The 100,662-nt window shown below is 57.6% G+C and carries 83 protein-coding genes and 5 tRNA genes; 29 read left to right on the top strand and 59 right to left on the bottom strand.

The genetic code is table 11. The annotated features are described in order from the left end of the window. The first annotated feature begins 156 nt into the window (after positions 1–156). On the top strand, positions 157–1,158 hold the full coding sequence (gene dusA, locus FPT12_RS21465; RefSeq protein ID WP_145019723.1) for a tRNA dihydrouridine(20/20a) synthase DusA: 1,002 nt from the start codon (positions 157–159) through the stop codon (positions 1,156–1,158). A gap of 177 nt (positions 1,159–1,335) precedes the next feature. Continuing rightward, the gene (gene tal / locus FPT12_RS21460) at positions 1,336–2,262 is read left to right on the top strand and encodes a transaldolase (protein ID WP_145019720.1); all 927 of its coding nucleotides are present in this window, start codon (positions 1,336–1,338) and stop codon (positions 2,260–2,262) included. 74 nt (positions 2,263–2,336) lie between these two features. Here the strand turns inward: tal and rssC are convergent, their stop codons facing one another. Further along, on the bottom strand, positions 2,337–2,819 hold the full coding sequence (rssC, locus tag FPT12_RS21455; protein ID WP_145019717.1) for an anti-sigma factor antagonist RssC: 483 nt from the start codon (positions 2,817–2,819) through the stop codon (positions 2,337–2,339). Beyond that, entirely contained in the window at positions 2,819–4,000 is a 1,182-nt protein-coding gene (gene rssB / locus FPT12_RS21450) for a two-component system response regulator RssB (protein WP_145019714.1), read from the bottom strand. The genes rssC and rssB overlap by 1 nt, the downstream gene beginning before the upstream one ends. 276 nt (positions 4,001–4,276) lie before the next feature. Between rssB and FPT12_RS21440 the strand changes: the two genes are divergently transcribed. Next, on the top strand, positions 4,277–4,576 hold the full coding sequence (locus tag FPT12_RS21440) for a PilZ domain-containing protein (protein WP_145019699.1): 300 nt from the start codon (positions 4,277–4,279) through the stop codon (positions 4,574–4,576). Between the two features lie 63 nt (positions 4,577–4,639). Here the strand turns inward: FPT12_RS21440 and FPT12_RS21435 are convergent, their stop codons facing one another. Further along, a complete protein-coding gene (locus FPT12_RS21435) occupies positions 4,640–5,329 on the bottom strand; it encodes a VacJ family lipoprotein (protein WP_145019696.1) in 690 nt (229 codons plus the stop codon). A gap of 203 nt (positions 5,330–5,532) precedes the next feature. Between FPT12_RS21435 and FPT12_RS21430 the strand changes: the two genes are divergently transcribed. Together FPT12_RS21430 and FPT12_RS21425 are read left to right on the top strand one after the other, a co-directional pair. After that, on the top strand, positions 5,533–6,153 hold the full coding sequence (locus FPT12_RS21430; RefSeq protein WP_145019693.1) for an HAD family phosphatase: 621 nt from the start codon (positions 5,533–5,535) through the stop codon (positions 6,151–6,153). Positions 6,154–6,276: 123 nt separating this feature from the next. After that, positions 6,277–6,540, top strand: a complete 264-nt coding sequence (locus FPT12_RS21425) for a DUF4404 family protein (RefSeq protein WP_123584660.1) — start codon at positions 6,277–6,279, stop codon at positions 6,538–6,540. Positions 6,541–6,635: 95 nt separating this feature from the next. Here FPT12_RS21425 and queF read toward each other — a convergent pair whose 3' ends face one another. Continuing rightward, complete coding sequence (queF, locus tag FPT12_RS21420) at positions 6,636–7,466, bottom strand: NADPH-dependent 7-cyano-7-deazaguanine reductase QueF (protein ID WP_145019689.1); 831 nt, start codon at positions 7,464–7,466, stop codon at positions 6,636–6,638. Between the two features lie 61 nt (positions 7,467–7,527). Beyond that, the gene (locus tag FPT12_RS21415) at positions 7,528–8,061 is read right to left on the bottom strand and encodes a plastocyanin/azurin family copper-binding protein (protein WP_145019686.1); all 534 of its coding nucleotides are present in this window, start codon (positions 8,059–8,061) and stop codon (positions 7,528–7,530) included. Between the two features lie 155 nt (positions 8,062–8,216). Between FPT12_RS21415 and FPT12_RS21410 the strand changes: the two genes are divergently transcribed. Next, the gene (locus tag FPT12_RS21410; RefSeq protein ID WP_145019683.1) at positions 8,217–8,897 is read left to right on the top strand and encodes a heavy metal response regulator transcription factor; all 681 of its coding nucleotides are present in this window, start codon (positions 8,217–8,219) and stop codon (positions 8,895–8,897) included. Next, the gene (locus FPT12_RS21405; RefSeq protein WP_145019680.1) at positions 8,897–10,255 is read left to right on the top strand and encodes a heavy metal sensor histidine kinase; all 1,359 of its coding nucleotides are present in this window, start codon (positions 8,897–8,899) and stop codon (positions 10,253–10,255) included. Before FPT12_RS21410 ends, FPT12_RS21405 begins: the two co-directional genes overlap by 1 nt. 41 nt (positions 10,256–10,296) lie before the next feature. On the opposite strand, the gene FPT12_RS21400 is transcribed toward FPT12_RS21405, so the two are convergent. The 3 genes from FPT12_RS21400 to FPT12_RS21390 all read right to left on the bottom strand — a co-directional run bounded on the left by FPT12_RS21400 (position 10,297) and on the right by FPT12_RS21390 (position 13,549). Continuing rightward, positions 10,297–11,541, bottom strand: coding sequence for a lipoprotein-releasing ABC transporter permease subunit (locus FPT12_RS21400; RefSeq protein ID WP_145019678.1), 1,245 nt, complete (start codon positions 11,539–11,541; stop codon positions 10,297–10,299). 66 nt (positions 11,542–11,607) lie between these two features. Then, a complete protein-coding gene (lolD, locus tag FPT12_RS21395; RefSeq protein WP_167368529.1) occupies positions 11,608–12,291 on the bottom strand; it encodes a lipoprotein-releasing ABC transporter ATP-binding protein LolD in 684 nt (227 codons plus the stop codon). Between the two features lie 7 nt (positions 12,292–12,298). Beyond that, the gene (locus tag FPT12_RS21390) at positions 12,299–13,549 is read right to left on the bottom strand and encodes a lipoprotein-releasing ABC transporter permease subunit (protein WP_145019674.1); all 1,251 of its coding nucleotides are present in this window, start codon (positions 13,547–13,549) and stop codon (positions 12,299–12,301) included. A 94-nt stretch (positions 13,550–13,643) separates the two neighbouring features. On the opposite strand from FPT12_RS21390, the gene FPT12_RS21385 reads away from it, so the two are divergent. Both FPT12_RS21385 and FPT12_RS21380 read left to right on the top strand, forming a co-directional pair. Next, a complete protein-coding gene (locus FPT12_RS21385; protein WP_145019671.1) occupies positions 13,644–14,228 on the top strand; it encodes a PilZ domain-containing protein in 585 nt (194 codons plus the stop codon). 13 nt (positions 14,229–14,241) lie between these two features. Further along, entirely contained in the window at positions 14,242–14,964 is a 723-nt protein-coding gene (locus FPT12_RS21380) for a glycerophosphodiester phosphodiesterase family protein (protein ID WP_145019668.1), read from the top strand. 42 nt (positions 14,965–15,006) lie between these two features. Here FPT12_RS21380 and sthA read toward each other — a convergent pair whose 3' ends face one another. Then, on the bottom strand, positions 15,007–16,401 hold the full coding sequence (gene sthA, locus FPT12_RS21375) for a Si-specific NAD(P)(+) transhydrogenase (protein WP_145019666.1): 1,395 nt from the start codon (positions 16,399–16,401) through the stop codon (positions 15,007–15,009). Between the two features lie 210 nt (positions 16,402–16,611). Beyond that, entirely contained in the window at positions 16,612–17,637 is a 1,026-nt protein-coding gene (locus FPT12_RS21370; protein ID WP_145019663.1) for an FAD:protein FMN transferase, read from the bottom strand. Between the two features lie 230 nt (positions 17,638–17,867). On the opposite strand from FPT12_RS21370, the gene FPT12_RS21365 reads away from it, so the two are divergent. Beyond that, positions 17,868–19,169, top strand: a complete 1,302-nt coding sequence (locus tag FPT12_RS21365) for an MFS transporter (RefSeq protein WP_145019660.1) — start codon at positions 17,868–17,870, stop codon at positions 19,167–19,169. A 121-nt stretch (positions 19,170–19,290) separates the two neighbouring features. On the opposite strand, the gene FPT12_RS21360 is transcribed toward FPT12_RS21365, so the two are convergent. From FPT12_RS21360 to FPT12_RS21335, 6 genes are all read right to left on the bottom strand, one after another. Further along, on the bottom strand, positions 19,291–20,730 hold the full coding sequence (locus tag FPT12_RS21360; protein ID WP_145019657.1) for an efflux transporter outer membrane subunit: 1,440 nt from the start codon (positions 20,728–20,730) through the stop codon (positions 19,291–19,293). 9 nt (positions 20,731–20,739) lie between these two features. Continuing rightward, complete coding sequence (locus FPT12_RS21355) at positions 20,740–22,890, bottom strand: glycosyltransferase family 2 protein (protein ID WP_145019654.1); 2,151 nt, start codon at positions 22,888–22,890, stop codon at positions 20,740–20,742. A 1-nt stretch (position 22,891) separates the two neighbouring features. Continuing rightward, on the bottom strand, positions 22,892–24,157 hold the full coding sequence (locus FPT12_RS21350) for a hypothetical protein (RefSeq protein ID WP_145019652.1): 1,266 nt from the start codon (positions 24,155–24,157) through the stop codon (positions 22,892–22,894). After that, positions 24,157–25,365: an HlyD family secretion protein gene (locus tag FPT12_RS21345; protein WP_145019649.1), complete on the bottom strand. Its 1,209-nt coding sequence runs from the start codon at positions 25,363–25,365 to the stop codon at positions 24,157–24,159. The genes FPT12_RS21350 and FPT12_RS21345 overlap by 1 nt, the downstream gene beginning before the upstream one ends. 772 nt (positions 25,366–26,137) lie before the next feature. Further along, on the bottom strand, positions 26,138–27,319 hold the full coding sequence (gene ampC / locus FPT12_RS21340) for a class C beta-lactamase (protein ID WP_145019646.1): 1,182 nt from the start codon (positions 27,317–27,319) through the stop codon (positions 26,138–26,140). A gap of 169 nt (positions 27,320–27,488) precedes the next feature. Next, a complete protein-coding gene (locus FPT12_RS21335) occupies positions 27,489–28,952 on the bottom strand; it encodes a glyceraldehyde-3-phosphate dehydrogenase (RefSeq protein ID WP_145019643.1) in 1,464 nt (487 codons plus the stop codon). A 168-nt stretch (positions 28,953–29,120) separates the two neighbouring features. Between FPT12_RS21335 and mfd the strand changes: the two genes are divergently transcribed. From mfd to FPT12_RS21320, 3 genes are read left to right on the top strand one after another with little or no spacing between them, the layout of a single operon-like run. Then, on the top strand, positions 29,121–32,570 hold the full coding sequence (mfd, locus tag FPT12_RS21330) for a transcription-repair coupling factor (RefSeq protein WP_145019640.1): 3,450 nt from the start codon (positions 29,121–29,123) through the stop codon (positions 32,568–32,570). A 10-nt stretch (positions 32,571–32,580) separates the two neighbouring features. Then, positions 32,581–33,147: a CsiV family protein gene (locus tag FPT12_RS21325; protein ID WP_145019637.1), complete on the top strand. Its 567-nt coding sequence runs from the start codon at positions 32,581–32,583 to the stop codon at positions 33,145–33,147. 11 nt (positions 33,148–33,158) lie between these two features. Next, complete coding sequence (locus FPT12_RS21320) at positions 33,159–35,852, top strand: DEAD/DEAH box helicase (RefSeq protein ID WP_145019634.1); 2,694 nt, start codon at positions 33,159–33,161, stop codon at positions 35,850–35,852. A gap of 39 nt (positions 35,853–35,891) precedes the next feature. Here FPT12_RS21320 and FPT12_RS21315 read toward each other — a convergent pair whose 3' ends face one another. Genes FPT12_RS21315 through FPT12_RS21305 form a run of 4 tightly spaced genes read right to left on the bottom strand, consistent with a single transcriptional unit; the run spans position 35,892 to position 38,557 of the window. Further along, positions 35,892–36,629 (bottom strand): S-methyl-5'-thioinosine phosphorylase, encoded by a 738-nt coding sequence (locus FPT12_RS21315; RefSeq protein WP_103315332.1) that lies wholly within the window; start codon positions 36,627–36,629, stop codon positions 35,892–35,894. 12 nt (positions 36,630–36,641) lie between these two features. Continuing rightward, a complete protein-coding gene (gene nagZ, locus FPT12_RS21310; protein WP_145019631.1) occupies positions 36,642–37,652 on the bottom strand; it encodes a beta-N-acetylhexosaminidase in 1,011 nt (336 codons plus the stop codon). Continuing rightward, on the bottom strand, positions 37,649–37,801 hold the full coding sequence (locus tag FPT12_RS27700) for a hypothetical protein (protein WP_178098841.1): 153 nt from the start codon (positions 37,799–37,801) through the stop codon (positions 37,649–37,651). The genes nagZ and FPT12_RS27700 overlap by 4 nt, the downstream gene beginning before the upstream one ends. Before the next feature lie 48 nt (positions 37,802–37,849). Next, positions 37,850–38,557, bottom strand: coding sequence for a TetR/AcrR family transcriptional regulator (locus tag FPT12_RS21305; RefSeq protein WP_145019628.1), 708 nt, complete (start codon positions 38,555–38,557; stop codon positions 37,850–37,852). A 252-nt stretch (positions 38,558–38,809) separates the two neighbouring features. Between FPT12_RS21305 and lexA the strand changes: the two genes are divergently transcribed. After that, positions 38,810–39,418 carry a transcriptional repressor LexA gene (lexA, locus tag FPT12_RS21300; RefSeq protein ID WP_054593187.1) on the top strand — a complete coding sequence of 203 codons (609 nt, stop codon included), beginning with the start codon at positions 38,810–38,812 and terminating at the stop codon, positions 39,416–39,418. Between the two features lie 10 nt (positions 39,419–39,428). Further along, positions 39,429–39,902, top strand: a complete 474-nt coding sequence (sulA, locus tag FPT12_RS21295) for an SOS-induced cell division inhibitor SulA (RefSeq protein WP_103315334.1) — start codon at positions 39,429–39,431, stop codon at positions 39,900–39,902. A gap of 106 nt (positions 39,903–40,008) precedes the next feature. On the opposite strand, the gene FPT12_RS21290 is transcribed toward sulA, so the two are convergent. The 9 genes from FPT12_RS21290 to FPT12_RS21245 form a co-directional block, all read right to left on the bottom strand. Next, complete coding sequence (locus FPT12_RS21290) at positions 40,009–40,242, bottom strand: hypothetical protein (RefSeq protein ID WP_019692745.1); 234 nt, start codon at positions 40,240–40,242, stop codon at positions 40,009–40,011. Between the two features lie 170 nt (positions 40,243–40,412). Continuing rightward, positions 40,413–40,970 carry a LemA family protein gene (locus FPT12_RS21285; RefSeq protein WP_145019625.1) on the bottom strand — a complete coding sequence of 186 codons (558 nt, stop codon included), beginning with the start codon at positions 40,968–40,970 and terminating at the stop codon, positions 40,413–40,415. 3 nt (positions 40,971–40,973) lie between these two features. Further along, positions 40,974–42,008 carry a hypothetical protein gene (locus FPT12_RS21280; protein WP_054593190.1) on the bottom strand — a complete coding sequence of 345 codons (1,035 nt, stop codon included), beginning with the start codon at positions 42,006–42,008 and terminating at the stop codon, positions 40,974–40,976. Between the two features lie 48 nt (positions 42,009–42,056). Then, entirely contained in the window at positions 42,057–42,581 is a 525-nt protein-coding gene (locus FPT12_RS21275) for a DUF6586 family protein (protein WP_054593191.1), read from the bottom strand. Positions 42,582–42,724: 143 nt separating this feature from the next. Continuing rightward, positions 42,725–45,346, bottom strand: coding sequence for a type I DNA topoisomerase (topA, locus tag FPT12_RS21270; RefSeq protein ID WP_145019622.1), 2,622 nt, complete (start codon positions 45,344–45,346; stop codon positions 42,725–42,727). Positions 45,347–45,460: 114 nt separating this feature from the next. Then, positions 45,461–45,697 carry a DUF1653 domain-containing protein gene (locus tag FPT12_RS21265; RefSeq protein WP_019692748.1) on the bottom strand — a complete coding sequence of 79 codons (237 nt, stop codon included), beginning with the start codon at positions 45,695–45,697 and terminating at the stop codon, positions 45,461–45,463. 99 nt (positions 45,698–45,796) lie between these two features. Beyond that, positions 45,797–46,972: an acetyl-CoA C-acyltransferase FadA gene (fadA, locus tag FPT12_RS21260; RefSeq protein ID WP_019692749.1), complete on the bottom strand. Its 1,176-nt coding sequence runs from the start codon at positions 46,970–46,972 to the stop codon at positions 45,797–45,799. 30 nt (positions 46,973–47,002) lie between these two features. Continuing rightward, on the bottom strand, positions 47,003–49,150 hold the full coding sequence (gene fadB, locus FPT12_RS21255; protein ID WP_145019619.1) for a fatty acid oxidation complex subunit alpha FadB: 2,148 nt from the start codon (positions 49,148–49,150) through the stop codon (positions 47,003–47,005). A gap of 544 nt (positions 49,151–49,694) precedes the next feature. Beyond that, positions 49,695–50,132 carry a hypothetical protein gene (locus FPT12_RS21245; protein ID WP_103315336.1) on the bottom strand — a complete coding sequence of 146 codons (438 nt, stop codon included), beginning with the start codon at positions 50,130–50,132 and terminating at the stop codon, positions 49,695–49,697. Positions 50,133–50,236: 104 nt separating this feature from the next. Here FPT12_RS21245 and FPT12_RS21240 point away from each other — a divergent pair, with 104 nt between their 5' ends. Continuing rightward, on the top strand, positions 50,237–50,674 hold the full coding sequence (locus FPT12_RS21240) for a universal stress protein (protein ID WP_145019616.1): 438 nt from the start codon (positions 50,237–50,239) through the stop codon (positions 50,672–50,674). 81 nt (positions 50,675–50,755) lie between these two features. Here FPT12_RS21240 and FPT12_RS21235 read toward each other — a convergent pair whose 3' ends face one another. Then, positions 50,756–52,672 (bottom strand): ATP-binding cassette domain-containing protein, encoded by a 1,917-nt coding sequence (locus FPT12_RS21235; protein WP_145019613.1) that lies wholly within the window; start codon positions 52,670–52,672, stop codon positions 50,756–50,758. Positions 52,673–52,885: 213 nt separating this feature from the next. Here FPT12_RS21235 and FPT12_RS21230 point away from each other — a divergent pair, with 213 nt between their 5' ends. After that, complete coding sequence (locus FPT12_RS21230; RefSeq protein ID WP_145019609.1) at positions 52,886–54,814, top strand: transglycosylase SLT domain-containing protein; 1,929 nt, start codon at positions 52,886–52,888, stop codon at positions 54,812–54,814. A 139-nt stretch (positions 54,815–54,953) separates the two neighbouring features. Here FPT12_RS21230 and FPT12_RS21225 read toward each other — a convergent pair whose 3' ends face one another. Then, on the bottom strand, positions 54,954–55,985 hold the full coding sequence (locus tag FPT12_RS21225; RefSeq protein WP_145019606.1) for a Fic family protein: 1,032 nt from the start codon (positions 55,983–55,985) through the stop codon (positions 54,954–54,956). A gap of 75 nt (positions 55,986–56,060) precedes the next feature. Beyond that, complete coding sequence (locus FPT12_RS21220) at positions 56,061–57,854, bottom strand: ABC transporter transmembrane domain-containing protein (protein ID WP_178098838.1); 1,794 nt, start codon at positions 57,852–57,854, stop codon at positions 56,061–56,063. A gap of 258 nt (positions 57,855–58,112) precedes the next feature. Here FPT12_RS21220 and FPT12_RS21215 point away from each other — a divergent pair, with 258 nt between their 5' ends. Beyond that, on the top strand, positions 58,113–58,292 hold the full coding sequence (locus FPT12_RS21215) for a PA1571 family protein (RefSeq protein ID WP_123584631.1): 180 nt from the start codon (positions 58,113–58,115) through the stop codon (positions 58,290–58,292). 98 nt (positions 58,293–58,390) lie between these two features. On the opposite strand, the gene pdxB is transcribed toward FPT12_RS21215, so the two are convergent. Further along, on the bottom strand, positions 58,391–59,533 hold the full coding sequence (gene pdxB / locus FPT12_RS21210; protein ID WP_145019600.1) for a 4-phosphoerythronate dehydrogenase PdxB: 1,143 nt from the start codon (positions 59,531–59,533) through the stop codon (positions 58,391–58,393). A gap of 150 nt (positions 59,534–59,683) precedes the next feature. Here pdxB and FPT12_RS21205 point away from each other — a divergent pair, with 150 nt between their 5' ends. Then, positions 59,684–61,099, top strand: a complete 1,416-nt coding sequence (locus FPT12_RS21205; protein WP_145019597.1) for an MATE family efflux transporter — start codon at positions 59,684–59,686, stop codon at positions 61,097–61,099. A 172-nt stretch (positions 61,100–61,271) separates the two neighbouring features. Beyond that, positions 61,272–61,829, top strand: coding sequence for a cytochrome b (locus tag FPT12_RS21200; RefSeq protein WP_145019594.1), 558 nt, complete (start codon positions 61,272–61,274; stop codon positions 61,827–61,829). Here the strand turns inward: FPT12_RS21200 and FPT12_RS21195 are convergent. Both FPT12_RS21195 and FPT12_RS21190 read right to left on the bottom strand, forming a co-directional pair. Continuing rightward, positions 61,816–62,748 (bottom strand): 1-aminocyclopropane-1-carboxylate deaminase/D-cysteine desulfhydrase, encoded by a 933-nt coding sequence (locus FPT12_RS21195; protein ID WP_145019591.1) that lies wholly within the window; start codon positions 62,746–62,748, stop codon positions 61,816–61,818. The two genes, FPT12_RS21200 and FPT12_RS21195, sit on opposite strands and share 14 nt — an antisense overlap. A 55-nt stretch (positions 62,749–62,803) precedes the next feature. After that, complete coding sequence (locus FPT12_RS21190) at positions 62,804–64,843, bottom strand: FAD-dependent oxidoreductase (protein WP_145019588.1); 2,040 nt, start codon at positions 64,841–64,843, stop codon at positions 62,804–62,806. Between the two features lie 210 nt (positions 64,844–65,053). On the opposite strand from FPT12_RS21190, the gene FPT12_RS21185 reads away from it, so the two are divergent. Continuing rightward, a complete protein-coding gene (locus FPT12_RS21185) occupies positions 65,054–66,184 on the top strand; it encodes a carbon-nitrogen hydrolase family protein (RefSeq protein ID WP_145019585.1) in 1,131 nt (376 codons plus the stop codon). A 3-nt stretch (positions 66,185–66,187) separates the two neighbouring features. Further along, positions 66,188–67,228: an AraC family transcriptional regulator gene (locus tag FPT12_RS21180; protein ID WP_145019581.1), complete on the top strand. Its 1,041-nt coding sequence runs from the start codon at positions 66,188–66,190 to the stop codon at positions 67,226–67,228. 361 nt (positions 67,229–67,589) lie between these two features. On the opposite strand, the gene FPT12_RS21175 is transcribed toward FPT12_RS21180, so the two are convergent. Next, a complete protein-coding gene (locus FPT12_RS21175; protein ID WP_145019579.1) occupies positions 67,590–68,489 on the bottom strand; it encodes a DUF2242 domain-containing protein in 900 nt (299 codons plus the stop codon). Between the two features lie 91 nt (positions 68,490–68,580). Next, positions 68,581–69,480 (bottom strand): LysR family transcriptional regulator, encoded by a 900-nt coding sequence (locus FPT12_RS21170; protein ID WP_145019576.1) that lies wholly within the window; start codon positions 69,478–69,480, stop codon positions 68,581–68,583. Between the two features lie 124 nt (positions 69,481–69,604). On the opposite strand from FPT12_RS21170, the gene FPT12_RS21165 reads away from it, so the two are divergent. Next, positions 69,605–70,810 carry an MFS transporter gene (locus tag FPT12_RS21165; protein ID WP_145019573.1) on the top strand — a complete coding sequence of 402 codons (1,206 nt, stop codon included), beginning with the start codon at positions 69,605–69,607 and terminating at the stop codon, positions 70,808–70,810. Positions 70,811–70,880: 70 nt separating this feature from the next. Here the strand turns inward: FPT12_RS21165 and FPT12_RS21160 are convergent, their stop codons facing one another. From FPT12_RS21160 to FPT12_RS21110, 11 genes are all read right to left on the bottom strand, one after another. Continuing rightward, a complete protein-coding gene (locus FPT12_RS21160) occupies positions 70,881–72,740 on the bottom strand; it encodes a SurA N-terminal domain-containing protein (protein ID WP_145019570.1) in 1,860 nt (619 codons plus the stop codon). A 101-nt stretch (positions 72,741–72,841) separates the two neighbouring features. Further along, a tRNA-Asp gene (locus FPT12_RS21155) sits at positions 72,842–72,918 on the bottom strand. Positions 72,919–72,971: 53 nt separating this feature from the next. Next, positions 72,972–73,244, bottom strand: coding sequence for an HU family DNA-binding protein (locus FPT12_RS21150; RefSeq protein WP_002552737.1), 273 nt, complete (start codon positions 73,242–73,244; stop codon positions 72,972–72,974). Positions 73,245–73,391: 147 nt separating this feature from the next. Next, positions 73,392–75,788, bottom strand: coding sequence for an endopeptidase La (lon, locus tag FPT12_RS21145; RefSeq protein WP_019692756.1), 2,397 nt, complete (start codon positions 75,786–75,788; stop codon positions 73,392–73,394). Between the two features lie 197 nt (positions 75,789–75,985). Next, positions 75,986–77,269, bottom strand: coding sequence for an ATP-dependent Clp protease ATP-binding subunit ClpX (gene clpX, locus FPT12_RS21140; protein WP_105344075.1), 1,284 nt, complete (start codon positions 77,267–77,269; stop codon positions 75,986–75,988). Positions 77,270–77,375: 106 nt separating this feature from the next. Continuing rightward, positions 77,376–78,017, bottom strand: coding sequence for an ATP-dependent Clp endopeptidase proteolytic subunit ClpP (gene clpP, locus FPT12_RS21135; RefSeq protein ID WP_054596540.1), 642 nt, complete (start codon positions 78,015–78,017; stop codon positions 77,376–77,378). A gap of 92 nt (positions 78,018–78,109) precedes the next feature. Next, the gene (tig, locus tag FPT12_RS21130; RefSeq protein ID WP_145019567.1) at positions 78,110–79,420 is read right to left on the bottom strand and encodes a trigger factor; all 1,311 of its coding nucleotides are present in this window, start codon (positions 79,418–79,420) and stop codon (positions 78,110–78,112) included. 400 nt (positions 79,421–79,820) lie between these two features. Further along, positions 79,821–79,896, bottom strand: a tRNA-His gene (locus tag FPT12_RS21125). Between the two features lie 77 nt (positions 79,897–79,973). After that, positions 79,974–80,058: transfer RNA gene (locus tag FPT12_RS21120), tRNA-Leu, on the bottom strand. 118 nt (positions 80,059–80,176) lie between these two features. Beyond that, positions 80,177–80,252: transfer RNA gene (locus tag FPT12_RS21115), tRNA-His, on the bottom strand. A gap of 32 nt (positions 80,253–80,284) precedes the next feature. Next, positions 80,285–80,361, bottom strand: a tRNA-Arg gene (locus FPT12_RS21110). Positions 80,362–80,636: 275 nt separating this feature from the next. Between FPT12_RS21110 and folD the strand changes: the two genes are divergently transcribed. Continuing rightward, positions 80,637–81,491 carry a bifunctional methylenetetrahydrofolate dehydrogenase/methenyltetrahydrofolate cyclohydrolase FolD gene (folD, locus tag FPT12_RS21105; protein ID WP_145019564.1) on the top strand — a complete coding sequence of 285 codons (855 nt, stop codon included), beginning with the start codon at positions 80,637–80,639 and terminating at the stop codon, positions 81,489–81,491. 410 nt (positions 81,492–81,901) lie between these two features. On the opposite strand, the gene FPT12_RS21100 is transcribed toward folD, so the two are convergent. Next, positions 81,902–82,807 (bottom strand): LysR family transcriptional regulator, encoded by a 906-nt coding sequence (locus tag FPT12_RS21100; RefSeq protein WP_145019561.1) that lies wholly within the window; start codon positions 82,805–82,807, stop codon positions 81,902–81,904. Between the two features lie 140 nt (positions 82,808–82,947). Here FPT12_RS21100 and FPT12_RS21095 point away from each other — a divergent pair, with 140 nt between their 5' ends. Both FPT12_RS21095 and FPT12_RS21090 read left to right on the top strand, forming a co-directional pair. Continuing rightward, a complete protein-coding gene (locus FPT12_RS21095) occupies positions 82,948–84,504 on the top strand; it encodes an MFS transporter (protein ID WP_145019558.1) in 1,557 nt (518 codons plus the stop codon). Between the two features lie 200 nt (positions 84,505–84,704). Continuing rightward, complete coding sequence (locus tag FPT12_RS21090) at positions 84,705–85,682, top strand: hypothetical protein (RefSeq protein ID WP_145019554.1); 978 nt, start codon at positions 84,705–84,707, stop codon at positions 85,680–85,682. A 1,235-nt stretch (positions 85,683–86,917) separates the two neighbouring features. On the opposite strand, the gene FPT12_RS21075 is transcribed toward FPT12_RS21090, so the two are convergent. The 4 genes from FPT12_RS21075 to FPT12_RS21060 form a co-directional block, all read right to left on the bottom strand. After that, complete coding sequence (locus FPT12_RS21075; protein WP_218570729.1) at positions 86,918–87,559, bottom strand: hypothetical protein; 642 nt, start codon at positions 87,557–87,559, stop codon at positions 86,918–86,920. Positions 87,560–87,596: 37 nt separating this feature from the next. Next, a complete protein-coding gene (locus tag FPT12_RS21070; protein WP_178098836.1) occupies positions 87,597–88,760 on the bottom strand; it encodes an acyltransferase in 1,164 nt (387 codons plus the stop codon). 377 nt (positions 88,761–89,137) lie between these two features. Beyond that, the gene (locus FPT12_RS21065; protein ID WP_145019548.1) at positions 89,138–89,308 is read right to left on the bottom strand and encodes a transposase; all 171 of its coding nucleotides are present in this window, start codon (positions 89,306–89,308) and stop codon (positions 89,138–89,140) included. 246 nt (positions 89,309–89,554) lie between these two features. After that, the gene (locus FPT12_RS21060; protein ID WP_178098834.1) at positions 89,555–90,454 is read right to left on the bottom strand and encodes a LysR family transcriptional regulator; all 900 of its coding nucleotides are present in this window, start codon (positions 90,452–90,454) and stop codon (positions 89,555–89,557) included. Here FPT12_RS21060 and FPT12_RS21055 point away from each other — a divergent pair. After that, the gene (locus FPT12_RS21055) at positions 90,413–91,204 is read left to right on the top strand and encodes a DMT family transporter (RefSeq protein ID WP_178098832.1); all 792 of its coding nucleotides are present in this window, start codon (positions 90,413–90,415) and stop codon (positions 91,202–91,204) included. The two genes, FPT12_RS21060 and FPT12_RS21055, sit on opposite strands and share 42 nt — an antisense overlap. 203 nt (positions 91,205–91,407) lie before the next feature. Here the strand turns inward: FPT12_RS21055 and FPT12_RS21050 are convergent. Continuing rightward, positions 91,408–92,540, bottom strand: a protein-coding gene (locus FPT12_RS21050; protein WP_371922599.1) for an IS3 family transposase whose coding sequence is annotated in 2 segments (ribosomal slippage) — positions 91,408–92,201 and positions 92,201–92,540 — 1,134 coding nt in all. Because the reading frame shifts where the segments join, the coding sequence is not laid out codon by codon here. A gap of 244 nt (positions 92,541–92,784) precedes the next feature. Between FPT12_RS21050 and FPT12_RS21040 the strand changes: the two genes are divergently transcribed. Beyond that, a complete protein-coding gene (locus tag FPT12_RS21040) occupies positions 92,785–94,341 on the top strand; it encodes a diguanylate cyclase (protein WP_371922600.1) in 1,557 nt (518 codons plus the stop codon). 804 nt (positions 94,342–95,145) lie between these two features. On the opposite strand, the gene FPT12_RS21030 is transcribed toward FPT12_RS21040, so the two are convergent. From FPT12_RS21030 to FPT12_RS21010, 5 genes are all read right to left on the bottom strand, one after another. Beyond that, a complete protein-coding gene (locus FPT12_RS21030; RefSeq protein WP_256676835.1) occupies positions 95,146–96,072 on the bottom strand; it encodes a 2Fe-2S iron-sulfur cluster-binding protein in 927 nt (308 codons plus the stop codon). Between the two features lie 114 nt (positions 96,073–96,186). Beyond that, entirely contained in the window at positions 96,187–96,963 is a 777-nt protein-coding gene (locus FPT12_RS21025; protein WP_145019528.1) for a TSUP family transporter, read from the bottom strand. 2 nt (positions 96,964–96,965) lie between these two features. After that, positions 96,966–97,877: a diiron oxygenase gene (locus FPT12_RS21020; protein WP_256676834.1), complete on the bottom strand. Its 912-nt coding sequence runs from the start codon at positions 97,875–97,877 to the stop codon at positions 96,966–96,968. 271 nt (positions 97,878–98,148) lie between these two features. Continuing rightward, positions 98,149–99,036 (bottom strand): dihydrodipicolinate synthase family protein, encoded by an 888-nt coding sequence (locus FPT12_RS21015; RefSeq protein ID WP_145019525.1) that lies wholly within the window; start codon positions 99,034–99,036, stop codon positions 98,149–98,151. Between the two features lie 31 nt (positions 99,037–99,067). After that, positions 99,068–99,850 (bottom strand): aldolase, encoded by a 783-nt coding sequence (locus FPT12_RS21010; protein ID WP_145019522.1) that lies wholly within the window; start codon positions 99,848–99,850, stop codon positions 99,068–99,070. Between the two features lie 152 nt (positions 99,851–100,002). On the opposite strand from FPT12_RS21010, the gene FPT12_RS21005 reads away from it, so the two are divergent. Then, positions 100,003–100,545 (top strand): helix-turn-helix domain-containing protein, encoded by a 543-nt coding sequence (locus FPT12_RS21005; RefSeq protein ID WP_145019519.1) that lies wholly within the window; start codon positions 100,003–100,005, stop codon positions 100,543–100,545. Positions 100,546–100,662: the final 117 nt, after the last annotated feature.

The raw sequence follows: 100,662 nt of genomic DNA, 5'->3' as shown, positions 1-100,662 counted from the left end.
GCCTGCCTAACGGCAGGCCGTTACCGGCCCGCACACAAAAAATCTGACACTCTCGGGGTTGACGGCACACCGAGACACCCGACACAGCGCCCCCTTTTCAGCCATCCCACCCCATTCCTGATAAACTGCCGCCTCGCCCCACCGATCCAGATACCCATGCCCTTACTTACCACGCCAAACACGACCCCAGCCCTCTCCCGCCGCTTCTCCGTCGCCCCGATGATGGATTGGACCGATCGCCATTGCCGTTTCTTCCTGCGCCTGCTCTCCAAGCACGCGCTCCTCTACACAGAAATGGTCACCACCGGCGCGCTGCTCAACGGCGATCACGAGCGCTTCCTGCGTCACAACGAAGCCGAGCATCCGCTGGCCTTGCAGTTGGGCGGTAGCGTCCCAGCCGATCTGGCCGCGTGCGCGCGCATGGCGCAGGAGCACGGTTACGACGAGGTGAACCTCAACGTGGGCTGTCCGAGTGATCGAGTGCAGAACAATATGATTGGTGCGTGCCTGATGGCGCATCCGGTGTTGGTGGCGGAGTGTGTGAAGGCGATGCGCGATGCGGTATCGATTCCGGTGACGGTGAAGCATCGGATCGGGATCAACGGGCGGGACAGTTACGCGCAGTTGTGTGACTTCGTCGGGACGGTGCGGGATGCCGGGTGCACCAGTTTTACCGTGCATGCGCGGATTGCGATTCTGGAGGGGTTATCGCCGAAGGAGAATCGGGACATTCCGCCGTTGCGCTATGACGTGGCGGCACAGTTGAAGGCGGATTTTCCGGAGCTGGAGATTATTCTCAACGGCGGGATCAAGACGCTGGAAGCCTGTCACGAGCATTTGCAGACCTTTGACGGGGTGATGCTGGGCCGTGAGGCGTATCACAACCCTTATGTGATGGCTGAAGTGGATCAGCAGTTGTTCGGCAGCACAGCGCCGGTGATTTCACGGGCCGAGGCGCTGGCGCAGTTGCGGCCTTATATCGCTGCGCACCTGGATGCAGGCGGTTCGATGCACCATATCACTCGGCATGTGTTGGGCTTGGGCACCGGGTTTCCGGGGGCACGCAAGTTTCGGCAGTTGCTGTCGGTGGATATTCACAAGGCTAAAGAGCCTTTGGCGTTGCTGGATCAGGCGGCGGAGTTGTTGGAGGGGCGTTAACCGTCACTCCGGTTGAACCTGTGGTCTGTTTTGACATCGTATTTAACGGATAGCGCCGGGCCTTTCAAACACCTGTCCTCAGGTTGTTGCCGCCCTGGCCGTTGTTACGCATTTGTGCCCTTGAGTGGTCGTCAACGCTCGGGTAATGTCAACAGACCCACAGGATAGAGCACGCTCATGACTTCCAAGCTGGAACAACTCAAACAATTCACCACCGTGGTGGCCGATACCGGCGACTTCGAGGCAATCGCTCGCGTTAAACCGGTGGATGCCACCACCAACCCTTCCCTGCTGCTTAAAGCGGCGGCCATCCCTGCATACGCCGATTTGCTGAACGCCTGTGTCAGCGACTGCAAAGGCGACGTGGGCCTGGCCAGCGACCGCTTTGGGGTCGCGGTCGGTCAAGAGATTCTGAAAGTGATTCCGGGGCGTATTTCCACGGAAGTGGATGCGCGTCTGTCGTTCGACACTGACGCCGTATTGAAGCGCGCGCACCGTCTGATCGAGCTGTACGAAAAGGCCAGCATTGGCCGCGACCGCGTGCTGATCAAGATCGCGTCTACCTGGGAAGGCATCCGTGCTGCCGAGAAGCTGGAACGCGAAGGCATTCAGACCAACCTGACCTTGCTGTTCTCCTTCGCCCAGGCGGTTGCCTGTGCCGAGGCCGGGGTGTTCCTGATTTCGCCGTTCGTGGGCCGCATCTACGACTGGTACAAGAAGGCCAACGGCAACGACTACACCGGTGCCGATGATCCGGGCGTGCAGTCGGTGACGCGCATCTACAACTACTACAAGGCCAATGACTACAAGACTGTGGTCATGGGTGCGAGCTTCCGTAACCTCAATCAGATCGAGCAACTCGCCGGTTGTGATCGCCTGACCATCAGCCCGGAGCTAATCGAGAAACTGGCCGCCGACACCGGCAAGCTGGAACGCAAGCTGGCGCCAGGCCACGCTGGCGAAGCGCGTCAGAGCCTGACGGAAGCGCAGTTCCGCTGGGCGTCGAACGAGGACGCCATGGCCACCGAGAAACTGGCTGAAGGTATTCGTCAGTTCGCTCGTGACCAGGAAAAGCTTGAGGCGCTGCTGCAAGCCAAGCTCTGATCTGATCCGGGCAAGCGCAAAAAGGGCGAACCCTCACAGGTTCGCCCTTTTTTGTGCGCTGACGCTTTATGAAATCAGTGACGCTCTAGCGCGTTCACCAAGTCATGGAATGCTTCGCGGTTGGAGTCGTTCAGGCCCATGAGGATCTTGTGCGCTTCCAGCACCTTGATCCGCACCACTTCTTCGGACTGATCCTGATCAGGCAGGTCGGTCAGGCATTCCGGGCACGGAATTGGCCGGTCAACAATGTTGAACACCTGCTCGAAGCCCATGGACTCCAGCAACCGCGTGATGTCTTCGTGGGTGGTGACGACGGTCGGCAACAGGCCGACCTTTTGCCGCGACATGATCGACAGCTTGGCCAGCAGGCCCAAGGTGGTGCTGTCGATACTGCTGGTTTCGGTCAGATCAATCACGATCGCGTTGAAATTCAACGCACTGAAGATCCGCTCAATAGTCGCATCCAACGCCGAACACAGGGTCAGGCGAACTTCACCGACGAACTTCAGGACGAAGGTGCCGTCCTGCTCGGCGAACTGGATTCTACCGGTACTCATTAAAGATTCCTGCTCAACACCAACAGGGCGATATCATCCGGCATCTCCCCTAGCGTGGCCAATCCAAAAACCTGCCGCAAGCCATCCAGGCTGCCGCCCGCCGTTCTTACCCGTTCAGGTAAGGCAGCCTCTTTCTCTTTGAGTGTAGGTTCTGGCAAAAGGTCCAGAATGCCATCGGACATCAGCGTCAGGCTGAATACCGGCGGCAGCTCGATAACGTGGTCTTCGTAGGTGGCTTCATTGAACAAGCCCACCGGCAAGCCGCGCCCTTCGAGATAACCCACACTGTCTGGCGTGTACAACACTGGCAACGGCAGGTGTCCGCCGATGCTATAGGTCAACAAACCCGTCTCCTCGTCGATGACTCCACCGACCATCGTGACATGTTTGCCCAGCTTACAGCTGATCAGGCCTCGGTTGATATGACCAAGGACCTCTGAAGGGGTGAATTCCGGCAAGGTGCCGTTGCGCTTGGATTCGAACAGCAAGCGCGTGGTCATGAATTTCAGCAGCACGGTCACGAATGCCGATGAAGCGCCATGCCCTGAAACGTCCGCCAGGTAGAAGGCTACCCGACGCTCGTCGACCCGAAAGTAGTCAACGAAGTCTCCCGACAGGTACAGCGACGGGATGATCTGGTGCGCGAACTTGAACTCGTCGATCGTCCAGGGACTGACCGGCAGCATGTTCATCTGCACCTGACGTCCGGCGTTCTGGTCTTCCTGCAACAGGTTCAGGCTGGCTTCGAGCTCGCGGTTGGCGGTTTCGAGTTTTACCCGATAGCGCTGGTTTTCCAGCAGCAGACGCGCACGATCCAGGGCCCGGCGCACGGAGTGCTCGAGCACGGCCAGATCTTCCAGCGGTTTGATCAGGTAGTCCGCGGCGCCCAGGCGCAAGGCCTCGACGGCGTCGTTCATCACGCCGGCACCCGACACCACGATCACCGGCGTTTGCGGCGAAAGGTCAGTGATTTGACGAATGAGTTCGAGCCCGCCCATCTGCGGCATGCGCAGATCGCAGATCACCAGGTCGGGTTGGTTTTTCTTGAATACCTGAAGCCCCTGCTGGCCATTACTGGCCTGAAGGACGCTGAACCCACTGTCTTCCAAATAGGCCGCGAGACTCGCGCGTACTACTTCGTCGTCATCGATTATCAGCAGCGTGGCACTGGTTTTTTGCATGTGGGCAAACGGCGCCAGAATTAGGTTGGCGTAGCTGGCAGGGCATTCGGCCCGGCACACACTACTGGATTCGCTTTCTAGCCTCTCTGTCGCACCGCTTTCGAGCATTTGCCCTACAAGCGTGTTCATCAGAGGTGCCCTTCTAAGGCGCAGACGGTACTCCCATCCGCGAGGCGTTTCAAGCTCACGCCGATGGTCATCAGGCGTCTTTACATCGCAAATCACCGGGAGTTATAAGAACAGTCAAAACCGCAACACAATGGAAGGATCGAGCCCATGAGCCAAACCGATCGTGACTACAGTGAAAAGCGCGATTACATCCGCATGCGGGTCGATGCGGATGTCACATTGATTCACGCCGGCGATTTGATTCCAGCCGTCTGCATCGACCTTTCCAGCAGCGGCATGCAGGTTCGGGCTGCCCGATCGTTCCAGGTGGGCGACACGCTGAACGTCCGCATCGATTCCGAGCACGCGGCGCTCAAGGGCCTGGAAGCCGAGACCGAAGTGGTCTGGGTGACTCAACAGGACGCTGGCGGCCAGAAACTTGGGCTTACAATCCTGAAAATGAATTGAGCACGAACTCAAACAAAGAAGGCGGCCAAATGGCCGCCTTCTTGTTGTTGCGCGGGTGACGATTTAAAAATCGTCTTCCACCTTGCCGTCTTTGACCTTGAATTCGCGGTTCTGCAGATAAGCGTTGCGAATGAAGATGTATTTGTCGCCGGTGATCAGCTTCTCGCTCGACAACAGGCTGGCACGGGTGTCGATCACGCTCATGCCAAGCGCCATGTTGCGCGCCGGAATGTCGTTCATGTAGCGGTAGGGTTTGGCGTAGCTATCGACGTATATGGACGGCGCATCACGCACCGTGCTCGGGCCGAAGAACGGCAGCATCACGTAAGGACCGCTAGGCACGCCCCAGTGGCCAAGGGTCTGGCCAAAGTCTTCGTCGTTGCGTTGCAGGCCCATTTTGGTGCCCACATCGAAGAACCCGGCCACGCCGATGGTGGTGTTCATCAGCACGCGAGCCGTATCGACGCCAGCGGCGCGCGGCTTGGCCTGCAGGATGTCGTTGGCCAGGTTGCCGACGTCACCGATGTTGCGGAACATGTTGTGAATGCCGTCCGAGAGAAACGTCGGCGTAATGAACTGATAGCCCTGCGCAATCGGCTTCAAGGCGTAGGTGTCCAGTACATCGTTGAACTTGTAGATCGGCCGGTTAACGCTTTCCCAAGGGTCATCTTCCGACGCCGCCTGGACAGCGAACGGAACCAGCAACACGCTGGCACACATACATAGTCGAGCTAGACGATTGCTCCAGCGCATAGCAAAAAACTCCTTGGACCGTACTGGCGCGGGCCTCAATACCCGGGCGATAAGCGCGCTAGTATAAGACGGATAAGCATTTTTAGGCAGCCACTCAGGAAACACCCTACGGCGAACCGGCCTTGGTGCGACCGCTTCATCCCGATGTCACTCAACTGTCATGGGGCATCCCTAATCTCCGGGATTATTTCAGGGACGTTGAAATGCCCCACGCCCAAGCCCTCCCCCAGAGCATTCCCAACCCGACTGCCGTGCTCTTCGGTCTCAGCGGCTGTCTGGTGGATTTCGGCGCCCGCAGCCGCCAGAACAATAACGACATCGTTGAACGAGCGCACCTGACACCGGGCGCCCTGGAAGCGCTGAACCGCCTGCAACTTCAAGGCACTCCGTGTGCCTGGCTCGACGAGTTGCCGCACGCGCAAAGCCTCGCGTTGGCCACTTCGCTGCCGGACTGGATCACCGCCAGCCCGCACACGCTGAACAAGGGACAATGGCCATCCCCCGATGCGTGCTGGCAAGCACTGATGGCGCTGAACATCGATCGCCTGGACGGTTGCGTGCTGGTCAGCGGCGAACCGCGCTTGCTGCAATCAGGCCTCAACGCCGGGCTCTGGACCATCGGCCTGGCATCCTGTGGCTCGCTCTGCGGGATGACGCCCAGTGAGTGGCAAGCCTTGAGTCAGCAGGAACGCGAACTCAAGCGCGGCAAGGCGACCGTGCAATTGTTCGGCCTTGGCGTGCACTCGGTGATCGATCATCTGGGTGAACTCGACACCTGCCTGTCAGACATCGGCCTGCGCCGACACAAGGGTGAAAAGCCCTGATCGGCCGTTCTTGATCAAGATCATGCACTTCGCTCGCCAGTGGATTAATCTAAAGGCCAGATGCAGACCTTTGGCCCATCGCTGCGGTCTATGCCAGTGCCTATCGATAAAAGGAAGAACGCCATGCCTGCCCGCGAACTGCAAGAACAGCTCAACGCCCTGCGCGAGCAACTGGAGCAGAACCCACCGCTCTCCGAAGCCGAGCGCGATGATCTGCATAAGTTGATGGAGCAGATTGAGGCTGAGATAAAACTGGAAACTGCGACTCAGGACACGAGCCTGGCCGATGGTGTGAACCTGGCCGTAGAGCGCTTTGAAGTGGAACACCCAGCGCTGGCCGCGACCTTGCGCAACATCGTGCAGACCCTGGGCAACATCGGGATCTGACCCCTCAAATGCAAAAAAGCCCCGCTAGCGATAGCGGGGCTTTTTAGTTTTTGGCAGTTGAGTGATTGGATGGCTGCGATCTTTTGATCTTCTTCTTACTGACGCACCAAACGGTGGTTCGGCAATTGCACTTCTTCAGTGCTGCGATACGGGTTGATGTCCAGCCCGCCGCGACGCACATAACGCGCATACACGGTCAGTTTTTCCGGTTTCAGCAAGCGTTGCAGGTCGAGGAAGATCCGTTCTACGCACTGCTCGTGGAAGTCCGAATGCTGGCGGAAGCTCACCAGATAGGCCAGCAGGCTCGCGTGATCCAGCGCCGCGCCACGGTACTCGACCGCGACACTGCCCCAGTCCGGCTGGCTGGTGACCGGGCAATTGGATTTCAGCAGATGGCTGTGCAAGCTCTCTTCAACGGTACGCGAATCATCGCAACGCAGCAGTTCCGGGCGCGGATGCTCGTAGTTGCTGACGCTGATATCCAGATCATCGATGCACACGCCCGGCAGCGCTACAACGCCTTCAGCCTCGACTTCGCTCAAACTGCGAATACGCACGCCCACCGTTTTGCCCGCGGCCGCCGACAAATCGCTCACCAGCGTGGCTTCAAGACTTTGGGTACTGGCGAATGGCGTCTGGTTCAGCGAATTCAGGTACAGCTTGAACGATTTGGATTCGATGATGTTCGGCGAGTCCGCCGGGATGCTGAATTCGCCGATGGCCACCACCGGCTTGCCCGATGGCAGCAGCCAGGACAGTTCAAAGCAGTTCCAGAAATCCACGCCCTTGTACGGCAGGGTTTCAGCCGTCAGGCCCAGCTCGGCCCATTTCGCAGTGCGCGGGATCGGGAACAGCAAGGACGGCGTGTACGTGGCGATGTATTCGCTGGACTTGCCCAGCGGCGAATGTTCGGCTGCGGGATGCATGGCGGAAACCTGACTGAAGAATCAGCGGATTCTAACAGCCTTTGCTCCCGCCTTTGAGTGCTTACTGACTGACAGTCAATTTGCCGACCATACCCGCCTGATAGTGGCCGGGAATATTGCAGGCGAATTCCAGACTGCCGGCCTTCTTGAAAGTCCAGGTCAGCTCGGCGGTTTTGCCCGGTTCCACCAACACACTGTTCGGATCGTTGTGCTGCATGCTTGCGCCGTGATCCATACCCGGCATTGAGCCGTGGTCCATGGAAGCGTTTTTCATCGCGGTCGGGGTAAGCATGCCGCTCTGCTGCATTTTCAACATTTCCTGTTGATGCGCAGCATGCATCGCCGCATCGCCCAGGTTGAACTCGTGCAGCAACTGGCCTTTATTGATCAGTACAAAACGCACCGTCTCACCGGCTTTGATGTCCAGCGTCTTGGGCGTGAACGACATATCGCTCATGACGATTTCGACGCTGCGCGTAGCCTTCGCCGCCGGGGCCGGTGTGCCGAAGTCGTAGGTCTGTGCCGGCGACGCCCACACGGTAAAGCTCAACGCCAACAAACAGCCTGCCAATACCAATCGATGACGCAAAAACATGATCACACTCCAACAAGATAAGGTTCAGCCTGTGGGAAACTCTACCGTTGTGCCGCTGCCAGCCAGCTGACGGCCAGATTACAACTTTGTAAGGTTGCGCTGCATGAGCACCTGCCACGGTATAACGCACCTGTTCCATTGACCTCGAGCTGCCCATGAAATTGCTGATCGTCGAAGACCAACCGAAAACCGGCCACTACTTGCGCCAAGGCCTGAGCGAAGCCGGTTTCAACGTCGAACTGGTGGCCGACGGCAACACCGGCCAGCATCTGGCGCTGACCGGCGATTACGCCTTGCTGATTCTCGACGTGATGCTCCCCGGCCGTGACGGCTGGCAGATTCTGCAAGCGGTACGTAGCGCCGGCCTGGACATCCCGGTGCTGTTTCTAACCGCCCGCGATGCCGTTGAAGACCGGGTTCATGGCCTGGAACTGGGCGCCGACGATTACCTGGTCAAGCCTTTCGCCTTTTCCGAGTTTCTGGCCCGCGTGCGCAGCCTGTTACGTCGCGGCAGCGCCACGCCGCAGGAAACCAGTCTGCAACTGGCCGATTTACGGCTGGACCTGATTCGCCGGCGGGTCGAGCGCAGCAGCCAGCGCATCGACCTGACCGCCAAGGAATTCGCCCTGCTGGAACTGCTCCTGCGCCGCCAGGGCGAAGTGCTGCCCAAATCGCTGATCGCCTCGCAGGTCTGGGACATGAATTTCGACAGTGATACCAATGTCATTGAAGTGGCGATCCGCCGGCTACGCCTGAAAATCGACGACGACTTCCCGAACAAGTTGATTCATACCGTTCGCGGCATGGGTTATGTGCTTGAAGAGCGTCCCGCCTGATGCGCCGCCTGTCCCTGAGCGGCCGTCTGGCACTGTTGTTTGCCGCCTGTACGGCGGTGGTTTCATTGTTCGCTGGTGTGCTGTTCAGCCGCGCCAGCGAGACGCACTTCATTGAACTCGACCAGCAATTGCTCGACGGCAAGCTGATCGCTCTGCGCAGTGTCCTGGCAGGCGCCGACGACCCGCGGTTATTCGCCGAACGAAAAGCCGGACTGCAGGATGAAATGAGCCATCAGCCAGACCTGGCATTGCGGGTGCGCGGCGCCGATGGTCACGTTTGGTTCGACAGTGCCGCGAATCTCCCCGACGACTTGCCAACCCGCTCCGGTCTTCACAGCTTGCACAGCGCCGACACGGCGTATCGGGTCTACAGCGCCGCGCTGGAGCCGGGCAAGACCGATTCCGCGCAGCTGATTCTGATGCTCGACATCACTCACCATCAGCACTTTTTGCAGCGCATGCAGCATTTGATCTGGCTAACCGTCGGTCTGTCGGCGCTGGCCACCGCGCTACTCGGTGCGTGGGCGGCGCGCAGTGGTTTACGGCCGTTGCGGCGCATGAGTGAAGTGGCCGCCGGGGTGTCCGCCAGCTCGCTGACCCAGCGCCTGCCCGAAGATCAAATGCCCACCGAGCTCGCTGAACTGGCCCACACCTTTAATGCCATGCTCGGCCGTCTCGACGACTCGTTTCAGCGGCTTTCGGCCTTCTCCGCCGACATCGCCCACGAACTGCGCACGCCGTTGTCGAACCTGCTGACCCACACTCAGGTCACCCTCACCCGCCCACGCGACCTGGAAGATTACCGCGAGGCGCTGCACAGCAACCTCGAAGAGCTGCAATGGATGGCGCAACTGGTCAACGACATGCTTTATCTGGCCAAGGCCGATCACGGCTTACTGACGCCAAAACGCGAACCGCTGCAACTGGCCGAGGAAGTGGATCTGTTGCTGGAGTTTTACGCACCGCTGGCCGAGGACGAACGGGTCAAGCTGACCCGTCTCGGCGACGCCAACCTCAGTGGCGACCGCAGCATGCTGCGCCGAGCTCTCTCCAATCTGCTGGACAACGCGCTGCGTTTCACCCCACCAAACGGCGAGATCCAGGTGCAGATTGTCGATGAGCCGAAGGGGTTGAGCCTGATTGTTGCAAACAGCGGCAACGGGATTTCTGAAGAGCTGTTGCCACTTTTGTTTGACCGGTTCTACCGCGTAGACCCGGCGCGCCATGAAGGCAGTAGCGAGCATGCAGGATTGGGATTGGCGATCACTCAGTCGATCATCCGCGCCCATGGCGGGACGATTCGTTGCGAATCAGGCCAGGGGTGGACACGGTTTTTGATGGAGTTGCCCCGAACCTGATCGTTCCCACGCATGGGAACGATCAGATGCGGTGTCTGGACTTACGAATAGCGCAACGCGGTCGCCGGCTCGATCTTCGCTGCGCGCCAGGCCGGGTATACCGTGGCCAGGAAGCTCATGATGAAGCCCGCCGAGCAGATCAGCAGCACGTCACCGCCCTGCAGTTCCGATGGCAAGTTGCTGACGAAGTACACGTCGGAACTGAAGATATGCTGACCCGTCACACGCTCCAGCCAACCCACCAGCTCACTCACGTTCAGCGCCGCGATCACCCCGAGGACGCCGCCAATCAGCGTGCCGACGACACCGATCACCGTGCCCTGAACCATGAAAATCGCCATGATCTGCCGAGGCGTAGCGCCGATAGTCCGCAGGATCGCGATGTCCGCGCCCTTGTCGTTCACCACCATGATCAGGGTGGCGATGATGTTGAACGCAGCGACCGCCACAATCATCAGCAGCAACAGGCCGATCATGGTTTTTTCCATTTTCATGGCGCTGAACAGACTGCCTTGAGTGTGGGTCCAGTCATCGGCCTTGAAGTCGGCGCCCAGGCCGCCAGCAATATCTGACGAGACCTTGGGGGCGGCGTACAGGTCTTTCACCGCCAGGCGCACGCTTTGCACCTGATTCGGTTCCCAATGCTGCATTTGCGCCGCATCAGCGACATGAATCAGCGCCATCGAGCCGTCGAGTTCGGCACCGACCTTGAACATGCCAACCACGTTCAGCCGCTGCATGCGCGGCGTGATGCCACCCGGCGCAGTGCTGACTTCCGGCACGATCAGGGTGATTTTGTCGCCGACGTTCAAGCGAAAGCGCCGTGCGGTGATTTCACCGACCACCACCCCGAACTCGCCCGGCTTCAAGTCGTCCAGACGGCCCTGCACGATGTGCTGGGCGACGATGGAGACTTTGCCTTCCTGTGCCGGATCAACGCCGCTGATCTGGATCGGCTGCATCGAACCCTTGTAGGACAGCATGCCTTCCATCTCGGTGAACGGCACCGCGGCCGTCACTTCAGGGTTTTTCATGGCAGCGGCCGCGACAGGCTGCCAATCGTCGATCGGCTTGACGCCAACGATGGTCGCGTGGGGCACCATGCCGAGGATGCGCGAGCTCATTTCGCGCTGGAAGCCGTTCATCACCGACAGCACCACGATCATCGCCAGCACGCCCAGGGCGAGGCCGATCATCGAGGTCATCGAGATAAACGAAACAAAGCGATTGCGGCGCTTGGCGCGGGTATAGCGCGTGCCGATAAAGATCGATAACGGTCTGAACATTCGCTGGGGCACCGTATAAAAATAAAAGACCCGACACGCTTTGCAGTCGTGCCGGGTTTCGGCCAATCAGATAGGAGTCAGACGACCTTCCTGCAAGTGCAGGACGCGATCCATCTGGCGGGCCAGGTTCATGTCGTGAGTCACCACCAGGAACGCGGTGCGCATCGAGGTGCTGAGTTCCAGCATCAAGTCCTGAATGCCCTGGGCGGTATGGGAGTCGAGGTTACCGGTCGGCTCATCGAGCATCACCAGCCCTGGCTTGTTCACCAGTGCGCGGGCGATGGCCACGCGCTGACGTTCACCACCGGACAGTTCGGCCGGTTTGTGCTCCAGACGATGGCCCAGCCCTACCCGCTCCAGCAAGGCCGTGGCGCGCTGACGGGCTTCCGGGATCGCGGTGCGGCCGATCAACAGCGGCATGCAGACGTTTTCCAGCGCGGTGAACTCGGGCAGCAAGTGGTGGAACTGGTAAACGAAGCCCAGCGAGCGGTTACGCAGCAGGCCACGGGCCTTTTCGTTGAGCGCCGACAGCTCTTCACCGGCCAGCCAGACACTGCCTTTGGTCGGCGTATCGAGGCCGCCGAGCAGATTGAGCAAGGTACTCTTGCCGGAACCGGAGGTACCGACAATCGCCACGCGCTCACCCGGATGCAGCTCCAGCTGCAAACCGGACAACACCACCACCGACTCCGGGCCTTCCTCGTAGGATTTACCCAGGTCGCGGCAACTCAAGACTGCTTTAGTACTCATACCCAAATCACTCATAACGTAGCGCCTCCGCAGGCTGGGTGCGCGCAGCACGCCAGGCTGGATACAGGGTGGCGAGGAAACTCAGGACCAACGCCGCGCCGCAGACCATCAACACGTCTTCGGCCATCAGTTGCGACGGCAAGTAGTCGATGAAGTACACGTCGGCGTTAAGGAATTTGTGCCCGATCAGGCCTTCGAGGGCGGAAATCGCGGCGCTGACATTCAGTGCGGCGAACATCCCGACCACCGCACCGATCGCCGTGCCGACCACACCGATCACCGTGCCCTGGACCATGAAGATCGCCATGATCTGGCCCGGCGTGGAACCGAGGGTCCGCAGGATCGCGATGTCGCCCTTCTTGTCGTTCACCACCATCACCAGCGTCGAAATGATGTTGAACGCAGCCACCGCAACGATCAGCAGCAACAGCAGGCCGATCATGGCTTTTTCCATACGGATCGCCTGATACAGGTTGCCGTGGGTGCGGGTCCAGTCACGGGCGTAGTAATGGTCTCCACCCAGGTTCTGGGCGATGTTCCATGCAGTGCGAGGCGCCTGGAACAAATCGTCGAACTTCAACCGCAAGCCCTGGACCTGATCCGGCTTCCAGCGATGCAGGCGCGCCAGGTCATCCAGATTGGTCAGCCCCAGGTAGCCGTCCAGCTCACCGGCGCCGACATGGAATATGCCAACCACGGTGAAGCGCTTCATCCGCGGGAACATCCCGGCCGGAGTCACGGTGACTTCCGGGGCAACGAAGGTCAGCTTGTCGCCGAGACCCACGCCAAGCTTGGTCGCGGCCTTGTCACCGATCACGATGCCGAAGCTGCCCGGCGACAGGTCGTCGAGTTTGCCCTGCGTCATAAAGTTGTCGATGATCGAGACTTTGTGTTCCTGATCCGGGTCGACGGCATTGAGCAGGACTTTCTGCACCTGGCCGTTGTTGGTCAGCAAACCCTGCATCTGGGTGAACGGCGCAACCGCCACCACTTGCGGGTTTTGCTGGACCTTGGCGGCCAGGCTTTGCCAGTCGCTGATGGGTTCACCAGACTCGATGGTCGCGTGGGGCACCATGCCCAGCACGCGGGTGCGCATCTCATGATCGAAGCCGTTCATGACTGATAGCACCACGATCATCACGACCACGCCAAGGGCGAGTCCGATCATCGAGGTCAGGGAAATGAACGACACAAAATGATTGCGACGCTTTGCACGGGTATAACGCGTGCCGATAAATACGAAGAGAGGTCTGAACATGTCGGGGCTTGTTCGGAGGGAAAAGGAACGTCCTTGTGGCGGGGGTCGATAACCAGCTTTACACTCAGACCACCGCCGCTACCATGGGTTCGCCATGTCGACATTAGATGAAGAAGATCGCCGCGAATACTACCGTATCGAGGACACGATCGCACTGGAAATTCGGCCCCTGTCTGCCCCCGAAGCGGCAGGCCAGGAAGTGTTGCAGGATGCTTCCCCGCTGTTCAGCCTGCTCAGCGAACTGCACCTGAGCGAATTCGAGTCGCAGCACTTGCTGCGCCAGATCAGTGAGCGGGATCGAAACACCGCCAACTATCTGAAGGTCATGAACAAGCGCATCGACCTGCTGAGCCAGGTCGTAGCACAAACCGTGCTCGGTAAATTCGGTGAGCCGCAGCCCGTGGTGCTGTCGGAAGGCGGCATCGAGTTCGAGCACCATCTCGCCTACCCAACCGGCAGCCATGTGGCGATCAAGCTGTTGTTGATGCCGCAAGCGCTGGGCCTGCTGTTGCGGGCCAAGGTCACTCACTGCGAACCGGAAAGCTTCGGCACCTTTGCGATCGGCACCGAGTTCGAAGCCCTGACCGATGCGCAACGACAGTTGCTGGCCCGCTATATCTTGCAGAGACAGGCGCATGAGCGACGCCTGGCACGCGAGCAAAACGAATCAGGCAATTAATTAAGGAAGACCCGTGACCCTAATCTACGGCCACCGCGGCGCCAAAGGCGAAGCACCGGAAAACACCCTGAGCAGTTTCCAGGAATGCCTCAAGCACGGCGTACGCCGCTGCGAACTGGACCTGCACCTGTCCATGGACGGCGAGTTGATGGTCATTCACGATCCGACGCTCAAGCGCACCACCGAGCGTCGCGGCAAGGTGGTCGAGCATACGGCGGCGGAGCTTGTGACCTATGACGCACGCAAGGGCGGCCCGGGCTGGATCAAGCCCTGCCCGATTCCTACGCTGGAAGAGTTGTTCGAACAATGCGATTTCGAGCACTGGCAGCTGGAGGTCAAGAGCGCTTCACGCACCCGCGCGGCGACGACAGTGCTGGCCATCCGCGAAATGGCGCAACGGTTCGGCCTGCTGGACAAGGTCACCATCACCTCGAGCTCACGCGAAGTGCTGAAGGCCGCAGTCGATCTGGTTCCGGATGTGTCGCGTGGACTGGTCGCCGAATATGCCTGGCTCGACCCGCTGAAGGTCGCGCAAAGTTATGGCTGTGAGATTCTTGCGCTGAACTGGACCCTGTGTACGCCGGAACGCCTGCAGAAGGCGCAGCGACAAGGTCTGCATGTGTCGGTGTGGACAGTCAACGAACCTGCGCTGATGCGCAGGCTCGCTGATTTCGGCGTTGACAGCCTGATTACAGACTTTCCCGGTTTGGCCAGCGCCACGCTCGAGAATTGCTGAAATCGGTCTCCCCGGCCGGCTCAGGCCACCGGCCGGAGCCGCTCAAAAAAGCCGGTTGAGGCCGTCGTAGGCCGCTACCCGATAGGCTTCGGCCATGGTCGGGTAGTTGAACGTGGTGTTGACGAAGTACTTCAGCGTGTTGTGTTCGCCCGGCTGGTTCATGATCGCCTGGCCGATGTGAACGATCTCCGACGCCTGGTAACCGAAGCAGTGCACGCCGAGCACTTGCAGTGTGTCGCGGTGGAACAGGATCTTCAGCATGCCTTGCGGCTCGCCGGCGATCTGCGCACGCGCCATGCCCTTGAAGAACGCCTTGCCGACTTCGTACGGCACTTTGGCCTGGGTCAGCTCTTGCTCGTTCTTGCCGATCGAGCTGATCTCCGGAATGGTGTAGATCCCGGTCGGTACGTCGTTGACGAAGCGCCAGCTGCCATTGTCGACAATGCTGCCAGCGGCCGAACGCCCTTGGTCGTGGGCAGCACTGGCCAGGCTCGGCCAACCAATCACGTCGCCTGCACCGTAGATGTTCTGGATGCAGGTGCGATAGTTCTGGTCAACTTCGATCTGGCCACGGCTGTTGACCTTCACGCCGATATTTTCCAGGCCCAGCGCGTCGGTATTACCGGTACGGCCGTTGCACCAGAGCAAGGCGTCGGCCTTGATCTTCTTGCCGGACTTGAGATGCAGGATCACCCCGTTGTCCACGCCTTCAACGCGATCGTAATCTTCGTTGTGGCGCACGGTGATGTTGTTGTTGCTGAAGTGGTAGCTCAACGCCTGGGAGATTTCCGAGTCGAGGAAGCTCAGCAACTGACCGCGGTTATCCACCAGCTCGACCAGCACGCCCAGACCACTGAAGATCGAGGCGTATTCGCAACCAATCACGCCGGCGCCGTAAACGATGAGTTTGCGCGGGGTGTGGCCGAGACTGAGGATGGTGTCGCTATCGTAGATACGCGGGTGATGGAAATCGATGTCGGCCGGGCGATACGGACGCGAGCCGGTGGCGATGATGATGTGCTTGGCTACCAGTTTTTCGACCACGCCGTTGGCGCAGACCACTTCGATGGTCTGCTCGTCAGCGAAGCTGCCGGTGCCGAAGAACACGTCGACCCGATTGCGCGCGTAGTAACCGGTGCGCGAGGCGACTTGTTTGGCAATGACTTTTTCTGCGCTTTTCAGTACGTCCGGAAACGAGAACCAGCGCGGTTCACCAATGGCCCGGAACATCGGGTTGGTGTTGAACTGCATGATCTGCCGGACCGAGTGACGCAAGGCCTTGGACGGGATAGTGCCAAGGTGGGTGCAGTTGCCGCCGACCTGGCGACGACTATCGACCATCGCCACTTTGCGCCCTGCTTTGGCGGCGTTCATTGCCGCGCCTTCTCCCGCCGGGCCGGAACCCAACACCACCACGTCGTAGTTGTAGACAGCCATGCGTACTCCTCAGAACAGGCCGCGGCACCCCGTTGGCACCTGCGGCTAAATCATGCCGGCCTTGTGGCATGAAGGAACAATTTGGGGTCAGTCGAGAACCCGGACACAGTCTATAGAAGCGTCAACGCCGCGCACATTAACCCTTGGTCGCGTCGTAGGCTAGTTTTGCCTGCACTACAACGCCAACAAGGAGTGTCCATCACACCGTATTTACTCGGCTTTTTCGGCGCTCAGGCGATCAAAAGCCTGACTGGTTCGCGTGACAAAGCCGGTATCGGTTCGAATCACAAAAAATGCACCGATGTCATGCTTTTCGGCGTAGTCCCAACCTCGCTCGGGGCCGAGAATCAGCAACAGCGTCGATAAGCCATCGGCCATCAGCGTCGAAGGATGAATCACCGTGACGGACGCCAGTGTATGGGTGATCGGTGCGCCGGTTCGGGCATCGAAGGTGTGGGAATAGCGCCGGCCATCCTGCATGAAATAATTTCGATAGTCGCCTGAGGTCGAAACGCCGTTACCGTCCAGCGTGATCACCCGCTCGACAACCTGCAGGTCATCGCGCGGTTCCTCCAGCGCAATCTTCCAGGGCGAGCCGTCGAGTTTCTTGCCGACAGCCTTGAGTTCCCCGGTGGCATCGGCGATGAAGCTGTCGATACCCATTTCCTGCAACTTCGCAGCGATCCTGTCGATGGCATACCCGGCGCCAATGCTGCCGAAGTCAACCTCGACCGGCGCGTTCTTGCATAACTGATCGCCTTCAATCCGCAAATGCGCATAGCCAACGCGTTGTCGGGCCAAAGCCAAGGCTTCGGTGCTTGGGACTTTTTCATCGCGCGATTGTGGGCCGAACCCCCAAAGGTTCAGCAGCGGCTCCACCGTCAGGTCGTAGGAACCGTCGCTCGTCTCTGACAGTTGCTCGCCTACCTTGACCAACTGCAAGACCGGCGCCGGCATTGGCTGACAGCTATTGGCCGGTAAACCATTGAATCGCTCGATGTCGGAATCACTGCGGTAGGTCGACAGCTGCCGGTCGATCTCGGCCAGAATCGACTCGACCTGTTTCTGCACCTCGACCGGCCCGGGAGTCCCCGGATGGCGGATGTATTTGATCGAATACGTGCTGCCCATGGTCGGGCCACCAAAGCTTTCCATGGAATCGCCGCTACCACAGCCTGACAAGGCGCCGACAAGCACCACGAAAACGCCCAATCGCCGATTCAACAACGCGCACATCCCCCAAAGAATTCCCTGACAGAACGCCAAGGAACGTCATTATGCGACATATGCACGAACTGGCTAATGGCTATAACGTTTAAGCAGCACGCTAACTATTGGTTGCCTACCGTTCTTGTTACACATATCGTTACAAAACTGTTCGAGGCACCGGCACAGACCAGACCCGTCAGTGAGGATGTTTCAAGACCAGGGATTTCTAACAAGACAGCCAAAGTGAGTAAGATCAAATGGCCTCGACTACGGGCAAAGGCAAAGCGATATTTCGCGTTGTCAGCGGTAACTTCCTAGAGATGTTCGACTTCATGGTCTACGGCTTCTATGCCACGGCCATCGCCAAAACCTTCTTCCCTGCCGACAGCGCTTTCGCTTCCCTGATGTTGTCACTGGCCACCTTCGGTGCCGGCTTCCTGATGCGCCCGCTGGGTGCAATCTTTCTCGGCGCCTACATTGACCGCCACGGTCGTCGCCAAGGCCTGATCATTACCCTCGCGCTGATGGCGGCCGGGACCGTGTTGATTGCCTGCGTGCCGGGTTATGCGACCCTTGGCGTCGCTGCGCCGCTGATCGTACTGTTTGGCCGCTTGCTGCAAGGCTTCTCCGCGGGCGTGGAACTGGGCGGTGTGTCGGTTTACCTGGCCGAGATCGCGACCCCAGGCCGTAAGGGCTTTTTTGTCAGTTGGCAGTCCGCGAGCCAACAAGCCGCCGTGGTGTTTGCCGGTTTGCTGGGTGTGGGCCTCAACCACTGGCTGAGCCCCGAGCAGATGGGTGATTGGGGCTGGCGCGTGCCGTTCCTGGTCGGCTGCATGATCGTTCCGGCGATTTTCATTATTCGTCGCTCGCTCGAAGAAACCCCGGAATTCCAGGCGCGTAAACATCGCCCAAGCTTGAGAGACATCGTCCGCTCGATCAGTCAGAACTTCGGCATCGTACTGGCCGGCATGGCGCTGGTGGTCATGACCACCGTGTCGTTCTACCTGATCACCGCCTACACCCCGACGTTCGGTAAAGCCGAACTGCACCTGTCGGACTTCGATGCGTTGCTGGTGACGGTGTGCATTGGTCTGTCGAACTTCTTCTGGTTGCCGGTAATGGGTGCACTGTCCGACAAGATCGGGCGTAAACCGCTGCTGCTGGCGGCGACCATTCTGGCGATCCTGACGGCTTACCCGGCGCTGTCCTGGCTGGTCGCCAACCCGAGCTTCAGTCATTTGCTGATCGTCGAGTTGTGGTTGTCGTTCCTCTACGGCTCTTACAACGGCGCCATGGTGGTGGCCCTGACCGAAATCATGCCGATTGAAGTCCGCACCACCGGTTTCTCCCTGGCTTACAGCCTGGCGACCGCGACCTTTGGCGGCTTCACCCCGGCGGCCTGTACTTACCTGATCCACGTGCTGGACAACAAGGCAGCACCGGGTATCTGGCTGAGCGGCGCGGCAGTGCTTGGCCTGATCGCAACGCTGGTGCTGTTCCGTGGCAACCGGCATGAGTTGCGTACGGCGCAGGCGGCTGTAGTCGGCGGCGCCCGCTAAATCGCCTTCGCGAGCAGGCTCGCTCCCACAGGTTCAGCGGTGTTCACACAATCGTGATCACACCGCAATTCCAATGTGGGAGCGAGCTTGCTCGCGATGAGGCCAGCGCAAACACCCCACATCATCGATTCGCCATTTTCACCGACTGACTCCACCCCCCGCCCAACGCCTTGTACAAGTCCACCTGATTGATCTCCCGCGCCAGCTCCATTTGCGTCAACTTCTGCTGCGCGTCGAATAACGAACGCTGCGCGTCCATCGTCGAAAAGTAGCTGTCCATCCCTGCCTCGAAACGCAATCGGGATTGTCGGTAGGCTGCTTGATAATCCGCCACCAGACGCTTCTGATAGTCGACCTGAGTCAGCATCTCCTGGCGGGCGTTGAGGGCATTGGCGGCTTCGCGGAAAGCGTTCTGCACCGTGGCTTCATACGCCGCCGTCTGCCCGTTGAACCGCGCATGGCTGGCGTCCACCTGCGCCTTTCGCGCACCGCCGTCGATCAGGGTCAACGACCCCGCCAGAGCCACCGACCAGAACTCGGCCGGCGCACTCAACAATCGCGAAAAGTCACCGGTCAGGCCGCCCACCGCCGACGTCAGCGAAAAGGTCGGGAAGTACGCGCTGCGGGCTGCGCCGATGTCCGCATTGGTGGCTCGCAACAAGGCTTCGGCGGCCATGATGTCGGGCCGTCGCGCAATCAGTGACGACGGTAACCCGGCGGGCACATCGGCGGTTGCCAATTGCTCACCCAGCACACCAGTAGGCAGCAACCCAACCGGCACCGGCTGCCCGACCAACACCCGCAGCGCATTCATGTTCTGCGCCACCTGCATGCGGTACGTGTTGATCTGAACCGCCGCCGTATTGGTCTGCGCATCCGCCTGGTGAACATCGATTTGAGCACTGGAGCCCAGGTTGTAACTCTTGCGCAACAACTCACCGTAGTGGTCCTGGGACTTGTAGGTGTTTTGTGCGAGGTCGAGCAGATTCTGATTGGCCTTGAGGCTAAGCCAGGTACTGGCCACTTCACCGATCAACGCCAGGCGAGCCGTTTGATAGTCCGCCTCGGTCGCCTCGAAGCGCGCGCCGGCGGCGTTTCGCTGACTGCGGATGCGCCCGAACAGGTCCAACTCGTAAGACGTGAAGCCACCGCTGGCCTGAAAGGTGTTGGACGTGCTGCCTGAACTGACGCCGCCTCCCTGCGTCCTGACCTGTGACGGAAACTTGCTGCGGCCGGCGTAGGTGTTGAGTCCGATGGAGGGAAACAGCCCGGATTCGGCACCGGCGTACCCTGCCCTCGCCTCCTCGACGCCCGCCTCGAACTGACGCAGGCTGCGATTGTTCTTCAAGGACAGGTCGATCAATTGGCGCAGTCGGTCATCGAGCACGAAGCCGTGCCAATCCTTGTCGAACGCCTGCTTGGCGCTGCAACAGTCACTGGCCGAACTGCCTGGCCATTGCTGATCGATCGGCGCCTCCGGTTTCTCGTATTTGGGTTCCAGAGAACAACCGCCGAGCAATAACAGCGACATGAAACATGAGGTGGATAAACGTCTGTTCATGAGGCGCACCTACAAACGTTGGCCGAGCAAGGCTCGTAACGGAGTGAGAAGGAAAGCCCAAAGACCTGAGCGGGTGGTGCTGATTTGCGGCAGTGGTTGCTGACGCGAACGGAGACTGATCGGGCGTAATCCAGGCAGTGAGCTGTAGGACGGCGCCTTGACCGGCCGCCGCGAACGCGGTGCCGTGCGCTTTTCGCCGAGCAACGAACGCCGCAACAAGGTGCCGAAAGCCAGTCCTGGTTCAGCCTTGCCGACCACGTTGACCGGCGCCTCACTGAACAGCCGCGCGATCAGCCGGCGCCGAAGCGTTTCGTCAAGGTCGATGAACTTCAAGCCCAAACGGTCCTCGCCGTGATGGCGCATGACCTCGATATCCAGCCAGCCGAGCTTATTGATCCACACCTGCCCCCGCAGCCCGGGCTTGATCAATGACGCAACGGCACAGGAAATGGAGGCGCCACTCAGCGAAATATCCACCAGTTGGCCCGCCAGGGTTTTGCCGGCGAAGCGCAATCCACTGGGTTTATCGAAAGGAAAGCGCTCTTCGCCGTGCAAGCGCGGCCGGTCAACACACGCCACCAGGGTGGCCAGGTTGTAGATCAGCGCGACCACCGTCCAGCACAGGTTGAACAGCATATTTCCGTCGAACGCAGCCGCGTTGCTGATGGTGATGTAAGCGCCTATTTGCGAGAACAGTGTCAGCGCAAAAAAGAACCCGAACAACTTCCAGTGGACCGTTGTGCGTGAACGATCCAGGCCCTTTGCCGTGACCTTGAAGGGTCGCCCGAACGGCCGGACCATGGCGCTGATGATCGTCGCCGTCACCGCCAGTGAGGCGACGATTTGGGTGACCTCGGTGAAAATCGGCAAGGTACGCCGGTCAGTGACCCATGTCCCGTAGCCCCAGAATGCAATCAACGCCGGCATGCCGAAGGCCATGAAATCCGCCGGATGGGCGTAGAACCCGGCAATACCGAAATACCAATACAACACCGGCGACACCAGCATCATCAGGATGAATGGCTTGGAGAACCAGTGCATCAAGCCATGCACGAAGTGCAGCCGTTCATTGAGTGAGTAGCCACGACCGCGCAAGGGGCCCTCTTTGAGCAGCGCGACCTGGATCGTCCCCAGGCACCAGCGCCCACGCTGATTGATGTACTCGGTCAACCCCTCGGCGGACAAGCCGATCGACAGCCGCTCATTCAACCAGCGGGTGACGTAGCCTTTTTGCTGCAGACGGCAGCTGGTGTAGATGTCTTCGCAGACCGAACCTGTCGGAAAGCCACCCATTTCAGTGATCAGATCACGCCGCACGACAAACGAAGTGCCCACGCAAAACGCGGTATCCCAACCATCCTTGGCCGGCTGGTAGACGTCGAAGAACACTCGCTGCTCATCGACCCAGCAGTTGGATGAACCGAGGTTGTGCTGAATCGGATCGGGGTTGTAGTAGAACTGCGGCGTCTGCACCAGGCCGACCTTGGGATCGTCGAACAATCCCAGGGTGCGCATCAGGATCGGCTGCTGCGGGGCGAAGTCGGCGTCGAGCACCAGTATGTACGGCGCGTTACTGCTGGCCGCCGACAGACGCAGGCCGTTGTTCAGGTTACCGGCCTTGGCGTGGGAATTGTCGGGACGTCGGGCGTATTGCACACCGACCTCGGCGCAGTAGTCGCGCAACCAGTCGCGGCGGGTATCGTCGAGCACCCAGATGGTCACGTTGGGGTAGTCGATCGCTTGGGCGGCGATGATGGTTTTTTCCAGGATCTCGAGGCCTTCGTTGTAGGTGGCGATGAACACATCCACCGCCGGCACCGAGTGGCCCTGGGCACGCAAACGTTGCTCCCCGGCATCGGCACTGGCGTGGTGATCCGAGCGACAGAGCAGGACGATGATCGAAAACAACGTGTAGCCGATCGCCAGCATTTCGAAAAACAGGAACGCGTAAGCCCAGACCGAGGCAAATCCTGCGTGTCCATCGGGCAAGGTGTCGCGAATCCGCCAGGCCACGTAATTGATCAACAACAGCGCGGTCAAGGCTCCGAAACCGGCACGTGCCATCCATTGATCACGGTGCGTCAGGCAGGTGAACAGAATCACCGCGACCACGGTCCAGAAATTGATTTGCACAAGTTGCAGCGTGTCCAGTGCCTGCATGTCAGTCAGCCTCTTGAAAACCGGTAAAGGGGTTGATGCCGGTAGCAGCGATCGCGGCCCATGCTGTAGCGCCCAAGTGAGGCAGGTGGTAATAGAAAAAGTCGTTGGTGGTTGAGTCCGGGCCGATCGCCAACCCGGTACTGATACGCGGTGCGGGTGTTGCAAACAGCCAGCCATTACCGGCCTGTTGGGCCAGCAACACATTCCACAGCGGCTGCGCCTTTTCCTTCATACCGCTCAAGCCCGCCACGGAGGCGGCTTGCGCAGTGCCCTCGGTCCATAAACCGTCCGGGTCGCGGTTGAAGCCGTACCCGGCACCCGAGCGGTGCGCCTGATCGATAAAGGTGAAGACGCGCCGCCAGTCCGCAGGAGGATCACTCAAGGCGATCAAGGGCCAGATCTGTGCGTCCAGTCCTGAACGCTGGCGATCCGAGGTTCGACCATCCTTCCCGGTGCCAATCAGAAAGCGCCCTTCCCCCGAATCCCACTGACTCGAGACGAATTGCCGGGCAATCTGCGCCTGGTGCGCCGAGCCCGGGTCGGGCGCAACCGTGTTGAGTGCCGACCAGGCTGCCGCAAGGTCGACGTTGTGCTCGGTGGACTTCCAGGTCTGCTGGATCTGCTTGGGGAAATACCCGTAGTAACCGCCGCTGAAACCCGCCGGAGCCTGTCCGTCATAAGTGTTTTTCCCGGACCACTGCAACACTCTGCGAGCGGCCTCCAGGTAAGAGGAATCACCGCTCTGGCGCAACGCCTCCAACAACGCCAACGCGGCCCAGGCCTGATTGCCGGTGGCACTGCTGACCTGATAAGCGTCCTGACTCCAGGCATTGCGCTCTACGCTCCAATAACCCGGCAGGTGCATCGACGACGAACCCACCGGGCCTGCCGCGTAGGCGTTGCGCAAGCGTCCATCCTGATATTCCGGGTCGTGGGTCGTGGCGAAGGCCAGCGCATCGGCAATCCGTCGCGCCGACTCGGCTTTACCACAGGCAAACAAGGCGATGCTGGCCAAGGCGTTGTCGTAGGTGAACGCAACCCCACGCAACGCCTGGATTGGCGCCGGCTGACCGTCCAGCGGCGGGTAACTGGCCAGCAACACCGGTCCCGCCGCTTGCGATTGCACCGCGTGATCCAGCGCGGCACACGTCATCGCCGCCAGTTGCGGCCTGGCTTGCGTTGCCAGCGCAGATCCACCGCTGCTCATCAGCATCAACCCGATCAGGCCCGACAGCCACGGCCATTGCACAACGTTGCGCGGACTCATCAGTGAGACACCTCGGCGCTGGCCCACAGCCCTGGATTGCAGGTCATGGCGCGCTGGCTGTCGGTGAGATCATCGGCAAAAGTACCGACGACGTACACCGAGTTCTGCTCGGCATACGGGAAAGGAACGCTGTAGCTGTTAGGGCGAATATCCTTAGTGCTGGATAACAACTGCACGACATTGGCCTTGAGCGGTTCGTCCAGGCCATGGATTCTCACCGTCAGGACACTGTCGTGATCAATCTTGCTGGCCATGCGTTCAGGAAATACTGCAACGACATAGCTTTCTTTGCAGTTGGTGGCGCGCAGCAAGGTCGACCCGGCTTGCACCACCGTCCCTTGGGGCGCCAACAGCTCTTGAACCGTGCCGGACGAATACGCCGTGACCTCATAGCCAGCCGTCAACTTGACCCGATTCTGTTCGGTTTCGATCAGGTGGTTGAGATTGTCGAGTTCGCGTTGATAGGTCTCGCGATTGCGGGCTTGATTTTCCAGGCTCAGTTTCAGGGTGGTCATCTGCGCGCTGAGGTCGAACATGCGCAACTGATCAGGGTCAAGGTAGACCTGCTTATTGGCGGCATTGACATCACCGTCATTGATTTGCAGCTGTGAACGGACAGACTCTGCCGCGCCTTGTAACGAGGCCAACTTGGCCTTCGAGGCGGCGACGACCGCGCCACTGACCGCCCCTTGAGTGAACAACTCGAGGTTGCGATCGAGGGTTTCCTGCGCGTCCGTCAAGCGGGCGCCGGCGGCACTGCTCTCGGCCTTCAGCGCACGTTGTGCATAGAGCTGACGAGTATGAAACGCCGATTGATAGCGCTGACTGGTTTTCTCCAGCTCGTCGTAATACTGCTGGTCGTGCTCGGCCTGGCTGGCCGATGATGATAGCTCCTGCTCCAGGGTCAAACGCCGGGTTTGCAGGGTCAACAACGTCTCCTGGTTAGCCCGCGGGTTTTCAACCACCGCAATCTTCTGGCCCTGGGTAAAGGTCGAGCCGGGTTTGACCTCAAGCGAATTCACCACCCCCTCGATGGGTGTCGTCAGCAGAATGACCGGCGCATTCAGAATTGCCCGTGTCGCCGACGTCGACACCAGCGGCATCAGCAACGTCGAGAGTAACAGCCAGATGATAAATACCAGGACACCCAAGCCCACCAGACGCGGCAACAGGGACCATGAAAAAAACCTTGAGCGTTCTTCTGCCATGTTTAATTCTCCCAATAAGCCATGAATACACACGGCTATATGTCAGCACTGCGCAGCCGTCATGCCTGATTAGAACGTAACCGCAAAACACATTAAGCAGGATCAACGAAAGCGGATCATCAACTCCCCGGACAGCAATACGGCCAGCACGGTTTATTTAGATTCAGTGTGATGTGAGCAGGAATAAGTTCCCTGTCTTTTTGGAGTATTAGTTGCCATCATGACGCACATTAAAACGCCATTACCTTTAAAGCAGCACTGCCAAAGTTGTGCCAAAGTTTTGAAAATTACCGTGAATATTTGCCCGACAGTACAGGCAATTTGCTGTCACCCAATCCCGGCCGGTGCCGGAGCTGCCAGGGGGAGACACTAATTTCAGCACCCATCGCTGTCAAGCATCGAGCCATTCAATAAAATGGCGTCAATTATTGAACGCACCCTGTATTGGATCCATATAAAGCAAGTAACAACACCTTCCCATTGCAACCGCTTATTTTATTTGAGGATTTTTTTATTATTGAATTTTTATAGCGATGACCTGTCGATCTTTACAGCGTTCTGATTTGGCACACATCAAGAATAAAACGATATAACTACACTGCACTGACCGGACATCGCAGATGACGCATGAACACTTCCAATTTAATAGATGATGTCTAATGGCTCCTTATAATGAACCGCTGCACATGAAAACGCCCCGACAAGTCAGGGCGTTTTCATGTGCAGCCAGGGCTTAGCGCGGCAACGCTGGAGAGTTCACATCGGCCGCCACTCAATCCTCCGCCGGCGAACAGCAATCCAGTTCACTCAGGATTCGATGCGCCAGGCGCACCCGGGGTTCGTTGGGGTAGCTCTTGTTGGCCAGCACCACAATGCCAAACTTCCTCTCGGGGACGAAAGCCACATAAGCAGAGAACCCACCGGTCGCCCCCGTCTTGTTGACCCAGACTGCCTCCCGTGGTGCCAGGGGCGGGTTTAATGTCGTAACGACATGACTGTCGTAAATCATCTTGTCGGCGTTGCCTTCAACCAGTGCGCTCAGTTGCACCGGGTAGTCGTACTGCTCCCAAATCAGGTCTTGAGTCATCGGACCTAGCTGGAAATAGCCCTTGCGCGTCTCCATCAGGGCGCGACCGAGTTTTGCCTCTACCTTCGCGACGCCCAGGTTGGCCTCGACAAAGCGAATCAGGTCCGTGGAGCTGGTTTTTACCGAGTAGGCCTCGTCACCCAGCACACCGGAATTCAACCTGACCGGGACATCCTGCTTGTTGTAACCCTGAGCATAGAGCGACAACTTGCTCGCCGGGATGTTAATGAAGCTGTTGGGCATACCGAGTGCCGGAAAGAGTCGCTGTTCCAGCGCCACCGCGAACGGCATCTTCATGCTGATTGCGGTAATCATGCCCAGCGCCCCGATACTGGGGTTGGCATAGGTGCGTTGAGCACCCGGCGCATACGTCGGCTGCCACGCTTTGAAGTAGTCCATCAGCTGTTGGTTGTTCTGTACCTGATCAGGCACCTGCAAGGGGAAGCCGCCTGCGGTATGGGTCGCCAGATTGATCAGCGTCGCTTTATCGAACGGGCTACCCGCGAGCTCAGGCAGGTACTTGCCGGGGTGGTCAGTGAGAGAAAGCTGACCGTTGGCCTCGGCGTAGGTCGCCAGGGTGACCGTGAAGGTTTTACTGATGGAGCCGATTTCAAACAGCGTATCGCTCGTGACCTTTTGTTGTGTTTCCTTTGAGGCCACGCCGAAGTTGTAGAACTGCTGCTTGCCATTAGCGGTCACCGCAATGGCCAGGCCGGGAATGTTGTACTGCTGCATGACCGCTTGGGCGGCATCTTGCACGATGCTGTCGATATCCGACCGCTGGACATTCGCCATGGCGAGGTTGCCGAAAGAGACGGTGCTGGCCAGCAATAGCAATGCTGCGCAAGGCTTTGCGATAAAACGCATACAAGTGGTCCTCAGGTCTTTTTGATCGCGGGCAAACCTATCACTTTGATGCGACGGCTCCGGAAGCGATTTATCACAAAATATTTCGCCGACTCCGTAGGCCAGCCAGGCAAACCGCACAAACAAAAACGCCCCGACAAGTCGGGGCGTTTTCAGGTGCGGCTAAGGCTTAGCGCGGGAATGCTGGCGGGTTTACACCGGCCATGTCTTCCATCACGCGAACCACCTGGCAGCTGTAACCGAATTCGTTGTCGTACCACACGTACAGAACAACGCGGTTGTCTTGGGTGATGGTTGCTTCAGCGTCCACAACACCTGCGTGGCGCGAGCCAACGAAGTCGGTCGAAACCACTTCCTGCGAGTTGACGAAGTCGATTTGCTTATGCAGATCGGAGTGCAGCGCCATATAGCGCAGGTACTCGTTCATCTCTTCACGGGTGGCGGCTTTCTCAAGGTTCAGGTTGAGGATTGCCATCGACACGTTCGGCGTTGGAACACGGATCGCGTTACCGGTCAGCTTGCCGGCCAGCTCAGGCAGGGCCTTGGCAGCAGCAGTAGCAGCACCGGTCTCGGTGATTACCATGTTCAGCGCGGCGCTACGACCACGGCGATCGCCTTTGTGGAAGTTGTCGATCAGGTTCTGGTCGTTGGTGTACGAGTGAACCGTTTCAACGTGACCGTTGATGATGCCGAACTTGTCGTTTACAGCCTTGAGCACCGGCACGATGGCGTTGGTGGTGCAAGAGGCGGCGGAAACGATCTTGTCGTCAGCGGTGATTTCACCGTGGTTGATGCCGTGAACGATGTTCTTCAGCTTGCCTTTGCCAGGCGCGGTCAGAACAACGCGGTCGATACCCGGGCAGGTCAGGTGCTGACCCAGGCCGTCGGCATCACGCCATACACCGGTGTTGTCCACCAGCAGTGCGTTTTTGATGCCGTACTGGGTGTAGTCCACTTCAGTCGGGTTCTTCGCGTAGATAACCTGGATCAGGTTGCCGTTGGCGGTGATGGTGTTGTTGGCTTCGTCGATGGTGATGGTGCCGTTGAACGAACCATGAACCGAATCGCGACGCAGCAGGCTGGCGCGTTTGGTCAGGTCGTTTTCAGCGCCTTTGCGCACAACGATGGCGCGCAAACGCAGGCCGTCGCCACCGCCGGTTTTTTCAATCAGGATGCGTGCCAGCAGACGGCCGATACGACCGAAGCCGTACAGTACAACGTCGGTGCCTTTGCGTGCGGAAGCGTTCTGCTGGCCTACAACGTCGGCCAGTTCTTCACGGACGAACTGCTCGGCAGTGCGACCTTTGCCTTCGGCCTTGAACTTGACCGCCAGCTTGCCCAGGTCTACCGAAGCGGCGCCGAGCTTGAGCTCGCTCATCGCCTTGAGCAGCGGGAATGTTTCGTGAACGGACAGTTCGGCGTCATCGGACTGACGATGGCGAGCAAAGCGATGAGCTTTGAGAATCGCGATGACAGACTGGTTGATCAGGCTGCGGCCATAGATCGAGCTCACCACGTTGTTATTGCGGTAAAGCTGACCGATAAGCGGAATCATCGCTTCTGCGAGTGCTTCACGGTCGATCCATTCACCAAGACACTGGTCGGGCTTCTGAGTCACGGGAACCTTCCACATGTAGGGGCTGAAAAAAGGGGCTACATTATGCCGCCGAGTCGTCTGCGGAGCAATGCACGCCTATCGCAACATGCTTTTCCTTTCGTCGGCGGCAGTCTGCAACTGACAGCCGGCACCTTCGCCCGCTACAATTACCGACTTTGTCGCAACGCTGGAGCTCAACCTTCCGTGCCCGTCCTGCGTCTACCGCTTCTCCCTGCTGCGGCAGGTAAACAGCACTGGGGCAACCTGCCCGGTGCCGCCCTGAGCCTGGCCATTGCCGAGGCCGCCAGCGCTGCCAAGCGCTTTACCCTGCTACTGACCGCCGACAGCCAAAGTGCCGAACGGCTGGAACAGGAGCTGAGTTTCTTCGCCCCCGATTTGCCGGTGCTGCATTTCCCGGACTGGGAAACCCTGCCTTACGACCTGTTCTCGCCGCACCAGGACATTATATCGCAGCGCATCGCCAGCCTGTATCGCCTGCCTGAGCTGAGCCATGGCGTTTTGGTAGTGCCGATCACCACCGCCCTACATCGCCTGGCCCCCACCAAGTTCCTGCTCGGCAGCAGCCTGGTGCTGGACATCGGCCAGAAGCTCGACGTCGAGCAAATGCGCACGCGACTGGAAGCCAGCGGCTATCGCTGTGTCGACACGGTTTATGAGCACGGCGAATTCGCGGTACGCGGCGCGCTGATCGACCTGTTCCCGATGGGCAGCAAACTGCCCTACCGCATCGACCTGTTCGATGACGAAATCGAGACCCTGCGTACCTTCGACCCGGAAAACCAGCGCTCCATCGACAAGGTCGAATCGATCCGACTGCTGCCCGCCAAAGAGTTTCCACTGCAAAAGGAAGCCGTGACCCGCTTCAAGGCACGCTTTCGCGAGCGCTTCGATGTCGATTTCCGCCGCTGCCCGATCTTCCAGGACCTGAGCAGCGGGATTACACCGGCCGGTATCGAGTACTACCTGCCGCTGTTCTTCGATGAAACCTCGACGCTGTTCGACTACCTGCCGCAGGACACCCAGGTGTTCTCCCTGCCGGGCATCGAACAGGCGGCGGAGAATTTCTGGAACGACGTGCGCAACCGCTACGAAGAGCGCCGCGTCGATCCATCCCGGCCATTGTTGCCTCCGGCCGAGCTATTCCTGCCGGTGGAAGACTGCTTCGCACGCCTCAAGAGTTGGCCGCGGGTGGTTGCCAGCCAGCAAGACATCGAAACCGGTGTCGGGCGCGAGCGCTTTCCGGCCAAGCCTTTGCCGAACCTGGCCATCGAAGCCAAGGCCAACCAGCCGCTGGAAGCGCTGGCGAACTTCCTTGAGGCATTTTCCGGTCGCGTGCTGTTTACCGCCGAGTCGGCCGGTCGTCGCGAGGTGCTGCTGGAACTGCTGGAGCGCCTGAAGCTGCGGCCGAAAACCGTCGACAGCTGGCCGGATTTCGTCGCCAGCAAAGAACGCCTGGCGATCACCATCGCACCGCTGGACGAAGGCCTGGTGCTGGATAATCCGGCCCTGGCGCTGATCGCCGAAAGCCCGCTGTTCGGTCAGCGAGTGATGCAGCGCCGTCGCCGTGAGAAACGCGCCGACGCCAATAACGATGCCGTGATCAAAAACCTCACCGAGCTGCGCGAAGGCGCGCCGGTGGTGCATATCGATCATGGCGTTGGCCGTTATCTGGGCCTCGCGACCCTGGAAATCGAAAACCAGGTCGCCGAGTTCCTGACCCTCGAATACGCCGAGGGCGCCAAGCTTTATGTGCCCGTGGCCAACCTGCATTTGATCGCCCGCTACACCGGCAGCGACGATGCACTGGCGCCGCTGCACCGCCTCGGCTCCGAGACCTGGCAGAAAGCCAAACGCAAAGCCGCTGAACAGGTCCGCGATGTCGCCGCCGAACTGCTCGACATCTATGCTCGCCGCGCGGCCCGCGAGGGTTATGCCTTCGCCGATCCGAAAGCCGATTACGCCACCTTCAGCGCCGGCTTCCCGTTCGAAGAAACCCCAGACCAGCAAACCACCATCGACGCGGTGCGCGAAGACATGCTCGCGCCGAAGCCGATGGACCGACTGGTCTGCGGCGATGTCGGCTTCGGCAAGACCGAAGTGGCGATGCGCGCGGCATTCATTGCCGTCCACGGCGGACGTCAGGTCGCGATTCTGGTGCCGACCACCCTGCTCGCCCAGCAGCACTACAACAGCTTCCGCGACCGCTTCGCCGACTGGCCAGTGACTGTGGAAGTGATGAGTCGCTTCAAGTCGACCAAGGAAGTGAATGCCGCCGTGGCCGACCTCGCCGAGGGCAAGATCGACATCGTCATCGGCACGCACAAGCTGCTGCAAGACGACGTGAAGATCAAAAACCTCGGGCTGGTGATCATCGACGAAGAACACCGTTTTGGTGTGCGTCAGAAGGAACAGCTCAAGGCCCTGCGCAGTGAAGTCGACATCCTGACCCTGACCGCCACGCCGATTCCACGCACGCTGAACATGGCGGTGTCGGGCATGCGCGATCTGTCGATCATCGCCACGCCGCCGGCGCGACGTTTGTCAGTGCGCACCTTCGTCATGGAACAGAACAAGAGCACGGTCAAAGAGGCCCTGCTCCGTGAGTTGCTGCGTGGCGGCCAAGTCTATTACCTGCACAACGATGTGAAAACCATCGAGAAATGTGCCGCCGACCTCGCCGAACTGGTGCCTGAAGCACGGATCGGCATCGGCCACGGGCAGATGCGCGAGCGCGAGCTCGAACAGGTGATGAGCGACTTCTACCACAAGCGCTTCAATGTGCTGATCGCCTCGACCATCATCGAGACCGGCATTGACGTACCGAGCGCCAACACCATCATCATCGAGCGTGCCGACAAGTTCGGTCTGGCGCAGTTGCACCAATTGCGTGGCCGCGTCGGTCGCAGTCACCACCAGGCTTACGCCTACCTGCTGACACCGCCGCGCCAACAGATCACGCCAGACGCGGAAAAACGCCTGGAAGCGATCGCCAACACCCAGGACCTCGGCGCAGGCTTTGTGCTGGCCACCAACGACCTGGAAATCCGTGGCGCCGGCGAACTGCTGGGCGATGGTCAGAGCGGGCAGATCCAGGCCGTCGGTTTCACCCTGTACATGGAAATGCTCGAGCGCGCGGTGAAATCCATCCGCAAGGGTGAACAACCCAACCTCGATCAACCGCTGGGTGGCGGTCCGGAAATCAACCTGCGCTTGCCGGCGCTGATCCCGGAAGACTACCTGCCGGACGTCCACGCACGACTGATCCTCTACAAACGCATCGCTTCGGCGACCGACGAGGATGGCCTCAAAGACCTGCAAGTGGAGATGATCGACCGCTTCGGCCTGCTGCCGGAACCGACCAAGAACCTGGTGCGCATGACCTTGCTGAAACTGCAGGCCGAGCAACTGGGGATCAAGAAAGTCGACGGCGGCCCGCAAGGCGGTCGTATCGAGTTCGGCGCACAAACGCCGGTCGATCCGCTGGTGCTGATCAAGCTGATCCAGGGTCAACCCAAACGCTACAAATTCGAAGGCGCCACGATGTTCAAATTCATGGTGCCGATGGAGCGCCCGGAAGAGCGCTTTAATACAGTGGAGGCGCTGTTTGAGCACCTCACTCCAAAATCTGCTTGAAGGACGCCGCATGCGCCTGTTTCGTTCATTGACCCTGTTGTTGACCCTCGTTGCCCCGACGGCGTTTGCCGACAGCTTGTATCAGGTTGAAATGATCCTGGTCCGCCAGAACGCCGTGCCGGCCATTGTCAGCCGCACCGCGCCGGAAGACTGGGCTGCCGGTGCGCGGCCGGTCAGTGCCGATAGCCTGCGCACCCCAAGCCTGAATGCCGAAGCAGAAAAACTGCGTGCCAGCGCTGACTACACGGTGCTGCTGCACAAATCCTGGCAACAGAGTCTTGGCGAGGACGCGAGAAAAGTCTCGATCAGCGAAGGCAAGGAGCAATTCGGCCAGTTCCCGATCGAAGGCACGCTGAATCTGAAGCTCGGGCGCTTCACCGACGTTGAGGCGAACTTCTGGGTCAACCAGTTCGATGCCTATGGCCGGGTTACCGCCAGCGAACGCTTGAAGCAGCAAAGCCACACCAAAAACGGTCAGCTCAACTACCTCGACAACGGCCACCTGGCGCTGCTGATCAAAATCACTTCGCTGACTGCGCCTGCGCGTCCGCCAGTCCCTGACGTTCTCCCGGACTGATTGAAGTCCCCATGCCCCCGAACCTGAGTAAACCCCTGGCCCCTTCCTGGGTCAGCCGATTCAAGGAACAAAGCCTGGAGCGTGGCCGCCGCTACGCACTGGAAAACCGCGTCAGGATCGTCGAGGCCGGCGACAGCACCATCACCGCCAGTTGCGAAGGCTCTGGCGGCAATGTTTACCGCCAGACCATTACACTGCGCGAATCCACCAAAGGCACTCTGTTACTGGTCGATGCAACGTGCAGTTGCCCGGTGCGCGTTAATTGCAAGCATTGCGCTGCAGTGCTGCTCAAAGTCCAGGAAACCCTTGAGTACCCGGCCGCCGCCAAAGATGCCGAACTGCTGGAAAAACTGCAGGCAGTCCTTGAAAACCGTACGCCCGCACCTTTACCACAACGGCTGGTAGACAACGTGCAACCGGTGCCGCGCCTGTGGCTGGCGAGCATCGAGTTCAGCGCCTTCGAACCGCGCAACGGCAAAATGCAGCGCTACATCCAGCACCGTGCTGCGCTGTCGTTCAACTATCTGGATGAATACGTCAGCGGACAGAAAAATGCCGACATCCTGATCCGGCAGGAACAGCACACGCTACGAATCAAACGCCAGCCGGACGTCGAAAAAGCCTACCGGGAACAGCTGCGAATCCTTGGATTCAGAGTGGCGACCCGCCAAAGCAAAGCCTTGCCGGAAAGCGCCGGCGAACTTTATGAGATGGTCAACGACAGCGCCTGGCTGACGCTCACTCTCAATGAGCTGCCCAAGTTACGCACCCAAGGCTGGGAGCTGCAGATTGACGAAGACTTCGGCTTTGACCTGACGGCGGTCGATGACTGGTACGCCACGGTCGAAGAGGCGCCGGAGCGCGACTGGTTTGATCTGGAGCTGGGGATTATCGTCAATGGCGAGCGCCTTAGCCTGCTGCCGATCCTGCTGAACCTGATGCGCTCGCACACCGAGATTCTCAACCCGGAACGCCTGGCCAGACGCCGCGACGACGAATTGATTCTGGTGAACATCCCGCACCGTCCGAACTCCGAATACGGCCCGTTGCAGGTCGCACTGCCGTTCGGCCGTTTAAAGCCCGTGCTGGCGACCCTCGGCGAGTTTTACCTGCAAGAGCCCGGCGAAACCAGGTTGCGGCTGAGCAGCGCCGATGCCACCCGCCTGAATCCGCTGGAAGATATGCCCCTGCTTTGGGAAGGCGGCGAGCACATTCGCACCTTCGCCCAACGCCTGCGCGACATCAAGGACTACACGACCGAAGCGCCCGAAGGGCTGAACGCCACATTACGGCCTTATCAGCTTGAAGGCTTGAGCTGGATGCAGTCGCTGCGGCAACTCGAAGTCGGCGGCATCCTTGCGGACGACATGGGCCTGGGTAAAACCCTACAGACCCTGGCGCATGTGCTGACCGAGAAGAACGCCGGTCGCCTCGACCGGCCGTGCATGGTGGTGATGCCCACCAGCCTGATTCCCAACTGGCTCGACGAAGCGGCGCACTTTGCTCCGCAACTCAAAGTACTGGCGCTGTATGGCACCGGACGTAAAAAACACTTTGAGCATTTGGCCGAATACGACCTGATCCTCACCACGTACGCGCTGCTGCCCAAGGATGTCGAACGTCTGGCAGCGCAGCCATTGCACGTGCTGGTGCTCGACGAAGCGCAATACATCAAGAACCCCAACAGCAAGGCCGCTCATGCGGCGCGAGAGCTCAATGCCCGCCAGCGCCTGTGCCTGAGCGGCACACCACTGGAAAATCACCTGGGCGAGTTGTGGTCGCTGTTTCACTTCTTGCTGCCCGGCTGGCTGGGCGACGTGAAAAGCTTCAATCGCGATTACCGCGTACCGATCGAAAAACGCGCCAGCGACGTACGACTGCAACACCTGAACGGTCGGATCAAGCCGTTCCTGTTGCGTCGAACCAAGGAACAGGTCGCCACCGAACTGCCGCCGAAAACCGAGATCGTCCATTGGGTCGAACTCAACGAGGCGCAGCGCGACGTTTACGAAACCATGCGCCTGGCAATGGACAAGAAAGTCCGCGACGAAATCACCCGCAAAGGCGTGGCTCGCAGTCAGATCATCATTCTTGAAGCGCTGCTCAAGCTGCGTCAGGTGTGTTGCGATCTGCGCCTGGTCAATGATGAGGCCGCCCTGCCCACGCGCGGCAGCACCTCGGGCAAGCTCGACAGCCTGATGGAGATGCTTGAGGAATTGTTCGAAGAAGGCCGCAAAATCCTGCTGTTTTCACAGTTCACCTCGATGCTGTCGCTGATCGAAGACGAACTGAACAAACGCGGCATCGCTTACGCGCTGCTGACCGGGCAAACCCGCGATCGACGTACTCCGGTGAAAGACTTCCAGAGCGGCAAGCGCCAGATTTTCCTGATCAGCCTGAAAGCAGGCGGCGTTGGCCTGAACCTGACCGAGGCCGACACGGTGATTCACTATGATCCGTGGTGGAACCCGGCGACGGAAAACCAGGCCACCGACCGCGCTTACCGGATCGGCCAGGAGAAGCCGGTGTTCGTCTACAAGATGATTGCCCGCGGCACCGTCGAAGAGAAAATCCAGCATTTGCAGAAGGAAAAATCCGACCTCGCGGCCGGCGTACTGGATGGGCGCGCGGCCGGGGACTGGAAGCTGCAGAGCGACGATATTGAAGCGTTGTTTGCGCCGTTGCCGGACAAGTCGAAAATTTAGCGGCGCCTGCGAGATCGTCATCGCGGTCTGACTGAATGCCTAGCCCTTCAACACCCGCGCCAACGTCGACTTCACTTTACCCATCCCGTCATGCAGCGCCTGTTCGATTTCGGCCATGGTAATCACTGCCGTCGACTTGCCCGCCGCCGGGTTCACCACCAGCGCCAGACACGCGTAATCCAGCTCCAGTTCGCGAGCCAACGCCGCTTCCGGCATACCGGTCATGCCGACGATATCGCAGCCATCACGCTCCAGACGAGCGATCTCGGCAACGGTTTCCAGGCGCGGCCCCTGCGTGCAGGCATACACGCCGTGGCTGCTGTAGGCACAGCCTTCAGCCGCCAACGCGGCAATCAACTGCTCGCGCAATGGTTCGCTGTAGGGATAGCTGAAATCGATGTGAGTGACCTGCTCCAGGTCATCGGCAAAGTAGGTGTGCTGGCGGCCGCTGGTGTAATCGATCAATTGATGAGGCACGCAGAAATGTCCGGTACCCATGGCCGCATGAATCCCGCCGACCGCGTTGACCGCCAGAATCGCCTGCGCACCCGCCTGTTTCAATGCCCACAGGTTGGCCCGGTAATTCACCTGATGCGGCGGAAAACGGTGCGGATGGCCGTGACGGGCGAGAAACAGCACTTCACGCCCGGCGTATTCACCAACCTGGATCTCGGCCGACGGCGCGCCATACGGCGTGTCCAGAGCCAATGACTGACGAATGCTCAAGCCTTCAAGTTGGGTCAGGCCGGTGCCACCGATAATCGCGTAAACCGTCATTGCAAAAAGTCCTTAATCAATCAGTTGGGCATCTTTGAGCGCGCCAAGGGCGGTGAGCCAGCGCGGGTCCTGCCGGTAATCGGTGCTGGCGAACGACTGGCCGCGCATCCGCGCGATGCGTGCAGACGGCTTGACCTTCAAGCGCTGAGCCGCACTCAGGGCCAGTTCGGCGGCCGCACGATCATTGCAGACCAGCCCCATGTCGCAACCGGCCGACAATGCCGCTTCGATCCGGCTGGCAGCGTCGCCGACCACATGGGCACCCGCCATCGACAGATCGTCGCTGAAGATCACCCCGTCAAACTTCAACTCGCCACGCAGGATGTCCTGCAACCAGCGGCGCGAAAAGCCGGCGGGCTGCGAGTCAACCTGCGGGTAGATCACGTGAGCGGGCATCACCGCCGCCAGCTGCTTGCTCAAGCGTGCGAACGGTACGAGGTCCTTGGCGCGGATATCCTCAAGACTGCGCTCGTCATTCGGAATCGCGACGTGCGAGTCTGCCTCCGCCCAGCCATGGCCAGGGAAGTGCTTGCCAGTCGCCGCCATGCCAGCGCTGTTCATGCCGCGAATGAACGCGCCTGCCAGCACAGCCGCACGTTCCGGGTCACCTTCGAACGAACGGGTACCGACCACGGCACTGCGCTGGTAGTCGAGGTCCAGCACCGGGGCAAAGCTCAAGTCGAGCCCCACGGCCAGCACTTCAGTCGCCATGATCCAGCCGCACTGCTCGGCCAGGTATTCGGCATTCGGGTTGTCAGCAATCGCCCGCATGGCCGGCAGACGTACGAAGCCCTGACGCAGGCGCTGCACCCGGCCGCCCTCCTGATCCACGGCCAACAGCAGGTCGGGACGCACCGCACGGATCGAAGCACTCAACTCACGAACCTGGCGCGGATGCTCGATATTGCGCGCAAAAATGATCAGGCCACCCACTTCGGGCTGACGCAACAGTTGGCGATCTTCGGCCGTCAGCCAGGTACCGGCGACGTCCACCATCAACGAGCCTTGCAGACCAGCAGTCATAGAAATTCCTTGATAACGAAAAGCGCGCGCGGCGCATCTTTGAAGAGCCCGGCCCGACGCAGACACACGACTTCGCCGCCAAGGGCGATGCCCGGCGGAACGTGGTCGGCAAAGGATAAATGGAGCGGGTCTGAAACGAGAGTCAGCATGGGCGGCTAGCTTAGCGGATGTAAGCTGCCGCGCCCACCCGTGAGCGGTTAAACCTTGGCGGCCACGGGTGCCGATTTGCTGCGAGGACGCAACTGGGCCGACGCCATGGCATCGTCGGTGACGCCGGTTTCAGCGCGCATGCCAGCAGCCAGGAACGGCACCATCAGACGCATCACCTGCTCGATCGAGGTGTTCACCCCGAAATCGGTCTCGGCAATAGCGCGCAAGGCCTTGATCCCCGACATGCTGAACGCCGCTGCGCCGAGCATGAAGTGCACGCGCCAGAACAGTTCGATAGGCGGAATACGCGGTGCGGCTTCATTGACCAGCAGCATGTAACGACGGAATACCTTGCCGTACATGTCTTCCAGGTAACGCCGCAAGTGCCCTTGGCTCTGGCTGAATGCCAGCCCCAACAGGCGCATGAAGATAGACAAATCGTTGCCGCTGCGTGGCTGCACCACGAGGGCTTGCTCGACGAGGATTTCCAGCAGCTCTTCGAGGCTTGGCTTGCTGTCCAGCTTGGCCTGACGGCGCTCCAGCTCACGATCGAGGCTGATGCAGAAAGGCCCGAGAAAACGCGAGAAGACTGCCTGAATCAAGGCCTTCTTTGAGCCGAAATGATAATTCACCGCCGCCAGATTGACCCCAGCCTTGCTGGTGATCAGCCGCAATGAAGTTTCGGCAAAACCTTTTTCCGCGAACAACTGCTCGGCAGCATCGAGAATGCGTTCAACGGTTTCCGACTGGGCCATGGCTACTCCGCCTGACAAACACTTGTTTGAAACATACGTTTCAGCCTGGGCCTTGTCAAGCCTGCCTGTTCGTTTTGCGAACGGTCGGTCAGCTATTTAACCATACAAGTCGGGAGCTGTAGCCAGTCCTACAAGCAGCAAGCTGACGATCTGTAAACCGACCGTCCAGCGGTCGGATAAAAAAGGAGGATTGCCAAGACCACTTCACTGTATATAATCCCAGTCACTGTATAAAAAGACAGAGCGATCGACATGATAAAACTGACGCCACGCCAAGCTGAGATTCTGGCTTTTATCAAACGCTGCCTCGAAGACAACGGCTATCCGCCGACCCGCGCAGAAATCGCCCTGGAGCTTGGCTTCAAGTCACCCAATGCCGCTGAAGAACACCTCAAGGCACTGGCGCGCAAGGGTGCAATCGAAATGACGCCCGGCGCCTCACGCGGCATTCGCATCCCGGGCTTCGAAGCCAAGGCCGACGAGTCCACCTTGCCGATCATTGGCCGGGTTGCTGCCGGCGCTCCGATTCTCGCTCAACAGCACATCGAGGAATCCTGCAACATCAATCCTTCTTTCTTCCATCCACGCGCCGACTATTTGTTGCGCGTTCACGGCATGAGCATGAAGGACGTGGGGATTTTCGACGGCGACCTGCTTGCCGTGCACACCACGCGCGAAGCCCGTAACGGCCAGATCGTGGTTGCACGGATCGGCGATGAAGTGACCGTCAAGCGCTTCAAGCGCGACGGCAGCAAAGTCTGGCTGATTGCCGAAAACCCCGAGTTTGCCCCGATCGAAGTGAACCTGAAAGATCAGGACCTGGTGATCGAAGGCTTGAGTGTCGGCGTCATTCGCCGCTAAAGGAGGCGTTATGCAGTTCCCTCACACACCACAGCACACCCAACTTCCGCTGTTCGAAGCGTTCATGGCGCAGCCGTTGGCGCCGACTCTCAAAGACGTGGTCGAGTCACCCTGGAGCGCCGAACCCGAAGTGTTCAGTGAGCTGTCATTGCGTGGTGCGGCTGGGAGCTGCCTGAACCTTCTGGCCCCCATCCTCAGAGAGTTGAGCCAGGACAAGGACGCTCGCTGGCTGACACTGATCGCGCCACCCGCCAGCCTGACTCAAGCCTGGCTGCGAGATGCCGGCCTGAACCGCGAACGCATTCTGTTGCTACAACCTCGGGGAACACAAAGCGCCCAGCAACTGGCGTGCGAAGCCTTGCGCCTGGGCCGCAGTCACACCGTTGTAAGCTGGCTGAACCCGTTGAGTTCCAGCGCGCGCCAACAGCTGATCAGCGCCGCCCGTACCGGGGATGCTCAAAGTCTGAATATTCGGCTGGGCTAAGTGACACTCACTGTGCACTTGAAAGGCGCAGGGCTTCTCCAGGACAGAGAAGCCAATCTGTAACATCGACGTGAAATGATGCCCTACGAAAAGCCGACGAACGGAATCAATGAAGAATCCGCGGCCCTTCTTCTTTGTCGAATTCGCCTTCAACCAAGCGTCCAGCCATCTGCACACCCACGCTCAACATCGCCTTGGCGACTTCAACGTGCTGGCCCTGCAGGAACGCTTTGGCGTCTTCAGAGAAGTTCAAAGTCACCAGAGAACCCTCGTCCTCAGCTCTGCGCAGCTCAATACGGCCGTCTGGCAGTTCGACAATTTCTAGAAAGGACGTTGGCATAAAAGTCTGTTCTCCACGAAAGGCGGGGATTATATAGCCATCAGCGCGGCTTCGCTCGGGATCTTGAGGAACGGTCATCACCCAACCTTTACGACAAACCTCCTCCCCGCGGTTGCCACTTGAGCACAATGGCTACCCTTGCGGGAGATGAGCCCGCGGGCACGCCCCTCTCAAAAATTCGGTTTGTACTCAAAGACTGCGCTAGCCTCGGCATCAGAAAATGGAATGATCGCGTTTTTTTTGTTGAGGCAGCCATTAACAAGAGAGCTAGGGAACATTTGAATCGAATTATTGAAAATCTCTACCGCACCATTAAAGAGCGTAATGGCCGCTCCGACGTTTTCTTGCTGTTCAGTGATCTCCCGCATAAAGTTACCCACCAACTCATTGGCTTTGAGCTCTGGATACGCCTCAAATGCCACGCTCAATCCAGCCAGCAATTCCCGTGTTCCTTTTTGCACCGACTGTAGAGCGTCTCCATTGGCTTCTTGCGGCAACTTGCCGATGGCCGAACGCAGCCCCGTGATCTTTTCCAGCAGAGCCCCTTCGTAGGTCTTGAAACCCGCGACCTGCAGCTCAAGCTGATCCAGCACCCTGGTTTTCTGCCGCTCATAAACCAGAACATCGGCCCAAGCGCGCTGCGCACGGTTATGCCGACCAATAATTCGGTTGTAACAGATCCAGAAGGTAATCCCGATCAAGACCGCAAAAATCAACAACAACCCCATCGTCTAATACTCCATGTTTTTTACGGTTTTCGTGGAAGGCGCGAAATTGTCGTCATGCAATTCGGCCAAGCGATGAATCCACGACAGCAGCAACTCCAGACGAGGCAATCGAATGCCTGTCTCGATAAGCCGATTAAAAGCCTGTAAATTGCTGAGGGTGTCCGATGCTTTCGCCTCAAGTACCCCAGCGTTGCCGAAACTCAGACACAATCGCCCTTGCCCCGAGAACTCCAGGTTGATATCGCCCAACTGCTCGGTGAGCTGCAGCAAGTGCAGTACCGTGGCCGGCCTGGCAAAGATGGCACAAGCCATCTGCGTTTTACCCGTCAGACGAAACGCATTATTGAATTCACTGGATGTTGTATCCAGAGCCTCCTCAAGGTCCAGCGCCCGGAACCTGTCGCCGCGCACACGCACGTTTTCCACCCACGGAAAGTCCAACACCAGGCTATGCCGTGCAAACTTGCTATCAATTATTTTGGTTTCAACCTTTGTGCCGCCGGCGCCATCTGACACCCTGGTTTCGTAACTTTCGCGATCTACATACTGAACGTGCTGGTAAGTGAAGGACAGTTCATGAGTCGCACCAAAGTGCGTGCCATGAATCGTTTTCAGAATTTGTCGACTGAAGGAGCCTCGATGAAACTCCTTGAACTCCCCAAGCAGATTCTCTAGAACACTCGCATCAGGGTTGAACTGCTCTTTCAGGTCATAGGTGAACAAGGAAGATTTATGAGCGATTTTCTTGGAAAGCACGTCAACCAAACCCGATCGGTTATCCATCACCAACCAGCTGCCAAACAAAAAACCAAGCCCGAACAATAGCAAAGGTAGAAAAAACACGGTGGCGGCGATCAGGACCAAGCCAATGTAGCGAAACAACTTCGGAGTGGCGTTATTAAACTCTAATGGCCCACCGAATGCTTCGATCTGCCTGATAACATCAAGCAGATCCGAGGTACTGGTGGCGGCGTCGACACGCGCACTCGATTGCTCGAAGAGCTGTCGCAGCTTTTTGTTATGCAATACGGAAGACATGCTTCATCCCTGAAAAAACCAACGGCACCGTCCGGTCCGGTTATGTACCTAGCACTCATTCAACCCTTCGCGAAACCGAATCGCCAAATCCTTGAGGTTCTGACGCCAGCTTTCCAGCTCTTCCCGACTCAACTCTTGAGGCGCCTCTTCTTCATCGAGGTTAACCGCCATGATCAGCGGTTGGGTCACGTCACCCTTGGGCTTGTGCGGCACGCGTGGCGGTTGAAACAGCGCTGCATGGGCAGCCAAAAGCTTTGCCAGCCAAGTTTCAGGGTTATTCGCCAACTCGACCATCTCCGCCATTTCCGGAATAGCGATGGTCTCGAGTACTTCACGAGTCAGCAACAATTCTGCTCGCGGTGCATTGGCCTGAGGCAAACGGTAGAAACCGGCAATCTCATGACACAAACCCAGCAGCGCGCCGTACAAGTGAAACAATGCTGACTCACGCCCGGCCTGAATCAGCGCCAGGGAGTTCATCGCCCGCCCCTCTTCCGCTCGGGCGAGCGCCTCAAGCGACAGACCGGCGAAGTAAATTTTCTGATTGGTACGGGTATAGAGCTCAAAGGCCATGACGGCAGTCTCCACAACGAAATAAGACGCGTGATGCAGGTCTGACAGTGTCATGGATCAGACAAGCTGACCGCAAGCACAAAACAAAAGGCCGCCTGAAAACCCGAAGGTTCGCATGCGGCCTTTTGCATCGCATTACCCGATTATTTGGCTACGCGCTTGTCTTCAACCACCCACTTGCCACCGTCGTAGAATGCCTTCCAACCGGTAGGCTTGCCTTCGACCTCGGTCTGCACGTACTGCTCCTTGGTCTTGCGGCTGTAACGGATTACCGCCGGGAGACCATCCGGATCTTTCTTCGGCGCTGCGCAGAGGAAGTGATACTTCGGATCGATCTCATCCTTGTGCGGCACGATCTCGATCACCAGCGGAGCACGGGTCTCGCGGTTTTTCGGGAACTGGCTCGCCGCCAGGAACAGGCCGGAAGCACCGTCACGCAGAATGTAGGTGTCGTTGACCTTCTCGCACTTGAGCTCGGGCATCTTCACCGGATCCATCTTCGGCGGTGCCGCGTCACCGCTCTTCAGCAGTTTGCGGGTGTTCTTGCAGGTCGCGTTGGTGCAACCGAAGAACTTGCCGAAACGGCCCGTCTTCAACTGCATTTCGCTGCCGCACTTATCGCACTCCAGGCTCGGACCTTCGTAGCCCTTGATGCGATAGCTGCCTTCTTCGATCTCGTAGCCTGCGCAATCCGGGTTGTTACCGCAGATGTGCAGCTTGCGTTTCTCATCCAGCAGGTAAGCGTCCATCGCGGTGCTGCAGATCGGGCAGCGATGCTTGCCACGCAGCACCAAAGACTCCGACTCACCCTCGTCGTCCGCAGCGATTTCGTCGCCCGGCACGAGGTTGACGGTGGCTTTGCAGCGCTCTTTTGGCGGCAGGCTGTAGCCCGAGCAACCCAGGAACACGCCGGTCGATGCGGTACGAATCTGCATCGGACGACCACACGTGAGGCACGGGATGTCGGTCATGACCGGCTGGTTGGCACGCATGCCGTTTTCCGCGCTCTCGGCTACTTCGAGCTTCTTCTTGAAGTCGCCGTAGAACTCGTCCAGCACGTTTTTCCAGTCACGTTCGCCCTGGGCGACGTCATCGAGGTTCTCTTCCATGCCGGCGGTGAAGCCGTAGTCCATCAGGTTCGAGAAGCTTTCGGACAGACGCTCGGTGACGATGTCACCCATCTTTTCCGAGTAGAAACGACGGTTGTGCAGTGCGACGTAACCACGGTCCTGGATGGTCGAAATGATCGCCGCGTAGGTCGAAGGACGACCGATACCGCGCTTTTCCATTTCCTTGACCAGGCTCGCTTCCGAGTAACGCGCCGGCGGCTTGGTGAAGTGCTGGCTCGGATCAAGCTTGATCAACTTCAGCACATCGCCTTGCGCCATGTCCGGCAACACATCGTCGTCGCCTGGCTTGGCCATTTGCGGCATGACACGGGTGTAACCGTCGAACTTCAGGATGCGGCCCTTGGCGCGCAGTTCGAAGCCGCTAGCGGCGACGCTGACGGTGGTCGACAAGTATTTCGCCGGCAGCATCTGGCACGCGACGAATTGGCGCCAGATCAGCTCGTAGAGACGCTCAGCGTCACGCTCCATACCCGACAGCTTGCTTGGATCGGTGTTCACGTCAGAAGGACGAATCGCTTCGTGAGCCTCTTGCGCGCCTTCCTTGCTGCTGTAGACGTTCGGCGTTTCCGGCAGGTACTTGCCGCCGAACTCACCTTCGATATAAGTACGCGCCATCGCCACAGCATCAACCGAGAGGTTGGTCGAGTCGGTACGCATGTAAGTGATGTAGCCAGCCTCGTACAGACGCTGGGCCATCATCATGGTTTTCTTCACGCCGAAGCCCAAGCGGTTACTGGCAGCCTGTTGCAGTGTGGACGTGATGAACGGTGCCGACGGCTTGCTGCTGGTCGGTTTGTCTTCGCGCTTGGCGATGGTGTAGCTGGAAGCCTTGAGCTTCTCCAGCGCAGCCATGGCCTGGGCTTCGTTGAGCGGTTTGAAGGCTTCGCCGTTTTCACGGGCCACTTCAAAACGCACATTGGCGCCCTTGGCAGTGCCGAGGTCAGCGTGAACTTCCCAGTACTCTTCCGGGTTGAACGCGCGAATTTCGCGCTCACGTTCCACTACCAGCTTCACGGCTACCGATTGCACACGGCCGGCAGACAGACCGCGAGCGATCTTGGCCCACAGCAGCGGCGAAACCATGTAACCCACCACGCGGTCGAGGAAGCGACGCGCCTGCTGAGCGTTGACCCGATCGATGTCCAGCTCGCCCGGCTGGGAGAAGGCTTCCTGAATCGCCTTCTTGGTGATTTCGTTGAACACCACGCGCTTGTAGCGGCTGTCATCACCACCGATGGCTTCGCGCAGGTGCCAGGCAATGGCTTCCCCCTCGCGATCCAAGTCGGTTGCGAGATAGATGGTGTCAGCATCTTTGGCGAGCCGGCGCAGCTCTTCGATGACCTTTTCCTTGCCCGGGAGGATCTCGTACTTGGCTTTCCAGCCATGATCGGGATCGACACCCATGCGCGAGACCAGCTGCTTGCGCGCCTTTTCTTTAGGCGACAGCGCCGGCACTTCACCAGTAGCAGCCTTGCCGCGCTTGGCAGCAGGCTCTTTGCTGGCGCTAGCCGAACCGCTGGTGGGCAGGTCTCGGATATGGCCGATACTCGACTTCACCACGTATTGGTTACCCAGATACTTGTTGATGGTCTTGGCCTTAGCCGGGGATTCCACAATGACCAGCGATTTGCCCATGGATCAGAAAATTCCTGAATTCTAGAAGTGAAAGGCGGTTGGCGCCTGACGCGGCACCGCTATATATAGTGGCAACAAGGTGAGGTCAAGCGCAGGGTTCTGCGCGCTCTCAGCTTATGGCCTTGAAAAAAGGCTTGGTTCGGCCTGCACCAAAGCAAAGCGCGGGACCTGTTCGCCGTCAACTTCGACCGACTCCAGGAACATGCTCAAGGGACGTACCCAAAAGCCGTAATCGCCATACAGGGCTTGGTAGAAGACCACTTCTTCTTCGGTCTCGGAATGCCGCGCGACACTGAATACGCGGTACTGCGGACCTTTGTAATGCTGGTAGAGCCCGGGTTGTATCGGCATGGTCTGGCCCTCACTCAAATCACTTGAAATAAAAAACAAAAAAATCTTCAGAAAAACAAAAACCGGGGCACTTGGCCCCGGCTTCCGTCGACGAATCGCTTAAACGCGTTCGAAGACGGTGGCAATGCCCTGGCCGAGGCCAATGCACATGGTCGATACACCGAAGGTGCCGCCATTCTGCTTCATTACATTGAGCAGCGTGCCGGAGATACGTGCACCGGAGCAACCGAACGGGTGGCCCAGGGCGATCGCGCCGCCGTGCAGGTTAACCTTCTCGTTCATCTTGTCGAGCACTTTCAAATCTTTCAGCACTGGCAGGGCCTGCGCAGCGAAAGCTTCGTTGAGTTCGAAGAAGTCGATATCGGCAATACCCAGACCTGCACGCTTCAGTGCTTTCTGTGTCGCCGGTACTGGACCATAGCCCATGATCGCCGGGTCCACACCTGCCACTGCCATCGAACGGATCACCGCCATCGGCTGGATGCCCAGGTCCTGCGCGCGCTGCGCCGACATCACAATCATGCACGAAGCACCATCGGTGATCTGCGACGAAGTACCGGCTGTCACGGTGCCACCCTTTGGATTGAACGCCGGCTTCAACGCCGCCAGGCTTTCCAGAGTAGTTTCCGGACGGATGGTTTCGTCGTAGTCGAACAGCTTCAGGAAACCGTTCTCGTCGTAACCCTGCATCGGGATGATTTCGTCTTTAAACTTGCCTTCCACCGTCGCTTTATGGGCGAGTTGGTGGGAGCGCACGCCGAAGGCATCCTGCTGCTCACGGGTAATGCCGTGCATTTTACCGAGCATTTCTGCGGTCAGGCCCATCATGCCCGAGGCTTTCGCCGCGTACAGCGACATGTGCGGGTTCGGATCGACACCGTGCATCATGCTCACGTGACCCATATGCTCGACGCCGCCAACCACGAATACGTCACCATTACCGGTCATGATCGCTTGCGCCGCGGTGTGCAATGCACTCATCGACGAACCACACAGGCGGCTGACGGTCTGGCCGGCAGCCGTGTGCGGGATCTGAGTCATCAAGGACGCCATGCGGGCGATGTTCCAGCCCTGCTCAAGGGTCTGGTTCACGCAGCCCCAGATCACGTCTTCGACTTCGCTCGGGTCGACCTTGACGTTGCGTTCCAGCAACTTGCTGATCAGGTGTGCCGACATGTCTTCGGCGCGGGTGTTGCGGTGCATGCCGCCCTTGGAGCGGCCCATCGGAGTACGACCGAAGTCGACAATCACGACGTCTCTAGGATTCAAGCTCATATAATTTCACTCTCGCTCTAGTGTGGGCGCTTAACCGAAGAAGCTCTGGCCATTTTTGGCCATCTCGCGCAGCTTCTCGGTCGGGTGGTACAGCGCGCCCAAATCAGCGTACTGGTCAGCCAGGGCAACGAACTCTGCAACACCGATTGCGTCGATGTAGCGCAGTGCACCGCCACGGAATGGAGGGAAACCAATACCGTAGACCAGACCCATATCGGCTTCGGCAGCGGTTTCGACGATGCCGTCTTCCAGGCAACGCACGGTTTCCAGGCACAGCGGGATCATCATCCAGTTGATGATGTCTTCGTCGGTCACTTCACGCTGTTCGAAGACGATGGGCTTGAGCACTTCGAGTACCGACGGATCGGCTACTTTCTTCTGCTTGCCGCGCTTGTCGGTCTCGTAGGTGTAGAAGCCCTTGCCGTTCTTCTGGCCCAGGCGTTTGGCTTCGTAGAGCACGTCAACGGCCGAACGACGGTCGTCTTTCATGCGGTCCGGGAAGCCTTCAGCCATCACGTCACGACCGTGGTGACCGGTGTCGATACCGACCACGTCCATCAGGTACGCCGGCCCCATTGGCCAACCGAATTTTTCCATGATCTTGTCGATGCGGACAAAGTCCACACCGGCACTGACCAACTTGGCGAAACCGCCGAAGTACGGGAACAGAACGCGGTTGACCAGGAAACCCGGGCAGTCGTTGACGACGATCGGGTTCTTGCCCATTTTCTTGGCGTAGGCAACGGTGGTAGCAACGGCCAGTTCGCTGGATTTCTCGCCACGAATGACCTCAACCAGCGGCATCATGTGCACCGGGTTGAAGAAGTGCATGCCGACGAAGTTTTCCGGACGCTTGAGGGCCTTGGCCAACAGGCTGATGGAAATGGTCGAGGTGTTCGACGCGAGGATGGTGTCCTCTTTGACCTTGTCTTCGACTTCGGCCAATACCGCTTGCTTGACCTTAGGGTTCTCGACAACGGCTTCAACCACCAGGTCGACGTGGCCGAAATCACCGTAGGACAGGGTTGGACGGATGCCGTTGAGCACTTCGGCCATTTTGGCTGCGGTCATGCGGCCTTTATCAACGCGGCCAACCAGCAGTTTCGCGGCTTCAGCCAGCCCCTGCTCGATACCGTGCTCGTTGATGTCCTTCATCAGGATAGGCGTGCCTTTGGACGCCGACTGATAAGCAATACCGCCCCCCATGATACCGGCGCCGAGTACGGCAGCCTGTTTCACGTCTTTGGCGATTTCGTCGTAGGCCTTGGCTTTTTTCTTCAGTTCCTGATCGTTCAGGAACAGACCGATCAAGCTCTGCGCAGCAGAGGTCTTGGCCAGTTTGACGAAGCCGGCAGCTTCAACTTCCAGAGCCTTGTCGCGACCGAAGTTCGCGGCTTTCTGGATCGTCTTGATCGCTTCAACCGGCGCCGGATAGTTCGGGCCAGCCTGACCGGCCACGAAACCTTTGGCGGTTTCGAAAGCCATCATTTGCTCGATGGCGTTCAGCTTGAGCTTTTCCAGCTTCGGCTGACGCTTGGCCTTGTAATCGAACTCGCCGGAAATGGCGCGCTTGATCAGTTCCAGGGCGGCTTCCTGCAGCTTCTCTGGAGCGACCACCGCATCGACTGCGCCGACTTTCAGCGCATCTTCCGGACGGTTTTCCTTACCAGCGGCAATCCACTCGATGGCGTTGTCGGCACCGATGATGCGCGGCAGGCGAACGGTACCGCCGAAGCCTGGGTAGATGCCCAGCTTGACTTCCGGCAGACCGATCTTGGCCGTGGTGGACATGACGCGGTAGTCCGCCGCCAGGCACATTTCCAGACCGCCACCCAAAGCGATGCCGTTGATCGCGGCCACGGTTGGAACAATGAGGTCTTCGAAATCGCTGAAAATCTTGTTGGCTTCGAGGTTGCCAGCAACCAGCTCTGCATCCGGCAGCTTGAAGTTGTCGACGAATTCGGTGATGTCGGCACCGACGATGAATACGTCCTTGCCACTGCTGACGATCACACCCTTGACCGACGCATCTGCCTTGATGGCGTCTACGGCCGAACGTAGTTCGTTCAGGGTTAGACGGTTGAACTTGTTGACGGACTCACCCTTGAGGTCGAATTTCAATTCGACGATGCCACTCTCAAGAGCCTTAACCGTGATGGCTTTACCTTCGTAAATCATCAACTGATCTCCACGATATGGAAGCTGAACAGTACACGTCGGACGCTGACGTTCTGGCTCGGCATGGACGTTACCGTCGATGCTAACGCCATCCCACCAGGCACACCCGCCAACGCGATAGTCGGGATTCTGTAGGAGCCGTCTGTAATACAAACGCTCAATTCATACGCCCGTTTGATTTGGGTACGCCACCTTCACGGAATTTCCGACAATTGTCAATCGCCCAAAATGCGGGTTGTAACTCGACTTTGCGGTCATATCCGTACCACGAAGACCTGCAACACGCGGATGCATGTTCAACTATTCATAGAATCAATATTTAGAAACGTCGCCCTAATTAGCTGCGCAACTCGAAATACAAGCTACGCTGGCCGGGAACGTTAAACGAAAAACAGAAGCGCTTATGGCGAACGCCAAGCGCAAGATCAACGCCACGCCTCGGACAGCGTGACGATTCAGCGAATTACCGGCCTGCCTGGCCACTCCAGCCCGATGACGATGTCGGGCTTTTTATTGCCTGTGTGTGTGTGTGTGTAGCTGCGTTTCAGGCTAATGCCTTCAGCACTGCATCGATCTCATTCAAAACACTGGCCTCGCCCCGCTCCCCCCAATACAACGTGATCATTTGCTTGTCGGCCTCAACCTTGTAGACGTTGGCCGGCAACTTTCGGAAATGAATCAGCAACGACTCATCCTGACAAACTTCTCGCCATTGGTTGACCCACACACCCGGTGCACTTTGCCAATAGATCCAGCACGCCGGCTGATTGCCCCGCCGCGGACGATGGTATTGCGCACACGGGCTGGGCGGCGCCGGCTCCAGCCAATGCGGCCACTCCTGCGGTGCCAGTTGCATGGCCAGGCCAATACGCCGAGCCTCCATGCGCAAGGCCATCTGCCCCCCCTGCTTACGCGAAGGCCGCAGCCATGCCAGCGGGCTCAGCACCACTGCGAGGATTGACACCACTATCCAGACCGTCATATCTGTACTCCCGATTCTTGATGGGCAGATTGATCCCTGTCGGAACCAATCCGCTTGAAACCAGCCATACTTACCGTTATCGCAATCCTCAGGAGGAGCACCTCATGCCCTACCACCATATTCTGGTCGCCGTAGATCTAACCGAAGAGTGCGATCCTGTGATTCACCGTGCTCGCGAGTTATCGGTCAGCAACGGTGCCAAATTGTCCCTGGTTCATATTGTCGAACCGATGGCCATGGCCTTTGGTGGTGACGTGCCGATGGACCTGTCGCAATTGCAGCAACAGCAATTCGACCAGGCCAAGGAGCGCCTCGAGCGCCTGATCAACAAATATCCTGAACTTTCCAAAGAATCCAGCCACCTGACCTATGGCCAGCCACGCCAGGAAATCCATCATATGGCCAAGGAACAGGAGTGCGACCTGATCGTCGTGGGCAGCCATGGCCGGCACGGCCTCGCACTGCTGCTGGGCTCCACCGCCAATGACGTGCTGCATGGTGCGCCTTGCGATGTACTGGCGGTGCGCCTGATCAAAAGCTGACACCTCTGTCGACAGCTCCTACGAAAAGCCCGGCACTCACATCGGTGAGGCCGGGCTTTTTTTACATCAGCAACGGATCAATCAGGCATCCAGCTCGGCCCAGCGTTCGACCAGCGCATCGAGTTCTGCTTGCAGTTGCTCAAGTTGCGCGATGACCTTGGCGGTTTCGGCAGCAGGACGCTGATAGAAAGCAGCATCGGCCATTTCGGCTTGCACCGCGGCGATCTGCTGTTCCTTGGCATCGATATTGCCCGGCAGCGCTTCCAGCTCACGCTGCAGCTTGTAGCTGAGCTTTTTCTTGGCCACTGGCGCTTCTTGAGCGACCACTGGCGCAGGCGCCGCACTGACGACCGCAGAGTTCAGGTCTGCCTTGCCGGACTTGCTCTCGGTCACGCCCAACAGGCGCGGCGAGCCGCCCTGACGCAGCCAGTCCTGATAACCACCGACGTATTCACGAACCTTGCCTTCACCTTCGAAGACCAGGGTACTGGTGACCACGTTGTCGAGGAATGCCCGGTCGTGGCTGACCATCAACACGGTGCCGTTGAAGGTCAGCAAGACCTCTTCCAGCAGCTCGAGGGTTTCCACGTCGAGGTCGTTGGTTGGTTCGTCGAGTACCAGCAGGTTAGCCGGCTTGCTGAACAACTTGGCCAGCAACAGACGCGCACGCTCACCACCCGACAACGCCTTGACCGGCGTGCGGGCACGCTGCGGGCTGAACAGGAAGTCACCGAGGTAGCTCAGTACGTGACGGCTCTGCCCGTCGATATCGATAAAGTCGCGACCTTCGGCGACGTTGTCGATCACGGTCTTTTCCAGATCCAGCTGATGGCGCAGCTGGTCGAAATAGGCCACATCGATGCGAGTGCCCTCTTCAACCGTACCGCTGGTCGGCTGCAAACCGCTGAGCATCAACTTCAGCAAGGTGGTTTTGCCGGTACCGTTGGCACCCAGCAGACCGATACGGTCGCCGCGCTGCAGGACCATGGAGAAATCCTTGATCAGGAACGGGCCATCCGGGTGGGCGAAGCTGACGTTCTCGAGGACCATCACCTGTTTGCCGGACTTGTCAGCGGTATCCAGCTGAATATTGGCCTTGCCCGTGCGCTCACGACGCTCGCTACGCTCGACGCGCAGCGCCTTGAGGGCACGAACTCGACCTTCGTTACGGGTGCGACGCGCCTTGATGCCCTGGCGGATCCAGACTTCTTCCTGGGCCAGCTTCTTGTCGAACAACGCGTTGGCGGTTTCTTCAGCGGCCAGCGTGGCTTCCTTGTGAACGAGGAAGCTGGCGTAGTCGCCGTTCCAGTCGATCAGGCCGCCGCGATCCAGTTCCAGGATGCGGGTGGCCAGGTTTTGCAGGAAAGAACGGTCGTGCGTGATGAACAGCACGGCGCCCTGGAAATCCTTCAACGCCTCTTCGAGCCAGGCGATGGCACCGATGTCCAGGTGGTTGGTCGGTTCGTCGAGCAGCAGCAGATCCGGTTCGGAAACCAGAGCCTGCGCCAGCAGGACGCGACGACGCCAGCCGCCGGACAATTCGGCGAGGGTCTTGTCTGCCGGCAATTGCAGACGACTCAACGTGCTGTCGACCAATTGCTGCAAACGCCAGCCATCGCGGGCTTCGAGGTCGTGCTGGACGTGCATCAACTTGTCCAGATCGGCTTCGGTAACGCAGTTCTGACTCAGGTGGTGGTATTGCGCGAGCAATTCGCCCACACCGTCCAGACCTTCGGCAACCACGTCGAACACTGTCCGCTCGTCGGCCACCGGCAGTTCTTGCGGCAATTCGCCAATCTTGAGGCCAGGTGCGCGCCAGACAGAGCCGTCATCGGGCTTCTGATCGCCTTTGACCAGCTTCATCATGCTGGATTTGCCAGTGCCGTTGCGGCCGATGATGCACACCCGCTCACCACGGGCGATCTGCCAGGACACCTTGTCCAACAACGGCATAGCGCCGAAAGCAAGGGACACATCGCTGAATTTGAGCAGGGTCATGAGCTTCTCCAAAAACCGGGCGCGCATTCTACCTGACTTGCGACGTCAGAAGGCCGGCATTTTCAATGTCGAAGCACTCTGCACAATTATTGTTGCGAACTTGTACCGACGAGCCGGCAAAGCTTTCACCGGTTGCTGGCAAAAGGCTAAGCTATAAATAATCAGTGCTGGCATTTGCAGGCACTTGTCGTGTTTTTTCTGCCCGGATGTCTCATGCGCAGTCGCCTTTTCAGTTTTTTATCCTGTTTGATTCTTTCTGCCGCTGCCGTTCAATCCGCCCAGGCGGTGGACCTGTCTACCCAACGCCAGTATTACGACGAAGCCAAGCGCGCCCTGGCCAAAGGTGATACCGGCCCGTATTTTCGCTACAGCCAGGAGCTGAGCGATTACCCGCTGGAGCCGTATCTGGCCTATGACGAGTTGACGGCGCGCCTGAAAACCGCGAGCAACGATGAAATCGAAAGGTTCCTCGCCGAGCACGGCGACCTGCCGCAAGCCAACTGGATGAAATTGCGCTGGTTGCGCTGGCTGGCTGAGCGGGGCGACTGGTCGACCTTCGTCAAATACTACGACCCCAAGCTCAATTTCACTGAACTGGACTGCCTCAATGCGCAATACCAGATCGGTCACAACCTCAAGTCCGAAGGTTACGCCAACGCTGACAAGCTCTGGCTGAGCGGCAAATCCCAGCCTGAAACCTGCGACTCGTTGTTTGCGCAATGGGCCGCCGAGGGCCAACTGACCGAACAGAAACGCTGGGAACGCCTCAAACTGGCCGCTCACGCCCGCAACTACGCGTTGGCCAACAGTTTGATCAACAACATGAGCACCCTGGCATCGCGTGGGCGATTATTGGTTGATGTCGCGCAAAGACCCGAAATGCTCGACCAGCCGTCGCGCTTCACCCCGGCCGATGAAGCCATGTCTGACATTGTCAGCCTTGGTCTGCGCCGCTTCGCGCGCCAGGATCCGGACCGCGCGATGGCCCTGCTCGACAGCTATGCCGTCAGCATGCACTTTTCCAGCGAAGAAAAGGTCGCCATCGCCCGTGAAATCGGCCTGACCCTGGCTCGTCGTTTCGACAGCCGCGCCCTCGACGTGATGACCAAATACGACCCGGAACTGCGCGACAACACCGTATCCGAATGGCGCTTGCGCTTGCTGTTGCGCCTGGCACGTTGGGACGACGCCTATCAGTTGACCCGCCGCCTGCCACAGGATCTGGCCCTTACCAATCGCTGGCGCTACTGGAAGGCCCGCAGCCTGGAGCTGGCCCAGCCGCAAAACCCGGAAGCGCAAACTCTGTACAAGAGTCTGGCCCGTGAGCGTGACTTCTATGGGTTCCTTGCCGCTGACCGTTCGCAATCGCCTTACTCTCTGATCAACAAACCGCTGATGTTGAGCCCTGCGCTGATCAATAAGGTTCGTAATACACCGGGTATACGTCGGGCGCTGGAGTTCCTTGCCCGAGGGCAGATCGTCGACGGGCGCCGCGAGTGGTATCACGTCAGCCGCCACTTCAGCCGTGACGAAATGGTTGCCCAGGCGAAACTGGCCTACGACCTGAAATGGTATTTCCCGGCAATCCGCACCATCAGTCAGGCGCAGTACTGGGATGACCTGGACATTCGCTTCCCGATGGCCCACCGCGATACCCTGGTACGTGAAGCCAAGGTCCGCGGCCTGCATTCGAGCTGGGTGTTCGCCATTACCCGCCAGGAAAGTGCCTTCATGGACGACGCCCGCTCCGGCGTCGGTGCCAGCGGCCTGATGCAGTTGATGCCCGGCACCGCCAAGGAAACCGCGCGCAAGTTCAGCATTCCGCTGGCCTCACCGCAGCAAGTGCTGGACCCGGACAAGAATATCCAGCTCGGCGCGGCCTACCTGAGTCAGGTCCACAGCCAGTTCAACGGCAACCGTGTCCTCGCCACCGCCGCCTACAACGCCGGCCCCGGCCGTGTTCGCCAGTGGCTAAGCGGTGCCAACCACCTGAGCTTCGATGTCTGGGTGGAAAGCATCCCGTTCGACGAAACCCGCCAATACGTACAGAACGTGCTCTCCTACTCGGTGATCTACGGCCAGAAGCTCAATTCACCGCAGCCGCTGGTGGATTGGCATGAGCGGTACTTCGATGATCAATAACCAGGTTACGCAGCGGCTGGTGAAGCCTGCGATCTTTTAATCTGGCTTTGAGACCCCAACAAATGCCCACATCGATTGATGCGGGCATTTTTGTTGTCGCAAAAAAACGTCCAAACGCGACCCGAACCTTTGGCAGCGCCTATCGGCCGAACTGCCTGGCAACCTGCTGACCGTGTGTGGTCAGTCGGTACCGCTGAGCAGGGCTATTGGGTGAGTCGGCATCAGTCATTTCAATCCACCCGGCAGCAAGCGACGGTTTGAGATAGTTGGCCCGGAAGGTCGCTTTGTGGGACAGCCCCACCTCTGCCATCAACTCATTGACCTTGAGTGGAGAGCTGCCATCAAGTACACGCAACAATCGCGCTACTTGGTCGGTTACTTGGTCGGTTACTTGGTCGGTCAGAGGCGAACTTCGGACCGCCTCTTCGAGCGCTACGCTCAACGCCTGCAACATGAACTCGACAAATGGTGTCGCTTCAGCCAGTTGATCAGCCGCCGACAACGCCGCGTAATAGTCATCCTGTTGCGCCCGAATCACCGCTTCGACCGGCAGATAAGCCAGTACCGGTCGCCAGCGACTGAGTATCGCGGTTTGCCAGAGACGGCCCATGCGTCCATTGCCATCGGCAAACGGGTGAATGAATTCGAACTCATAATGAAATACACAACTGATGATCAGCGGATGCCAGTCAGAGCCTGCGAGCCACGCCAGCAGGTCGTCAATCAAATGTGCAACACGGCTCGGCGGTGGGGCCATATGAACCAATTGGTCACCGCGATAAATGCCAACCCCGGCCCGGCGAAACTGTCCGGCATCATCAATCAAGCCATGCATCAACAGCGAATGAGCTTGCAGCAAATCAGCCCGCGTACTCGGCTGCCATTGCGGCATGGCTTCATAAGCAGCGAAAGCATTGCGAACTTCCTGGATTTCCCTGGGCAAACCCAGTACTCGCTCACCCGCCAGAACAGCGGTGACCTGCTCCACACTCAGGGTATTGTTCTCGATCGCCAACGAGGCCTGAATCGTACGAATCCGGTTGCCACGACGCAGCTGTGGCGTTTGCCGGGAGTCGTCCACAGCTGAAAGCCGACCAATTTGCTCGCTGATCTCGGCGATCAACGTCAGCATTTTGGCCGTCAGTGTCAACGGTGGCTGGTAACGACTCATTTTCTGTCCTGGCCTGTAACAAAGGTCGACATAGTGCCCGAACGCAATGCCATACAGCACCTCCAATTTGCCTTGTCATTCCGCCCCGAAATGATCGCCATCTTCGGTCGCCCCAACAAACTGCAACGCCGCCAGCCGCGCATACAGCGCATTGCTGGCGATCAGTTCGTGGTGCGTACCCACCGCTACCAGTTTTCCCTGGTCCATCACCGCGATCCGGTCGGCGTTCTTTACCGTGGCAAGGCGATGGGCGATGACCAGCGTGGTGCGGTTTTTCATCAAGCGAGGCAGCGCTTGCTGGATCAGGTGTTCACTTTGCGCATCGAGGGCGCTGGTGGCTTCGTCCAGCAGCAGGATCGGTGCATCCACCAATAACGCCCGGGCGATGGCCAACCGCTGACGCTGACCGCCGGAAAGTCCGAGACCGCCGTCGCCCAGATGCGTCTGGTAACCATCAGGCATTTTTTCGATGAAGTCGTGGGCGTAGGCAATCTTCGCCGCTTCCTGGACCTGGGCCAGGGTCGCCGAGGGTTTGCCATAGCGGATGTTCTCTTCGATGCTGCCGAAGAACAGCGCCGGGTTTTGCGACACCAGCGCGAAACAACGGCGCAAATCCATAGGATCAAGTTGGGTCAGCGGCACGCCATCGAGCAGGATGCGGCCCGCTATCGGATCGTAAAAGCGCAACAGCAGGTCATAAACCGTCGACTTGCCGGCCCCTGAAGGTCCGACCAGCGCGAGGGTTTCGCCGGCCTTGATGGCCAGACTCAAGCCATCGATAGCGTAGCTTTCGGGCCGTGACGGGTAGGAGAAACGTAGATCTTCGAGCAGCAAATCGCCACGCACTCGATCAGGCAATGTCACTTGCCCCGAGACCGGTGGCTGGATGATGTTTTCCGAGCGCAGCAACTCGGCAATTCGTTCAGCCGCACCGGCCGCCCGCTGCAGCTCGCCAATCACTTCGCTCAAAGTGCCGAAGGCACTGCCGACGATCAGGCTGTAAAACACGAAGGCCGCCAGTTCACCCCCGGAAATGCGCCCGGCCATCACGTCCATGCCGCCGACCCAGAGCATCACCGCGACCGCCCCCAGCACCAGCATGATCACCAGGGTAATCAGCCAGGCGCGCTGGACGATACGTTTGCGTGCGGTATCGAAAGCCTCTTCCACGGTGACGGCGAAGCGCTGCTCGTCCTGCACCTGATGGTTATAGGCCTGCACGGTCTTGATCTGGCCGAGGGATTCCGACACATAGCTGCCGATGTCGGCAATCCGATCCTGACTCAAGCGCGACAGGCGGCGAACCCGGCGACCGAAGATCAGAATCGGTGCGATCACCAACGGCAGCGTCACCACCACAATGCTGGTGAGTTTCGGGTTGGTGATAAACAGCAACACGACTCCGCCGATGACCATCAGCAAATTGCGCAGGAACAGCGACAGCGACGAGCCGATCACTGATTGCAACAGTGTGGTATCGGCCGTCAGGCGCGACTGGATCTCCGAGCTGCGGTTGTTCTCGTAGAACCCCGGGTGCAGGTAAATCAAATGATTGAACACCTGTTGACGGATATCGGCCACGCAACGCTCACCGATCCACGACACCAGGTAAAAACGCATGAAAGTGCCGATCGCAAGGCCCAACACCAGCAACATGAACACGCCGATGGACTGGTTGAGCAACTGCGGTGACTGGGTCATGAAGCCCTGGTCCACCAGCAGGCGAATGCCCTGCCCCATGGACAAGGTAATGCCGGCAGTGACAATCAGCGCCAGCAAGGCACCGAGCGCCTGCCAACGGTAAGGTGCAACAAAACGACTGGCCAGGCGAATCGCACGGCGGTGACGGGCAGACAGCATCAGGATCATCCGAAAGCGCAAACTGAAAGAATCAACCCGGCCAAGCCTACACTGGTCGATCCGCCGCAACGCTGTAAATCACAATGAGTCAGGTTAAATATGACCGCTGACAATAGAGCCTAGATGTTATCGGTCTAAAGTCCGGCTAGAAGTCCCGGGTTATTTCTGATGGACTGGTACTGCCGCCTTGTCCCCTGTAGGGAGTTGTCACAGCTTGGTCATTTGGTGGTTCTACAGTAAACGCATAACCTGATGAGGAGACAGGCCATGTCCTTGCAAAACAGCAGCGATGACAAAGTTCAAGTGATTCGCACGCAGCCACACCAGTCTCTGGGGTGCGCCATTATTGACGCCCAAGGGCGCGAAGTGCCGATCACTGAAGATATGATCCAGAGTGCGTGCCGCGAACTGGAACAACGGTTGGTCAAGCCTGCCAAGCAAGATTGATACGTAGCCTTACGTCTTCCGACCCGGCTCTGATAGCCGGGTTTTTTATTGCTTATTTTTGGGGGCGCTGCGCGCCCCATCGCAGGCAAGCCTTGCTCCTAGACAGCCATTGCCCCCAGCGCCGCCACCATTTGCCGCAAAGCCGGCGACTCACCCTCAATGCGCACCTTCAGCCCGTCAATCTCACGCCGTTCCGGGTAATGCTTGCGCAGCAAGTCAAACGCCGTGCGCTGTTCGGCACCGCTGACCACCAGGCTACGGCGGAAATCTGCGTCATCACGACGCGGGTCGTACACACCACGGCAGACCATCGCCAAGGCCCAGGCCGGATCACAACTGGCGTTCAAGTGGACTTGCGCCAGCCACGGCGCCGGCAACAACGTATCAAGGGCAACCTGGGCCGGCTGCCCGAGGAACTGGCAAAACGCCTGATAGATCTGCGCGGTCCCGCGCTGCTTGCCGTCTAGGCTGTAACCGGCGATATGCGGGGTGGCGATCACACACAACTCGGCCAGGCCGATATCGACGCTCGGCTCGCCTTCCCACACGTCCAGCACCGCTTGCAGGTCTTCGCGCGCGAGCAACACTTCACGCAGCGCAGTGTTGTCCACCACCGGACCACGGCTGGCGTTGATCAGCCAGGCGCCAGGCTTGAGCTGGTTCAAACGGTTTTCGTCAAACAGGTGCCAGGTCGAATGCTCGGCGTTGTTGCTCAACGGGATGTGCAAACTGATAACGTCGCATTGACCAATGATCTGCTCGAGGCTGACGAATTCGCCGCCTTCGGCCGCCTGACGCGGTGGATCGCACACCAGCACCTTCCAGCCCAGACCTTGCAGAACCTTGACTAGCCGACCACCGACTTCACCGGCACCGACCACTCCGTAAGTGCGCTCGGCCAGCTCGACGCCTTCGATTTCGGCCAGGGTCAGCAAGCTGCCCAACACGTAGTCGACCACGCCTCGGGCATTGCAACCCGGCGCGCTGGACCAGGTGATGCCGGCCTGCTGGAAGTACTCCAGATCCAGGTGATCCGTACCAATAGTGCAGGTGCCGACAAACCGCACGTTGCTGCCTTCGAGCAAGTCGCGGTCGACGTTGGTCACCGACCGCACCAGTAGCACATCGGCCTGTTCGACCGTGGTGCGGTCGATGGAGCGTCCCGGTACGCGGCGGATTTCACCGAAACCTTCAAAGAACGCATCGAGCAGCGGGATATTTTCGTCGGCAACAATCAGCATGGCAGGCTCCTTTGGCGGATCGGCAGTGTAGCGCAGCTCCCACGGGGTGGATGAGCTTTACAAATCCGCAACACAGGAATTTTCCTGACTGCGGCGTCAACGCGTAGAATGCGCCGCCCCGCGCATCAATCCCCTCTGGACGCTTCGCCTGTGAATTCCGTGACTGACCGCCTCGCTGCTACTGCCCTCAACCGCCCGGCCCGGGTTCGCCTGGAGCTTAAAAGCCTGCTTGGCCTGGCGCTGCCGATCATGATCGCGCAACTGGCAGCCACCTCCATGGGTTTCGTCGATGCAGTGATGGCGGGCAGAGTCAGCCCACGGGACCTGGCTGCGGTCGCACTGGGTAATTCGATCTGGATTCCGATCTACCTGCTGATGACCGGGGTTCTGCTGGCCACCACCCCCAAGATCGCCCAACACTTTGGCGCAAAGCAGCACGACGAGATCGCGCCTCTGGCACGCCAGGCCTTGTGGCTGGCACTCTGTGTCGGACTGATGGGCAGTGGCCTGCTGCTTAGCGCCGAGCCGATCCTGCACTGGATGAAAGTCGACCCGCAGTTGATTGAGCCGAGCATGGGCTACTTGCACGGTATCGCCTTCGGCTTTCCCGGTATTGCCTTCTACTACGTACTGCGCTGCTACAGCGATGCCATGGGCCGCACCCGTCCAAGCATGGTCATTGGCCTGAGTGGTTTATTGCTCAATATTCCCGTGAACTACGCGCTGATCTATGGCCATTTCGGCCTGCCGGCCCTCGGCGGTGTCGGTTGCGGCTGGGCCAGCGGCATCGTCATGTGGTTCATTGCGCTGAGCATGGCCGGCTGGACCCACTGGGCGCCCATCTATGCCCCCACGCGTTTGCTGGTGCGTTTCGATCGTCCTCAGTGGGCGGTGATCAAACGTCTGGTAGGCATCGGCCTGCCGATCGGTATCGCGGTATTTGCCGAGTCCAGCATCTTTGCGATCATCGCCCTGCTGATCGGCAGCCTCGGATCGACCGTCGTGGCCGGGCACCAGATTGCCCTGAACATCAGCTCTCTGCTGTTCATGATTCCTTATTCCCTGGGGATGGCGGTCACCGTACGGGTGGGTCAGGCGCTGGGGGCCGGGAACCCGTATCAGGCGAGCTTCGCGGCGAAGGTCGGCCTGGGCGCGGCGCTGGTGTTTGCCGCATTCTCGGCGAGCCTGATTCTGCTCCTGCGCGAACCAATCGCCTCGATTTACACCGCCGACAAGACCGTCATCCAGATCGCCTCGATGCTGATCGTCTATGCCGCGCTGTACCAGTTTTCCGATGCTATCCAAGTGATCTGTGCCGGCGCCCTGCGCGGTTATCAGGACACCCGGGTGACGATGATCCTGACGTTATTCGCCTATTGGGGGATCGGCCTGCCGGTGGGATACGTGTTGGGGTTGACCGACTGGTTCGGCCCGGCCAGCGGCCCGAACGGGCTGTGGGAAGGCCTGATTGCAGGCCTGAGCTGTGCGGCGCTGATGCTGTCGATCCGCCTGACGCGCAGTGCGCGCAAGCGAATCCGCATCAGTCAGCCGGTTAACCGAGGGTAAAAAGAAGGCCTGCAAATGCAGGCCTTTTTTTGCCCAATAGTCTGTCGCAGAGCGCTCGATGAGGCACGAAGCCTGATCTGACTCAGGCAAATCCTCGCAAACAGGATTACAGTTAACGCACTCCGTCATACAAGAACGGGGGCTTCAGACCTGATAAGCGAGGAAAAACCGTATGCCCTGGAAGAATTCCGAATCACGCTACAGCACCGTATCAATCATGCTGCACTGGTTGATGCTGGTACTGTTGGCGCTGGTTTACGCCAGTATCGAACTGCGGGGGATGTTTCCCAGGGGCAGTGGCGGCCGAGCCCTGATCACGGAAACGCACTACATGCTCGGCCTGACCGTGTTCGCACTGGTCTGGTTACGGCTGTTCGCCCGCAGCCTGGGAAGCGCTCCGAAAATCTTCCCGGCATCGCCCCCATGGCAAACGGTACTCGCCCGGCTGATGCACTGGGCGTTGTATATATTCATGATCGCCACACCGATTCTCGGTTGGCTGGTCACCAGCGCCAACGGTCATCAGGTGATGTTCTACGGCATCGACCTGCCGTTGCTGATCGGGGAAGACAAACCACTGGCCAAGCAGATCAAAGGCTGGCACGAACTGGCCGGCACCCTCGGCTACTGGCTGATCGGCCTGCATGCCGTGGCCGGGCTGTATCACCATTACGTGGTTCGCGATAACACTCTGCTGCGGATGATGCCCAAGCGCGTCAGCCCTGACTGAGCGGCGCAAAACCCCGGCGGCCCTGCAAACCGCCGGTGTGCACGAAGATCAAGCGTGTGCCGGCGGCAAAACGTCCAGCATCAACCTGTTGCTTGAGTGCCCATAGCGCTTTACCGGTGTACAGCGGCTCCAGCGGGATACCGCTGGCCCGCTCGCAGTTTTCGATAAACGCCAGCAACGTCGGGGCGACTTTTGCAAAACCGCCGCAACTGCCGTCGAACAGCTCATATCCACCGTCCGGCAAGCCGCATTCGCCGAGAATTGCCTCGACCTGCTGCGCTACCCCATGATCATCGGGCACCGCCAGCACGCCATACACCGGATGCCTCCCCGCCTCGGCCAGCACCAACCCTGCCAGCGTGGTGCCGGTTCCGCAGGCCAGCCACCAGCCGTCATGGTCATTCCAGCCCAACTCGTTCAACTGTTCGCCGACCTGAGTCAGTAACTGCCCGCAACCACGCGCCCCCAGCAGACCGCCACCGCCTTCGGGGACCGGATGCAGATGCGGGTATTGCGCGTGCCATGGCTGCCAGAAACCCGGCTCGTGGCGCGCGCGATAACCGCCGTAACCCAACCAGTGCAGTTGCATGCCAAAGGCCTGTAAATCCTCCACGGTCGGGGTGTCTTGCGGATGCCCGCGCAACAGGCCGACGGTAGGAAAACCAAAGCGCTTACCCGCTGCCGCCAGCGCATGCAGATGATTGGACCAGGCACCGCCCAGGCTGATCACACCTTCGGCACCGGCCTCGCGGGCCACCCTTAGATGTTCAATGAGCTTGAACCACTTATTGCCGGAGATCAGCGGGTCGATCCGGTCCAGACGCAGGACTGCCACCTCGATACCGGCGGTGGCGAGCCAGTCGAGATGAAGACGTTCAAGCGGGGCATGGGGAAGCCAGTCGCTGGGAGGAGAAAGCATTGATGCCGGCTCTTTGGGAAAGAGCCGGCATCTTAGCAGCAGACTGCGGTCGCTATCAGAGCTCGGCAGCCAGGCGCGACCCCTGATTGATCGCACGCTTGGCATCCAGCTCCGCCGCTACATCCGCACCACCAATCAAATGCACGTTCTGCCCGGCAGCCACCAGGCCGTCGTGCAATTCGCGCAACGGATCCTGTCCGGCGCAGATCACGATGTTGTCCACCGGCAGCACCTGCGGCTCACCGGTTTCACCGATACGGATATGCAGGCCTTCGTCATCGATCTTCAAGTACTCGACGCTGTTGAGCATCTGTACGTGTTTGTTCTTCAGCCCCGTGCGGTGAATCCAGCCCGTGGTTTTACCCAAACCATCGCCGACCTTGGATTTCTTGCGCTGCAACAGGAACACCTGACGTGCCGGCGCGTGAGGTTCGGCCTTGATCCCGGCGACACCGCCACGGGCCTCAAGGTGAGTATCGATGCCCCACTCTTTCCAGAACGCTTCACGGTCCTGGCTGGTGGCGACGCCTTGATGCACGAGAAACTCCGAGACGTCAAAACCGATACCGCCGGCGCCAATCACCGCGACGTTCTTGCCGACCGGCTTGCGTTCGAGGATCACGTCCAGGTAGCTCAGCACCTTGGCATTCTCGACACCCGGAATCGCCGGTACACGCGGTGCAATGCCGGTGGCCAGAATCACCTCGTGATAACCGCCGTCCACCAGCTGCGCGACATCGACCCGCGTATTCAGGCACACCTCGACATTCGTGGTCTGCAACTTGCGCTTGAAGTAGCGCAGGGTTTCGAAGAACTCTTCCTTGCCCGGCACACGCTTGGCGACGTTGAACTGGCCACCGATTTCGCTGGCGGAATCGAACAGTGTCACTTGATGGCCACGCTCGGCAGCCACGGTGGCTGCGGACAACCCCGCGGGACCTGCACCCACCACGGCAATTTTCTTGATCTGCTGCACCGGCAAGTAATTGAGCTCGGTTTCATGGCACGCCCGCGGGTTGACCAGGCACGAGGTCAATTTGCCGCCGAAGGTGTGGTCCAGGCAGGCCTGGTTGCAACCGATGCAGGTGTTGATTTCATCAGCGCGACCGGCAGCGGCCTTGTTGACGAACTCCGGGTCGGCGAGGAACGGCCGTGCCATCGACACCATGTCGGCATCGCCTTCGGCAAGGATCTGTTCGGCGACTTCCGGGGTGTTGATGCGGTTGGTGGTGATCAACGGAATATTCACCGAACCGCGCAGTTTGGCCGTGACCTTACTGAACGCGGCACGTGGAACCTTGGTGGCGATGGTCGGAATCCGCGCTTCGTGCCAGCCGATCCCGGTGTTGATAATGGTCGCGCCCGCTTGCTCGATGGCCCTGGCCAACTGAACGATTTCTTCCCAGGTGCTGCCGCCTTCCACCAGATCGAGCATCGACAAACGGAAGATGATGATGAAATTCGGGCCGACCGCTTCGCGTACGCGACGGACGATTTCCACCGGCAGGCGCATACGGTTTTCATAGCTGCCGCCCCAGCGATCGGTGCGGTGGTTGGTGTGGGCTGCGAGGAACTGGTTAATGAAATAACCTTCCGAACCCATGATCTCGACACCGTCGTACTCGGCTTTTTGCGCCAGGGTCGAACAGGTGACGAAATCGCTGATCTGCTTCTCGATGCCTTCCTCGTCCAGTTCTTTGGGCTTGAACGGGTTGATCGGTGCCTGGATCGCACTCGGTGCGACCTGTTTCGGGCTGTAGGCATAACGCCCGGCATGCAGAATCTGCATGCAAATCTTGCCACCCGCCTCGTGCACGGCGCGGGTGACGATCTGGTGCTTGAGCGCCTCATCGAGAGTGGTCAGCTTGGCAGCGCCGGAGTAAACCCCGCCCTCATCGTTCGGGCCAATACCGCCGGTGACCATCAGGCCAACCCCACCGCGAGCACGCTCGGCGAAGTACGCCGCCATGCGCTCGAAACCGCCAGGTTTCTCCTCAAGACCAGTGTGCATCGAGCCCATCAGAGTGCGGTTGCGTAGCGTGGTAAAACCCAGGTCCAGCGGGGCCAGCAGGTGCGGGTAATGAGCGGCGGTCATCGGTAGCTCCACAACGAATAATCACGAAAATAGTGCGGGGGCTCTTTGGCACCCATCGGTTATGTGCCACAGACTAAAAGCAGGCCGAGCATCGCTCAATGACCGTAACTGACAACTTATTGATCTAAACGCGCAGGACCTCTTGGCATTCGTCGGCATGGGGCCTACCCTAGTCGGCGAATCCTGCACACGGCCACTGACTGTTCCCCCATGCGCAAACTTCTTTATCTGACCGTCACCATGGCGTTTGTCGCCGTCATCGCCGCTTACGCGATGTGGACCGCCGATCGTCCGGTTGGCCATTACCTCTCGGACCTGCGCATCAACCTCGCCGTAAACCAGGGCGTTCCTGCCGATCGCGGCAACTTGCTGGGCATCCAGCCCGAATTGTTCCCCACCGATTATCAAAGCCCCGAGCACCTGCACCGCAAGCTCGCGGCCTATCTGCAGCAAGCTCGCGAACAAGGCCTGCTGAACGAAAAGACCGTCGTCGTGCTGCCGGAACACATCGGTACCTGGCTGATGGTCAGCGGCGAGAAAGACGAGCTGTATCAAGCCAGCACGCTGGACGAAGCCATGAATTGGCTGGCAGTGAGCAATCCCCTGAGCTTTTTGCGCGCGTTGATCAGCGCCAAGGGCGACAGCCACCTGGATGACGCGCACCTGCGCATGAAAGCCAAAAGCATGGCCCGCCAGTACCAGGCGCTGTTCGGTGGGCTGGCCAACGAGTTCGGCATCACTCTGGTGGCGGGCAGCATCGTGTTGCCCGACCCCAGTGTCAGCGACGGCACACTGAAAATCGGCCGTGGTGCGCTGTACAACAGCAGTCTGGTGTTCGGTCGCGATGGTTTGCCGATCGGCCAACCGCAGCGCCAGCTGAGCCCGGCCTTCGATCAACGGAGCTATATCCAGCCGAGTACCGATCAAGTGATCAATGTCATCGACACTCCGGCCGGACGCCTGGGCGTATTGATCGGCAACGACAGCTGGTACCCGGACAACTATCGCAAACTCAACGATCAGGGTGCTCAGTTAATCGCCGTGCCGGCCTCTATCATCGGCCGAAATGCCTGGGACAAGCCTTGGTGCGGAGACAAAGGGCTATCGACCCCGAGCGAAATCGGCCTCGAACCCGGCTCGCTCAGCGAGGGCCAGGCCTGGCATCGCCTAACGCTGACCAGTCGGCGCCCGGTCAGTCAGGCCAACGCCGGTGTCAGCGTGTTCCTGCGTGGACAATTCTGGGATCAGGGCAGCGCCGGCCAGAGCTTTCTCAGCAGCAACGGCCAACACTTCGCCGACCGCGAAGCCCGCGGCGCACGTTTGCTCAATATCTGGTTGTAAGTGATGAAACCACAGCCGATGCGCCTCGGGGATCTGTCGGTCGGTTTCGTCCATAGCCTGGCTGACGCAGTGTCCAGCCATGGTCTGGACCCGCAGCCGCTGCTGGAACAATACGGACTCGACCCGGCGCGACTAGCCGAAGCCGGTGCACGGCTGTCGATCCCGCGCTACATGCGCCTGGGCCACGCGGCTGTTCAACTGACTGGCGACCCGGCACTGGGTCTGCGCATGGGCCAGCTGAGCCGCCTCAGCCAGGTCGGGCTGGCCGGGGTCACTGCCGCTCAGGCGCCAACCGTGCGCGAAGCCGCGCGTTGCCTGATTCGCTTCGAGGCCTTGTACGGCTCCAATTACCGCGGACAGTCGAGTTTCCATGAAGATGCCCAGGGTGCGTGGCTACGGTTCTATTCCATCAGCCCGTACAACGCCTATAACCGCTTTGTGGTGGATTCGATCATCGCCAGCTGGTTGCAGCAGTTATCCAGCCTGAGCCACCAGCCGCTGCGCGCCGAGCGCATCGACATCGAGTTCTCCGAGCCCGATTACCGCGAGCGCTACGCACTGCTGGGTGATTGCCCGATCCAGTTTGGCGCCGAGCACAACCAACTAAGGCTGAGTCAGGCCAGCCTGGCACTGCGCAACCCCGAGCACTGCCCGAGTACCTGGCGACATCTGCTGCAACTGTGTGAGCGGGAACTGGAGCAATTGACCCGCACCCGCAGCCTGCGTGAACGCATCACTCAGTTGTTGGGGCCGTTGCTCAATGGGGGTCGTGAACCCGACCTGGAAGAAGTGGCGGCACGCCTGAAGCTGCCAACCTGGACCTTGCGTCGCAGGCTCGCCGAAGAAGGCACGCAGTTTCGCGCCATTCTCAACGACACCCGCCGCGATCTGGCCATGACCTACATCCGTGACACGGAGCTGGCCTTTGGCGAGATCGCCTACCTGCTGGGATTTGCCTCGGCCGAAGCCTTTCAGCGCGCCTTTAAACGCTGGAACAACCAGACACCTGGCGAGTTCCGTCGCAGTCACAGGCACTCAGCCTGACGGCTGGCCTGCAGCTGCTTTGTTACAACTCAGTGGCGTCTTCGGCGGGTTCCAGAGGGTCCAGTTCAAATGCCTGGTATTCGAGCAGCTCTTCTTGATAATCGTCCATTGAGATGTCCTTTTGAGTCGAGTTAAACCGTTATACCAATGACCTTCGCCCTCAGCATAAAGTGCCCGCATGAAAGAAAAATGACGCGGGCACAGCGGTACGTTGCTGCTAGTAAAACGTAGCAGGCACTCAAGAATTTATCACGGGAGACTTTGAATAAAAGCTGAAGAAAATCAGCCTCTGGCAGCGCAGATGCATTTGAAGTCAAGCACTGTGGGGGCAATGACAGATCCCATAGTGCTCGACTTCAGATTACTTGCCGGACGATGGCAGTGCCGGAATTGGCTCGGTCGGTGCCGGCAACGAACTCGGATTCGCCGGTGGCGTGATGACCTCGGACGCCGGTGCCGGTTCAACTGTGCTCGCCGGTCCAGTTGGCGACGCCTCAGGCGCTGGCGCTGATACCACAGGCGTTGATGCAGCGGATACAGGCACTATCGGCGCACTCACCGCCGGCACAGCCGTCACCGGTTCGGCCGCAGCTGGCACAACCGGTGCCGGAGTTGGCGCCGGGGTTGGAGTCTCTGCAGGCGTCGCTGCGGGCGCGGAGGCTGGCGCTGCGGGGGCTGCCGCGGGTTCAGGCACACCCAGATCGGCCTTTGGCTTCTCGACGATATGCGCCTCTTTCTTCACCTCAGGCGGCAGGAACAGTTCGACCAACGTGAAAAACCGCTCGTAGAACTTCCCGGACGAAACGGTTTCACTGGCGACCTTGACCATCGAGTCATCGGAAGAACCAATCGGCATCGACACCGAGCCCAGCACACCAACGCCAAGGCTGGCGGAGTTGTTGGTTTTCTTCAGCGCGTAGCGGTCCTGCAAGGCATTGGCGAACATTGTCGCGTGATGCTTGCTGTCTTCGGCACAGACCACGTTGAAGCTGATCTCCATATGCGTGTCACCGGTCTGCTGAAAGCTCTTGTGACCGCTGACCAGCTTCGGATCTGTGCTGGTGATGATGTAGCCTTGGCTCAATAACGCCCGACGGGCGGCCTCGCAGGAAGCAACATCGGTAACCGGGTATTTGCGCGAAAACGTCCCGGAATCATCGAAATTTTCATGCTCATAGATGGCCTGGTCCTTGGTGCAACCGGCTGCTGCAGCCAGTACCAACGCCAGCCCGGCGGCACGCACATGGAATGATTTGAACATTGAACATCCTGAAGAAAACGATCCGGGGCCTATTGTGCAACAGATCACCCCGTAACGGCGTATGGATTAGTGTCTTGTAAGCGATACAAGTCTACTGACCATCGTTTACCGGAAAAAGTCGCAGGCACAAATGATCGATGAACACCCGTAATTTGGCCGCTGCATGGCGACTGGATGGCCAAAGCATCCAGAACGTGCCGCTGTACTCAAGGTATTCATCCAGCACTCGCTGCAAGCGCCCCTGCTCCACTGCCTCGCGGACCATAAAATCCGGCAGGCAGGCAATTCCCAGTCCTTGTTGTACTACATGGTGCACGGCTTCGATGGAGGTCGTGACAAACCGCGTCGGCAACAACGGTTCACTACCATCCGCAAGCCGCTGCAACGGCCAAAGCTCCAGCTTGCCGGTGGCGTGGAGGGTATGGCGCAGGCAGGCATGCCCCGCGAGATCCTCCAGGGTGCGCGGCACACCCTGCGCGGCGAAATATTCAGGCGTTGCCACCAACACCAACCGAAAACGACCCAATTGTCGTGCCATCAAGCGCGAGTCCTTCGGATTTCCTGTGCGCACCACTGCATCAAACCCCTCTTCGACCACATCCACCATGCGATCCGACAGGTCGACGTCCAGTTCGATGTCTGGATAAAGTCGCATGAACTCGGTGAGTACCGGCATCACCAACCCGTGAACCTGCGGCACACTGATGCGCAGTTTTCCCCGAGGCGCGCTGGCCGCACTGCACAACTCGAACTCGGCGGCTTCGACTTCGGCGAGAATCCTGCGGCAGCGTTCAAGATACAGCGCACCTTCAGCGGTCAGGGTGATGCTACGCGTACTGCGATGGAACAGACGAACCGCCAACCGCTCTTCAAGTCGCGCAATGCTTTTGCCGACCGCCGACGAAGAAACGCCCAGCAAACGCCCCGCCTCGGTAAAACTGCGGGTGTCCGCGACCTGCACAAACACCGAAATACTGCCCAGGCTATCCATCGCATACTCCCGACATTGCGGACATTCTCGTCCTGTAAGTTCGGAACCTTAGCCTGTTTTTCCGCAAGGTGCAGCGCCCTACCCTTGGCTCCATAGTCATAACCTCTGATACGGACCTGAGCACATGAATGAATCTGAACTGACCGCTTCGCAATCGGCGGCTGACCGGCATCGCGCCGAACGACTTCCAATCGGCGGACTCCTGGCACTGGCCTCTGCCGGTTTCATCACCATCATGACCGAAGCCTTGCCCGCCGGCCTGCTGCCGCAAATGAGCGAAAGCCTGGGCGTCTCGCAAGCACTGATCGGTCAACTGGTCACGTTGTATGCAATTGGCTCGCTGCTGGCGGCAATTCCCCTGACCATCGCCACCCGGAGCTGGCGTCGACGCCCCTTGCTACTGATTGCAATGGGTGGCTTCGCCCTCGTCAACAGCGTCACCGCGCTGTCCGACGACTATTGGCTGACATTGCTGGCACGTTTGTTTGCCGGGGTCTTTGCCGGATTGCTCTGGGCGCTGCTGGCCGGCTACGCCAGCCGAATGGTTGCGTCACACCTACAGGGCCGAGCGATTGCCGTGGCGATGCTTGGAGCACCGCTGGCACTGTCCCTGGGCGTTCCCGCCGGGACCTTTCTAGGAACGGTCGCAGGTTGGCGAGCAAGCTTTGCCGTCATGACCGGACTGACGGTGTTGCTGGTCGTCTGGGGTCGCTGGCAAATCCCGGACTTTGCCGGCCAAAGTGCCGAAAAACGCTTACCGGTGCGGCAGGTCATCGCCTTGCCAGGTTTAAAAGCGGTGTTGCTGGTGACGTTCGCCTATGTGTTGGCCCATAACATTCTCTACACCTACATTGCGCCTTTCCTGCAACCTGCTGGCCTCACCGGACAAACCGATCAGGTGCTGCTGGTGTTTGGTCTCGCTGCGCTGTTGAGTATCTGGATCGTCGGCCTGCTGATTGATCGCTGGTTACGCGAACTGGTACTGATCAGTTGCGGGTTATTTACCTTGTCCGCACTGATCCTGGCCTTTCGCAGCGGCTCACCTGCGGTGATCTACGTATCGATCGCGATCTGGGGGCTGGCCTTTGGCGGACTGGCGACATTGCTGCAAACCGCCCTGGCGAAAACCGCAGGCGACTCGTCGGACACCGCGCAGTCGATGCTGGTGACAATGTGGAATCTGGGAATTGCCGGCGGTGGTCTGGCGGGCGGCATGCTGCTGGAAAATCTCGGGGTGATGTCGTTCCCATGGGTCGTCGGCAGCTTGCTGATACTAAGCCTGCTGGTAGCATTGAACGCCCGGCGCCATGGTTTCCCTGCCGCCCCTTGACCCGCACAAAACAAAAGACCCCGGCCTTTCGGCCAGGGTCTTTGTTTACCACCAACGGGTCAGTCAGGCATCAGTAACGCTTGATGTCTGCCTGGCTCTCCAGCTGCTTGCGATAAGCCGCAAAGTCTTGCTGGCCAACGCGCGACGCGAGGAAGCGACGATACTGAGCCTTCTCTTCTTCAGAAGGTGCTGCGGCTTCGCTCACACCGTTCAGACGCACGATCACCAGACTACCGTCAGTCAGGGTCACGCTGCTGAAAGTCGGCTTGTCCTTGGCTGCCGGCTTGGGCATGCGGAACAACGCTTGCAGCACGGTTGGATCAACCCCTTCCTGGGCACGAGTTGCCGCGTGGGTGACTTTCCAGCTCTGGCTATCAAGCGGCGTCTTGCCATCACGCAGACTGGCAATCAGCTGATCAGCCTTGGTCTTGGCAGCAGCACTGGCGTGCTCCTTGGTCAATTGCACGCGAATGCTCGCAGCGACGCTTTCCAGTGGCAGCTGTTCAGGTTTGCGATGCTCTTTGGCACGCAGCACCACAACAGTTTCCGGATCCAGCTCGATGCCGGTGCTGTTCGCACCTTCATCCAGAACTTCCGGGCTGAACGCAGCAGTGACCACGGCACGGTTGGCCGCGATACCTTCACCACCTTCACGGCCAAACGGTGCGGACGTGTGAACGGTCAGTTTCAGATCCGCTGCCGGCTGAGCCAGATCGGAGGCTTCGAACGCGGCATCTTCCAACTGCTTGGTCGCATCCACAAAACGCTGCTCGACCTGTTGGGTTTTCAGCTCCTTGGTCAGCTTGTCTTTCAGGCTGGCGAAGCTCGGCACTTGCGGTGCTTCAACGCCCAACAGCTTGATCAGGTGGAAACCGAAGTCAGTGCGTACCGGCGCCGACACTTGATCCTTGTTCAACGCATACAGCGCTTTCTCAAAGGCCGGGTCGTAAACGCCAGGGCCAGCGTAACCGAGGTCACCGCCGTTGGCAGCAGAACCTGGGTCCTGCGAGAACTCCTTGGCCAGGGCCTCGAAGCTTTCACCTTTGGCCAGACGCGCCTGAATCTCTTCGATCTTCGCCTTGGCTTGCGCCTCGCTCACCTTGTCATTCACTTCGATCAGAATGTGCGCAGCCCGGCGCTGTTCGGCCAGGTTCGCGGTTTCTTTCTGATACAGCGCTTGCAGGTCTTCGTCCTTGACGGCGACCTGATCAAAGAAGGAAGCCTTCTTCAACTCGAGGTAATCGATGACCACCTGATCAGGCGTCATGAACTCTTTGGCGTGTTCGTCATAGTAAGCCTTGACCTCTTCGTCGGTCAGTTTCACCGCCGCAGGATCTGCCTTGACGTTCAGGGTCGCGAAGTCGCGGGTCTGTTTTTCCAGACGAGCGAAAGCCTGCACCTGTGCATCGGTGACGAAACCGCTACCTGCCAGACCGGCGCGCAACTGGCCGATCAGCATTTCCTGAGCCAGCATCTGGCGGAACTGCATACGGCTGTAGCCCAGCTGACGGATCACCTGGTCGAAACGCTCAGGACTGAACTTGCCGTCGACCTGGAATTCAGGCGTTTGCAGGATCACTTGGTCCAGTGCAGCTTCGGAGAAAGCGAATTTCGATTTTTCTGCGCCTTGCAGCAACAGTTTGCGGTCGATCAGCCCTTTCAAAGCAGCTTCGCGCAGCATTTTTTCATCAAGCAAGGATGCATCGAAATCCTTGCCCAGTTGTTGCATGAGTTGACGGCGTTGCATATCAACCGCCTGACTCAGCTCGTTCTGGCTGATTTCTTCACCATTCACCTTGGCCGCATCATTACGGTGGGTAGTGGCCTTGAAGATGGCGTCGAAACCGGTCAAAGCCATCAGTGCAACGATGACCCCGATAATGGTCTTGGCAATCCAGCCTTGTGAATTGTCCCTGATATTCTGCAGCATGCGTCCCCCAGAAACGGTTGAACTTCAAATTAGGCAACCGTGGAGCGTGGGTAGAATCCGGATAGAAGAAAGGCGCATCCGAGGATGCGCCTTCTCGTAACTGGCGGAGCGGACGGGACTCGAACCCGCGACCCCCGGCGTGACAGGCCGGTATTCTAACCGACTGAACTACCGCTCCGCTGCCAAGTCAGGAATGACCCCGACCCGGATAGGCAAAAAACCGAGTGAGGCTTAGTTAACAGCTTCTTTCAGTGCTTTACCGGCTTTGAAACCTGGTTTTTTGGCTGCTGCGATTTCCAGCGTCTTACCGGTCTGTGGGTTACGACCAATGCGAGCTGGACGATCAGTCACGGAGAAAGTACCGAAACCAACCAGAACAACAGAGTCGCCAGCCTTGAGAGCGCCAGTGACGGATTCGATTACAGCGTCCAGCGCGCGGCCAGCAGCAGCTTTCGGGATATCAGCGGATGCAGCGATAGCATCAATCAGTTCCGACTTGTTCACTCTAAGTCCCCTTATATCTATTTGAGATGATTCTAAGTTTTTTGGTGAAAGCAAAAACGAGTGCTGAATGGCCTACAGACACTTAAGAGCCGCTTTATAACAAGGGCTCTAAAAAGCTGTCAAGAAAGCCCCCCAGGCTAATACGTACTAGTGCGTGCTAATTCTTTCCTTAGAGTCAGACTCGCGTTTCTCATCCTTTGCAACTATCTCGGGAGCCACATCCGGCAAGGGCTCCGGCGCGTATTGCAGCGCAATTTGCAGGACCTCGTCAATCCATTTAACCGGTTTGATCTGAAGATCTTGCTTGATATTGTCAGGAATTTCCTTCAAATCGCGAACATTCTCTTCAGGAATGATCACAGTCTTGATCCCGCCGCGGTGTGCCGCCAGTAGTTTTTCCTTAAGTCCGCCAATCGCCAGAACCTGGCCGCGCAAGGTGATTTCGCCGGTCATGGCAACATCAGCGCGCACAGGAATCCCGGTCAATGCCGACACCAGTGCCGTACACATGCCTACACCCGCACTAGGACCGTCTTTGGGCGTCGCCCCTTCCGGCATGTGGATGTGGGTGTCGCGCTTCTCGTGGAAGTCCAGCGGGATCCCCAGGCTTTTCGCGCGACTGCGAACTACCGTCAACGCTGCAGTGATCGATTCGACCATCACATCGCCCAGCGAACCGGTCTTGATCAGTTGACCTTTACCCGGCACCACTGCAGCTTCGATGGTCAGCAACTCGCCGCCCACCTGAGTCCAGGCCAGGCCAGTCACCTGCCCTACCTGATCCTGCTGCTCGGCCAGGCCGTAGCGGAATTTGCGCACTCCAAGGAAGTGTTCCAGCATCTCGGCCGTGACTTTCACCGAAAAGCGTTTTTCCATCGCATGCTCTTTGACCGTCTTGCGGCAAACCTTGGCAATCTGGCGCTCAAGCCCACGCACACCGGCTTCACGGGTGTAGTAACGAATGATGTCGCGGATCGCCTCGGCGTCGAATTCCAGCTCGCCTTTTTTCAGGCCATTGGCCTGGATCTGCTTGGGCGAAAGGTATTTGACGGCGATGTTGATCTTCTCGTCTTCGGTGTAGCCCGGCAGACGAATCACTTCCATCCGGTCGAGCAGCGCCGGTGGAATGTTCATCGAGTTCGAGGTGCAAAGGAACATCACATCGGACAGGTCGTAGTCGACTTCCAGATAGTGATCGTTGAAATTGTGGTTTTGCTCGGGATCGAGCACTTCCAGCAAAGCCGATGCCGGATCGCCACGCATGTCGCTGCCCATCTTGTCGATTTCATCGAGCAGGAACAGCGGGTTGCGCACACCCACCTTTGTCATCTTTTGAATCAATCTTCCTGGCATCGAACCGATATAAGTCCGGCGATGGCCACGAATTTCCGCTTCATCGCGCACGCCGCCGAGGGCCATACGTACAAATTTGCGGTTTGTCGCGTGAGCAATCGACTCCGCCAGAGAGGTTTTACCCACACCAGGAGGACCGACCAGGCACAACACCGGACCGCGGATTTTCTTCACGCGTTTTTGTACGGCGAGGTATTCGAGAATCCGCTCTTTGACTTCTTCCAGACCATAATGGTCGGCATCAAGAATGTCTTCTGCGCGCGCAAGATCCAGGCGAACCTTGCTTTGCGCCTTCCACGGCACCTGAACCAGCCAGTCGAGGTAGGAGCGCACAACGGTCGCTTCAGCAGACATCGGCGACATTTGCTTGAGCTTGTTCAGCTCAGCCTGGGCCTTGATCAGCGCGTCCTTTGGCAAACCTGCCGCATCGATGCGCTTTTTCAGCTCTTCGACTTCGTTATGGCCTTCTTCGCTATCGCCCAGTTCTTTCTGAATGGCCTTCATCTGCTCATTCAGGTAGTACTCGCGCTGGCTACGTTCCATTTGCTTTTTGACGCGGCCACGAATGCGTTTTTCGACTTGCAGCAGATCGATCTCGGCGTCCAGCAATGCCAGAACGTGCTCGACCCGGGCCGACAAATCGATGATTTCGAGGATTTCCTGCTTCTGCTCGATCTTCAGCGCCATGTGTGCGGCCATGGTGTCGACCAGGCGGCTCGGCTCATCGATGCTGTTGAGCGACGACAGGACTTCAGCCGGAACCTTCTTGCCCAACTGAACGTATTGTTCAAATTGAGACAGCAAGCTGCGGACAAACACTTCCGACTCGCGCTCGGGAGCGTCGACTTCGTCAATCAGCGAAACCTCGGCACGGCAATGGCCGTCAACTTCGCTGAAACGCTCGACCGCGCCACGCTGCTCGCCTTCAACCAGCACTTTGACCGTGCCATCAGGCAGCTTGAGCAGCTGCAGAACCGTTGCGATCGTACCGACGCGATAAAGTGCATCTTCACCGGGATCGTCGTCGGCAGGGTTTCTCTGGGCCAGCAGAAGGATCTGCTTGTCGCCCGTCATCGCGGCCTCGAGGGCTTCGATAGATTTCTCGCGCCCCACGAACAGCGGGATAACCATGTGCGGATAAACCACAACATCACGCAATGGCAGGAGAGGCAATTCGATGGTTGTCTTCATGATTTCGCCTCTACGGCGGCCATAAGGCCGGAAACAGATGGAAGTAAGCTTGAAACCAAGATGGGGGCTGCTTTCGAAAAAAACAAGCTGATTAAAAGACCGCGGTAAAGATCGTCCGAACGCGGCCAAAACTTTCGGCAGTTCCTGCAAAAGCAAAGGGGCCCGAAGGCCCCTTCTTGAATCCGGCAGTGCGACGCTTACGCGTCTGGCGCTGCCTTGGCAGCCGGCTCACTGTTTTCGTAGAGATACAGTGGTTTGGACTTGCCTTCTATAACGCTTTCATCGATCACTACTTTACTCACCTCGGACTGCGAGGGAATTTCATACATAGTGTCGAGCAGCACACCTTCGAGGATCGAACGCAATCCACGAGCACCGGTTTTACGTTCCAGTGCGCGCTTGGCGACCGATTTCAGTGCATCGGCCCGGAACTCCAGGTCTACGCCTTCCATCTCGAACAGCTTGGCATACTGTTTGGTCAGAGCATTTTTCGGCTCGGTGAGGATCTGCATCAGCGCAGCCTCGTCGAGCTCGTCCAGCGTTGCAAGAACCGGCAGACGGCCGACGAATTCCGGGATCAGCCCGAACTTGACCAGATCGTCAGGTTCAACTTCACGCAGGGACTCACCCACCTTCTTGCCTTCTTCCTTGCTGCGAACTTCTGCGTTGAAACCAATGCCGCCACGGGTGGAACGGTTTTGAATAACCTTTTCCAGACCGGAGAACGCACCGCCGCAGATGAACAGGATGTTACGGGTGTCGACCTGAAGGAATTCCTGCTGCGGGTGCTTGCGACCACCTTGAGGCGGAACGGAAGCGACCGTACCTTCGATCAGCTTGAGCAGAGCCTGCTGCACGCCTTCACCGGAAACGTCCCGGGTGATGGACGGGTTGTCAGACTTGCGCGAAATCTTGTCGATTTCATCGATGTAGACAATGCCCATTTGAGCTTTTTCTACATCGTAATCGCACTTCTGCAACAGTTTCTGAATGATGTTTTCAACGTCTTCACCCACATAACCCGCCTCGGTGAGGGTGGTTGCGTCAGCGATGGTGAAAGGCACATTCAGCAAACGGGCCAGAGTTTCAGCAAGCAGGGTTTTACCCGAGCCTGTAGGGCCGATCAGCAAGATGTTGCTTTTGCCGAGTTCGACATCGTCATTCTTTTTGTCACGCTGGTTGAGGCGTTTGTAGTGGTTGTACACCGCTACGGCCAAAACCTTTTTCGCACGTTCCTGACCAATCACGTACTGATCAAGGATGCCGCTGATTTCTTTAGGCGAAGGCAATTTATGCGCGCTGCTTTCGGCCTGTGCTTCCTGCACCTCCTCGCGGATGATGTCATTGCACAGGTCGACGCACTCGTCGCAGATAAAGACCGAGGGGCCGGCAATCAATTTGCGCACTTCATGCTGGCTTTTGCCACAGAAGGAGCAATAGAGCAGCTTGCCGTTGTCCTCGCCGTTGCGGGTGTCAGTCATTCGATCGATCCAAATCCGATAGGCTTGCAACACAAGATGAAGGCAATTGCGGGCTTTTTCAAGCCCGCTGGTGGCCAGTTAAACCAACCACCTGCATTTGAGCTGCTTAGGCGGGCATTTTACGTTTGTCGATCACCGAGTCGATCAGGCCGTATTCAGCCGCACGCTCTGCGCTCATGAAGTTGTCACGCTCGGTGTCGCGCTCAATGGTTTCGAGGCTTTGACCGGTGTGATACGCCAACAACGAGTTCAGGCGCGAGCGGATATGGAGGATTTCCTTGGCATGGATGTCGATGTCCGACGCCTGACCCTGGAAACCGCCCAATGGCTGGTGAATCATCATGCGCGAGTTCGGCAGGCAGTAACGCTTGCCCGCAGCACCACCGGCAAGCAGGAAAGCACCCATGCTGCAGGCCTGACCTATACAGGTGGTGGAAACGTCAGGCTTGATGAACTGCATGGTGTCGTAGATCGACATGCCCGCCGTCACCGAACCGCCTGGTGAGTTGATGTAAAGATGGATGTCCTTGTCCGGATTTTCCGCTTCAAGGAACAGCAGTTGCGCCGCGACCAGGTTGGCCATGTAGTCTTCTACCGGGCCGACCAGGAAGATCACTCGCTCCTTGAGGAGGCGCGAGTAGATGTCATAGGCACGTTCGCCACGGGCGGACTGCTCGATAACCATCGGGACCAGACCACCTGCGGCCTGGATGTCAGAGCTCTGCTGATAATAAGAATTGCGGGACATGTCTCGCAGTCACTCCCAAATAGTTATGTCTTGAATACGCATAAGCCAGCTCGAAAGCTGGCTTATGGTGTGTGCTTCTAACGCAAAAACAATCAGTCGGCTTGTGGAGCTTCTACCGGCTTGACCGCTTCTTCGTAAGAGACCGATTTGTCGGTCACGCTAGCTTTCTGAAGAACAGTATCCACAACTTGCTCTTCCAGCACAACCGAACGGACTTCGTTCAGTTGCTGGTCGTTCTTGTAGTACCAGGACACGACTTGCTCAGGCTCCTGATAAGCCGAAGCCATTTCCTGGATCAGCTCGCGAACACGGGTTTCGTCAGGCTTGAGGTCGTACTGCTTGACCACTTCAGCCACTACCAGACCCAGCACAACGCGACGCTTGGCTTGTTCTTCGAACAGCTCGGCCGGCAGTTGATCAGGCTTGATGTTGCCACCGAACTGCTGAACAGCCTGAACACGCAGACGATCAACCTCGTTGGACAGCAGAGCCTTTGGCACTTCGATCGGGTTGGCGGCCAGCAGACCGTCCATCACCTGATTCTTGACCTTGGATTTGATCGCCTGACGCAGCTCGCGCTCCATGTTCTTACGAACTTCGGTACGGAAACCGTCGATGCCAGACTCTTTGATACCGAACTGAGCGAAGAATTCTTCGGTCAATTCAGGCAGTTTCGGCTCGGATACGGTGTTCACGGTTACGGTGAACTCGGCAGCCTTGTTAGCCAGGTCGAGGTTCTGATAGTTCTCAGGGAAGGTCAGGTTCAGAACGCGCTCTTCGCCCGCTTTAGCACCAACCAGGCCTTCTTCGAAGCCAGGGATCATGCGACCGGAACCCAGAACCAGCTGGGTGCCCTTGGCGGAGCCACCGGCGAACACTTCACCGTCAACCTTGCCAACGAAATCGATGTTCAGTTGGTCTTCGTTCTGAGCGGCACGATCGGCAACTTCAAAACGAACGTTCTGCTTGCGCAGGATTTCCAGCATTTTGTCCAGATCGGCGTCCGCCACGTCAGCGCTCAGGCGCTCGACAGCGATGGATTCGAAACCGGCAACGGTGAACTCGGGGAACACTTCGAACGTTGCTACGAATTCCAGATCCTTGCCCTTCTCCAGGACTTTAGGCTCTACCGAAGGAGCGCCAGCCGGGTTCAGCTTTTGCTCGACAATTGCTTCGTAGAAAGAAGCCTGGATCACATCGCCTACAGCTTCCTGACGCGCATCAGCTTCATAACGCTGACGGATCACGCTCATCGGCACTTTGCCAGGACGGAAGCCTGCAATCTTGGCCTTTTGGGCAGTCTGCTGCAGACGCTTGTTGACTTGAGTCTCAATGCGCTCAGCTGGCACGGTGATGCTCATGCGGCGCTCAAGAGCAGAAGTATTTTCAACAGAAACTTGCATGGATATTCCTCGTTGCACAGACGTTAGCCGGCCGTTTCCGACCCCAGAATCAAGGGCATGCATTCTAGTGGGTCAAACTCAAGAAGTCACCCTACTGAAAACGGGTAAAAACGCAGCAGGCAATTTATGGGTGCGGATGCACGAATGCACCTCGCCCCAGAGGCAAATACAGCCAATCACGCCAGGGCTCTGCGCCAACCCTTCTTATATAGAAGGAGTGCCAATCATCTCCCTGGCAGCCGACCTTGCGAGCAAGGCTGGCGGGCAAGGCGGCATCATCGAGTAACATGAATACGACGAAACGCCCTGCCCTTGCGACCCGGAACCTGCAGTCGCTGAACATACAAACCGCTGAAACAAAAAAGGCGCCAGACTGTTAAATCTGGCGCCTTTTGAAATATGGGGTGGACGATGGGGATCGAACCCACGACAACGGGAGTCACAATCCCGTGCTCTACCAACTGAGCTACGCCCACCATATTGCGTAACAAAGAAGCCAAACAACTTCTTTGCCGAACTCCAACCCGCCCAACGGCCAGACTGAAGCTTTAATTGGTGCGGATGAAGAGACTCGAACTCTTACGCCTCGCGGCGCTGGAACCTAAATCCAGTGTGTCTACCAATTCCACCACATCCGCGGTTCGCTACTGTTCAAAGCAAAGGCGCCAGACGGTTAAATCTGGCGCCTTTCGAAATATGGGGTGGACGATGGGGATCGAACCCACGACAACGGGAGTCACAATCCCGTTCGAAATATGGGGTGGACGATGGGGATCGAACCCACGACAACGGGAGTCACAATCCCGTGCTCTACCAACTGAGCTACGCCCACCATATCGCGTTACTTGTGCCAAAGCTGCCTAATGGCGCACCCGGCAGGACTCGAACCTGCGACCATCCGCTTAGAAGGCGGATGCTCTATCCAGCTGAGCTACGGGCGCCTTGTTAGCTGTACCCTTGAAGGACTACAAACTAAGTGCTTTTCAGCCTTGCAGAACCGTAATTCCGCCTGACCTTCTTAACCAGTGCTAGGCTGTGCCCGACAAGTGCGACGAATAGTATAGGCCCCCCTGGAGACCGTCAAATCCTTTTTGAAAAAAATTCATTTAATTAAAGGGCTTAGGGGAATTTGCAGACCAAGCGCCTTTGCCCTCACGTTCTGACATGCGAGAATGCGTTCTCTTTTCTTTCCCCTCTCGATGGTTAATCACGCGCAATGACTGCACAACTAATCGACGGCAAATCGATCGCCGCCAGCCTGCGCCAGCAGATCGCCAAACGTGTCGCCGAGCGTCGCCAGCAAGGCCTGCGCACGCCAGGCCTCGCGGTGATCCTGGTCGGCAGCGATCCCGCCTCTCAGGTTTATGTCTCGCACAAGCGTAAAGACTGTGAAGAGGTCGGCTTCCTCTCCCAAGCCTATGACCTGCCCTCCGACACCACCCAGCAGGCCCTGACCCAACTGATCGACCGTCTTAATGACGACCCGAACATCGACGGCGTGCTGCTGCAGCTTCCTCTGCCTGAACACCTGGACGCCTCCAAACTACTGGAGCGCATTCGTCCGGACAAAGACGTGGATGGTTTCCATCCTTATAACGTCGGCCGCCTGGCACAACGCATCCCTCTGCTGCGCCCGTGCACCCCTAAAGGCATCATGACCTTGCTGGAAAGCACCGGTGCCGATCTTTACGGGATGGATGCAGTGGTTGTTGGCGCCTCCAATATCGTCGGTCGCCCGATGGCGATGGAATTGCTGCTGGCCGGTTGCACCGTGACCGTGACCCACCGCTTTACCAAGGATCTGGCCGGCCACGTCGGTCGCGCCGATCTGGTTGTAGTCGCCGCCGGCAAACCTGGCCTGGTCAAAGGTGAGTGGATCAAGGAAGGTGCCATCGTCATCGACGTTGGCATCAACCGCCAGGAAGACGGCAAGCTGGTAGGCGATGTGATTTATGAAACCGCCCTGCCCCGCGCCGGCTGGATTACTCCAGTACCCGGCGGTGTCGGCCCGATGACTCGCGCCTGCCTGCTGGAAAACACGCTGTACGCGGCGGAAACCCTGCACGGTTGAGTCAGGCTTGTTCTGCAGCGCAAACCAGAACCCCGCCAATTGGCGGGGTTCTTTGTTTGATGCCAACAAGCCGTGTCGTCGTACGCCAAAGTAACCACATTACGTACCTCCCGAGCATCGGCGAAGCCCCTGAATCAGACCGTTACAGCACCGATACACGATTAAATATTTTTCATCTGAAGCACCGCTACAGCAGGCGTATAGCGCTTTCCTGCCTCATACTCATAACATGTTTTTTGGGTTTTTCAGCGTAGCCAAAAGTGGAAAACCCCAGCATTTACTGGGGTTCGACCACTCTGGACCACACAAGGATCGGGGTCGAGCGGCATCACCCGCCTTACCCTGGCGATATACCGCCGCTCGGAGCGAATGCCGTAGCAACGTGCAGTCGCTAATGAAAAGAGCATGCACTACGACTTGGTAGTGCTGCCTGGAAAAAAACGCTCGGCAGCGAAGTCCACAAAAACGCGGATCTTGGGCGAAAGATGCCGGTTTGAAGGCCACAGCGCCCAGAACTGACCTTGATCGTCGGAGTGCCCGTCAAGCACTGTTTCCAGGCGCCCCTCCGCTAACGCTTGCCTGGCGAGGAAATCCGGAACGTAAGCAATTCCATGACCCTCGATAACAGCCATGAGCATCGCTTCCATATTGTTCAATGTCAGCGCGGTGGGAAGACGCAATTGGGTGACGGCAGGATCGGCGGACAGGGTCCAGTCCATTATTTTTCCGGTGGTCGCAAACCGATAGCGCAAGCAGTCGTGATGCTCTAGGTCGTTGAGGGATCCAGGCCTGCCGTTACGTTGGATGTACCCGGGTGATGCGCACAGTACGAAACGAAAGGGCCCGAGCCGGCGGGACATGAGTTTCGAATCGGCCAGCCCACCGCTTCGAATCACTACGTCAAACCCCTCCTCGATCACATCCACCAACTGATCGTTGAAATCAAGCTCCAATTCGATCTCTGGATAGGCTCTTCGAAAGTCATTCATGTGTGGCAGTAAAAACCGATAGCCAATAGTCGGCAGGCTGACACGCAGGCGTCCACGTGGCTCCTGCATGGCGTGGGAAAGCATCGCCCGAGCGTCCTGAAGATCGTCGAGTATCTTGCGGCAGCGCTCGTAAAACAATTCGCCTTCAGCGGTCAGACTGACCTTGCGGGTGCTGCGGTGTAACAAACGCACGTTCAGAGAGGCCTCAAGCTTCGCAACATTCTTGCCCACCGCCGACGCAGATATGCCCATAGCTCTTGCCGCAGCAATGAAACTGAGTGCCTCTGCCGTTTTGACGAACGAGATCACCCCACTCAAGCTGTCCATGACTCAATTACATCCTTTTAGTTGGCTATTACTGGAATACCAGCCAGTTTATCTACAATTGCCGCCTTTATAGAATCCTTGAACACCGACGCTCCTTGTAGGAGTGCACTGCAAATCAACCCATGCAGGTACACGCGTTCATGACCACGCCCCTTCAAACCTCGCCGGCCAATGGCAAGCAGGCCATCCTGATGGCTATTTGTCTGGCCGCTCTGGTGTTGCCAATGAGTTTCACTGGAGGCTCTGTCGCCACCCCGTTCATAGGCCGGACATTCGATGCCACTCCCCAGGATCTAGCCTGGATCACCAACGCATTCATGCTCAGTTTTGGCAGTCTCTTAATGGCCTCCGGCACATTGGCCGATCGCTATGGACGTAAGCGCCTTTTTACTTGGGGTATGTCGCTGTTCATGGTCGTGTCGGTACTGTTGGCATCCGTCCAGAACATCTTTTGGCTGGACACTTTACGTGCCGCACAGGGCGTCGCGGCGGCCGCGGCACTGTCTAGTGGCACGGCCGCGCTGGCACAGGAGTTCGAAGGGCACGCTCGGACCCGCGCCTTCAGCCTGCTCGGCACAACCTTTGGCGTCGGCCTGGCATTCGGTCCGTTGTTGTCAGGGGTATTGATTGAACATCTGGGATGGCGTGCGATATTCCTGAGCACAGCGCTTATTGCGGGTCTCTCGCTGATTTTCGCCATTCCAAGAATGCGTGAAAGCCGCTCTGATCATGAGCACGGACTGGATGTCACGGGGTTGCTGACATTTTCGGGGATGCTGGTGGCTTTCACAATCGCAGTCATTCTCGCACCGGAGCAAGGCTGGTCAGACCCTATCACGCTCTGTTTGCTGGCAATTGCGGCAACATTTCTGCTGCTGTTCATCGTCGTAGAAAATCGTGCCAGCGCGCCGGTGCTCGATCTGGCGCTGTTCCGCTTCCCCCGTTTCATCGGCGTTCAGATTCTCCCGATCGGCACCTGCTATTGCTACATCGTGCTAATTGTCCTGCTTCCATTCCGATTTATCGGGGTTGAAGGCAGCAGCGCCTCCGAGGCTGGATTGATAATGATGGCCCTGTCGGGCCCCATGCTCGTTGTCCCTCTGATCGCGGCATTCCTTACCCGCTGGTTTTCGGCCGGCCTGCTGTGCGGCATCGGTTTCCTGATCGCCGCAGCCGGCCTCTATTGGCTCAGCACTGAGATGGTCGGGAATCGGTTTCAGATCATCGCCGCAATGCTGTTGATAGGCATCGGTACTGGCCTGCCCTGGGGATTGATGGATGGATTGGCAATCAGCGTCGTCCCCAAGGAACGAGCTGGCATGGCCGCTGGAATATTCAACACCACCCGCGTCGCCAGCGAAGGCGTGGCGCTGGCAATCACTTTGGCGGTGCTCGCAGCCCTGATCGCTCATCAGCTGGGGGATCGCGTGTCGCACTCATTAACGCCTGGCGAGTGCAGGAGTATTGCTCAACGCTTGGTCATGGGCGATATGGCGCATGCTGTTACCTCAGTTGAGCAAGTCTCCGTGGGCGTCCTGCGCGCCTGCTACCTCGCAGGATTCAACACCCTGTTACAGATCCTGTCGGTGTTCAGCGTATTCTCTGCGGCCGCTGCTCTTATGTTTCTTGGTCGCCTGGGTTCCACAAACCCAAAAGCCCAGCCGATCACCGAAAGAGGGAGCCATTCGCCTAACTGAAGGAACGCTGAAGCAGCCCTGCTGCGATGACATAGACAGGCAGAAATCGGCCAGGAGCGGTCCGTCGAAGCCTGGTCCGAAATTGCTGGCGATCACTAGGCTGAGAATTCTTCCAGCCAAGCGATTTCCGCGCGTGGTCGCGTGTCACCAATCGGCACGGCGTGTCACAATTTCGCCACCTTCAATCCCGAGCGCTCTCCATGTTTCGTCCTGCCCTGCAGATCGTCGCCGCGCTTCTGTCCTGGATGACCGCCACCACGGCGCTGGCCGACCCTCAGTACTTCCACAAGACCTTCGCGGGCCGCATCGGCGATCGCTATGCGTTTACGATGAATCTCAAGAATGTCGACGGCAGGCTGACGGGAAGCTATCGCCATGCCGGCAAGCGCAATGATATCTACCTGAGCGGCGAGATCGACCCATCAGGGACCTTTACGATGAACGAGTTCGGGAGTGCGGGCCAACACACCGGCACCTTCACCGGCAAGGTGGCCAGCGACACGCTCGACGGCAACTGGGCATCGGCCCGTGGCGACCGGCGCTTGCCCGTTGACGCGCATCAGACCTCGGAAATCATCATTGGCTCGAAGCGCGAGATTCTCATGCAGGCGATCGGCACTTATGCGCTCGATAGCGTCAGCGGCGTGGGCTGCCCCAGCGGCGTGTGGGAGTCGTGGCGAGACAAAGGCCGATGGAAATCGAACTTCTCGGTCGTCGAGGATGGGCACGGTGAGGTCTCAGACGTGAGCCTGACACGCGGGGACCTGCACCGGCTCAACAGCATGACGGTCACTTTGGACACCTCGCTCGCCACACGCCTGAGCGTCGATGGCAAGGTGCTGCTGTCGATCCCGTACCGCGACGCGGGCATGCAGTACGAGATCAGCCAGCCCCACAACGCTGGCATAGAGTACGAGATCAGCCAGCCCCTCAACAGCGTAATGGAGGATCACCTGAAGACGCTGTCGCCCGCCACCACCGTCTATAACGAGCATCTCTACCTGCTCGCCCGCAACGCGATCGATTTCGCGCCGGCGATGTCGGGCAATTATCTGTCCAACGACGTGGGCGTCGTGACGGTCAGCTACGCCGTCGTCGGCAAGACCTTCGACGTCTACCTGCGGGACGACAACGGCTGCAGCGGTACCGTGTTCTCCTTCCGGCGCAAGGGCCGATGAAGGCGATGCATCATGCGCCTCCAGGTAAGGCCTCGAGTGCAGCGGCGGCGCCAGTGCTCGCCTGAATGGCCGCTGACGAGAAATGTGTACAACCGTTGAGGGTCGATTTCAGCCCTTCTCGACGGGCAGCAATCGGCCGATTCTGTTGAAAAAGTCGGTTTGCCCAAACTGCTCGAATATTGATGGGTGAAAACACCTCTTTTACACGCTGCTACGTAAAATCCGAGTCCTGGAACCTTCTGCCAAAAACACAGATTTCAATCTCAGGCGCGTACTTTTCTGCCGTGGAAACCGAAGCCGACTTTTTCAACAGAATCGGTCGGAAGCAGTCTGTCAAAAGTGTTATCAGTTTCCCAAGCTGATAACGAGGGTTCGATTCCCTTCACCCGCTCCACTGTTTTCAAGGCCTGCAGCTCTGTTCTTCCTTTACCGCATCCCTCTGGGGGCCGTATTGGGGACCGTTTGATAAGAGTAGATGCAATTAGCCGCACTGGTTGCCAATTGAACAGACACTTAATACTGTATGCACGCACAGTTATCAGTTGAGCTGAGTCATCATGCATCTTCTCATCACTCCACGGCGCAGCAGGGGCGTCACCTTGGCAGTCGCTCCTATCAAGCGCACCACAGTGATCAGGGGCGACCTTATCGTGGATAATCAGGTCTGCGATCACTTGAAAAGGCATTCGAACGTTGCAAGCGTGCGACCGCTGTATGGGAACGGTCCACTGCTCCTACCTTAGTTGTTCGATGTGGCGATGTCGGCTATGGCGACGGAGGGGTTTACGCTGAGCGGCATAGAGTTCGATGGAGGGTGTTGGTATGCGCAGTCCTGGTGGTGCCGACCGATCTACCGATGAGTTGTGTCGTCTAATAAATAGATAACAACAAACCATCCATCAGCTGCCGAACCATACTGGTTGAGCGCTAAAAACCTGACTGTGGCACTGATAGATAACATGCCTATTATAAGCTTTCAGTGCATCCAAATCGTTATGAATATGACGAGCGTCAGTCCTCGTCGTCGCTTTGAATAGCTCGACGTCGCGCTCTGACATCCATGATGGTACTTTAGTATCAACCTCGTGAAACGCGTACCTTATAAATGCATGAGAGTTCAAATTAAAATCAAACGCGAGAAACTCATCTGCACGCACAGGCATAGTATAACCACGATCCGACAATAAGCACGCATGCGTATCATATGTATGAATAAAAAACATTCGAGTATATTCTCAAGATTCGAATAACCCTTTTACCATTTCGCTCAGAAAATCCTCATCAGCTTTACCGAGAGGAGTAAGCAGCAAGAATATTACTGAAAGCCATACGATATATTCATCTTCGGATATATCCAATTTCGCACAAAGATGCCGCTGGTGTGGCTTCCTGCCTTTTAGCACCCTATTGAAATTATCTAAATGAATGGGATCTGTAGGACAAATACTCAATAACGGAGGGAAGGTGTTGAGTATTTTCTTTACAGAATATGGATTACGTAGAAAATTTAAAAACTTTACCAGAAATAGATTAACAACTTCCTTGCCGATATCTGCACCTTGAGTGCCAACCTTGCGAAGCAAGTCTTGGGTAAGAATCCTGTTTTGAGATTCATACCCTTGAAAAAGCTTCTCAAAGTTATACCTTTCAAAGCTACTTCCTAGCACATCAAAGCTAAACAAGTCATGCAAACTTAACGTATTCCCTATGACTACTCCTCTATCGGACTTCAGTTTGAGAAAATAACGCTCACGATCAATCAGATCAAATTCATATATCCGCTGATTTCTTTCTTTAGCGGCAGGATTCAGCGCATTGAGACGTTGCTCAGCCTGCGATAAAAAATGCTGATTTTTCGAATCATTTTTGAGATCCATCTTCCCACCAAGAGAAATACGTTTTCGCAATATTGTCTTACGCTGCTCGCTGAAACCTTCGAGCCCGAGCTCTATCGACGAACGCTGCGGCCTTTTTTCCCATCGGCGTAGATGGTAGCTCAATCGTAAAATGGACGAGCAGTGTCAGGGAGTAGACCAACAAGCAAGTCACAATTACTGATAACCAAACTACCGAAGTTGACTTATACATTGCGTAGAACACGACGTACCCCAAGGCACCATGAAGCAAATACAAGGGATAGGAAATATTGGCGATCTTATCCATTACCTTAGAATAAGGAAGGCGATCCCCCAACAGAAAAAAAACCAAAAAAATCAGAACGGCATATAAGTGATTAACATACATGACGGCAAAATCCGCCGAGTAGTAGTTTCGCAATGTATAGTGATTAATCAAAAGCAGAGCAACGACAACTGCTGCGGTCTTTCTGACTGACCAGTTCCCGACATGAAAATTGTAAAGGGACATTCCAATAAACATGAGAACCATAAAGCAGCCATTCATGGCGATCAGTTTTAATTGTAGATTGTAGGCTATCAACAGCGGGTCAGTGCCGGCAGTAAGAATCGACACCCCAAGAAAAATCAACGCTAGCGCCGTTATAACAATTGCTTTTTTTTGCCCAGCAAAGAAAGAAATAGCAAAGCAAATCAGATAAAAATGCACCTCAACTTCGAGCGTCCATATAGCAGTATCTACGTACGCGGCGCCTTTAAGATCCCGGATCAACAACGCGTTTGATAAGACTGTCTTTAGCGAAAACGGCATAACAGTGTTTCCATCGATGAAACGCGCAATAATTATTACAATTGCTGTAAGCACCGTGCAAGCAATAGCAGTAGGTAGAATCCTAGCGATACGTCGAATCAAATAATTTATCTTGGTAGATTTTTCGAGCGACAGCGGAATAATGAACCCGCTAATGAGAAAAAATAAACCTAACCCAAAAAACATTTCTCTAAAATCGAAAGGCAACGAGGTGTTCATTGCAACGGCAATCGTTGTAACTATAGAAGGCTCGCTATAGGGCGGCAATTCTGACTGGTACACAATACCGTTCACCACACCTGGAGTACGCAAAAAACTTAACCAGTGGACGTAAACGATTATCAGACAGGCAACTCCTCGCAGGAATTGCAGGAACCACATTTTGTCGGCAGACGAGGTTGCAGAGCTCATAACAGCATCCATTCTATTTGGCAGTGATACGACTAAGGCTGTGCGGCTTTGTCGGTTAGCGACGCAGCCTTAGTGGATGCATCAATTAAAACACAATGCCGAACAAAGCGGATACACGACCGAAGCGACCGGCTATGCGGTGACCGATTTAATGGCTACTGATAGGGCCAGAGCCGTTGCTGCTTTTTGGGTGAATGCTGTTGCATCGGAGGGGCTGGGCGTCGGACAAGGTGAATGCGTGTGTGCCGTCAGTTGCAGGTTCATTTGCTGCAGCAGGTCTAAGGTCTCGGACAAGACTTTGAAAATGTTGACGACCTCAGAGCCGACCCAATTTTTTGGCGCCTGTAATCGCTGCCCAGCGTCCGCCACGCTCTGTCTTAACCGCTGTCGGCACCACTGAGAATCACACCGTTGAGGTTCAACTGATCCTCCAGCTGGCTGTCGTAGGTGTGGGCACGGCCCAGGGCGTCAGAGACGAAGCCGGCCACTATACCGGCGCGCATGTCCATCCGTTCCGTGGCGAGCCAGATGGCGTCAATGCGGATCACAGGGCAAGCTCACGGACAAAGGGTGCGCATCCTTCAGGATCGGAAGTTGGCCATTTCACAATGATCGATTGCTCACCATTGGGAAGCTCAATGATCGCCAACGCCTCAGTTGGTCGTTTAGGCTAAGCCCTTACCCTGAAGGATCGCTTCGCGTCACATACCCGAGGCAGGAGCCGTATGCGGTAGTTCCGCACGTACGGATCTGCGCGGGGGGTGGCAGGTAACTGCCATCCCTATAGCGGCCGTTTAAATGACAGAGTCAATGCCATGGCCCGCATTCCAGGTTTCCAGCACGATATCTCGCAGGGCGAGGACTGCTGGGGCAGCACCCTCTTTTGGTTGAATCCAGTAAAGCCATGTTGCCCCTTTCCAGTGTGGCCAAACCGCTAGCTCACCTGCCTGCAAGCCCGCCTGAATTTCGCTCATCCGCAGCATACCCACGCCCAATCCGCCGCCGATCATGCTGCGCAAGCCCCCATCGCTGTCTGCCACATATTGAGAGGGAGGTACGCCGCCGAGCGAGCGGAACAGATCAAGCGCGGCGTCGTGCAACGCACAGTCGGGAACGCTGACTATCCAGGGCAGCCGAGCGAGGTCGGATAACTCAAGATCGTGCGCTGCCGAGGCCAGGTTTGCGGGAAGGGCAACGGCCAACTCGATGGCCGTCAAGTGATAGGCCGACAGTCCCTCAGGCATCGAATCGGCCAAGGCAAAACCGCAATCGAGCTCGTTGGCCCGAACCCGCTGGATAACCCGGCCCGACACGTCCTGATGGAGCGTGACGGCGATATGCGGATGACGTTGACCCAGTCCGAGCAGTGTGTTGCTGGTACGCAAGGGTACGGAGTCGCTTAGTGTGCCGACGCGAAGGCTGCCGGTCAGTTGTCCCCTGGAGTCTGACGCAACGGTTTTGTAGCGTTTTGCCGCGTTTACGGTGTGTTCCGCTTCGCCAAGCAGTGTGCGGCCCAGGGGTGTCAACAGCATTCCACGGGAGTTGCGGTCGAACAGTTGCAGGTCGAGTTCGTCTTCCAGCGCCCTGTTCTGTGCGCTCACGGCGGGCACGCTTAAAAACAGCTGGTCGGCGGCTTTGGTCAGGCTGCCGCATTGAGCAACCGCGATAAAGGCTTTGAGTTGGTAAAGTTCCATGACGCAATCTTCCTTGAGCAGGCCGGGCATGTCACTACAGAGAAAATGAAAGCTGCCTTCCAAACAAGTGAATGGATCACCGAAGGTAGGGGCTACACAGTAGTCACCTCACTTTATCGGGGTAGATCCCTTATGGCAGGACATATTCAACCGACACAACTTAGGCAAGCATCGTCATCGTTCGGCCAGGGAGTCCTCCTGTGCCTGCTGGCTACAGCTGCCTGGGGCAGCCTTTTCCCCGTCATGACCGCTGCACTGCGCATGCTTGATCCGTTCACCTTTACTACGCTGCGGTTCGCCATCGCGGGCAGCCTGTTCGCCCTGCTGTTGCTATTGCGCGAGGGTAGATCCGCGTTCTCGTTGAAAGGGCAGCGAGTCGGGCTAGTCTGGTTTCTGGGAACGTTGGGATTTGCTGGGTTTGGTCTGCTGGTGTTTATTGGTCAGCACTTGGCTGGAGTACAAGGCACGCTGATTGCGTCAGTGATGATGGCAACTCAACCCATGTTGAGCCTGCTGGCAAACTGGGCCATTCATCGAGTCAGGCCCAGCCCCTGGTCATGCGGCTTTCTGCTGTTGTCGTTTTGCGGGGTATTACTGGTGGTGACGAGCGGGCATATGGGCAGCGCCTCCTGGTCTTTCGAGCATGCCGGGGGGCCCTGGTCGTTGCTTGCGGAGTATTGTGCTGGATCTTGTATACGGCTGGGGGCACCTTGTTTCCCAGCTGGTCGCCATATCGTTACACCACGCTGACGGCATTGCTCGGCTGGGTGAGTATCGCGCTGATCAATCTGCTGTTGCTGGCGCTGCACCGCATTGACATACCATCGGCGCTGCAACTTACGCGGGTAGCACCATGGCTGTTCTACACAGCCATAGTCCCAGGTTTTTTTGGCGTGTTGTGTTGGAATGTAGGGGTTGGACTTGCCCCTTCAAAACCGGACACCAACTCCCCGTTAAATTGATGCCACTGCCAAGCGCCTGAACTCCCTCGGTGAGCGGTAGTTCAAGGCGCTGTGCGGATGCTGCTCATTGTAGTGCTCGAAGGCAATTGCCAGGTTGCGCAGCGCCGTTTCTCGATCCGGCTTGGGCATATGCGCCACGTAATCACGCTTGATCGTCTTCACAAAACTCTCTGCCATGCCATTGCTCTGCGGGCTGCGGGCTGCGGGCTGCGCACAGGTGTGGTCATCGGCTAAGCGCTTCGCCACGCTTTCCAGCATCAAGTCGCGGATGTCATCGCCGCTGTACCCGGTCGGGCTGGCGACCCAGCCGATGGCTTCGCGATCACAGCAGTCCAGGGCGAAGGTCACGCTCAGTTTGGCGCCGTCCTCGCAACGGAATTCAAAGCCGTCCGAGCACCAACGCGTATCGCTGGTTTGCACCGCAATACGGCCTTCGTGTCGACGCGGCGCGCCGGGTTGTTTGATCCGGCGTTCAAGCAGTAGGTTGTGATCACGCATAACCCGGTAAACCCGCTTCACGTTGATCGCGGGTAGCAACTGGGTTTCACGGGCGCGACGCAGCAATCCCCAGACTCGACGGTAGCCATAGCTGGGCAGTTCGCTGACCTGTTGCTGGATTTCAGCCACCAACTCAGCATCGTTCACAGGCCTGCTTCGCCGTGTCTTGGGCGATACCGATTGCTTGATTCGAACCGTTAATTGCGAGCGCGCCACACCGAGACATTCGCTGACCAGCTTCACTGGTCGTCCCCCGGCAACAAGGGTGAGTGCGCAATCCATTTTCGCGACCGGGCGATCTCCACGGCCTCTTTGAGGATTTCTGCTTCCATCGTTTTCTTGCCCAGCATCCGTTGCAGTTCACGGATCTGCTTGAGCGCATCGCTCAGCTCGGAGGCCGGTACCACGGCTTCGCCAGCACTGACCGCTGATAGACTGCCGTCCTGGTACAGCTTGCGCCACAGGAACAACTGGTTGGCATTGATGCCGTTGCGCCGAGCCACGACCGAAACGCTTTGTCCCGGTTCAAGGCTCTCTCGAACCATGGCCAGCTTTTGCTCTGGGCTCCAGCGACGACGCCGCTCCTGGCCCAAAAGCTCACCACTCTTATCGTTGCTATTAGTCATAAACATAACCGTTTGCCTATCCCTTATCGTAAGGGGGAAACGGTGTCCTGTCTTTCATGGGGCTCGTTCAGCGCTTGGGGAGCGCGGGCCGGTTTGGTGGGACGATGGGAGTCCCGATTTCAATAGTTACCAAGTCGGCAATACCCCCTATGCTGAGTGGTACCTTTCCATAAGGCACTAACCGCATGCATCCAGAGGGGCGTGTGTAGAACAGTCGTAAAAGGACAACTAGATGCTTGGATGCATGCAGTCAGAGGACAAGACAGACAGCTCCACTGAAACCATCACTGCGAAGGCTGTGCGGGCTGGAGCTACATTCCGACTCATAACCAGCTTCATGCTGGTAGTAATCGTCGCATTCGTGGCAGTTGAGGGCTGGCGGACATGGCGCGATTATCGTGCTGCCTTTGAATCTGCCCGCGACTCCGTAACGAATCTGGCTCGTGCGACGGCTCAGCACGCGGAAGATGCCATTCGGCAAGTAGATGTACTGACCGCCGCGCTCGGTGAGCGGGTGGAAGGCGACGGCTTACAGAACATCAACGTCCTTCGCATCCACAAACTATTGGTTCAGCAATCCAAAATAATGCCACAGCTGCACGGACTGTTTATTTACGGCTCTGACGGCCAATGGATCGTGACCGACAAGGAAACCATCCCTGAGCCGGCGAACAACGCAGACCGGGACTATTTCCAGTATCACCGCACTCATGATGATCGAAACGTGCGTATCGGCGAAGTAGTCAGAAGTAGATCAACCGACGATCTCATCATTCCCATCTCTCGCCGATTGAACAACTCAGATGGATCCTTCGCGGGCGTATTACTGGGGACGATCAAGGTCAGTTACTTCGTGGACTACTACGGCGATTTCAAAATCGATGACAAGGGCGCTTTGGTTCTGGCCATGCGCAGCGGAACAATTCTGGTGCGCCGTCCCTTCATCGCATCTGTCGTCGGTAAAAGCTTGGCGAACAGCGAGATTTTTAAGCGCTACTTGCCAGCGTCCAACGAAGGCATCGCTGAGGTTAAGGCCGTCATAGACGACACCGAGCGCCTGTACGGTTATAGGGCATTGACCACCTACCCCCTGGTCGTTGAAGCCGGACTGTCTCGTGAATCCATCACTGCACCTTGGCGCCGAGATCTATTAAAAACAGGGTTTGTGCTGGTGTTCTTGATCGCCGTACTCGCGGTGTTTGGATTCATAGTTTTGAGTCAGCTCCGTCAAAGAATGGTGGCGGAAAGAGAGTTACGTCACGCACACCAAGCTATGCGAGACATGGCACTCACTGACAGTCTGACCGGACTGGGCAATCGTCGACGGCTGGATAGCGCGCTACTGGATGAGATTCGCTTGGCGAAGCGCCAAAGATCATCGCTCTCATTGATCATGCTCGATGTCGATTACTTCAAACGCTACAACGACAGGTATGGACATGCGGCCGGCGATGACTGCCTGAGCGCGGTTGGGGGAGCAATCCAACAAGCGGTTAAAAGGCCTGGGGATCTCGCCGTCCGGTACGGTGGAGAAGAATTCACAGTCCTACTTCCCAACACTGATAGCGCGGGCGCAAAACAAGTCGCCCACGATATCTTGGAAGCAATTCGATCACTGAACATTGAGCACGCCGAGCATCCCTTAGGGAAGGTCACGGCCAGTGCAGGCATTACTACAAGCCAGCCGAGCACTGAAGAGGTGACGCCGGCCACTTTGCTGAAGTCGGCTGACGCACAACTATATTCGGCGAAACAACGAGGACGAAATCGTTGGTGCTCTGCTGATGAGTCCGCGCTATGACTCGAAGTGCATTTTTCCAATGCTGATTGTGGCGAACCGTCGTCCTCAGGTATATCGGCCCGGGAACACGATACGCACCCAGCGCATGATTCGTTACCAAGCAAGGCAATCCTAATTCAACAAATCCGCAGGAACCTTACCGCCATTTTCCGCCAGCTTTTCATAAAACCCAATGGAGCGAGATGTTCATCGCACACCGTCCAAAGCTGATCAACACGAGTCGCGAAACTCTGACTCGTCATCTTTCTACGCCCCCCAGTCCGGATCGCTCGGCACACTGGCCAGGCGCATTGCCCCCCTGCCCCACCTCCCATTTATGGCGTCCCAAACACCCCTCACTTTCTCGGAGGCTTCTGGTTGAGAGATCGAAAAGAGATCTTCGGTGTACTCGCCTTTTTGGCAGAGGTTAACCAGGAGCCCCATCAGCAGCCAAGAGCACTTTCTCCAAGGCCCTACCTCAGTCATGACGCAGAGCCTACTTCGCGAGGCCTTCGGCTATCTTCCTGCCTCGTAGTTCGGTGGCGATTCAAGGTCTATCCGCTTGGGGCTTGCCCCGCCGGGGTACGGCTGTCGTGAACCAAACCTGACTGCGCCAAGTTTTGGCCCACGGGCGTCCATCCTCAGGCCTTTGGCCCGTCGCGAGTCGGCGTGCTCCGCTAGCGCTTTTGGCCGCAAGTCGCAGAGCCATATCTCGACGATCATCGAAGCAAGTCTCACCTGAGTAGCTCCACGCGAGGGCTCCTTATCCAGATTGCTTCGATAGATAACTTAGCCGAGGCGAATGTACTTCCCAACCTGTGGTGGCTATATTTCTATGCAAATACTCTCGCTCGTCGGGTAAGAGCAACATGAAAGGATATATCCATTCTCCCGCTCTCTAGGGGTCAGTGCAAAATCGCCATCGCTTCGTACAGACCCACTTCTCAGTCTCACCCTGCAACTGCCACAAATACCAGATTTACACTGGCTTTTGATCTTCAGATTACATCGATCAAACTCGCCAAGTAGAGCTGCGCCCCTAGAAACCTGATGCTGCTGATCGGTTCCGTAGACAGTGACGTTACATGACGCCTCATCTCCGTCTGCGGAATTCCTCGCCTGGTCAGAGACCTGGGTAAAATTCTCTATCAGTAGTTTTGTTTCCGGAAACAAGTGATTCAGGACGTCACGATTTTCCGACACAAAATCTTTGCTTCCGCAGATCACGGCAATGTCCGGAACACTCATTTCCTTGTAATCGGCTCGCAGCGGCCTACCTGAGGTAAAAAGCTTGGAGTCACTGACAAACTTTTCCTGCGTCAAAAAAATTCTTACGTCGAGCCATGCGCTCGAAAGTGCCATCGCCAAAAGCTCATCTAGGTAAGGAAGCTCTACAAGTGAGGGCACTGACACAAACAGTTGAACACTCGGAGTCCATATTTTTTCCTTGGCCCGCATGTCCAGTTGGCGTATGAGCGCCATGGGTAAAGTTATACCAATGCCCCCTGCAAACATGGCGACCCTTTGCACATCCGACAAGCTGTCTACAGTGATAGCACCTCCAACTCCCGCAGAGAGCAGCAATGAATCTACGGCCACGTTTGAATGAAGCTGACTCGATATACCTGACCTGCCGGTGTCCTTGACCGATATCTCGACCAAATCTGCCTCGGGCCTACCGACGATCGAATAATTACGCTGCTGAATAACTCCTTCGTGATCAGGTAGTTCTAAAATCAAATATTTACCCATGTCACATTGCTCGGCCATTTCTTTCGCGAGCACGCGCAAAGCGAATGTTCTGACCGAAGCAGTATCTTGAGTGACATTCTCACAGCGTAGAAAACTTCTATTATGCATAAATCATCAACTATAAATGGACTTTATCGCCATGCCAATGCAGGCCACAACAACTAATGGCTTTACGAGTTTGGTGCCGTTCTTCTGGACTAGATGTGAGCCCAAGTAAACGCCTGCAACTTCGCCTACTGACATGGCGAAACCGGCGACCCAGACCATTTTTCCGAGCAAAATAAAGATCAGTAGCGATACAGCGTTACTGAATAAATTCAAAACTCTAGAGTAGGCGACCGCGTGAGTCATGGCCATCCCACCCAGCGACACCAAAGCCATCAAGTAAAACGTGCCGGCTCCCGGGCCAAAGAAGCCGTCATATAGTCCGATACAAGGAATGACTGACGCTCCCAGCATAGATATAGGCATAACCGCTTTTCCACCTACGTCACTAACTTTAGGGGAAAACGCAAAATAGAACGCCATGGCTACCAACATTATTGGGAGCGCGGCCTCCATGAAACTGTTGCCAACAAAATAGACCATTAACGTGCCCAGTGTCCCGCCTAAAAGGGAGCCAATGGTCATTTTTTTCAGCACTGCCCATTCAATTATTTTCTTGTTTAAATAATAGTGGGTTGAGGCTAGCCCACCCAATGTACCCTGAAGTTTATTGGCTGCTATGGCTTCAGCAGGTGTAAACCCTGCGAGCAGCAGCACGGGAACGGATATCAGACCGCCTCCACCGCAAATCGAATCGATAAAACCGGCAACAGTAGCGCCTGCTATAAGAAAAAGAACAACATAGAGAGAAACCCCGAACATCTCTTGGAAATGTAAAGCATCCATTATCAGTTCAACCCTATACGATCAATCAACGATTCAACAGAGCCCGTGTAGATGTGTATTCCATCCAGAGACTGGGTATCACGTAGTAGTTCCTTGTGATTCTGCAGACCAACTATCGAGAATGCTTTCTCCCATGCGCCAAGCTCATTGTCGGCAAACATGCTTACCGTTTTAGTAATAATGGCTCGGAGGTAGTCTCGTTCGTTGCGACCCAACCCTTGGACGATGTCGGTCGCGACCAAGCTGAACACGCTTGAGTGACTCCATTCATCCATAGCGTGAGCGCTTGTGACCTCATGACAGATGGGCTGGATAGAGGTATCTTCCGACATGGTTTTCAGATAATCCGTTATTAATGTTTCACTGGCGCAGGCAATTCCGAATCGGGTTAGCCGCCGCTCCCATGCTGCCGTACAGGATGACAAAATATCCTGCTGCCATTTCACCAAGTTGAAATCTGTGAAATTAAAGTAGTCGATGCCGCGCATTTTATAGATGTAGTTACAGGCGGACAGTGACATTTTCGTATGCAGGGCTTCATCCAACAATGCTTCGGCCATGGCCTCCTGAATAATCTCCCTATTGCTTGAGTCGGAGGGAGGGGATTTGATCAGGTCTTCGCATACGGGCGTAACTATATCGCATTCAATATAGATTGTTTTCATGTTGTAAATGATCCAAGCATAAGACAGGCATTTGGATCGAATGTGTGCGGGTGCTTCGAGCCACACTTCATGGTCTTTGAAGGGCAGCAGCGATTCGCTATAGTCATCTTTGTTAGGGTCGAACGCCAGTGCAGAATACATCAAGGGAGGCTTATTGATAGCTGCCCTGTTAGCCCACAGCTCTGATAGTTTCTTGAGCATCGCGCCCACATGATTGTTTTCGCCAAAGCTCTGATTAAGCGACGTCACTATTACTTCCTATCTTCGGTCTGTATAAAAATATTTGCCCATGCAAACCAATGATGCTCCATAAGTATGCAGCCCATTGATCATTTGGGTGGAGGCGAAAGCCCATATTGCTCGCAGGTGCTGCAAGCACGGGTCAACGGTTTAAATTGGATTTAAGCAGTCATTCATGTCAGGGTGATAGAGTTTATCCCGCCTAATGTTATTGCTAATGAAGGCGATGAAACTTTGTATCGATGTTCGGGCGATGACTCACCCAGCGTGTAAATTTGTCTTATAGCAATTTAGCCAGTAAGGCGCGTAGCTCAAGACAGGCATCCTCACTTAACGCAGACACCGGCAGCCGTGGATCTCCGGCCTCTAGCCCGGTCATACGGAGACCCGCCTTGATGGTCGCGGGCAATCCGCCTTTGAGTATGAAGTCCAGCAATGGCAGCTGCTTGTAAAATAGCTCGCGGGCGCTACCTAACTCGTTGTCGAGAATTGCTCTATAAAGTGCTCCATTCAAGTCAGCTATTAGGTTGGGCGCCGCAGTGCACCAGCCTACAGCGCCAGCTGCGAACGCTTCCAAAGCCAGCGGATTGCACCCATTATAGAATGGCACCCGGCCTTCTCCGAGAAGGTGCATTTTGTGCATCCTCTGAATATCGCCAGTGCTCTCCTTGACCATTGTGACGTTTTCCACGGTATCGAAAATCCGTAAAATAAGTTCCACCGGCATGTCGGTGCCACTTACAGCCGGGTTGTTATAAAGCATGATTGGTAAACTTATGGAGTCACCAATAGTTTGATAATGCTGCAGGATTTCCTGCTCGCTCAGCTTCCAATATGATGATGGGAGCACCATGACGGCATCAGCGCCATGAGCTTCGGCAAAGCGCGCCCGTCGCACAGCGTTAGCACTGGTCAAGTCCGACACGCTGACTATAGTAGGCACGCGCTTGGCAACATGAGAAATACTGAACTCAGCGACTTGATCCCATTCCGTATCGCTCAGGTAAGCACCCTCACCAGTGCTGCCCAATGGGGCAATTGCGTGGACGCCGCCGCTGATCAGGCGATCAATTGAGCGGCCAAGCGCATCGAGCTCAATGTCCTCTCCATTAGAAGTAAAGGGGGTAATGGTGTAACCGATGATTCCATGTATGGAAGGGGTAGACATCATGTCTCTCCAGTAAAGCAAGTGGATTGGTTCAGCTCAGGCAGCCGGCATGCCGACGCAGTATTTGCCGCGCATAATAGTTAAATGCTGCGCTGTGGCGCTTGGGCCTGGAAATCCAATCGTGAGCCTCTTGTCCTAATTCCGGTTGGATGGGCTTGATTTCGCCTGCCGCGCTGGCCAGCAACTGCAGCTTGGCGGCGCGCTCGATCAGCAGTGCGGTAACACAAGCTTCCTCGATTGTTCTCCCTGTAGACAACTGGCCGTGATGGGCAAGCAAAACCGCCCGCTTCTCGCCGAGCGCGCGGGTGATGAGCTCTCCCTCCTCATTCCCAACCGGTATACCGGGCCAGTGTTCTAAAAAGGCGCAATCGTCGTAAAGCGGACATATATCCATGTGCGAAACGACCAAAGGCAGTTCGAGCATTGAGAGTGCCGCAATATGGGTCGGATGGGTATGGATCATGCACATCACATCTGTGCGGGCGCGATATACCCAACTGTGGAAACGGTTAGCGGGGTTAGGCATACCGCAGCCTTCAAGGACGTCCAAATCTTCATTAACCAGAAGCAAATTGCTTGCTGTTACTTCGTCGAAGCCCAGACCTAACTGTTGGGTGTAGTACGTACCAGGCTCTGGGCCACGGGTCGTAATCTGCCCCGAGAGACCAGCATCGTGGCCGTTTTCATAGAGAATTCGGCACGTCAATGCCAGCTTCTCCCGCTCAGTCCATGTATTGTCGGCGAGGTTGCTTTGCATCTCTGCAAGGGCCTGCTTGACAAGCTGATCCTTTGGTAATGTTAATGTCTTTGCCATGTCCATCCTTAGAAGCCACCATGAGGTACGCCGTCAACGGTGCCACCAGCAGCGTCGCTGGTGATCGAGTAGAATACGTATGACACAAACGACGATATATGACAATTTGTGTCATTGTCAACTTGAAAACTTTTCTTTTACGGAAATGGTAGATGTCTATCCGACTGAAAATATTAAGAAAACGGCTGGGGATGACCCTTGAGGCACTTTCCGAAAAAACTGGCATGACCAAGAGCTACCTCTCCAAAGTGGAAAGAGGGTTGAACACGCCGTCGATTGCAGCAGCCTTAAAGCTCGCGACGGCGTTTAACGTGAGTGTCGAAGAGCTTTTTACTGAAGGATCCACCTCACACGCCAGCTATAGCCTAGTCAGAAGCAACGAGCGCCAATCGCTATCGTATAACGGCCACAGGGCTGACTATGCTGTATTAGCCCATAGAGTCGCAGACCTTACCCTGTTGCCATTCATCATTCGCCCCCCTACGACCTTCGGCGATTCGACATTCAAAGAGCACCTTGGTGAAGAGTTCTTATTTGTCCACGAGGGCGAAGTCGAGGTGGATTTCATGAATGAACGGGTGATTCTCAATTGCGGAGATGCGCTGCATTTCAACGCCCAAAAGCCGCATCGGATACGTTCAGTTGGGGAGAAGCAGGCGCAATTGCTGGTCGTGATCCATAATGATGCGGAGTGATGCTAACGGGTACCGGTATCCGTTTCGGGTCAGGCTACAGAATCTCCATACGAGTACCTCGATGGACTTGCCCCTTCAAAACCGGACACCAACTCCCCGTTAAATTGATGCCACTGC

This window comes from Pseudomonas sp. H3(2019), assembly GCF_007713465.1.
GTDB lineage: Bacteria > Pseudomonadota > Gammaproteobacteria > Pseudomonadales > Pseudomonadaceae > Aquipseudomonas.
The sequence above is the reverse complement of the archived record's forward strand: the minus strand, read 5'-3'. Positions and strand labels throughout refer to the sequence as shown.

Excerpts from the sequence above, each read along its gene's own strand:
- dusA (WP_145019723.1), top strand. The coding sequence starts at position 157 with ATGCCCTTACTTACCACGCCAAACACGACCCCAGCCCTCTCCCGCCGC.
- tal (WP_145019720.1), top strand. The coding sequence starts at position 1,336 with ATGACTTCCAAGCTGGAACAACTCAAACAATTCACCACCGTGGTGGCC.
- rssC (WP_145019717.1), bottom strand. The coding sequence starts at position 2,819 with ATGAGTACCGGTAGAATCCAGTTCGCCGAGCAGGACGGCACCTTCGTC.
- rssB (WP_145019714.1), bottom strand. The coding sequence starts at position 4,000 with ATGCAAAAAACCAGTGCCACGCTGCTGATAATCGATGACGACGAAGTA.
- FPT12_RS21440 (WP_145019699.1), top strand. The coding sequence starts at position 4,277 with ATGAGCCAAACCGATCGTGACTACAGTGAAAAGCGCGATTACATCCGC.
- FPT12_RS21435 (WP_145019696.1), bottom strand. The coding sequence starts at position 5,329 with ATGCGCTGGAGCAATCGTCTAGCTCGACTATGTATGTGTGCCAGCGTG.
- FPT12_RS21430 (WP_145019693.1), top strand. The coding sequence starts at position 5,533 with ATGCCCCACGCCCAAGCCCTCCCCCAGAGCATTCCCAACCCGACTGCC.
- FPT12_RS21425 (WP_123584660.1), top strand. The coding sequence starts at position 6,277 with ATGCCTGCCCGCGAACTGCAAGAACAGCTCAACGCCCTGCGCGAGCAA.
- queF (WP_145019689.1), bottom strand. The coding sequence starts at position 7,466 with ATGCATCCCGCAGCCGAACATTCGCCGCTGGGCAAGTCCAGCGAATAC.
- FPT12_RS21415 (WP_145019686.1), bottom strand. The coding sequence starts at position 8,061 with ATGTTTTTGCGTCATCGATTGGTATTGGCAGGCTGTTTGTTGGCGTTG.
- FPT12_RS21410 (WP_145019683.1), top strand. The coding sequence starts at position 8,217 with ATGAAATTGCTGATCGTCGAAGACCAACCGAAAACCGGCCACTACTTG.
- FPT12_RS21405 (WP_145019680.1), top strand. The coding sequence starts at position 8,897 with ATGCGCCGCCTGTCCCTGAGCGGCCGTCTGGCACTGTTGTTTGCCGCC.
- FPT12_RS21400 (WP_145019678.1), bottom strand. The coding sequence starts at position 11,541 with ATGTTCAGACCGTTATCGATCTTTATCGGCACGCGCTATACCCGCGCC.
- lolD (WP_167368529.1), bottom strand. The coding sequence starts at position 12,291 with ATGAGTACTAAAGCAGTCTTGAGTTGCCGCGACCTGGGTAAATCCTAC.
- FPT12_RS21390 (WP_145019674.1), bottom strand. The coding sequence starts at position 13,549 with ATGTTCAGACCTCTCTTCGTATTTATCGGCACGCGTTATACCCGTGCA.
- FPT12_RS21385 (WP_145019671.1), top strand. The coding sequence starts at position 13,644 with ATGTCGACATTAGATGAAGAAGATCGCCGCGAATACTACCGTATCGAG.
- sthA (WP_145019666.1), bottom strand. The coding sequence starts at position 16,401 with ATGGCTGTCTACAACTACGACGTGGTGGTGTTGGGTTCCGGCCCGGCG.
- FPT12_RS21370 (WP_145019663.1), bottom strand. The coding sequence starts at position 17,637 with ATGTGCGCGTTGTTGAATCGGCGATTGGGCGTTTTCGTGGTGCTTGTC.
- FPT12_RS21365 (WP_145019660.1), top strand. The coding sequence starts at position 17,868 with ATGGCCTCGACTACGGGCAAAGGCAAAGCGATATTTCGCGTTGTCAGC.
- FPT12_RS21360 (WP_145019657.1), bottom strand. The coding sequence starts at position 20,730 with ATGAACAGACGTTTATCCACCTCATGTTTCATGTCGCTGTTATTGCTC.
- FPT12_RS21355 (WP_145019654.1), bottom strand. The coding sequence starts at position 22,890 with ATGCAGGCACTGGACACGCTGCAACTTGTGCAAATCAATTTCTGGACC.
- FPT12_RS21350 (WP_145019652.1), bottom strand. The coding sequence starts at position 24,157 with ATGAGTCCGCGCAACGTTGTGCAATGGCCGTGGCTGTCGGGCCTGATC.
- FPT12_RS21345 (WP_145019649.1), bottom strand. The coding sequence starts at position 25,365 with ATGGCAGAAGAACGCTCAAGGTTTTTTTCATGGTCCCTGTTGCCGCGT.
- ampC (WP_145019646.1), bottom strand. The coding sequence starts at position 27,319 with ATGCGTTTTATCGCAAAGCCTTGCGCAGCATTGCTATTGCTGGCCAGC.
- FPT12_RS21335 (WP_145019643.1), bottom strand. The coding sequence starts at position 28,952 with ATGTGGAAGGTTCCCGTGACTCAGAAGCCCGACCAGTGTCTTGGTGAA.
- FPT12_RS21325 (WP_145019637.1), top strand. The coding sequence starts at position 32,581 with ATGCGCCTGTTTCGTTCATTGACCCTGTTGTTGACCCTCGTTGCCCCG.
- FPT12_RS21320 (WP_145019634.1), top strand. The coding sequence starts at position 33,159 with ATGCCCCCGAACCTGAGTAAACCCCTGGCCCCTTCCTGGGTCAGCCGA.
- FPT12_RS21315 (WP_103315332.1), bottom strand. The coding sequence starts at position 36,629 with ATGACGGTTTACGCGATTATCGGTGGCACCGGCCTGACCCAACTTGAA.
- nagZ (WP_145019631.1), bottom strand. The coding sequence starts at position 37,652 with ATGACTGCTGGTCTGCAAGGCTCGTTGATGGTGGACGTCGCCGGTACC.
- FPT12_RS27700 (WP_178098841.1), bottom strand. The coding sequence starts at position 37,801 with ATGCTGACTCTCGTTTCAGACCCGCTCCATTTATCCTTTGCCGACCAC.
- FPT12_RS21305 (WP_145019628.1), bottom strand. The coding sequence starts at position 38,557 with ATGGCCCAGTCGGAAACCGTTGAACGCATTCTCGATGCTGCCGAGCAG.
- lexA (WP_054593187.1), top strand. The coding sequence starts at position 38,810 with ATGATAAAACTGACGCCACGCCAAGCTGAGATTCTGGCTTTTATCAAA.
- sulA (WP_103315334.1), top strand. The coding sequence starts at position 39,429 with ATGCAGTTCCCTCACACACCACAGCACACCCAACTTCCGCTGTTCGAA.
- FPT12_RS21290 (WP_019692745.1), bottom strand. The coding sequence starts at position 40,242 with ATGCCAACGTCCTTTCTAGAAATTGTCGAACTGCCAGACGGCCGTATT.
- FPT12_RS21285 (WP_145019625.1), bottom strand. The coding sequence starts at position 40,970 with ATGGGGTTGTTGTTGATTTTTGCGGTCTTGATCGGGATTACCTTCTGG.
- FPT12_RS21280 (WP_054593190.1), bottom strand. The coding sequence starts at position 42,008 with ATGTCTTCCGTATTGCATAACAAAAAGCTGCGACAGCTCTTCGAGCAA.
- FPT12_RS21275 (WP_054593191.1), bottom strand. The coding sequence starts at position 42,581 with ATGGCCTTTGAGCTCTATACCCGTACCAATCAGAAAATTTACTTCGCC.
- topA (WP_145019622.1), bottom strand. The coding sequence starts at position 45,346 with ATGGGCAAATCGCTGGTCATTGTGGAATCCCCGGCTAAGGCCAAGACC.
- FPT12_RS21265 (WP_019692748.1), bottom strand. The coding sequence starts at position 45,697 with ATGCCGATACAACCCGGGCTCTACCAGCATTACAAAGGTCCGCAGTAC.
- fadA (WP_019692749.1), bottom strand. The coding sequence starts at position 46,972 with ATGAGCTTGAATCCTAGAGACGTCGTGATTGTCGACTTCGGTCGTACT.
- fadB (WP_145019619.1), bottom strand. The coding sequence starts at position 49,150 with ATGATTTACGAAGGTAAAGCCATCACGGTTAAGGCTCTTGAGAGTGGC.
- FPT12_RS21245 (WP_103315336.1), bottom strand. The coding sequence starts at position 50,132 with ATGACGGTCTGGATAGTGGTGTCAATCCTCGCAGTGGTGCTGAGCCCG.
- FPT12_RS21240 (WP_145019616.1), top strand. The coding sequence starts at position 50,237 with ATGCCCTACCACCATATTCTGGTCGCCGTAGATCTAACCGAAGAGTGC.
- FPT12_RS21235 (WP_145019613.1), bottom strand. The coding sequence starts at position 52,672 with ATGACCCTGCTCAAATTCAGCGATGTGTCCCTTGCTTTCGGCGCTATG.
- FPT12_RS21230 (WP_145019609.1), top strand. The coding sequence starts at position 52,886 with ATGCGCAGTCGCCTTTTCAGTTTTTTATCCTGTTTGATTCTTTCTGCC.
- FPT12_RS21225 (WP_145019606.1), bottom strand. The coding sequence starts at position 55,985 with ATGAGTCGTTACCAGCCACCGTTGACACTGACGGCCAAAATGCTGACG.
- FPT12_RS21220 (WP_178098838.1), bottom strand. The coding sequence starts at position 57,854 with ATGATCCTGATGCTGTCTGCCCGTCACCGCCGTGCGATTCGCCTGGCC.
- FPT12_RS21215 (WP_123584631.1), top strand. The coding sequence starts at position 58,113 with ATGTCCTTGCAAAACAGCAGCGATGACAAAGTTCAAGTGATTCGCACG.
- pdxB (WP_145019600.1), bottom strand. The coding sequence starts at position 59,533 with ATGCTGATTGTTGCCGACGAAAATATCCCGCTGCTCGATGCGTTCTTT.
- FPT12_RS21200 (WP_145019594.1), top strand. The coding sequence starts at position 61,272 with ATGCCCTGGAAGAATTCCGAATCACGCTACAGCACCGTATCAATCATG.
- FPT12_RS21195 (WP_145019591.1), bottom strand. The coding sequence starts at position 62,748 with ATGCTTTCTCCTCCCAGCGACTGGCTTCCCCATGCCCCGCTTGAACGT.
- FPT12_RS21190 (WP_145019588.1), bottom strand. The coding sequence starts at position 64,843 with ATGACCGCCGCTCATTACCCGCACCTGCTGGCCCCGCTGGACCTGGGT.
- FPT12_RS21185 (WP_145019585.1), top strand. The coding sequence starts at position 65,054 with ATGCGCAAACTTCTTTATCTGACCGTCACCATGGCGTTTGTCGCCGTC.
- FPT12_RS21180 (WP_145019581.1), top strand. The coding sequence starts at position 66,188 with ATGAAACCACAGCCGATGCGCCTCGGGGATCTGTCGGTCGGTTTCGTC.
- FPT12_RS21175 (WP_145019579.1), bottom strand. The coding sequence starts at position 68,489 with ATGTTCAAATCATTCCATGTGCGTGCCGCCGGGCTGGCGTTGGTACTG.
- FPT12_RS21170 (WP_145019576.1), bottom strand. The coding sequence starts at position 69,480 with ATGGATAGCCTGGGCAGTATTTCGGTGTTTGTGCAGGTCGCGGACACC.
- FPT12_RS21165 (WP_145019573.1), top strand. The coding sequence starts at position 69,605 with ATGAATGAATCTGAACTGACCGCTTCGCAATCGGCGGCTGACCGGCAT.
- FPT12_RS21160 (WP_145019570.1), bottom strand. The coding sequence starts at position 72,740 with ATGCTGCAGAATATCAGGGACAATTCACAAGGCTGGATTGCCAAGACC.
- lon (WP_019692756.1), bottom strand. The coding sequence starts at position 75,788 with ATGAAGACAACCATCGAATTGCCTCTCCTGCCATTGCGTGATGTTGTG.
- clpX (WP_105344075.1), bottom strand. The coding sequence starts at position 77,269 with ATGACTGACACCCGCAACGGCGAGGACAACGGCAAGCTGCTCTATTGC.
- clpP (WP_054596540.1), bottom strand. The coding sequence starts at position 78,017 with ATGTCCCGCAATTCTTATTATCAGCAGAGCTCTGACATCCAGGCCGCA.
- tig (WP_145019567.1), bottom strand. The coding sequence starts at position 79,420 with ATGCAAGTTTCTGTTGAAAATACTTCTGCTCTTGAGCGCCGCATGAGC.
- folD (WP_145019564.1), top strand. The coding sequence starts at position 80,637 with ATGACTGCACAACTAATCGACGGCAAATCGATCGCCGCCAGCCTGCGC.
- FPT12_RS21100 (WP_145019561.1), bottom strand. The coding sequence starts at position 82,807 with ATGGACAGCTTGAGTGGGGTGATCTCGTTCGTCAAAACGGCAGAGGCA.
- FPT12_RS21095 (WP_145019558.1), top strand. The coding sequence starts at position 82,948 with ATGACCACGCCCCTTCAAACCTCGCCGGCCAATGGCAAGCAGGCCATC.
- FPT12_RS21090 (WP_145019554.1), top strand. The coding sequence starts at position 84,705 with ATGTTTCGTCCTGCCCTGCAGATCGTCGCCGCGCTTCTGTCCTGGATG.
- FPT12_RS21075 (WP_218570729.1), bottom strand. The coding sequence starts at position 87,559 with ATGGATCTCAAAAATGATTCGAAAAATCAGCATTTTTTATCGCAGGCT.
- FPT12_RS21070 (WP_178098836.1), bottom strand. The coding sequence starts at position 88,760 with ATGAGCTCTGCAACCTCGTCTGCCGACAAAATGTGGTTCCTGCAATTC.
- FPT12_RS21060 (WP_178098834.1), bottom strand. The coding sequence starts at position 90,454 with ATGGAACTTTACCAACTCAAAGCCTTTATCGCGGTTGCTCAATGCGGC.
- FPT12_RS21040 (WP_371922600.1), top strand. The coding sequence starts at position 92,785 with ATGCAGTCAGAGGACAAGACAGACAGCTCCACTGAAACCATCACTGCG.
- FPT12_RS21030 (WP_256676835.1), bottom strand. The coding sequence starts at position 96,072 with ATGGGTAAATATTTGATTTTAGAACTACCTGATCACGAAGGAGTTATT.
- FPT12_RS21025 (WP_145019528.1), bottom strand. The coding sequence starts at position 96,963 with ATGGATGCTTTACATTTCCAAGAGATGTTCGGGGTTTCTCTCTATGTT.
- FPT12_RS21015 (WP_145019525.1), bottom strand. The coding sequence starts at position 99,036 with ATGTCTACCCCTTCCATACATGGAATCATCGGTTACACCATTACCCCC.
- FPT12_RS21010 (WP_145019522.1), bottom strand. The coding sequence starts at position 99,850 with ATGGCAAAGACATTAACATTACCAAAGGATCAGCTTGTCAAGCAGGCC.
- FPT12_RS21005 (WP_145019519.1), top strand. The coding sequence starts at position 100,003 with ATGTCTATCCGACTGAAAATATTAAGAAAACGGCTGGGGATGACCCTT.